At 66.4% G+C, this 111754-nt stretch carries 118 protein-coding genes, 4 tRNA genes and 1 other RNA gene (1 of these 123 cut by a window edge); 74 read left to right on the top strand and 49 right to left on the bottom strand.

Translation table 11 applies throughout. The features are described 5' to 3' along the window. From QNO03_RS11350 to dhaM, 21 genes are all read left to right on the top strand, one after another. Positions 1–918, top strand: partial view of an Rv3626c family coenzyme F420 biosynthesis-associated protein gene (locus QNO03_RS11350; RefSeq protein ID WP_289603372.1) — the 3' portion only. The gene continues 234 nt to the left of window position 1, outside the view; the window shows 918 of its 1152 coding nt (coding positions 235–1152); the start codon falls outside the window, past its left edge; its stop codon occupies positions 916–918. 6 nt (positions 919–924) lie between these two features. Next, entirely contained in the window at positions 925–2088 is a 1164-nt protein-coding gene (gene tilS, locus QNO03_RS11345) for a tRNA lysidine(34) synthetase TilS (protein ID WP_502874579.1), read from the top strand. Between the two features lie 37 nt (positions 2089–2125). After that, the gene (gene hpt, locus QNO03_RS11340; protein WP_227912540.1) at positions 2126–2677 is read left to right on the top strand and encodes a hypoxanthine phosphoribosyltransferase; all 552 of its coding nucleotides are present in this window, start codon (positions 2126–2128) and stop codon (positions 2675–2677) included. A gap of 192 nt (positions 2678–2869) precedes the next feature. Beyond that, complete coding sequence (ftsH, locus tag QNO03_RS11335; RefSeq protein ID WP_289603371.1) at positions 2870–4960, top strand: ATP-dependent zinc metalloprotease FtsH; 2091 nt, start codon at positions 2870–2872, stop codon at positions 4958–4960. Positions 4961–5030: 70 nt separating this feature from the next. Further along, on the top strand, positions 5031–5645 hold the full coding sequence (gene folE, locus QNO03_RS11330; protein ID WP_229945696.1) for a GTP cyclohydrolase I FolE: 615 nt from the start codon (positions 5031–5033) through the stop codon (positions 5643–5645). 7 nt (positions 5646–5652) lie between these two features. After that, the gene (folP, locus tag QNO03_RS11325) at positions 5653–6558 is read left to right on the top strand and encodes a dihydropteroate synthase (protein WP_289603370.1); all 906 of its coding nucleotides are present in this window, start codon (positions 5653–5655) and stop codon (positions 6556–6558) included. 4 nt (positions 6559–6562) lie between these two features. Then, entirely contained in the window at positions 6563–6955 is a 393-nt protein-coding gene (folB, locus tag QNO03_RS11320) for a dihydroneopterin aldolase (RefSeq protein WP_289603369.1), read from the top strand. After that, positions 6952–7443, top strand: coding sequence for a 2-amino-4-hydroxy-6-hydroxymethyldihydropteridine diphosphokinase (gene folK / locus QNO03_RS11315; protein ID WP_229945686.1), 492 nt, complete (start codon positions 6952–6954; stop codon positions 7441–7443). Before folB ends, folK begins: the two co-directional genes overlap by 4 nt. Before the next feature lie 4 nt (positions 7444–7447). Further along, positions 7448–7936, top strand: a complete 489-nt coding sequence (locus QNO03_RS11310) for a DUF3180 domain-containing protein (protein WP_229945684.1) — start codon at positions 7448–7450, stop codon at positions 7934–7936. Further along, complete coding sequence (locus tag QNO03_RS11305) at positions 7929–8441, top strand: PH domain-containing protein (RefSeq protein WP_229945683.1); 513 nt, start codon at positions 7929–7931, stop codon at positions 8439–8441. Before QNO03_RS11310 ends, QNO03_RS11305 begins: the two co-directional genes overlap by 8 nt. Beyond that, entirely contained in the window at positions 8438–10114 is a 1677-nt protein-coding gene (locus QNO03_RS11300) for a PH domain-containing protein (RefSeq protein ID WP_289603368.1), read from the top strand. The genes QNO03_RS11305 and QNO03_RS11300 overlap by 4 nt, the downstream gene beginning before the upstream one ends. Then, the gene (locus tag QNO03_RS11295) at positions 10101–11024 is read left to right on the top strand and encodes a Rossmann-like and DUF2520 domain-containing protein (RefSeq protein WP_229945676.1); all 924 of its coding nucleotides are present in this window, start codon (positions 10101–10103) and stop codon (positions 11022–11024) included. The genes QNO03_RS11300 and QNO03_RS11295 overlap by 14 nt, the downstream gene beginning before the upstream one ends. 37 nt (positions 11025–11061) lie before the next feature. Continuing rightward, positions 11062–11964 carry a pantoate--beta-alanine ligase gene (gene panC, locus QNO03_RS11290; protein WP_229945673.1) on the top strand — a complete coding sequence of 301 codons (903 nt, stop codon included), beginning with the start codon at positions 11062–11064 and terminating at the stop codon, positions 11962–11964. Between the two features lie 131 nt (positions 11965–12095). Continuing rightward, complete coding sequence (gene lysS, locus QNO03_RS11285) at positions 12096–13550, top strand: lysine--tRNA ligase (RefSeq protein ID WP_289603692.1); 1455 nt, start codon at positions 12096–12098, stop codon at positions 13548–13550. A 276-nt stretch (positions 13551–13826) separates the two neighbouring features. Continuing rightward, a complete protein-coding gene (locus QNO03_RS11275; RefSeq protein WP_229945668.1) occupies positions 13827–14153 on the top strand; it encodes a histone-like nucleoid-structuring protein Lsr2 in 327 nt (108 codons plus the stop codon). Positions 14154–14262: 109 nt separating this feature from the next. After that, positions 14263–16770, top strand: a complete 2508-nt coding sequence (locus QNO03_RS11270; protein ID WP_289603367.1) for an ATP-dependent Clp protease ATP-binding subunit — start codon at positions 14263–14265, stop codon at positions 16768–16770. 157 nt (positions 16771–16927) lie between these two features. Beyond that, positions 16928–17443: an amino-acid N-acetyltransferase gene (locus tag QNO03_RS11265; protein WP_289603366.1), complete on the top strand. Its 516-nt coding sequence runs from the start codon at positions 16928–16930 to the stop codon at positions 17441–17443. A 227-nt stretch (positions 17444–17670) separates the two neighbouring features. Beyond that, positions 17671–17847, top strand: a complete 177-nt coding sequence (locus tag QNO03_RS11260; RefSeq protein ID WP_227920630.1) for a CsbD family protein — start codon at positions 17671–17673, stop codon at positions 17845–17847. 194 nt (positions 17848–18041) lie between these two features. Continuing rightward, positions 18042–19043, top strand: coding sequence for a dihydroxyacetone kinase subunit DhaK (gene dhaK / locus QNO03_RS11255; RefSeq protein WP_289603365.1), 1002 nt, complete (start codon positions 18042–18044; stop codon positions 19041–19043). 2 nt (positions 19044–19045) lie between these two features. Next, on the top strand, positions 19046–19687 hold the full coding sequence (gene dhaL, locus QNO03_RS11250) for a dihydroxyacetone kinase subunit DhaL (RefSeq protein WP_229945659.1): 642 nt from the start codon (positions 19046–19048) through the stop codon (positions 19685–19687). After that, positions 19684–20400 carry a dihydroxyacetone kinase phosphoryl donor subunit DhaM gene (gene dhaM / locus QNO03_RS11245; RefSeq protein ID WP_289603364.1) on the top strand — a complete coding sequence of 239 codons (717 nt, stop codon included), beginning with the start codon at positions 19684–19686 and terminating at the stop codon, positions 20398–20400. The genes dhaL and dhaM overlap by 4 nt, the downstream gene beginning before the upstream one ends. 36 nt (positions 20401–20436) lie before the next feature. Here the strand turns inward: dhaM and QNO03_RS11240 are convergent, their stop codons facing one another. Continuing rightward, positions 20437–21378: an iron-sulfur binding domain-containing protein gene (locus QNO03_RS11240; protein ID WP_229945654.1), complete on the bottom strand. Its 942-nt coding sequence runs from the start codon at positions 21376–21378 to the stop codon at positions 20437–20439. An 88-nt stretch (positions 21379–21466) separates the two neighbouring features. On the opposite strand from QNO03_RS11240, the gene QNO03_RS11235 reads away from it, so the two are divergent. Continuing rightward, positions 21467–22141 carry a hypothetical protein gene (locus QNO03_RS11235; protein WP_289603363.1) on the top strand — a complete coding sequence of 225 codons (675 nt, stop codon included), beginning with the start codon at positions 21467–21469 and terminating at the stop codon, positions 22139–22141. Between the two features lies 1 nt (position 22142). Here QNO03_RS11235 and disA read toward each other — a convergent pair whose 3' ends face one another. The 3 genes from disA to QNO03_RS11220 form a co-directional block, all read right to left on the bottom strand. Further along, positions 22143–23219 carry a DNA integrity scanning diadenylate cyclase DisA gene (disA, locus tag QNO03_RS11230; protein ID WP_229945650.1) on the bottom strand — a complete coding sequence of 359 codons (1077 nt, stop codon included), beginning with the start codon at positions 23217–23219 and terminating at the stop codon, positions 22143–22145. A 144-nt stretch (positions 23220–23363) separates the two neighbouring features. Further along, positions 23364–24731, bottom strand: coding sequence for a DNA repair protein RadA (radA, locus tag QNO03_RS11225; protein ID WP_289603362.1), 1368 nt, complete (start codon positions 24729–24731; stop codon positions 23364–23366). Positions 24732–24786: 55 nt separating this feature from the next. Then, a complete protein-coding gene (locus tag QNO03_RS11220; protein WP_229945645.1) occupies positions 24787–25917 on the bottom strand; it encodes an FUSC family protein in 1131 nt (376 codons plus the stop codon). A gap of 219 nt (positions 25918–26136) precedes the next feature. On the opposite strand from QNO03_RS11220, the gene pstS reads away from it, so the two are divergent. From pstS to pstB, 4 genes are all read left to right on the top strand, one after another. Continuing rightward, entirely contained in the window at positions 26137–27258 is a 1122-nt protein-coding gene (gene pstS / locus QNO03_RS11215) for a phosphate ABC transporter substrate-binding protein PstS (RefSeq protein WP_289603361.1), read from the top strand. A gap of 115 nt (positions 27259–27373) precedes the next feature. Continuing rightward, positions 27374–28303 carry a phosphate ABC transporter permease subunit PstC gene (gene pstC / locus QNO03_RS11210; RefSeq protein ID WP_289603360.1) on the top strand — a complete coding sequence of 310 codons (930 nt, stop codon included), beginning with the start codon at positions 27374–27376 and terminating at the stop codon, positions 28301–28303. Next, positions 28303–29412, top strand: coding sequence for a phosphate ABC transporter permease PstA (pstA, locus tag QNO03_RS11205; RefSeq protein ID WP_289603359.1), 1110 nt, complete (start codon positions 28303–28305; stop codon positions 29410–29412). Before pstC ends, pstA begins: the two co-directional genes overlap by 1 nt. Before the next feature lie 29 nt (positions 29413–29441). Next, complete coding sequence (gene pstB, locus QNO03_RS11200) at positions 29442–30221, top strand: phosphate ABC transporter ATP-binding protein PstB (RefSeq protein ID WP_229945638.1); 780 nt, start codon at positions 29442–29444, stop codon at positions 30219–30221. Positions 30222–30228: 7 nt separating this feature from the next. On the opposite strand, the gene QNO03_RS11195 is transcribed toward pstB, so the two are convergent. From QNO03_RS11195 to QNO03_RS11185, 3 genes are all read right to left on the bottom strand, one after another. Next, entirely contained in the window at positions 30229–31239 is a 1011-nt protein-coding gene (locus tag QNO03_RS11195) for an inorganic phosphate transporter (protein WP_229945635.1), read from the bottom strand. Position 31240: 1 nt separating this feature from the next. Then, on the bottom strand, positions 31241–31858 hold the full coding sequence (locus QNO03_RS11190; RefSeq protein ID WP_229945633.1) for a DUF47 domain-containing protein: 618 nt from the start codon (positions 31856–31858) through the stop codon (positions 31241–31243). A 342-nt stretch (positions 31859–32200) separates the two neighbouring features. Beyond that, positions 32201–32842 (bottom strand): hypothetical protein, encoded by a 642-nt coding sequence (locus QNO03_RS11185; protein ID WP_229945630.1) that lies wholly within the window; start codon positions 32840–32842, stop codon positions 32201–32203. A 180-nt stretch (positions 32843–33022) separates the two neighbouring features. Between QNO03_RS11185 and QNO03_RS11180 the strand changes: the two genes are divergently transcribed. Further along, positions 33023–33095, top strand: a tRNA-Lys gene (locus tag QNO03_RS11180). Positions 33096–33201: 106 nt separating this feature from the next. Here QNO03_RS11180 and QNO03_RS11175 read toward each other — a convergent pair. Continuing rightward, positions 33202–33549: a CDGSH iron-sulfur domain-containing protein gene (locus tag QNO03_RS11175; protein ID WP_442860207.1), complete on the bottom strand. Its 348-nt coding sequence runs from the start codon at positions 33547–33549 to the stop codon at positions 33202–33204. After that, complete coding sequence (locus QNO03_RS11170; RefSeq protein ID WP_229945628.1) at positions 33546–34643, bottom strand: iron-containing redox enzyme family protein; 1098 nt, start codon at positions 34641–34643, stop codon at positions 33546–33548. The genes QNO03_RS11175 and QNO03_RS11170 overlap by 4 nt, the downstream gene beginning before the upstream one ends. A gap of 132 nt (positions 34644–34775) precedes the next feature. Between QNO03_RS11170 and QNO03_RS11165 the strand changes: the two genes are divergently transcribed. From QNO03_RS11165 to QNO03_RS11150, 4 genes are all read left to right on the top strand, one after another. After that, the gene (locus tag QNO03_RS11165; protein WP_289603358.1) at positions 34776–35405 is read left to right on the top strand and encodes a hypothetical protein; all 630 of its coding nucleotides are present in this window, start codon (positions 34776–34778) and stop codon (positions 35403–35405) included. 55 nt (positions 35406–35460) lie between these two features. Next, on the top strand, positions 35461–35763 hold the full coding sequence (locus QNO03_RS11160; protein ID WP_229945623.1) for a GNAT family N-acetyltransferase: 303 nt from the start codon (positions 35461–35463) through the stop codon (positions 35761–35763). A 208-nt stretch (positions 35764–35971) separates the two neighbouring features. Next, on the top strand, positions 35972–36703 hold the full coding sequence (locus QNO03_RS11155; RefSeq protein WP_289603357.1) for a hypothetical protein: 732 nt from the start codon (positions 35972–35974) through the stop codon (positions 36701–36703). Beyond that, the gene (locus tag QNO03_RS11150; RefSeq protein WP_289603356.1) at positions 36700–37437 is read left to right on the top strand and encodes a hypothetical protein; all 738 of its coding nucleotides are present in this window, start codon (positions 36700–36702) and stop codon (positions 37435–37437) included. The genes QNO03_RS11155 and QNO03_RS11150 overlap by 4 nt, the downstream gene beginning before the upstream one ends. 201 nt (positions 37438–37638) lie before the next feature. Here QNO03_RS11150 and QNO03_RS11145 read toward each other — a convergent pair whose 3' ends face one another. From QNO03_RS11145 to QNO03_RS11130, 4 genes are read right to left on the bottom strand one after another with little or no spacing between them, the layout of a single operon-like run. Continuing rightward, positions 37639–37917, bottom strand: a complete 279-nt coding sequence (locus QNO03_RS11145) for an HPr family phosphocarrier protein (RefSeq protein ID WP_289603355.1) — start codon at positions 37915–37917, stop codon at positions 37639–37641. Positions 37918–37974: 57 nt separating this feature from the next. Further along, a complete protein-coding gene (ptsP, locus tag QNO03_RS11140; protein WP_289603691.1) occupies positions 37975–39681 on the bottom strand; it encodes a phosphoenolpyruvate--protein phosphotransferase in 1707 nt (568 codons plus the stop codon). A 31-nt stretch (positions 39682–39712) separates the two neighbouring features. Then, complete coding sequence (locus QNO03_RS11135) at positions 39713–41863, bottom strand: PTS fructose transporter subunit IIABC (RefSeq protein ID WP_229945615.1); 2151 nt, start codon at positions 41861–41863, stop codon at positions 39713–39715. Continuing rightward, complete coding sequence (locus QNO03_RS11130; RefSeq protein ID WP_289603354.1) at positions 41863–42915, bottom strand: 1-phosphofructokinase family hexose kinase; 1053 nt, start codon at positions 42913–42915, stop codon at positions 41863–41865. Before QNO03_RS11130 ends, QNO03_RS11135 begins: the two co-directional genes overlap by 1 nt. A 240-nt stretch (positions 42916–43155) precedes the next feature. Here QNO03_RS11130 and QNO03_RS11125 point away from each other — a divergent pair, with 240 nt between their 5' ends. The 3 genes from QNO03_RS11125 to QNO03_RS11115 all read left to right on the top strand — a co-directional run bounded on the left by QNO03_RS11125 (position 43156) and on the right by QNO03_RS11115 (position 45120). Continuing rightward, the gene (locus QNO03_RS11125; protein WP_229945611.1) at positions 43156–43818 is read left to right on the top strand and encodes an alpha/beta hydrolase; all 663 of its coding nucleotides are present in this window, start codon (positions 43156–43158) and stop codon (positions 43816–43818) included. A 135-nt stretch (positions 43819–43953) separates the two neighbouring features. Continuing rightward, entirely contained in the window at positions 43954–44229 is a 276-nt protein-coding gene (locus QNO03_RS11120) for a GlsB/YeaQ/YmgE family stress response membrane protein (protein ID WP_229945609.1), read from the top strand. Positions 44230–44367: 138 nt separating this feature from the next. Further along, entirely contained in the window at positions 44368–45120 is a 753-nt protein-coding gene (locus QNO03_RS11115) for a hypothetical protein (protein ID WP_289603353.1), read from the top strand. 89 nt (positions 45121–45209) lie between these two features. Here QNO03_RS11115 and QNO03_RS11110 read toward each other — a convergent pair whose 3' ends face one another. Beyond that, positions 45210–46415: a DUF445 domain-containing protein gene (locus QNO03_RS11110; protein WP_229946609.1), complete on the bottom strand. Its 1206-nt coding sequence runs from the start codon at positions 46413–46415 to the stop codon at positions 45210–45212. Positions 46416–46634: 219 nt separating this feature from the next. Between QNO03_RS11110 and QNO03_RS11105 the strand changes: the two genes are divergently transcribed. From QNO03_RS11105 to QNO03_RS11095, 3 genes are read left to right on the top strand one after another with little or no spacing between them, the layout of a single operon-like run. Continuing rightward, positions 46635–48497, top strand: coding sequence for a glycoside hydrolase family 15 protein (locus QNO03_RS11105; RefSeq protein ID WP_289603690.1), 1863 nt, complete (start codon positions 46635–46637; stop codon positions 48495–48497). Continuing rightward, positions 48494–48889 (top strand): DoxX family protein, encoded by a 396-nt coding sequence (locus QNO03_RS11100; RefSeq protein WP_289603352.1) that lies wholly within the window; start codon positions 48494–48496, stop codon positions 48887–48889. Before QNO03_RS11105 ends, QNO03_RS11100 begins: the two co-directional genes overlap by 4 nt. A 3-nt stretch (positions 48890–48892) precedes the next feature. Then, positions 48893–49411, top strand: coding sequence for a metallophosphoesterase family protein (locus tag QNO03_RS11095; RefSeq protein WP_289603351.1), 519 nt, complete (start codon positions 48893–48895; stop codon positions 49409–49411). Between the two features lie 37 nt (positions 49412–49448). Here the strand turns inward: QNO03_RS11095 and QNO03_RS11090 are convergent, their stop codons facing one another. From QNO03_RS11090 to pta, 5 genes are all read right to left on the bottom strand, one after another. Beyond that, the gene (locus QNO03_RS11090; protein ID WP_289603350.1) at positions 49449–50792 is read right to left on the bottom strand and encodes an MFS transporter; all 1344 of its coding nucleotides are present in this window, start codon (positions 50790–50792) and stop codon (positions 49449–49451) included. Between the two features lie 219 nt (positions 50793–51011). Beyond that, on the bottom strand, positions 51012–52199 hold the full coding sequence (locus QNO03_RS11085; RefSeq protein WP_229945597.1) for a zinc-dependent alcohol dehydrogenase: 1188 nt from the start codon (positions 52197–52199) through the stop codon (positions 51012–51014). Positions 52200–52333: 134 nt separating this feature from the next. Beyond that, positions 52334–52780, bottom strand: a complete 447-nt coding sequence (locus tag QNO03_RS11080) for a hypothetical protein (RefSeq protein ID WP_229945594.1) — start codon at positions 52778–52780, stop codon at positions 52334–52336. A gap of 122 nt (positions 52781–52902) precedes the next feature. After that, positions 52903–54048, bottom strand: a complete 1146-nt coding sequence (locus tag QNO03_RS11075) for an acetate/propionate family kinase (protein ID WP_229945591.1) — start codon at positions 54046–54048, stop codon at positions 52903–52905. Continuing rightward, positions 54049–56121 (bottom strand): phosphate acetyltransferase, encoded by a 2073-nt coding sequence (pta, locus tag QNO03_RS11070; protein ID WP_289603689.1) that lies wholly within the window; start codon positions 56119–56121, stop codon positions 54049–54051. It abuts the gene before it with no gap. A gap of 241 nt (positions 56122–56362) precedes the next feature. Between pta and QNO03_RS11065 the strand changes: the two genes are divergently transcribed. The 6 genes from QNO03_RS11065 to QNO03_RS11040 all read left to right on the top strand — a co-directional run bounded on the left by QNO03_RS11065 (position 56363) and on the right by QNO03_RS11040 (position 62767). After that, positions 56363–57874 (top strand): amino acid permease, encoded by a 1512-nt coding sequence (locus QNO03_RS11065; RefSeq protein WP_289603349.1) that lies wholly within the window; start codon positions 56363–56365, stop codon positions 57872–57874. A gap of 77 nt (positions 57875–57951) precedes the next feature. Beyond that, positions 57952–58302, top strand: coding sequence for a thiamine-binding protein (locus QNO03_RS11060; RefSeq protein WP_229945586.1), 351 nt, complete (start codon positions 57952–57954; stop codon positions 58300–58302). Between the two features lie 35 nt (positions 58303–58337). Continuing rightward, on the top strand, positions 58338–58988 hold the full coding sequence (locus QNO03_RS11055; protein WP_229945583.1) for an O-methyltransferase: 651 nt from the start codon (positions 58338–58340) through the stop codon (positions 58986–58988). A gap of 52 nt (positions 58989–59040) precedes the next feature. Next, positions 59041–59553, top strand: a complete 513-nt coding sequence (locus QNO03_RS11050) for a GNAT family N-acetyltransferase (RefSeq protein WP_289603348.1) — start codon at positions 59041–59043, stop codon at positions 59551–59553. Continuing rightward, positions 59553–60437: a spermidine synthase gene (locus QNO03_RS11045; RefSeq protein WP_289603347.1), complete on the top strand. Its 885-nt coding sequence runs from the start codon at positions 59553–59555 to the stop codon at positions 60435–60437. Before QNO03_RS11050 ends, QNO03_RS11045 begins: the two co-directional genes overlap by 1 nt. Before the next feature lie 122 nt (positions 60438–60559). Next, positions 60560–62767 carry a catalase gene (locus QNO03_RS11040; RefSeq protein WP_289603346.1) on the top strand — a complete coding sequence of 736 codons (2208 nt, stop codon included), beginning with the start codon at positions 60560–60562 and terminating at the stop codon, positions 62765–62767. 91 nt (positions 62768–62858) lie between these two features. Here the strand turns inward: QNO03_RS11040 and QNO03_RS11035 are convergent, their stop codons facing one another. Next, positions 62859–64289: an NCS2 family permease gene (locus QNO03_RS11035; RefSeq protein WP_289603345.1), complete on the bottom strand. Its 1431-nt coding sequence runs from the start codon at positions 64287–64289 to the stop codon at positions 62859–62861. Positions 64290–64402: 113 nt separating this feature from the next. Here QNO03_RS11035 and QNO03_RS11030 point away from each other — a divergent pair, with 113 nt between their 5' ends. Continuing rightward, positions 64403–65020, top strand: coding sequence for a copper resistance CopC family protein (locus QNO03_RS11030; RefSeq protein ID WP_289603688.1), 618 nt, complete (start codon positions 64403–64405; stop codon positions 65018–65020). A gap of 21 nt (positions 65021–65041) precedes the next feature. Here the strand turns inward: QNO03_RS11030 and QNO03_RS11025 are convergent, their stop codons facing one another. Beyond that, a complete protein-coding gene (locus QNO03_RS11025; RefSeq protein ID WP_289603344.1) occupies positions 65042–65680 on the bottom strand; it encodes an NAD(P)/FAD-dependent oxidoreductase in 639 nt (212 codons plus the stop codon). A 187-nt stretch (positions 65681–65867) separates the two neighbouring features. On the opposite strand from QNO03_RS11025, the gene QNO03_RS11020 reads away from it, so the two are divergent. Then, a complete protein-coding gene (locus QNO03_RS11020; RefSeq protein WP_289603343.1) occupies positions 65868–66872 on the top strand; it encodes a universal stress protein in 1005 nt (334 codons plus the stop codon). Positions 66873–66906: 34 nt separating this feature from the next. Here QNO03_RS11020 and QNO03_RS11015 read toward each other — a convergent pair whose 3' ends face one another. Together QNO03_RS11015 and QNO03_RS11010 are read right to left on the bottom strand one after the other, a co-directional pair. Beyond that, on the bottom strand, positions 66907–67836 hold the full coding sequence (locus QNO03_RS11015) for a cation diffusion facilitator family transporter (protein ID WP_229945564.1): 930 nt from the start codon (positions 67834–67836) through the stop codon (positions 66907–66909). Between the two features lie 9 nt (positions 67837–67845). Further along, positions 67846–68205 (bottom strand): metallopeptidase family protein, encoded by a 360-nt coding sequence (locus tag QNO03_RS11010; protein ID WP_289603687.1) that lies wholly within the window; start codon positions 68203–68205, stop codon positions 67846–67848. Positions 68206–68350: 145 nt separating this feature from the next. On the opposite strand from QNO03_RS11010, the gene QNO03_RS11005 reads away from it, so the two are divergent. The 8 genes from QNO03_RS11005 to QNO03_RS10970 all read left to right on the top strand — a co-directional run bounded on the left by QNO03_RS11005 (position 68351) and on the right by QNO03_RS10970 (position 71168). Then, a tRNA-Glu gene (locus QNO03_RS11005) sits at positions 68351–68423 on the top strand. Between the two features lie 60 nt (positions 68424–68483). Next, positions 68484–68557 (top strand) — tRNA-Asp (locus QNO03_RS11000). Positions 68558–68613: 56 nt separating this feature from the next. After that, positions 68614–68689: transfer RNA gene (locus QNO03_RS10995), tRNA-Phe, on the top strand. Between the two features lie 154 nt (positions 68690–68843). Then, complete coding sequence (locus QNO03_RS10990; RefSeq protein ID WP_289603342.1) at positions 68844–69344, top strand: Asp23/Gls24 family envelope stress response protein; 501 nt, start codon at positions 68844–68846, stop codon at positions 69342–69344. A gap of 60 nt (positions 69345–69404) precedes the next feature. Then, positions 69405–69596, top strand: a complete 192-nt coding sequence (locus tag QNO03_RS10985; protein ID WP_229945553.1) for a DUF2273 domain-containing protein — start codon at positions 69405–69407, stop codon at positions 69594–69596. Beyond that, positions 69593–69976, top strand: coding sequence for a hypothetical protein (locus QNO03_RS10980; RefSeq protein WP_354003898.1), 384 nt, complete (start codon positions 69593–69595; stop codon positions 69974–69976). The genes QNO03_RS10985 and QNO03_RS10980 overlap by 4 nt, the downstream gene beginning before the upstream one ends. Continuing rightward, complete coding sequence (locus tag QNO03_RS10975; RefSeq protein WP_229945549.1) at positions 69973–70560, top strand: DUF6286 domain-containing protein; 588 nt, start codon at positions 69973–69975, stop codon at positions 70558–70560. The genes QNO03_RS10980 and QNO03_RS10975 overlap by 4 nt, the downstream gene beginning before the upstream one ends. Continuing rightward, a complete protein-coding gene (locus QNO03_RS10970; RefSeq protein ID WP_289603341.1) occupies positions 70557–71168 on the top strand; it encodes a hypothetical protein in 612 nt (203 codons plus the stop codon). Before QNO03_RS10975 ends, QNO03_RS10970 begins: the two co-directional genes overlap by 4 nt. A gap of 6 nt (positions 71169–71174) precedes the next feature. On the opposite strand, the gene QNO03_RS10965 is transcribed toward QNO03_RS10970, so the two are convergent. The 3 genes from QNO03_RS10965 to nadE all read right to left on the bottom strand — a co-directional run bounded on the left by QNO03_RS10965 (position 71175) and on the right by nadE (position 73721). Then, the gene (locus tag QNO03_RS10965) at positions 71175–72029 is read right to left on the bottom strand and encodes a DUF8083 family protein (RefSeq protein ID WP_229945545.1); all 855 of its coding nucleotides are present in this window, start codon (positions 72027–72029) and stop codon (positions 71175–71177) included. Positions 72030–72031: 2 nt separating this feature from the next. Beyond that, on the bottom strand, positions 72032–72835 hold the full coding sequence (locus QNO03_RS10960; protein WP_289603340.1) for an exodeoxyribonuclease III: 804 nt from the start codon (positions 72833–72835) through the stop codon (positions 72032–72034). A 64-nt stretch (positions 72836–72899) separates the two neighbouring features. Next, a complete protein-coding gene (nadE, locus tag QNO03_RS10955; protein ID WP_289603339.1) occupies positions 72900–73721 on the bottom strand; it encodes an NAD(+) synthase in 822 nt (273 codons plus the stop codon). Between the two features lie 123 nt (positions 73722–73844). On the opposite strand from nadE, the gene pyrE reads away from it, so the two are divergent. After that, complete coding sequence (gene pyrE, locus QNO03_RS10950; protein ID WP_229945537.1) at positions 73845–74414, top strand: orotate phosphoribosyltransferase; 570 nt, start codon at positions 73845–73847, stop codon at positions 74412–74414. 8 nt (positions 74415–74422) lie between these two features. Here pyrE and QNO03_RS10945 read toward each other — a convergent pair whose 3' ends face one another. Then, positions 74423–75175 (bottom strand): HAD-IIA family hydrolase, encoded by a 753-nt coding sequence (locus QNO03_RS10945; protein ID WP_229946599.1) that lies wholly within the window; start codon positions 75173–75175, stop codon positions 74423–74425. A 226-nt stretch (positions 75176–75401) separates the two neighbouring features. Here QNO03_RS10945 and QNO03_RS10940 point away from each other — a divergent pair, with 226 nt between their 5' ends. The 4 genes from QNO03_RS10940 to QNO03_RS10925 all read left to right on the top strand — a co-directional run bounded on the left by QNO03_RS10940 (position 75402) and on the right by QNO03_RS10925 (position 78347). After that, positions 75402–76007, top strand: coding sequence for a TrmH family RNA methyltransferase (locus QNO03_RS10940; protein ID WP_442860218.1), 606 nt, complete (start codon positions 75402–75404; stop codon positions 76005–76007). Positions 76008–76131: 124 nt separating this feature from the next. Further along, positions 76132–77151 carry a class II fructose-bisphosphate aldolase gene (gene fbaA / locus QNO03_RS10935; protein ID WP_229945535.1) on the top strand — a complete coding sequence of 340 codons (1020 nt, stop codon included), beginning with the start codon at positions 76132–76134 and terminating at the stop codon, positions 77149–77151. Next, positions 77151–77573 (top strand): DUF3151 domain-containing protein, encoded by a 423-nt coding sequence (locus tag QNO03_RS10930; protein WP_289603338.1) that lies wholly within the window; start codon positions 77151–77153, stop codon positions 77571–77573. Before fbaA ends, QNO03_RS10930 begins: the two co-directional genes overlap by 1 nt. Before the next feature lie 150 nt (positions 77574–77723). Beyond that, complete coding sequence (locus tag QNO03_RS10925) at positions 77724–78347, top strand: GyrI-like domain-containing protein (protein WP_289603337.1); 624 nt, start codon at positions 77724–77726, stop codon at positions 78345–78347. A gap of 33 nt (positions 78348–78380) precedes the next feature. Here QNO03_RS10925 and QNO03_RS10920 read toward each other — a convergent pair whose 3' ends face one another. Next, on the bottom strand, positions 78381–78974 hold the full coding sequence (locus QNO03_RS10920) for a hypothetical protein (RefSeq protein WP_289603336.1): 594 nt from the start codon (positions 78972–78974) through the stop codon (positions 78381–78383). 219 nt (positions 78975–79193) lie between these two features. Between QNO03_RS10920 and QNO03_RS10915 the strand changes: the two genes are divergently transcribed. Continuing rightward, entirely contained in the window at positions 79194–80483 is a 1290-nt protein-coding gene (locus QNO03_RS10915; RefSeq protein ID WP_229951460.1) for an adenylosuccinate synthase, read from the top strand. Between the two features lie 70 nt (positions 80484–80553). Here the strand turns inward: QNO03_RS10915 and QNO03_RS10910 are convergent, their stop codons facing one another. Together QNO03_RS10910 and QNO03_RS10905 are read right to left on the bottom strand one after the other, a co-directional pair. Further along, positions 80554–80931: a VOC family protein gene (locus QNO03_RS10910; RefSeq protein WP_289603335.1), complete on the bottom strand. Its 378-nt coding sequence runs from the start codon at positions 80929–80931 to the stop codon at positions 80554–80556. A gap of 106 nt (positions 80932–81037) precedes the next feature. Then, on the bottom strand, positions 81038–82033 hold the full coding sequence (locus QNO03_RS10905) for a DUF2804 domain-containing protein (protein ID WP_289603334.1): 996 nt from the start codon (positions 82031–82033) through the stop codon (positions 81038–81040). A gap of 94 nt (positions 82034–82127) precedes the next feature. Between QNO03_RS10905 and QNO03_RS10900 the strand changes: the two genes are divergently transcribed. The 4 genes from QNO03_RS10900 (at position 82128) to QNO03_RS10885 (ending at position 85590) form a co-directional block, all read left to right on the top strand. Continuing rightward, positions 82128–83246: an NAD(P)-dependent alcohol dehydrogenase gene (locus QNO03_RS10900; RefSeq protein ID WP_289603333.1), complete on the top strand. Its 1119-nt coding sequence runs from the start codon at positions 82128–82130 to the stop codon at positions 83244–83246. A gap of 37 nt (positions 83247–83283) precedes the next feature. Next, positions 83284–84090, top strand: a complete 807-nt coding sequence (locus QNO03_RS10895; RefSeq protein ID WP_289603332.1) for a carbon-nitrogen hydrolase family protein — start codon at positions 83284–83286, stop codon at positions 84088–84090. Between the two features lie 206 nt (positions 84091–84296). Next, the gene (locus QNO03_RS10890) at positions 84297–84857 is read left to right on the top strand and encodes an RNA polymerase sigma factor (protein ID WP_289603331.1); all 561 of its coding nucleotides are present in this window, start codon (positions 84297–84299) and stop codon (positions 84855–84857) included. Continuing rightward, entirely contained in the window at positions 84841–85590 is a 750-nt protein-coding gene (locus tag QNO03_RS10885) for a hypothetical protein (RefSeq protein ID WP_289603330.1), read from the top strand. The genes QNO03_RS10890 and QNO03_RS10885 overlap by 17 nt, the downstream gene beginning before the upstream one ends. Before the next feature lie 2 nt (positions 85591–85592). Here QNO03_RS10885 and QNO03_RS10880 read toward each other — a convergent pair whose 3' ends face one another. Together QNO03_RS10880 and QNO03_RS10875 are read right to left on the bottom strand one after the other, a co-directional pair. Then, entirely contained in the window at positions 85593–86099 is a 507-nt protein-coding gene (locus QNO03_RS10880; protein ID WP_289603329.1) for a CoA-binding protein, read from the bottom strand. Continuing rightward, positions 86089–87435, bottom strand: coding sequence for an O-acetylhomoserine aminocarboxypropyltransferase/cysteine synthase family protein (locus QNO03_RS10875; RefSeq protein WP_289603328.1), 1347 nt, complete (start codon positions 87433–87435; stop codon positions 86089–86091). The genes QNO03_RS10880 and QNO03_RS10875 overlap by 11 nt, the downstream gene beginning before the upstream one ends. 125 nt (positions 87436–87560) lie before the next feature. Between QNO03_RS10875 and QNO03_RS10870 the strand changes: the two genes are divergently transcribed. After that, the gene (locus QNO03_RS10870) at positions 87561–87824 is read left to right on the top strand and encodes a hypothetical protein (protein WP_229945508.1); all 264 of its coding nucleotides are present in this window, start codon (positions 87561–87563) and stop codon (positions 87822–87824) included. Between the two features lie 29 nt (positions 87825–87853). Here the strand turns inward: QNO03_RS10870 and QNO03_RS10865 are convergent, their stop codons facing one another. The 3 genes from QNO03_RS10865 to QNO03_RS10855 all read right to left on the bottom strand — a co-directional run bounded on the left by QNO03_RS10865 (position 87854) and on the right by QNO03_RS10855 (position 90711). After that, entirely contained in the window at positions 87854–88708 is an 855-nt protein-coding gene (locus tag QNO03_RS10865) for an ABC transporter permease (RefSeq protein WP_502874578.1), read from the bottom strand. Beyond that, positions 88705–89760, bottom strand: coding sequence for an aliphatic sulfonate ABC transporter substrate-binding protein (locus tag QNO03_RS10860; protein WP_289603327.1), 1056 nt, complete (start codon positions 89758–89760; stop codon positions 88705–88707). The genes QNO03_RS10865 and QNO03_RS10860 overlap by 4 nt, the downstream gene beginning before the upstream one ends. A 123-nt stretch (positions 89761–89883) precedes the next feature. Next, a complete protein-coding gene (locus QNO03_RS10855; protein ID WP_289603326.1) occupies positions 89884–90711 on the bottom strand; it encodes an ABC transporter ATP-binding protein in 828 nt (275 codons plus the stop codon). A gap of 396 nt (positions 90712–91107) precedes the next feature. Here QNO03_RS10855 and QNO03_RS10850 point away from each other — a divergent pair, with 396 nt between their 5' ends. From QNO03_RS10850 to QNO03_RS10840, 3 genes are all read left to right on the top strand, one after another. Continuing rightward, on the top strand, positions 91108–92652 hold the full coding sequence (locus tag QNO03_RS10850) for a glycosyltransferase family 39 protein (RefSeq protein ID WP_289603325.1): 1545 nt from the start codon (positions 91108–91110) through the stop codon (positions 92650–92652). Between the two features lie 177 nt (positions 92653–92829). Beyond that, positions 92830–93447, top strand: coding sequence for an alpha/beta fold hydrolase (locus QNO03_RS10845; RefSeq protein ID WP_229945500.1), 618 nt, complete (start codon positions 92830–92832; stop codon positions 93445–93447). A gap of 40 nt (positions 93448–93487) precedes the next feature. Beyond that, the gene (locus tag QNO03_RS10840; RefSeq protein ID WP_289603324.1) at positions 93488–93907 is read left to right on the top strand and encodes a CoA-binding protein; all 420 of its coding nucleotides are present in this window, start codon (positions 93488–93490) and stop codon (positions 93905–93907) included. Positions 93908–93909: 2 nt separating this feature from the next. Here the strand turns inward: QNO03_RS10840 and QNO03_RS10835 are convergent, their stop codons facing one another. Next, positions 93910–94743: a DUF1206 domain-containing protein gene (locus QNO03_RS10835; RefSeq protein WP_289603323.1), complete on the bottom strand. Its 834-nt coding sequence runs from the start codon at positions 94741–94743 to the stop codon at positions 93910–93912. Positions 94744–94858: 115 nt separating this feature from the next. Here QNO03_RS10835 and QNO03_RS10830 point away from each other — a divergent pair, with 115 nt between their 5' ends. Continuing rightward, positions 94859–95245: an MmcQ/YjbR family DNA-binding protein gene (locus QNO03_RS10830; RefSeq protein ID WP_289603322.1), complete on the top strand. Its 387-nt coding sequence runs from the start codon at positions 94859–94861 to the stop codon at positions 95243–95245. Positions 95246–95301: 56 nt separating this feature from the next. Further along, a complete protein-coding gene (locus QNO03_RS10825) occupies positions 95302–95811 on the top strand; it encodes a DUF1990 domain-containing protein (protein WP_289603321.1) in 510 nt (169 codons plus the stop codon). Here the strand turns inward: QNO03_RS10825 and QNO03_RS10820 are convergent. From QNO03_RS10820 to QNO03_RS10800, 5 genes are all read right to left on the bottom strand, one after another. After that, a complete protein-coding gene (locus tag QNO03_RS10820) occupies positions 95787–96323 on the bottom strand; it encodes a GNAT family N-acetyltransferase (protein WP_289603320.1) in 537 nt (178 codons plus the stop codon). The genes QNO03_RS10825 and QNO03_RS10820 overlap by 25 nt on opposite strands. A gap of 95 nt (positions 96324–96418) precedes the next feature. Next, on the bottom strand, positions 96419–98716 hold the full coding sequence (purL, locus tag QNO03_RS10815; protein ID WP_289603319.1) for a phosphoribosylformylglycinamidine synthase subunit PurL: 2298 nt from the start codon (positions 98714–98716) through the stop codon (positions 96419–96421). Then, positions 98713–99492, bottom strand: coding sequence for a phosphoribosylformylglycinamidine synthase subunit PurQ (gene purQ / locus QNO03_RS10810; protein WP_442860217.1), 780 nt, complete (start codon positions 99490–99492; stop codon positions 98713–98715). Before purQ ends, purL begins: the two co-directional genes overlap by 4 nt. After that, a complete protein-coding gene (gene purS / locus QNO03_RS10805) occupies positions 99492–99746 on the bottom strand; it encodes a phosphoribosylformylglycinamidine synthase subunit PurS (protein ID WP_229945483.1) in 255 nt (84 codons plus the stop codon). Before purS ends, purQ begins: the two co-directional genes overlap by 1 nt. Before the next feature lie 123 nt (positions 99747–99869). Beyond that, complete coding sequence (locus QNO03_RS10800; protein ID WP_229945481.1) at positions 99870–100103, bottom strand: hypothetical protein; 234 nt, start codon at positions 100101–100103, stop codon at positions 99870–99872. A 143-nt stretch (positions 100104–100246) separates the two neighbouring features. Here QNO03_RS10800 and QNO03_RS10795 point away from each other — a divergent pair, with 143 nt between their 5' ends. Then, on the top strand, positions 100247–100753 hold the full coding sequence (locus QNO03_RS10795; protein WP_229945478.1) for a DUF4442 domain-containing protein: 507 nt from the start codon (positions 100247–100249) through the stop codon (positions 100751–100753). Between the two features lie 71 nt (positions 100754–100824). Here the strand turns inward: QNO03_RS10795 and QNO03_RS10790 are convergent, their stop codons facing one another. Further along, positions 100825–101349 (bottom strand): hypothetical protein, encoded by a 525-nt coding sequence (locus QNO03_RS10790; protein WP_289603318.1) that lies wholly within the window; start codon positions 101347–101349, stop codon positions 100825–100827. A gap of 46 nt (positions 101350–101395) precedes the next feature. Beyond that, positions 101396–102346 carry a 3-methyladenine DNA glycosylase gene (locus tag QNO03_RS10785; protein WP_289603684.1) on the bottom strand — a complete coding sequence of 317 codons (951 nt, stop codon included), beginning with the start codon at positions 102344–102346 and terminating at the stop codon, positions 101396–101398. Positions 102347–102483: 137 nt separating this feature from the next. Between QNO03_RS10785 and QNO03_RS10780 the strand changes: the two genes are divergently transcribed. After that, positions 102484–102699 (top strand): hypothetical protein, encoded by a 216-nt coding sequence (locus QNO03_RS10780; RefSeq protein ID WP_229945474.1) that lies wholly within the window; start codon positions 102484–102486, stop codon positions 102697–102699. Between the two features lie 19 nt (positions 102700–102718). Further along, positions 102719–103222 carry a VanZ family protein gene (locus QNO03_RS10775; protein WP_229945471.1) on the top strand — a complete coding sequence of 168 codons (504 nt, stop codon included), beginning with the start codon at positions 102719–102721 and terminating at the stop codon, positions 103220–103222. Here QNO03_RS10775 and QNO03_RS10770 read toward each other — a convergent pair. Then, positions 103219–104505 (bottom strand): aspartate kinase, encoded by a 1287-nt coding sequence (locus tag QNO03_RS10770; RefSeq protein WP_229945469.1) that lies wholly within the window; start codon positions 104503–104505, stop codon positions 103219–103221. The two genes, QNO03_RS10775 and QNO03_RS10770, sit on opposite strands and share 4 nt — an antisense overlap. Before the next feature lie 225 nt (positions 104506–104730). Here QNO03_RS10770 and QNO03_RS10765 point away from each other — a divergent pair, with 225 nt between their 5' ends. Further along, positions 104731–105672 (top strand): ABC transporter ATP-binding protein, encoded by a 942-nt coding sequence (locus QNO03_RS10765; protein WP_229945467.1) that lies wholly within the window; start codon positions 104731–104733, stop codon positions 105670–105672. Continuing rightward, entirely contained in the window at positions 105669–106733 is a 1065-nt protein-coding gene (locus QNO03_RS10760) for an ABC transporter permease (protein ID WP_289603317.1), read from the top strand. The genes QNO03_RS10765 and QNO03_RS10760 overlap by 4 nt, the downstream gene beginning before the upstream one ends. Positions 106734–106748: 15 nt before the next feature. On the opposite strand, the gene recR is transcribed toward QNO03_RS10760, so the two are convergent. The 5 genes from recR to QNO03_RS10735 form a co-directional block, all read right to left on the bottom strand. Continuing rightward, positions 106749–107345: a recombination mediator RecR gene (gene recR / locus QNO03_RS10755; protein WP_227920863.1), complete on the bottom strand. Its 597-nt coding sequence runs from the start codon at positions 107343–107345 to the stop codon at positions 106749–106751. Positions 107346–107410: 65 nt separating this feature from the next. Then, positions 107411–110467, bottom strand: coding sequence for a DNA polymerase III subunit gamma and tau (locus QNO03_RS10750; protein ID WP_289603316.1), 3057 nt, complete (start codon positions 110465–110467; stop codon positions 107411–107413). Between the two features lie 77 nt (positions 110468–110544). Beyond that, positions 110545–110640: signal recognition particle sRNA small type (gene ffs, locus QNO03_RS10745), an RNA gene on the bottom strand. A 7-nt stretch (positions 110641–110647) separates the two neighbouring features. Continuing rightward, entirely contained in the window at positions 110648–111262 is a 615-nt protein-coding gene (locus QNO03_RS10740; RefSeq protein ID WP_289603315.1) for a GNAT family N-acetyltransferase, read from the bottom strand. 274 nt (positions 111263–111536) lie between these two features. Further along, the coding region (locus QNO03_RS10735; RefSeq protein ID WP_289603314.1) for a hypothetical protein at positions 111537–111754 on the bottom strand (218 nt) is incomplete at its 5' end.

Raw genomic sequence — 111754 nt, 5'->3', positions numbered from 1 at the left:
CTGCGGGATTCGGACGTCCTGATCGTGGACCGGGCCTCGTGGGCCCGCGCAAACTCGCAGAGCTTCTCAGTCTTGATGGGTCCGGCCCTAAAGCACCTGGCCGAGACCCGCCCGGAGCAGCTGGCCGCCGCCAACACGGCGCTGGGCGGAACCATGACCGGCGCGCAGCTGGGCACCATCCTCGCCTTCCTCTCGAGCAAGGTCCTGGGCCAGTATGATCCCTTTGCCGCCCTGGGCGGCGTAGGCAAACCCGGTGGACGGCTGCTGCTGGTGGCGCCGAACATTGTCACGCTGGAACGCGAATTGAACGTGGAACCCGCCGATTTCCGCCTCTGGGTCTGCCTGCACGAGCAGACGCACCGGGTGCAGTTCGCCGCCGCGCCGTGGCTGCGGGAGCACATGCTGGAGCAGATCAGCCAGCTCTCCAACGGCATGATGGACAAGGCGCAGACCATTTCGGAGCGGCTGGGCTCCGCCGTGAAGGCGCTGGCAGCCCCCAAGGGCGGCGTGGATGCGGACGGCGTGCCGAAGAAATCCGTGGATCTGCTCTCCCTGCTCCAGGATCCGGAGGACAAGGCACGCCTCTCCCACCTGACCGCCGTGATGTCCCTCCTGGAAGGCCACGCAAACGTGGTGATGGATGCCGTGGACGCGAGCATCGTGCCCAGTGTCAAGACCATCCGGCAGCGGTTCAACAACCGCGGGGCCAAGCGCACCTGGATCGACCGCTTCTTCCGCCAGATCATGGGCCTGGACGCCAAAATGCGCCAGTACAGCGACGGCGCCCGCTTTGTCCGCGCCGTCACTGACTCGGTAGGCATGGAAGGCTTCAACCGCGTGTGGGAGCGCCCCGAAAACCTCCCGACCGAAGCGGAGATCCACTCCGCGGACCTTTGGATTGCCAGGATGGGACTGTAACCGAACGTGCTCGACGAAGACCGCAACACCTCCACTGCCGCAGACAGCACACCCCACGGAAGCCCCGGAAACACCGGCGGATCCGTCCGTCCAGCACCGCGGGTGCGCAAGCGGCTCCTGCCAACGCTCGGGGACGCCCGCAACAGCATCCGTGACACCCTGCGCGACGCCGGCCTGGCTCCGGGCGGAGAGCAGCCGCCGCTGATCCTGGTTGCCTGCAGCGGCGGCCCCGATTCCCTGGCCCTGGCCGCCGCAGCATCGTTCTTCTCCCGGCGCGGGGACTACCGCGTGGGCGCCGTCGTCGTGGACCACGGGCTGCAGCCCGGCAGCGCCGAGGTGGCGGTGCAGGCGCGGGACAAACTGGAACGGATGGGACTGGAGCCGGTGCTCGTCCGGCAGGTGGAGGTGCCTGCCTCCGGCATGGGACCCGAAGCCGCCGCCCGGACGGTCCGCTATGCGGCGCTGGACACCGCCGTGGCGGAACTCGGGGCCGACGCCGTCCTGCTGGGGCATACCCTCGATGACCAGGCCGAGCAGGTGCTGCTGGGCCTGATGCGCGGCTCGGGCACCCGTTCGCTGGCCGGAATGCCCGCCGTTCGGGGAAAGTACCTGCGGCCATTCCTGTCCCTGCGCCGGGAACAGACTCTGGAGATCTGCGAAGACGCCGGACTGGATCCGTGGCACGATCCCAGCAACCGCGACCCGGCCTACGCCCGGTCCCGGGTGCGGACCGAGGTGCTGCCGTTCCTGGAGGACAAACTGGGTCCGGGCATAGCCGAGGCGCTGTTCCGTTCCTCACGTATCCTCTCCGCCGATGCCGACTACCTGGACGCCGTGGCGGCGCAGGCATTTGCGGAGCTGCGTGCCGCCGCCCCGCAGGGAGACACCACTGGTTCCGAAGAGCTCCTGCTGCCCGAAGCGCAGCTGCGTGCCCTTGCCCCGGCCGTCCGCCAGCGGGTCCTGGCCCTGGCCGCGGTCGAACTCGGTGGTGCACAGCCGAGCTACGAACGCCTTGCCGCCGTCCAGGCCCTGCTGCGGCGGACAGGTTCGGCCGGACCGGTCCAGCTGGTGGGGAAAGTCAGTGTGTACCGCCAGCCCCGGGCCAAATCGGTTCACCACGGTGCCTCAAGCTATGGCAATCTTGTGTTTAGGAAAAAGAGCAGCACCTAACATCCAAGCTGCAACACTGCGCACCCGGGAGTCATTCGTGGATTCACACGACGTCCAGTCAGATCTCAAGCACGTTCTCTACACCAAGGAACAGATCCAAACCCGGATCACAGAACTGGCGGCCGAAATTGACCGCGACTACGCCGGCCGCGACGTCCTGCTCGTCGGCGTGCTCAAGGGTGCCGTGATGGTGATGGCGGATCTGTCCCGCGCCCTCCACAGCCACGTGACCATGGACTGGATGGCGGTGTCCTCCTACGGCTCCGGCACGCAGTCCTCCGGTGTGGTCCGCATCCTCAAGGACCTGGAAACCGACCTGCTCGGCAAGCACGTGCTGATTGTCGAAGACATCATCGACTCCGGCCTGACCCTCTCCTGGCTGCGCACCAACCTGGAATCCCGTGGACCGGCCAGCGTGGAAATCTGCACCCTGCTGCGCAAGCCGGACGCTGCCAAGGTCGAAATCGACGTCAAGTACGTCGGTTATGAAATCCCCAACGAATTCGTCGTCGGCTTCGGCCTCGACTTTGCCGAGCGGTACCGCAACCTGGACTTCATCGGCACCCTGGCGCCGCACGTCTACGAATAGCACCGGCGGCTCCGGCCCCGTTCCTCCCCTCCCTCTCCACCGGGACTGGCTCTGACGGGACGCTACGCCCTGAGGGAACTAAACCCCGCTCCGGACCGTGTTCTTCTGGGGGACGGTGTATAGCTAGTAGGTAAATTCCGCGCATACCAGCGTTGTTGATCAGGAGGGACGGGGCTTTAGCCCTGACGACGAATGAAATCCAAGAACTTCTTCAAGGGCCCGGCCATTTGGATCGCGCTGGCATTGGCTGCTCTTTTGATCATCCTGCCGAGTCTTTCCGGCACGGGTGCCAAGCAGGTGGATACCAAGGAAGGCCTGGAACTCCTGCAAAACAAGGATGTGTCGCAGGCAAAGATTTACGACGGCGACCAGCGCGTTGACCTGACATTGACTGACGAAGCAGCCAAAGACAAGGACAGCGCCGATGTGCAGTTCTACTTCGGCACTGCCCGTGGCGAGGAAATTGTCGACGCGGTCAATGATTCCGGAGCGAACTTCACCGACCAGCCGGTGCAGACCAATTGGTTCACCAGTTTCCTGGGATTGTTCCTGCCGTTCATCATCATCGGCCTGATCTTCTGGTTCCTGATGTCCCGCATGCAGGGTGGCGGCTCGCAGGTCATGAAGTTCGGCAAGTCCAAGGCCAAGCTGACCAACAAGGACATGCCGCAGGTAACCTTCGATGATGTCGCCGGTGCTGACGAAGCCGTTGAGGAACTCCACGAGATCAAGGAATTCCTGCAGGATCCCGCCAAATTCCAGGCCGTGGGCGCCAAGATCCCCAAGGGCGTGCTGCTCTACGGTCCTCCCGGAACCGGTAAGACCCTGCTCGCCCGCGCCGTCGCCGGCGAGGCGGGCGTGCCGTACTACTCGATTTCCGGTTCCGACTTTGTCGAAATGTTTGTTGGCGTGGGTGCTTCCCGTGTCCGCGACCTGTTCGAACAGGCCAAGGCCAACTCACCGGCCATCATTTTCGTGGACGAGATCGACGCCGTCGGCCGGCACCGCGGAGCCGGCGTGGGCGGCGGCAACGACGAACGCGAGCAGACGCTGAACCAGCTGCTGGTGGAAATGGACGGGTTTGACGGAAACAGCAACGTCATCCTGATTGCCGCCACCAACCGTCCCGACGTCCTGGACCCGGCACTGCTGCGTCCGGGCCGCTTCGACCGGCAGATCGGCGTCGAAGCCCCTGACATGCAGGGCCGCCTGCGGATCCTGGAAGTCCATGCCAAGGGCAAGCCGATGGCACCGGGCGTAGACCTCGAAACCGTGGCCCGCAAGACTCCGGGCTTCACCGGTGCGGACCTGGCGAACGTGCTCAACGAAGCAGCGCTGCTCACCGCGCGTTCCAACGCGGATCTGATTGACGACCGCGCCTTGGACGAAGCCATCGACCGCGTGATCGCCGGCCCGCAGAAGCGCAGCCGCGTGATGAAGGAACTCGAGCGGAAAATCACCGCGTACCACGAGGGTGGCCACGCCCTGGTGGCCGCGGCGCTGCGCAACACCGATCCGGTGACCAAGGTGACCATCCTGCCGCGCGGACGCGCCCTGGGTTACACCATGGTCCTTCCGCAGGATGACAAGTACTCCATCACCCGCAACGAGCTGCTGGACCAGCTGGCCTACGCCATGGGCGGCCGGGTCGCCGAGGAGATTGTCTTCCACGATCCCTCCACGGGTGCCTCGAACGACATTGAGAAGGCCACCTCCACGGCCCGCAAGATGGTCACGCAGTACGGCATGAGTGAGCGGATCGGTTCGGTCAAGCTTGGTTCCGGCGGCGGAGAGCCGTTCCTGGGCCGGGACATGAGCCAGGAACGGAACTACTCCGACCAGGTGGCCTACGTGGTGGACGAGGAGGTCCGGCGCCTGCTGGACAACGCGCATGACGAGGCGTACCAGATCCTCACCGAAAACCGCGATGTCCTCGACCGGCTCGCCCTTGAGCTGCTGGAACGCGAGACGCTGAACCAGGCGGAGATTGCCGAGGTGTTCTCCGACGTGCGCAAGCGCGACGTCCGTGAAGTCTGGCTGTCCAAGCCCACCCGGCCCGTGCACAGCATGCCGCCGGTGGTCTCCGCGAAGGAACGGCGCGAGGCTAAGGAAATCGGCGCCCCGGATCCGGCCTCCGTTGCTCCGCAGGACCAGATTGCCGACGCCGACCTGCCGCAGGACTTCGACGTTGCCGGCAACGGAATGCCGCAGAGCAGCGGCCAGGGCAGCCACTCCGGCCGGAGTGGAAACTCCGGCAGCGGCAACACGGCACCGGACGCGTAGGCGGACGGGCGGCCTTCGTAGGCCGCCCGCTCCCGCCGGGGAAGGAAGTTCCGCGCGATAGGATCGACCAGTGACGGATTTCGATGATGAGCTACTGACCGCCGAAGCGGCGGCAGATTCCCCGGTGGACCAGCCCCGGATTGAACGGGCCGTCCGGGAGATCCTCCTCGCTATCGGGGAGGACCCGGACCGGGACGGATTGAAGGAAACCCCCAGCCGGGTGGCGAAGTCCTACACGGAAATCTTCGCGGGGCTGCACCAGAGCCCCTCCGACCTGCTGGCTACCACCTTCGACCTCGACCACGAGGAATTGGTCCTGGTCAAGGACATCGCCTTCTACTCCACCTGCGAACACCATCTGGTCCCGTTCCACGGCAGCGCGCATATCGGCTACATTCCCTCCCACGAGGGCAAGGTGACCGGTCTGTCCAAGCTGGCCCGGCTGGTGGAGGTCTACGCCCGCCGGCCCCAGGTGCAGGAACGGCTGACCACCCAGATCGTGGACGCCCTGATGACCAATCTGTCTCCCCGCGGTGCCATAGTGGTTATCGAATGCGAGCACCTGTGCATGTCGATGCGCGGGGTCCGGAAGCCGGGTGCCAGGACCGTAACCTCCGCGGTGCGCGGACAGCTGCGCGAGACCGCGACGCGCGCAGAAGCAATGAGCCTGATACTCGGACGATAGGACCACCATGGATTCACTCGCTGCCGCACCCGGCACCGGACCGGCAACCTCGCCGCTGCCCGTACTGCGGCCCGCACGCCGGGCCCGCACGTTCTCCGACCTTCCCACGGACCGCACGCTGGTTATGGGAATCCTCAATGTCACGCCCGATTCCTTCAGCGACGGCGGCCGCTTCGCCGACACCGATGCCGCCATCCGCGAGGGACTGAAGCTGCATTACGAAGGCGCCGACATTATCGACGTCGGCGGTGAGTCCACCCGGCCGGACTCGGTGCGGGTGTCCCCGGAGGAGGAGCAGGAACGGGTGCTGCCCGTGGTCGAAGCCCTGGTGAAGGCCGGCGCGCTGGTCAGCATCGACACGATGAATGCGGCCACCGCGGAGAAGGCCATCGCGGCAGGCGCCGCCATCATTAACGATGTGTCCGGGACCGAAACCGATCCGGACATGCCCGGGCTGGTTGCCCGCACGGGTGTCTTTTACATCCTGATGCACAGCCGCGGCGATGTCCGCAGCGACGACCCCAACGCCGACTATGGAGACGTTGTCGACGAGGTTGCCGGAGAGCTGGCGAAGATCCGTGAGCGGTTCTACGCCGCCGGCGTTGCCCCCGAGCAGATCATCGTGGATCCGGGGCTGGGCTTCTCCAAGAACGAAGGCCACAACTGGGAACTGCTGCGCGGCATCGACCGCCTCGGTGCACTGGGGCACCGCGTGCTCGTCGGCGCATCCCGCAAGCGTTTCCTGGGCTCGCTGCTCACCAGCTACGGAAAGGCGGCGCAGCCCCTGGAGCGTGACAACGCGACGGCCGCAGTGTCCGCGCTGGCGGCGTCGTCGGGCGTATGGGCGGTGCGTGTACACAACGTGCCGGCCAGCCTCGACGCCGTCAAGACCACCGCGGCCTGGAAGGGATAGGCGGATGTCCGGAATTTCCAGCCCGGCCTCCCCGCGGGACCGGATCACCCTGAGCGGCATTACCGCCACGGGCTTCCACGGCGTTTTCCCCGAGGAGCGGCGGGATGGGCAGCCCTTCGTGGTGGACCTGGTCCTGTTCACCGACCTGGGCCCTGCAGCAGCCACGGATGACCTGACACTGACGGCGCACTACGGCGAGGTGGCCGAGCGGGTAGTACAGGTCATCACGGGGGAGCCGCTGAACCTGATCGAGGCCCTCGCGGGCCGGATTGCCGACGCCGTCCTGGCCGGCTTCCCGGTACTGACCGCAGTGGAGGTCACGGTGCATAAGCCGAAGGCACCGATCACCGTGGAATTCGGGGATGTTGCCGTCACCATCCACCGGGAGCGGGCATGAGTACCGTGCACGCCGTCCTGGCGCTCGGCAGCAACCTGGGTGAAAGCCGGGATACCCTCTCCACCGCCGTGGCAGACCTTGCGAACCACCCGCAGGTGCAGCTGAGCGCGGTTTCCCCCGTGGTCCGCACCCGGCCGGTGGGCGGTCCTGAGCAGCCGGACTACCTCAACCTCGTGGTTGCGGTGGAAACCGAGCTGGAACCGCACGCCCTGCTGGCCCACTGCCAGGCAGTCGAGGCCCAACACCACCGCGAACGCATCGTCCGCTGGGGTCCGCGCACGCTCGACGTCGACATCATCACCTACGGCGACCTGCACCTGGATGACGAGGACCTCACCATTCCGCACCCCCGTGCCGCGCAGCGGGCCTTCGTCCTGCAGCCCTGGGCCTGGATGGAACCGGACGCCCGGCTGGACTCGGTGCCCGTAGCCGAGCTGGCTGCCCGCGCCGAGGACCTTCCCGGACTCGAAATCTTCGAAGGAGAATGAGTTCGTGAGCACCATCCGCTACCGCTGGCTGGCCGTCATCTGCCTCGCCGCCGGCCTGGTCGGCTGGTCCGCTTACTCGATCCTGGACGGCTCCCCGGCACCAGTGCTGAGCTCCGTGGCGCTGGTGGCCATCATCCTGGTGACAGGCGCGACCCTGGTTCTCGGGCTCCGGGTGCGCCGCTGGCGCAACGGCCGGCGCGACCGCGAACTGGACCCCATAGCCGCCGCCCGGACAGTGGTGCTGGCGCAGGCCCTCGCTTATGCCGGTGCCCTGCTGCTGGGCTGGCATGCAGCGGTTTTCCTGGCACAGCTGCCCCTGTGGTCGCTGCGGCCGGGCCACGCAGCCACCTGGGCTTCGCTGACCGTCAGCATCGGCGGGATCCTGATGATTGCCACCGGACTGACCGTGGAGCGGTTCTGTAAGCTCCCACCTGAGGACAAGGACGGCACCGGACCCGTTCCCGGCTCGGGAGACGGAGGAGAATATGCCTAGCGAAGCAATCGATCCGGCTGCAGTGCAGTGGCAGCGCGTATCACCGAAGTACCTCCGCCTGCGGCTGCTGAGCTGGGGGATCGAAACCGTCATCACACTGCTGGTCACCGGATTGCCCCTGGTGCTCCGCCTCACCGGCATCTGGCCCGGATATCCGGCGTGGCTGGCCTGGGGCCTGCCGGTCTTCTTCGCAGTGCTCCTGTTGTGGCGCGGGCTCCTGCTTCCGCGGCAGGTCCGCTCCATTGGTTTCGCCGAACGCAACGAGGACCTGCTGCTCCGCCGCGGCCTCTTCTTCCAGCGCACCCTGGTGGTTCCCTACGGCCGGATGCAGTACATCGACGTGGCGGTCGGCCCCCTGGAACGGGCCTTCGGCCTGTGCACCCTGAAACTCCATACCGCCGCCCCCGGCACCAATGCCGGCATTGCCGGGCTGCCCGCGGATGAGGGTGCCCGCCTGCGGGAGCATCTCTCCGCACGCGGCGAAGCGCAGCTGGCCGGGCTGTGACTGCCGGCGCCGCTCCCGGTCCGGAGGGGGACCGGCATCCCACCGCAGCGGATCCGGCACAGCAGCCGGAGCCGGAGTGGAAACGGGTCCACCCGGTCTCGCCCCTGGTCCGCGGCTGGATAGCCCTGGCCGCCCTGGCCTACTTTGTCGGCCGCGACCAGGTGGAATCCGGGTTCTCCGACGGCGGTGTGCGCCTGCCCGAGGGCCCTGCGCTTGGCTGGACGCTGCTGGCCCTGGGGATTGCCCTGGTGGTTATTGCCGGCGCCTTCTTCCTATCCTGGTGGTTCACCCGCTACCAGCTCACCGCCGATTCCATCCGGGTGCATTCCGGAGTGGTGGTACGCCGCCAGCGGCAGGCACGGCTGGACCGCGTGCAGGCCATCGACATTGTCCAGCCCCTGCTCGCCCGCATTTTCGGGCTGGCGGAACTGCGCTTTGAAGTGGCCGACGCCGGCGAGTCAGCGGTGCGCCTGGCCTTCCTGCGGCTCCCGGACGCCCAGGCGCTGCGGACGCGGATCATGGCGGATGCTTCCGGCGCCAGGAACTCCCAGCCCGACGGCGGCGGTGGCGCCGGCGGAAAAGACACCGCCGGCAGCCTTACCGTTCCCGCGGAGCAGCAGGTGCTGGCACTGTCGCCGGGACGGGTACTTGCCGCTGCCCTGCTGTCCGGAACCACCGTCCTCCTGCTAATGGCCGTTGCGGGCGTCATCGTCCTGACCGCGGTCACGGGTGAAGCGGCATCCATCGCCGCCATGGTGCCCATTATTTTCGGCTTCGGCAGCGCCTATTGGGGGTTGTTCAGTTCCGGCTTCAACTTCCGGGCGTCCGTGTCACGCGAAGGCATCCGGATCCGCTCCGGCCTGCTGGACACCCGCACCTCCACCGTCCCGCCGGGCAGGATCCAGGCTCTCGCGATCCGGCAGTCACCGCTTTGGCGGATCCCCGGGTGGTACTCGATTTCCGTAAATGTTGCCGGTTACGGGGTCGGCAGCAGCAGCGAATCCACCGCCCGGACCCGGCTGCTGCCCGCAGGCACGGCCGAGGAGGTCCTCCGGATGCTGGCCCTGGTCCTTCCGGACCCCGGAACCGGGGACCCCGTGGGGGTTTTTGCCGCCGGTATGGACGGAACAGGGACGGCAGGGGGCTTCACTGTCTCGCCCCGCCGTGCCCGCTGGCGCTCCCCGCTCTCCTGGCGCCGGAACGGCTACCTGGTGACGGAGACCGCAGTCCTGGCCCGGCACGGCTACCTGTGGCGGTCCCTGGAGGTGGTTCCGCACAGCAGGACCCAGTCCCTCGCCCTCCAACAGGGCCCGGTACAGCGTCCGATGCGCCTGGCGAACCTGATCCTGCACTCCACGCCCGGACCGGTTTCTCCCCGGGTAGTGGAAATCGATGCGGACACCGCCCGGCGGCTCCTCGACGAACAGTCGCTGCGCGCCCGCACCGCCCGCCGCCGGGATCTTCCGGAACAGTGGCTGCGCGGGAGCGGCCCTTCCCTGGCCAAGGCCGCCCCGGTGGCGCCCCTCCCACCATCCCTCCCGCCACCCGTTTCTCCACCCCTCCCACCGTCCCTCCCACCGTCCCTCCCGCCACCCGTTTCTCATCCCCTCCCACCGTCCCTAGTTACCCCTGCCCCCGTCTCCGAGGAGGAGCCTCCCCATGAACACCGCTGATTCCGCCAGTGTCGAAGAACGCCGGCGCCGCGGCCGCCTGGGTATCGGCGTGATCGGCGCGGGCCGGGTCGGTGCCGTCCTGGGGGCGGCCCTGCGTGCCGCCGAGCACGCCGTCGTCGGGGTGTCCGCGGTGTCCGACGCCAGCCGCGAACGCGCCGAAAACCTCCTTCCCGGCGTTCCGATCCTGGAAATACCGGACATCGTGGAGCGGTCCGAACTGGTCCTGCTCGCCGTGCCGGACGACGCCCTGGGCCCGCTGGTCTCCGGCCTGGCCAAGACCGGTGCCTGGCAGGCGGGCCAGCTGGTGGCGCATACATCCGGACGGTTCGGTACCGAGATCCTGGCCCCGGCCCGCGCCGCAGGTGCCATCCCCCTGGCCCTGCACCCGGCCATGACCTTCACCGGGATGAGCCTGGACCTGACCCGCCTGGCGGACTGCTCCTTCGGGATCAGCGCCCCGGCAGCCGTGCTGCCGATTGCCCAGGCGCTCGTGGTGGAGATGGGTGCCGAGCCGGTGGTCATCGATGAAGCGGACCGGGTGCTGTACCACGCGGCGCTGGCCCATGCGTCGAACCACCTGGTCACCCTCGCCGCCCAGTCCACGCAGCTGCTTGCGGGGCTCGGCGTCGAACACCCGGACCGGCTCCTGGGTCCGCTGATGCGTGCATCGCTGGAAAACGCCCTGGCCTCCGGCGAAGGCGCACTCACCGGTCCGGTGGCCCGCGGGGACGTCGGAACCGTTTCCGCGCACACCCAGGCACTTGCCGAGGCCGGCTCGGAAGACCTCCGCGCCGCCTACTCGGCTCTCTCCGCCGCCACGGCCGCCCGGGCCGTGGACCGGGGCCTGCTCACCGCCCAGCAGGGTGAAGCGATTCTGGCCGCACTCCGGCTGGACCCCGAAACACCCTAAAACACCCTGACAACCGCAAAACACATACCAAAGGACAGTGTTGAACACCCCCCGCCTCGTCACCACAGCCGCCGAACTGCGTTCCGCCACGGCGGAGCTGCTTCAGCAAGCGGCTGCCGCCAACCCTTCCCGCCTTCCCTCGCTCGCGCTGGTTCCCACCATGGGCGCCCTGCACGAGGGCCACGCCTCCCTGATGGGTGCGGCGCGGGCGGAGAACGACGTCGTCACCGCCTCGGTGTTCGTCAACCCCCTCCAGTTCGACGACCCCGCCGACCTGCAGCGTTACCCCCGCACCCTCGACGCGGACCTGGAACTCCTGGGCCGGGCGGGTGTGGACCTGGTCTTCGCCCCCTCCGAGGCTGAGATGTACCCCGGCGGCGCGCCGCTGGTGCGGCTGAGCGCGGGCACCATGGGCACCCGCTGGGAGGGAGCTTCCCGCCCGGGACACTTCGACGGGGTGCTCACCGTCGTAGCCAAGCTCTTCCACCTCGCCGCACCCCCGGTACCGGCACGCTTCCGGGCCTACTTCGGACAAAAGGATGCCCAGCAGCTGGCCCTCATCCGCCGCATGGCCGCGGACCTCAACTTCGCCGTGGAGGTCACCGGCGTGCCGATCGTCCGTGCCGCGGATGGTCTCGCCGAATCGAGCCGGAACCGCTTCCTCGACGACGGCCAGCGGCAGGCTGCACTCGTGCTGTCCAGGGCGCTGACCCTGCTGAAGGAACGCGCGGCTGCGGGCGGGCCGCTGGACCTGGCGTCCGCCGTCGAACTGGTCGCGCAGCAGCCCGGGGTGGAGCTGGACTACTTCGCGGTCGTGGACCCGCAGACCCTCGAACCGGTCCGAGCGGCTGCCGATGAACCGCTGACCGGGACCGCGCTGGCCCTGCTGGCCGCGCGGGTGGGTCCGGTCCGCCTGATCGACAACGCACTCCTGCCCTAGCAGGAGGCTCCGAACCGTACCCGGCAGGGAGGTACGGAGCGCAGGAACGGGGAGCGGCGCTTTGCTCTGTAAACTTAACTACCGTGACCACATCTAACCCCGTTCCCGAAGCCGCAGACACCTCCGAACAGATGCGCATCCGTGCCGAGAAGCGTGCGCGGCTGATTGACCGCGGGGATGAGGCCTACCCGGTGGGGGTGGAACGCACCGCCTCGCTGAAGGAAGTACGCGAAAAGTTCGGCCACCTGCAGGCCGACGAAGCCAGCGGCGAGACCGTGGGCGTCACCGGCCGCGTGGTGTTCATCCGCAACACCGGCAAGCTCTGCTTCGCCACCCTGCAGGAGGGTGACGGAACCCGGCTGCAGGCCATGCTCAGCCTCGCCGTCGTCGGCGAGGAATCCCTTGGGGACTGGAAGTCCCTGGTGGATCTGGGTGACATTGTCTTCATCCGCGGCGAGGTCATTTCCTCGCGCCGCGGCGAGCTCTCCGTGATGGCGCAGTCGTGGTCCATGGCGTCCAAGGCCCTGCGGCCGCTGCCGGTGCTGCATGCCGGGCTGAGCGAGGAAACCCGTGTCCGCCAGCGCTACGTTGACCTGATGGTGCGCGAGGAAGCGCGCGACATGGTCTACAAGCGGGCGGCGATTGTCCGGGGTGTCCGCGACACCCTGCACAACCACGGCTACGTCGAGGTGGAAACACCCATGCTTCAGCTGGTCCACGGCGGAGCCGCGGCCCGTCCGTTCGAGACCCACCTGAACGCCTTCGACCAGAAGATGACCCTGCGCATCGCCACCGAGCTTTACCTCAAGCGGGCCGTGGTGGGTGGAATTGAGCGGGTGTTCGAGATCGGGCGCATTTTCCGCAACGAGGGCGTGGACTCCACGCACTCCCCGGAATTCACCACGCTCGAATGCTACGAGGCCTACGCGGACCAGTTCGTGATGGCGGAGCGGATGAAGGAGATCATCCTGCACTGCGCCGACCTCATGGGCAGCCGGCAGATCGAAACGCCTGCCGGAACCATCGACCTCGACGGCGAATGGCGGTGGCTGAGCGTGTACCCCGGGCTTTCCGAGGCCGTCGGCACGGAAATCACACCGGAGACCGACGCCTCAGTGCTGCGGGAAATCGCCGCGGCGCACGATGTCTCGGTGGACCCCAAATGGGATGCGGAAAAGCTGGTTATTGAACTGTTCGGCGAAATCGTGGAACCGAACCTGCTGCAGCCGACGTTCGTGTACGACTACCCGCCCTCGGCGCAGCCGCTGGCCCGGCCGAACCGCAATGATCCCCGCCTCATCGAGGCGTGGGACCTGATCATCGGCGGCATGGAACGCGGCACGGCGTTCTCCGAACTTATCGACCCGGTGATCCAGCGTGAACGCCTCACCGAGCAGTCACGCCTGGCGGCAGGCGGCGATGATGAGGCCATGGCCCTGGATGAGGACTTCCTCCGGGCACTCGAGTACGGGGCTCCCCCCATGGGCGGTATTGGGCTGGGAATTGAGCGCCTTGTGATGCTTTTCACGAATACAGGAATCAGGGAAACAATTCTGTTCCCCCTCCTAAAGCCGGAAATGGGTTAACCATGGAATATGTCGAAGTTCTTCTGCCCTCAGTTTGTGTTGCAGCTCTCTTTTATTTCGTCATGAGGGCCCTGCTTAACTCGGATCGTTCCGAACGGAAGGCGCTTGCGGAGGCTGAACGGGAAGCTGACCAGAGTGTAGCCCATGAAACTTTGAAGAAACCGGGTGAAGTAGACAATAAATAGCCAAGTGCTTTGACGGGGCTTAACTAATTGCGTCATACTCTAAGTGGTCTCATAATTAGTCTTCCCATTTTTAGCTGCTTAGGAGCCTGTCATGGCACAAAAGGTAAAAATCATTCTCGTGGACGACGTCGACGGCGGAAGTGCGGATGAGACCGTACGGTTTGCCTTGGACGGGTCACAGTACGAGATTGATCTGTCAAAGGACAATGCGAAAACTCTGCGCGATGCGCTGAAGCCCTATGTTGATGCCGGCCGCAAGGTTGGGGGCCGCACCGGCCGCCCGCGCAGCGCCGGCTCGGCGCGCAGCAACGAAGCAGCACAGATCCGTGAATGGGCCCGCAAGAACGGCTACACGGTTTCCGAGCGCGGCCGCGTCAACAGCGAGATCATCGACGCCTACCGCGCCGCCCAGGGCTAGGCCTCGCGCCCGGGTCTTCCGCCCGGGTCTCACGCCCATGGCGAACAAGCTCCTATTGCACCCCTGGGGCACGTAGCATCGAATTACGCGTTAGCTAGGAGTGTGCCTCATGTTTGAAAGATTTACCGACCGTGCCCGTCGCGTTGTCGTGCTTGCCCAAGAAGAGGCCCGCATGCTCAACCACAACTACATCGGCACCGAGCATATTCTGCTTGGGCTCATTCATGAGGGTGAAGGTGTCGCTGCCAAGGCCCTTGAATCCCTGGGCATCTCGCTTGGTGCTGTCCGTGAGCAGGTACAGGAGATCATCGGTCAGGGCCAGCAGGCCCCGACCGGTCACATCCCCTTCACCCCGCGGGCCAAGAAGGTGCTGGAGCTCTCGCTCCGTGAAGCCCTGCAGCTCGGCCACAACTACATCGGCACCGAACACATCCTGCTCGGCCTGATCCGTGAAGGTGAAGGCGTTGCCGCTCAGGTGCTGGTCAAGCTTGGTGCCGACCTGAACCGGGTCCGCCAGCAGGTCATCCAGCTGCTTTCCGGCTACCAGGGCAAGGAGCCTGTCTCCACCGGTGGCCAGCAGCAGGAAGGCCAGCCCGCCGGATCGGTGGTGCTGGACCAGTTCGGCCGCAACCTCACACAGGCCGCGCGCGAATCCAAGCTCGACCCCGTCATTGGGCGCGAGCACGAAATGGAACGCGTGATGCAGGTGCTTTCACGCCGGACCAAGAACAACCCCGTCCTGATCGGCGAACCCGGCGTCGGCAAGACCGCCGTCGTCGAGGGCCTGGCCCAGGCAATTGTGCGCGGTGACGTGCCCGAGACGCTCAAGGATAAGCAGCTTTACACCCTTGACCTCGGTTCGCTGGTTGCCGGATCCCGCTACCGCGGTGACTTTGAGGAACGCCTGAAGAAGGTCCTCAAGGAAATCCGCACCCGCGGCGACATCATCCTGTTCATTGACGAGATCCACACCCTGGTTGGTGCGGGTGCCGCCGAAGGTGCCATCGATGCCGCGTCGATCCTGAAGCCGATGCTGGCCCGGGGCGAGCTGCAGACCATTGGTGCCACCACGCTGGATGAGTACCGCAAGCACATTGAGAAGGATGCCGCTCTGGAACGCCGCTTCCAGCCGATCCAGGTGGCCGAGCCTTCGGTGGCGCATGCCATCGAGATCCTCAAGGGCCTTCGGGACCGCTACGAAGCGCACCACCGGGTATCCATCACCGACGCTGCCCTCGCCTCTGCCGCAACGCTGGCCGAGCGGTACATCAGTGACCGGTTCCTGCCGGACAAGGCCATCGACCTGATCGACGAAGCCGGTGCCCGCCTGCGCATCCGCCGGATGACTGCTCCGCCCGAGCTGAAGGAAATCGACGAGCGGATCTCGGCCCTGAAGATGGAGAAGGAGTCCGCAATTGACTCCCAGGACTTCGAAGGTGCCGCTTCCCTGCGCGACAAGGAGCAGAAGCTCCAGGACCAGCGCGCGGAGAAGGAACGCCAGTGGAAGTCCGGCGGCCTGGATGACATTGCCGAGGTGGATGAGGAACTCATCGCCGAGGTGCTTGCCAACTCCACCGGCATCCCCGTGGTCAAGCTGAACGAGGAAGAGTCCACCCGCCTGCTGCGGATGGAAGACGAACTGCACAAGCGCGTCATCGGCCAGGACCAGGCCATCAAGTCCATCTCGCAGGCCATGCGCCGTACGCGGGCCGGACTGAAGGATCCCAAGCGTCCCGGCGGTTCCTTCATCTTCGCCGGACCCACCGGTGTCGGTAAGACGGAACTGGCCAAGGCCCTTGCGGAGTTCCTGTTCGGTGACGAGGATGCCCTCATCACGCTGGACATGTCCGAGTACGCCGAGAAGCACACTGTTTCACGGCTGTTCGGTGCTCCTCCCGGATACGTGGGTTACGAAGAAGGCGGGCAGCTGACCGAAAAGGTACGCCGCCGTCCGTTCTCCGTGGTCCTGTTCGACGAAGTGGAGAAGGCCCACTCGGACCTCTTCAACTCGCTGCTGCAGATCCTCGAGGACGGCCGCCTGACCGACGCCCAGGGCCGGATGGTGGACTTCAAGAACACCATCATCATCATGACGACCAACCTGGGTACCCGGGACATCTCCAAGGGCGTTATGACCGGTTTCCAGTCCGGCACGGACACCAAGACCGGTTACGACCGGATGCGGGCACGGGTTACGGAAGAACTGAAGCAGCACTTCCGCCCCGAGTTCCTCAACCGTGTTGATGACACCGTGGTCTTCCCGCAGCTGACCCAGGACGAGATTGTCCAGATTGTGGACCTCTTCCTGAACCGGCTGAGCCAGCGCCTGGCCGAGAAGGGCATGACCATCGAGCTCACCCCGGCTGCCAAGGTGCTGCTGGCAACCCGCGGCTACGATCCCGCCATGGGTGCCCGGCCGCTGCGCCGGACCATCCAGCGCGAAATCGAGGACCAGCTTTCCGAGAAGATCCTCTTCGGCGAACTGAAGCCGGGAGAAGTCATCTCGGTGGACGTCGACGGAGAAGGCGACGACGCGAAGTTCACGTTCGTGGGCAGCGGTGTTCCGAAGGCCATTGAGGAAGCCGCCTCGGCCATCGAAGCCGGCGTGCGGGACTAACCACCGCACAGCAGGACCAGCGCACAGCACAACCAGCACAGCTAAAGGATCCGGCGGGCACACAGCCCGCCGGGTCCTTTGCCATTAAGAAGCATTACCGCAGCCGGTTACAGGTGCAGTTTGGGCGCCGCCGCACCGGCGGTCCTAGACTGGGCCGGTGACTTCCGTACCCACCATCACCATCCGGCGCGCCCGGACTTCCGATGTTCCCGCCATCCGCGCCCTGGTGGCGCCCCTGGCCGATGAACGGGTCCTGGTGGCCAAGGAAGCGGTTGCCTACTACGAGGCGCTGCAGGAATTCCGCGTTGCGGAGGACGGGGATGGACGGGTTGTCGGCTGCGGCGCCCTGCACGTGATGTGGGAAGACCTCGCCGAGGTGCGCACCTTGGCCGCCGATCCCGCCCGGCGCGGCTGCGGAATAGGCCACCGGTTGCTGGAACAGCTGCTCGCCGACGCCGTGGACATCGGCGTCAAGAGGGTGTTCTGCCTGACGTTCGAGGTGGAGTTCTTCCAGCGGCACGGTTTTGTGGTTATGGCCAACCAGTCAGCGGTGGATCCCGAGGTCTATTCCGAGCTGCTGCGCTCCTCCGATGAGGGCGTGGCCGAGTTCCTGGACCTCGCCCGGGTGAAGCCGAACACGCTCGGAAACACGCGGATGATCCGGACTTTCTAGCCCGGCGCGGCACTGAGGGGGTGTTCGCAGACAGAGGAACCGGCAGGTCCCTGCTGGCCTTTTGCCTGCAGCGCTGGCTAAGCTCAGGGTACTTAGCATCATCAACGGTCCCGGCCGGAGCGCGGTATCCCAGCAGCTGTAAATCACGGCGGTTGGGAACGGCAGCAGTTGGAAACAGCGGCTGTTTCGCGGCAAGGACGGGCCACGATCAGAAAGCGGGTTCAGTAATGGGCGCAGATGACAAGATGCAGAACAAGGCCGAAAACCTGGGCGGCAAGGTCAAGGAAGGCGTTGGCAAGGCCACCGGCAACGAGCGCATGGAGGCCGAAGGCCACGGCGACCAGGCCAAGTCGAGCCTGAAGGATGCCGGCGAGAACGTCAAGGACGCTTTCAAGGGCAAGTAGGGTTTTACCGGAAGCGGGAGGGGTTCGCCCCTCCCGCTTTTTTTATGCCCGTTTTCCCTGCCTGGCGGTTGCCGTGCGGCGACGTGCCGGGCACCCTGTTGCACTTCCCCCGGCACGCGTAGGGTCGGATGGTGAGAGGGAGCCACAACGTGCGACGGGAGGCTCCGGAGGCCGTTCGCTAAGGAGCCCGCGCCATGAAGAAACTCATCAACAACCCGCGCTCGGTGGTGGCCGAGTCGCTCGAAGGATTCGGGCTGGCCCACCACGACCTGGTCCAGATCCATCTGGATCCGGATTACGTCCTGCGGCGGGACGTCCCCGTCGAGGGGAAGGTCGGGCTGGTTTCGGGCGGCGGCAGTGGGCATGAGCCGCTGCACAGCGGCTATGTCGGACGCGGCATGCTCACCGCCGCCGTTCCCGGTCCCGTCTTCACCTCGCCCACGCCGGACCAGATCCTTCCCGCCATCGTGAAAAGCGACTCGGGCTCCGGGGTCCTCCTGGTGGTCAAGAACTACACCGGCGACGTCCTGAATTTTGAGACCGCCGCTGAACTGGCCGGCGTCGAAGGCATCGACATCCGCACGGTAGTGGTGAACGACGACGTCGCGGTGGAGGACTCGCTCTACACGGCCGGCCGGCGCGGGGTTGCCGGTACCGTGCTGCTGGAGCGGATCGCCGGCGGCTCCGCGGACCGCGGGGACGACCTGGCCAAGGTTGCGGAGATCGCCGAACGGGTGAACGCCAACGTCCGGTCCATGGGTGTGGCCCTGGCGCCGTGCACGGTTCCGCACGCGGGGGAGCCGAGTTTCACCCTTGCCGACGACGAAATCGAAATGGGTGTGGGTATCCACGGCGAACCCGGCAGGCACCGGGTGCCCATGACCAACGCCGATTCGATTACGGACCAGCTTATGGATCCGGTGCTCAGCGATCTGGGTGTGGCTTCCGGCGACCGGGTGCTGCTTTTCGTTAACGGGATGGGCGGCACTCCGTTGAGTGAGTTGTACATTGTCTACCGCCGGGCGGCCCAGATCCTTGAAGACCGCGGTGCCCGGGTGGAACGTTCCCTGGTGGGCAATTACATCACCGCACTGGAGATGGAGGGGGCATCGGTTACGGTCCTGAGGCTGGACGATGAACTTACGGACCTGTGGGACTCGCCGGTGCTCACCCCGGCCCTGCGGTGGGGGGTATAGGCATGGAACTGGATGCAGCCTGGGCGGACCGGTGGATGCGGCAAAGCGCCGCCGCCCTGAGTGAAAACCGGCAGCGGCTGACCACCCTGGACCGGGAAATCGGCGACGCCGACCATGGGGAAAACATGGAACGCGGCTTTAGCGCCGTTGTGGAGAAACTCGACGCCGATGGCGTGCCCCAAACTCCCGGCGAGGTCTTCAAGACCGTCGCCATGACCCTCATGTCCAAGGTGGGCGGCGCCGCCGGGCCGCTGTACGGGACGGCGTTCCTGCGGGCATCCACGGGAGCGGGCAGCGCTGCGGTGCTCGGTCCGGCCGAGCTGGTGGCGGTCCTGACATCCGCACGGGATGGAATTGCGGCCCGCGGCAAGGCCGAACCCGGTGACAAGACCATGATCGATGCCTGGACGCCTGCCGTTGATGCAGCGGTCACGGCACAGGCAGCCGGTTCGGGTCCGGTGGAGATCCTGACGGCCGCAGCAAACGCCGCCGAGGCCGGCCTGGCAGGCACGGAACCGCTCATCGCCCGCAAGGGCCGGGCCAGCTATCTGGGGGAGCGCAGCGCCGGGCACCTGGATCCCGGAGCCGCGTCCACGGCACTGATCCTGGACGCGGCGGTTTCAGCAGCGGAGGCAGCGGCGTGAGCGTAGGCCTGGTGGTTGTCTCGCACAGCCGGAAACTGGCGGAGGGGGTCGGCGAGCTGGCGGAACAAATGGCCGCCGATGTGCACATTGCTGCCGCCGGCGGGACCGACGACGACGGCATCGGCACCAGCCTGGAAAAGATCATGGCCGGTATTGCCGCGGCGGACTCCGGTGACGGTGCCGTCCTGCTGACCGACCTTGGATCCGCCGTGATGACGGCGGAATCGGCGCTGGAGTTCCTCGAACCGGAGCAGCAGCAGCGGGTCCGGATGGCGGATGCGCCGTTAGTGGAAGGAACTGTGGCGGCAGCGGTCGCTGCACAGACCGGCAGGGATGTGGCCGACGTCGTAGCGGCTGCGGAGTCCGCCGGTGCGTCCTACGCGCCGGCTCCTGGGGCCCCCGGCACCACCGGGCAGGAGGCGGACGGCGGGCCGGCCGGACCAGCCGACGGCGGCGAAACGGCCAGCGGTTCATGGACACTGATCAACCCGATGGGCCTGCACGCGCGTCCGGCCGCTGTGGTGGCGCAGCTGCTGGCGGACCTGGATGCCGAGATCACCATCAACGGTGTGGACGGAAAATCCGTCATGATGCTTATGACCCTGGGGCTGGGTCCGGGGGAGACACTCAATGCCACCGCCACCGGCCCCGATGCGCCGCGGGCAATGGAGCTGCTCGGTACACAGGTGCGGAACGGCTTCGGGGAAATCTAGGCCCCTCCCGTCAAAGTTTCCGGTCAAAGCGGCCGGTCAAAGCGGAAGTGATACTCCACGGGCATCTTCCGCCGCGAGCCGGTCGGCCAGCAGCCCGGCCAGCGCGCGTTCCATTTGTTCCTGCGGTGCCTGCAGCCGGTGAAGCGCACCGAGGGGATCCAGTTCCACCGCCGCCCGTGGCGGTTCCAGGTCCACGGGCGGGTGCAGGAGCAGTTCCCGGCGGACCGGGCCGTCCGCGGAACGCAGCACCGCCATCAGAGCCCCGCGGACCTGCCGGTCCGTCCCGGCCCACGCCTGTCCCTTGGCGGTGTAGTGCGGCTCCGGTCTGCCCGCTGCAACCCAGGCGCAGCGGTCCAGGACCGGACACTCTGCACAGCGGGGGCTGCGGGCCGTGCACACCAGGGCGCCAAGTTCCATGACCGAAGCATTCCAGGCCACGGAATCTTCGCTCTCCGCAGGCAGCAGGGACGCGGCCAGCCGCATCTCCGCAGCGGTCAGCGAAGGCGAGGGCAGGGCGTGGCCGGTCACGGCCCTGGCCTGCACCCGGCGGATATTCGTGTCCACCACGGTTTCACGCCGACCGAAGGCAAACGCAGCCACGGCGGCAGCGGTGTAGTCACCCACGCCAGGCAGGCGCAGCAGTTCCGGGTAGGTGGACGGGACTTCCCCGCCGAATTCCTCCACTATGGCCTTCGCAGCCGCGTGCAGCCGCAGCGCACGGCGCGGATACCCGAGTCTTCCCCAGGCCCGGACCGCTTCCCCGCTGGGCTCCGAGGCGAGCCCGGCCGGCGTCGGCCACCGCTGCAGCCACTGTTCCCACACGGGAAGGACGCGCACCACCGGTGTCTGCTGGAGCATGATTTCACTGACCAGCACGCCCCAGGGGGTGCGTTCCGCGTCCCGCCAAGGCAGCTCGCGGGCGTTCCCGGCGAACCACTGCGTGATGCGGCGGTGCAGTTCTTCCGCCTGCGGTTCCATGCTGCGCTCCCTTGCCTATGACCAGCAATACTCTACTAACCGGCGTGGTGCGCCCCGTAATCGGGGTGCCAATCCCTAGCCTTGAACCATGGATGGGATGGGAACACAGCAGCTGGCCGAAGAGCGTTCCGGCCCCCGGCGTCCGAGCCCCGGCGTTTACCGCCGGCGCCGGCTGGTTGCCGGTGTCCTTGCCGTGCTGCTCCTCGTGGGACTGGGTTTCGCCGTTGCAGGTGTGGTGGGTGCTTTGACCCCGGAGAAGCAGGCCGGCCCTGCCACCGTTCCGGCCCCTACCCTCAGCGCGCCGCCGGCCACCCCCGCAGCCCCCGAGCCGAAGGCTTCCGAAACCCCTAAACCGGAGGAAACCGCCAAGCCGGCGTCCGCCTGCCCGAACGAATCGGTGTCGGTGGCAGCAGTCACCGATGCGCCGGTCTATGCGGCCGGAGCGGCTCCGGTCCTGACCCTCACCGTCACCAACACGGGAGAATCGGCCTGCGAAATCAACGTCGGCACGTCCCAGATGGAATTCTCGGTCACCAGCGGCTCGGACCGCATCTTCTCCTCACTGGATTGCCAGGACGGCGGCGAGGACTTCCTCAAGAAGGTGGAGCCCGGCGCGTCGGAGACGGCAAACTTCACGTGGGAACGCAACCGGTCGGCGCCGGGCTGCGCGGCGGTGGCGTCAAACCCCAACCCCGGCACCTACGCGTTCACTGCCAGGCTTGGTGAAACGACCAGCGAAACGGCCGTCTTCCAGCTGGAGTAGCCTACATAAACCGGTCGAGGAGGCTGGTTTCAGCGATACGGGACAGGCCTTCACGCACGGTGCGGGCACGTTGTTCGCCGATGCCGTCCACCGTCATCAGGTCGTCGATATTCGCTGCCATGAGGTTCTGCAGGCCGCCGAAGTAATCCACCAGCCGGTTGGAGACAGCCGGCGGAACGGACTTGATGTTGCTCAGCAGCCGGTAGCCGCGCGGCTGGACCACAGCTTCCAGCGAGTCCTGGCCGGGCTGGAAACCGACCACCGAGGCGATCTTGCCCAGGTCCACCATCTCGGATGAACTCATGTTCTGCAGCGTGGCGATCTGCTCTTCGATCTTCCGCTTTCCGTCATTCAGGTCGGCGTAATCACGCAGGATCATTTCGCTGCCCGGCCCGAGCCCGGTGGTGAGTTCCTCCAGCTGGAGCGAAAGCAGGCGGCCGTCCACACCAAGTTCGAGGACGTACTGCGAAATTTCCTCGGAGATCCGGCGGACCATTTCCTGGCGCTGCAGCGTGACCGCCACGTCGCGGACCGTCACCATCGCTTCGATTTCCAGTGCGGAGAGGGAATTCGTGACCTGGTCCAGCCGGGACCGGTACCGTTCGAGGGTTGCCAGCGCCTGGTTGGCACGCGCCAGCACCGGCTCGGAACCTTCGAGGACGTGGCGGAGCCCGCCTACGTAGAGCTGGATGATCCGCATGGACTGGCTGACCGAGATGACCGGGAAACCCGTCTGGATGGCCACCCGTTCGGCGGTCCGGTGCCGGGTGCCCGATTCGTGCGTTTCAATAGTGTGGTCGGGAACCAGCTGCACCGCTGCCCGCAGGATGTTGCTGGCGTCGCGGTCGCAGACGATGGCGCCGTCCATCTTTGCCAGTTCCCGCAGCCGGGTCGGGGAGAAGTCAATGCCGATGTCGAACCCGCCGGAACAGATGGCATCCACTGCCCGGTCAAAGCCGAGGACAATCAGGGCGCCGGTGCGGCCGCGCAGGATGCGCTCGAGCCCGTCACGGAGTTCGGTCCCGGGTGCGACCCGCGCCAGGGTGGCTTTCAGGGCATCTTCGGGGCTGCGGGCCATGGTCACTTCCTTCCGGCCAGTAGGCCTGGATGATCTGGGCTAAGGCTTGCCCGTCCCTATACTAGTGGGAGATTCCCGGTACACTTTCCCGCCGGTGAACCACGGCACGTCCCCTGCCTCCGGCGCCCGCGTGCGGAAGCAGTCCTAGAAGAGCAGCTCCAGGGCCTCGGCGAGGGTGGAGACTTCCCGGACCTTGAAACCAGCGGGGATATTTCCCGTTCCGTTGGGGGAGGCCGGTACCACGGCGTGGGTAAAGCCCAGCCGTTCAGCCTCGTTTATGCGCCGGGCGATGCCGGGCACCGGACGTACTTCCCCGGCCAGTCCCACCTCCCCGAAGGCAATCAGCTGGGCGGGCAGCGGCTTGTTCATCTTCGCCGACGCCACGGCCAGCGCCACGGCCAGGTCCGTGGCCGGCTCCCCCAGCTTCACCCCGCCCACCGTGGAGACATAGCTGTCATCCTTGGCCAGGCTCATGGAGGCGCGCTGCTGCAGCACGGCGAGCAGCATGGCCACCCGGGAGGCGTCAACGCCGCTGGTGGCACGCCGGGCCTGCGCGTTGCCCGTCTCCGCGACCAGCGACTGCACCTCGGCCACCAAGGGGCGCTTGCCTTCGAGGGTGACGGTGATGCAGGTGCCCGAGACGGGATCCTTGGTCCGGGAAACGAACAACCCGCTGGGATCGGCTAGCCCCTCAATCCCGTCTTCGGTCAGGTCGAAGCAGCCCACCTCGTCCGTGGGTCCGTAGCGGTTCTTGACCGCCCGGAGCAGCCGCAGCCGGGAATGCCGGTCGCCGTCGAACTGGCAGACCACGTCCACCAGGTGTTCGAGCAGCCGGGGGCCGGCAATGGAGCCGTCCTTGGTGACATGCCCAACCAGCAGGGTGGTCATGTTCCGGGTCTTGGCTGCATTGATCAGGGACGCCGCCACTTCCCGCACCTGACTGACCCCGCCGGCGCTGCCGTCCACGGCCGGGCTGCTCAGCGTCTGCACCGAGTCGACAATCAGCAGGCCGGGGGAGACCTGTTCCACCTGCCCCAGGGCCTGCCCCAGGTCTGTTTCCGCGCTGAGATACAGGTTCTCGGAGACCGCACCGATGCGCTCGGCCCGCAGTTTCACCTGAGCCGTGGATTCCTCACCGGTGACATAGAGGACGTCGCGGCCGGCTCCGGCCACCCGCGCGGCGACGTCGAGGAGCAGGGTGGACTTGCCGACGCCGGGTTCCCCCGCGAGCAGGATCACCGCTCCGGGGACGAGGCCGCCGCCCAGGACGCGGTCCAGTTCACCGACTCCGGTGGCCTGGTAGGCGGCGGTGGTGGCATCCACCTCGCCGATCCTCAGCGCCGGACGGGCCACGACCGCAGCGGCAGTGGTGCGGGCAATGACTTCCCCGGATTCCTCCACCGTGCCCCAGGCCTGGCATTCACCGCAGCGTCCCACCCATTTGGCCGTTGTCCAGCCGCATTCGGAGCAGCGGAAGTTGGCGGTCTTGGGCCGTGCAGTCTTTGTTGCCATGGAAACAGGCTATCCCGCGGCACCGACACTTCTTTTTCGGGGCCTGTCCGGGCCCTCAGACCTCCGAGAGGTAGGTGACTGCCTCTTCGTGGGTAAGTCCGGTGGATTCCAGCAGATCCACCACCAGGGGGCGGAACAGCATAACCAGCGCGTCCCCCTGCAGGTCGGTGATGCCCAGGGACTTTGGATGCAGCCGGGTTCCCACCCGGGCCAGTTCGCTGCGGGCCTGGCGCAGATGCCGCCTGCGGGTGTCCGCTCCTTCCCCGCCGCCCAGTGCGCGGGCCAGGACATCCACGGCGTCGGCGGTCTCGTTCAGCACCTCCGACACATTCTCGATGGCTTCATCGCCAAGGGACGCATGGTTGATGACCGACGTCGTCCGGCGGGCGAAGACCCGGCTGTTGCGCACGGCCAGGTCCAGGAAACCGATGGAGCCGCGCAGGTCCCCCAGTTCCGCCAGGTACCGCCGGTAAGCGGGGGAAATGCGGGCGACCTCCCGGGCGTCACGCACGCTGCGGGCCAGGGTGTCCAACTGGGGCTGGGTATTCCTCGCCCGGACCAGGGCATGCCAGGCAATGGTGGAATCGCTCTTGGCGATGGCCTCGGAGCACTGGCGCAGCACGGCGGAGAGTTCATGCAGGATTTCGCGGATATTGGACTTGGGCTCCCGGCGCGGATCCCGCGGTGCCAGCATGGTGACCACCAGGGCGAAAACGCCGCCGACTATGGCATCCACGCTGCGGGTGAAGACACCGCCGTCAGGTGCCGGCAGGAGCACAACCAGCAGGGACTGCAGCCCCAGCTGAGTAGTGAAGATAACGCCCCGGTCCAGGAAGCGTGCCAGCATCACCGAGACAAAGAGGACGACGGCGGCCTGGGCCAGGCCGTTGCCCAGCAGGGTGAGCAGGATTTCGCCGATGGTGATGCCCAGCGTGCAGCCGATCCCAACCTCGAGCACCCGGCGGGTCCGCGGTTCACGGGAGAACCCGAGTGAAATCAGGGCGGCGGTTGCTGCGAACAGCGGGCCCTGGTGTCCCAGGACATATTCGGCAAATGCGTAGGCCCCGACCGCGCAGACAGTCATCTGCAGTGCCGGCACCACCGAGTTTCGGCTGCGCTGCAGCCCCACGCGGGCCCGGTTCAGCAGGAACCCCCGGCTTTTGGCGAAGGAGCTGCGTTGGGGCATAAAACCAGTCTAGGGGGAGCTGGAGCCAACCTGTAACCGGCGTTACATCCGGTAGTGGCAGATGTTCCCCGGCCGACCGGCGCACGTTAACTTTCCGTTTACCTTGCTTCGCCACTCTGGGACAGGAACGTTTGCCCGTTCCCTGCACTCGACTGCTTTTCCTGACTCAGCTTCCCGGCGCACCCTGTGCCGAAAGAACCCCTCGAAAGGGACACGATAGTGAAGGTTTTGAACCGCGCTGTATCCGTGCTTTCAGTTTCACTTGTTGCCGCACTCAGCCTGGCCGCCTGCGGCACGGACAGCGCTGCACCCTCCGCGGCCCCGAGCGAGGGGAGCGCGGAAAGCTCAGTCACGGGCACGCTCTCCGGTGCCGGTGCCTCCTCCCAGGACGCGGCTATGCAGGCCTGGATCGCGGGCTTCGGCGCAGCCAATCCGCAGGCGTCCGTCCAATATTCACCGGATGGCTCGGGCGCCGGCAGGGAAGCGCTGCTGGCCGGCGGTGTCCAGTTTGCCGGGTCCGACGCCTACCTTGACGACGAAGAAACCGCTGCGGCCGCGGAGGTCTGCGGTCCCGACGGCGCCATCCACGTTCCCGTCTACATTTCCCCGATCGCCATTGCCTTCAACCTTCCGGGCATCATGGAGCTGAACCTCGACGCAGACACCATCGCGGCGATCTTCCGCGGCGAGTTCACCACCTGGAACGATCCGGCCATCGCCGCGCAGAACAAGGGCGTGGAACTGCCTGCCACCGCCATCACGGCGGTACACCGCGGCGACGAATCGGGCACCACCAAGAACTTCACCGAGTACCTGGCCGAAGCCGCACCCGAAAAGTGGACGGATAAGGCTTCCGGTGAATGGCCGGACGGCCTGCCGAACGGTGAAAGCGCCTCCGGCACCGGCGGCGTCATTTCCACGGTGACGTCCACCGAGGGTGGCATCACCTATGCCGACGCCTCGGCCGCCGGTTCCCTGGGCAAGGTCAGCGTCAAGGTGGGCGAAAGCTACGTACCCTTCAGCGCCGACGCCGCCGCACTCGCCGTCGAATCCTCCACCCCGGTCACCGGCGAAGGCCGTCCCGAAGCGGACATGGCCATGGACCTGGACCGCGACACGGCGGAATCCGGTGCCTACCCCGTGGTGCTGGTGAGCTACCACGTGTTCTGCACCAGCTACGAGGACCAGCAGGCCGTTGATCTGGTCCGCGCGTTCGGTACCTACGTCGTCAGCGAAGAGGGCCAGGCTGCCGCGTCCGACGCCGCGGGCAGCGCGCCGCTCTCGGACGCCCTGCGCGGCAAGGCGGAAACAGCGCTGGAAACCATCAAGGTCCGTTCCTAACGTGCTCATCCTGCCCTCCTCCGCTCCGTGCGGGGGAGGGCAGAGGCACCACCGGGGCCGGGGTCCCTACACTGATAAAAGAGTCTGCACGCAACGCATTTCGAAGGGTTGAGCAGTGTCCAGCAAGTCCATAACCGGAGAAGGCGGCACCGGCCGCGCCGGAGACAAGATTTTCTCCGGCATAGCGGTGACAGCCGGGTGCCTGATTCTCTTCGTACTGTTCTGCGTGGCCGTGTTCCTGATGTGGCAGGCGCTGCCCACCTTCATGGCGGATCCGGCGGAGATTTCCGGCGGCGGGTTCGGACAGTACATCCTGCCCCTGGTCATCGGGACGGTCATTGCCGCCCTCATCGCGCTGCTCATCGCCACCCCGGTGGGCATCGGCGTCGCCCTGTTCATTTCGCACTACGCACCGCGCCGGCTGGCGCAGGGACTGGGCTATCTGGTGGACCTGCTCGCGGCCATCCCGTCGGTGGTCTACGGGGCCTGGGGAATGACGGTGCTGGCCCCGGCCCTGGTGGGGCCGTACAACTGGCTGGCCGAAAACGCCGGATGGATTCCGCTGTTTGCCGGACCGGCCAGCCAGACCGGCAAAACCATGCTCACGGCCGGCATTGTGCTCTCCGTCATGGTGCTGCCGATCATTACCTCGCTGACACGGGAAATCTTCCTGCAGACGCCCAAGCTGCACGAGGAAGCGGCGCTCGCAATGGGCGCCACCCGGTGGGAAATGATCCGGATGGCCGTTTTCCCCTTCGCGCGTCCCGGCGTCATCAGCGCGGTCATGCTGGGACTGGGCCGCGCACTGGGTGAAACCATGGCGGTGGCACTGGTGCTTTCCTCCGGCGGGCTGATCGCCAGCCTGATCCGGCCTGGCAACCAGACCATAGCCGCCGAGATTGCCCTGAACTTCCCTGAAGCGTTTGGGCTCCGGCTCTCGGAGCTGATCGCGGCAGGGCTCGTGCTGTTCCTGATCACCCTGGCGGTCAACGTGGTTGCCCGCTGGATTATCAGCCGTCACAAAGAATTCTCGGGAGCCAACTGATGCTCGATACATCCCCCGTCCTGAACCGTCCCGGCTCCCTGCTGACGAAGAACAGGCTGCCGCGCTACACGCCCTGGATCGTGCTGGCCGCGGCCTTGGTCCTGGGTGCGGCCCTGTCCGCCCTCCTCGGTTTCTCCGTTGCATCCTTCGCCATCTTCACCGCCGTGCTTTTCGTCATCGGCGGCACGGCGGCCACCTGGGTGGTGGAGGGCAGGCGGCATGCAGTGGACCGCCTCGCCACTAACCTGGTCTGCGGTGCGTTCCTGTTGGCGCTGCTGCCCCTGGTATCGGTGATCTTCACCGTCCTGGCCCGCGGCCTGCCCGGCCTCAACCCGGACTTCCTGCTGACCTCCATGGGCGGAATGACCGGGGCCGTGGACAACGCCACTGTGGAAAACGGGACAGCGGTGCTCGGCGGCGCTTACCACGGCATTGTCGGCACCCTGCTGATCACATTCTGGGCCACGGTCATTTCCGTGCCGGTGGGCCTGCTGGCTGCCGTGTACCTGGTGGAATACAGCCGCGGCGGAACGCTTTCGCGGGCCATCACGTTCTTCGTGGACGTGATGACCGGCATCCCTTCGATCGTGGCCGGCCTGTTCGCCGCCGCGTTCTTCGGGCTGGTTTTCGGGCCCGGCACGCGGACGGGCTTTGTTGCCGCCGTCGCCCTCTCCGTACTGATGATCCCGGTGGTGGTCCGGTCCACCGAGGAAATGCTGAAGATTGTGCCCAACGAGCTCCGGGAGGCGTCCTACGCCCTGGGTGTGAGGAAGTGGCGGACCATCCTGAAAGTAGTGGTCCCCACCGCTATTTCCGGCATTGCCTCCGGCGTCACCCTGGCCATTGCCCGCGTGATCGGCGAGACCGCCCCGCTGCTGGTCACGGCCGGCTTCGTGAACACCATCAACTTCAACGCCTTCGCGGGCTGGATGAGCACGCTGCCCACGTTTATCTACCGGCAGCTGATGAGTCCCACCTCACCGACCAACACCGATCCCAGTACCCAGCGGGCCTGGGCGGCCGCCCTGATCCTGATCATCATGGTGATGCTGCTGAACCTTGGCGCACGCCTGATCGCCCGGATCTTCGCCCCCCGGACCTCCCGCTAGCCCGTCTTCGATCCACCGAGAAGGAAATCATGTCCAAGCGCATCGACGTCAAAGACCTCAACGTCTACTACGGCAGTTTCCTGGCCGTCCAGGACGTGAACATCAACATTGAACCCCGCTCCGTGACTGCCTTCATCGGCCCATCGGGCTGCGGCAAGTCCACCTTCCTGCGTACCCTCAACCGGATGCACGAAGTCCTTCCCGGGGCCCGTGTGGAAGGCGAAGTGCTGCTGGACGGGGAGAACCTGTACGGCCCCGGCGTCGACCCGGTAACCGTGCGCAGCCACGTCGGCATGGTTTTCCAGCGGCCCAACCCGTTCCCCACCATGTCCATCCGGGACAATGTGCTGGCAGGCGTGAAGCTGAACAACAAGCGGATTTCCAAATCCGACGCGGATGCCCTGGTGGAAAAATCCCTCACCGGCGCCAACCTCTGGAAGGAGGTCCGGGACCGGCTGGACAAGCCCGGTTCCGGTCTTTCCGGCGGGCAGCAGCAGCGTTTGTGCATAGCCCGCGCCATCGCCGTGTCCCCGGAGGTGATCCTGATGGACGAGCCCTGTTCCGCCCTGGATCCCATTTCCACCCTGGCCATCGAGGACCTCATCGAGGAACTGAAGAGTGAGTACACGGTGGTGATCGTGACGCACAACATGCAGCAGGCGGCACGGGTGTCGGACAAGACCGCGTTCTTCAACATTGCCGGAACCGGCAAGCCCGGCCGGCTCATCGAATACGCGGACACTCCGGTCATCTTCAGCAACCCCGCGGAGCAGGCCACGGAGGACTACGTCTCCGGGCGTTTCGGGTAAACGCCGGCTATAGGAGTGGACTGAGGGCCAGCAGCAGGATTCCGCCGAGCACCGCCGTCACCGGTGCCGTGACCAGCCAGGTGACGAGGATTTCCCGCAGCGGGATCAGGCGGACGGTGGAGAAGCGCTGGTTGGTGCCGGCGCCCACGATGGCGGAGGTCATGGTCTGGGTACTTGAGAGCGGGATGTGCAGCCAGAGGGCGCCGAGGAAGAGCATGGTGGAACTGACCGCCTGGGCACTCATGCCCCGCAGCGGGTCCATCCGCACCAGCCGGTAGCCCAGGGTGTGGGTGATCCGCCAGCCGCCGAAGAGCGTGCCGGCGGCCAGGGCAAACGCTGCGAACAGCTGGACCCAGAGCGGGATCTCCGTTTCCACCGCCTGCCCGGCGGCCAACAGGGCCAGCACCACAACAGCCATGGTCCGCTGCCCGTCCTGGATGCCGTGTCCAAGGGAGAAGGCCGAGGTGAAGACGGACTGCGCTATCCGGTTTCCCGCATCGCCGCGGCGCGGGGAGCTGTAACGCATTAGCCAGGTGGCGGGGAAAACCAGCAGGTACGCCAGCGCAAAGGCAATTGCGGGCGAGAGCAGCAACGGCAGGGCCAGCTGCTCCCAGATCAGCCGGTTGGACTCCGCGATGTTCTGTCCGCCCACCAGGGTGGACGCCGCTCCGGAACCTACAATCCCGCCCACCAGTGCATGTGTGGAAGAGGACGGCATCCGCCGCCACCAGGTCCATACGCCCCAGCCGCAGGCCGCCAGCAATCCGGCAACCAGGATGCCCAGCCCCTCGGGGCCGGCCGGCAGGTCCACGAACCGCACGGTCAGGGCGACGGCCAGGGCGGTACTGACCAGGGCACCCAGAAGGTTGAACGCAGCGGCGAGGATGATCGCCACCGTGGGGGTCAGGGCCCGGGTGCGCACCGACGTCGCCACCGAGTTGGAGGCGTCGTGGAAGCCGTTGACGAAGGCATAGGCTCCGGCGAGCAGGACGACGCCGGCCAGCAGGAAAGCGGTCACCCTAGGATTCCCGGACGAGGATGCCGCCGACGAAAGTCGCCGCACGGCGAAGCTGGGCCGTGGCGCCGGAAAGCTGATCGGCCAGGTCCCGGTGCCTGGCGTAGGCCAGCGGCTTGTACTCGCGCATCAGTTCCGCCACCCAGATCCGGCGGGAGCGCTCCGCACGCCGGGCCAGCCGGAGCATTTCAATCCAGTACTCCTCCAGGTCCTCCAGCGAGGCAAGCCGGCGCATGGCGGAGGCCGTCAGTTCCGCCTGCCGGCCAATGACCTCCAGCTGCTCGGAAGCGCGGCGGGATACGCCGGTGAGCTTGTAGAGGGAAATAGTCTCCGCGGAGGCGTCCAGGCATTCCATGGCGGACATCAGGACCAGCGACAGTTCGTACAGGTCTTCCCGGGGCAGCGGGTTGATGAAGCTGGTCCGCATCTGCGTCATCAAGGCAAAGTGCAGGTCCGTGGTTTCCGCATCGATCTGATGCAGCTGCTCGGTAAGCCGGTCGAATTCCTCCGGGCCTGCTCCGAGTATCTCGGCCAGAACACCGGTGCCGCGCAGCAGCTGCGACGCCATCCGGGAGAGCAGTTCGAGGCCGGCATTCTCTTGGGGAAACAGCTGAAGTTTCACGCCGTGCACATCATGCCGGCCGGAGGGGAGGTTCTCACAGGCCCAAGATTATCTGATCGCGGCGCCGGTTCAGCGAGCGGCAGGCCAAACCCGCGCAGTGCACGGCGGGTTTGACTCAGGAGGGGAAAGTAGCGGTGCCGGACCGGGAGCGCCTCTCGGCGGAAGGCCGCTCGAAGCGGCTCAGAGTTGAAGCCCGGGGGTTCCGCAGTCCGACACCGATTTCAGTTTTCTACTCTCTGCCGGTGATGTCAACACGGCCCCGGCGGACTGTGAGGACCGCCACTGGGGGATGCGTCACGAGCCCCTTACCCAGGCGGCTGTCCTGCTCCCCGCCGGCTCCGGCTAGTCGAGTTCGCCCCGCCGCCAGGCGGCTGCCGAATGCTCCAGGTCCTCCGCCGTGTGCACCAGCTGGCGTGCGTTGCGGGTCAGCAAGGTCGCCCGGTCCCCGTTGGATGCCTCGGAGGAATCCGCGTGGTTGGCCTGGCCGAGGGCCACCACCCTGCAGAAGGCGGCGAAACGCTCCAGTGCGACGTCGAAATCGCCTTCAAAGGCACCGGAGAGGATGGTGTCCGCCATGGTGCGTACCTCGTCCGCCCCCAGCGGTTCGGCTACTCCGGCAACGACTTTGGAAACCTGTGCAACGTCCTTCCCGGCGGCGTAGAACGCGGCAATGCGCTCGGGATTGCGCTGGATGGATGCACGGAGCGCGTAGAGGCGCCAGAGGGCTCCCGGCAGGGACCGGGCAGGGCTTTCAGCCCACATTTCGGCGACCGCTTCGACTCCCTGCTGGTCGGTCAGTTCCACCAGCCGGCGGGTGACTTCCGGATCGGTGCTCCTGCGGCCGTGGTGGACGAGCGCCTGGGCGGCCAGATGGGCCGCCTCGGAAACGCGTGCCGGATCGGCACCGCCGGGGAAGTTGGCGAAGTCCACGGGTGCAAGAGGCTTTGGCTTGTGATGGCGCGGCATTGAATTGGACTCACTCATGCTTTGAGAATACTCCGGGATCAGCACCGAATCGAGGCGGGTTGGAGGTGCCCGGGAACTGCCTGAAGGCGTGCCGCACCGGCTGGATCCCCGGTCCCCGCCCGGGGTTTTCCACGATCTGTGCGGTGTGCGATAAAGTGGGACAGTCGGTCCGCGCTGTAACCAGCCGGAGCCGGTGGCGCGCCTATAGCTCAGTTGGTAGAGCAACGTCCTTTTAAGTCGTGGGTCGCAGGTTCGAGCCCTGCTGGGCGCACCGCAAAAAGAGCACCGAAAAAAGAGCACCGCAAAAAGAATGGCTTGCCGAGGCAAGCCATTCTTTGTTTAAGCCTTTGTCCTGGCCGGCGGGACTGTTCCTTCGCTTAGCCTGCGGCTTCTTCCGCGGCCCGCCGCGCCGGTTCCGGTACCGGACGACGCCGGGTGGTATCGAACTTCATCAGCTTGTGGGTGCCGTCGCAGTACGGTTTGATCGCGGAGCCACCGCACCGGCACAGCGCCACGGTTTCCCGGTCCCGCGGCACGGGGACCCCGTCAGGCGTGACAATTTCGAAGTCGCCGCGGACCAGCAGGGGACCATTGGGGCAGGCCACGATGGACGCCGGGGCGCTGCCTTCCCGGGTCTCCCAGGCCTGGAGCCCGGCAGCCTCAACCTCAGTCGCCGGGTCCGGCATGGCCGCCGTGTCCTCCGCGGGGGATCCGCTGACCGTCACGGCGTGACACCGCCGGCCATTGCCGTAGCTGCCAGTGCGGCACCTGCGGTGCCGCCGCCGTCGTTAGCCAGGGGCGTGAGCAGCGCGGTCTCGCCTGCCTGCCAGGCCGTGAGCTGGTCTTCGGCGAGCATGGCGTCGATGGCCAGGACGGTAGCGGCGCCGAAGATGATGTCTGCCAGCAGGTCGGGTTCGGCCTCGGCCAGTCCGCCGGCCAGGTCGCGTGCGGCGATCTGCTCGTGCACCGCGTCCGCTTCAACGTGTTCATCGAAGTAATACGTGACCTCATCGCTGAAACCGTGCCGCCGGAATCCGCGGGCGTAGAACGAGTTGGGGATGGAGGAGGTCATTTCGAACGCCGCCAGGTGCCCGGCAATGGCGCCGCGCAGCCGCCGGTTCAAGCCAAAGAGGGACATGGCGTTGGAGGAAGCCAGGGTCAGTGCGGGAACCAGGTCGATGTAGTACCCGTAGCCGGAATCCAGGCCGAGACCCTCCATGGTGGTGCCGAACAGCTTCGAGTGCATCCGCTCCACGCGCCCGCCGCCGTATTCATCTGCCTGGATCTCCACCAGGGCCGCCTTGGCGCGTCCCACAGGAAGCCGCGGGATGGCCCAGCTGTGCGGGTCCGCCTCCTTCAGCTGGTACACCGAGCGCAGGATCAGGAATTCCTGCAGCTGTTCGACGCTCGCCTTCCCGGCCACGAAACGCGAAGCGCCGGGACTCTTGTCGTCGGCCGCCAGGCGGAAGAGGGACTCTGCAACGGCTTCGCTCTCCGGCGCGGGCAATGCGGGGACGGGCACTACCGCGCGCAGCACGTCCTCGAACGCCGCTTCCATCCGGGCGCGCACGCGGATCAGCTCGGGATCCCATTCAGCCGCATCCTCGACTCCATCCAGTCCGCTGTAGTGCAGCTCGTAGAGGCAGAACAGGGCCAGCTGAAGGTCTTCGTCACGGAGCAGGTCCGGGGTGCCGGCCAGGGCTTCGTCCACCAGGAGATTCAGGGAGCCGTAGGCGTTGGCGTGGCCCGCGCCGCCGCGGTTCTGGAGGAGGTCTAGCAGGGTGGCGCTGACGCGCCCCCTCGGGGCGGGAATCTTCATTGCTTTCCTTACATCTGCAGGCGCTTTTCCGGCGGTTTTCATCGGATTTTGTCGGGCTGCGGGACACAAGCCACAAGTCAGCATACTTGGTGTTCCCCCACCCGGCCCTTTTTCAGGTGCACCGTACCGCCATTGACCTTTGCAGCCGGGTTCGGTGCAATGGAGGCACAAGGACCAGGAAGGCAACAGGGCGGAGCGGCGATGGTGGAGGGTGTTTTTCCGATCCTGCTGCTGGTGCTCGCGCTCACCGCCGGTGCGGCCGGTATTGACCGGGCCCTTCGCGCCGGAGACGGCGAGAACCTTTTCTGGGCCGGGTTGACGGCGTTCCTGGCGGTCCTGCTGATTGCCGCGTGGGCGTCGACTGCCACGGATGCCGGAGCCGCTGCAGCGGGGTCGGTTGTGGTGGGCGGCAGCATCGCCGCGGCACTCTGGGTGGCCCGGCGGGACCGCCGTCGTCGGCTGATCCGTGAAGACCGGCAGGTGCAGGCCGAACTACACGCTGTGGCGGCCCGCCACGAGGAGGTCCTGGCCCGCTGGCGAGCCTATGAACTGGATCCCTGGCTCGCGGCGGAGCACCCTCAGCTCCTGGATGTCCGGGCCCCGGAAACGCGCAACTTCATCCGGGCGCTGAAGGCGGCCGAACAGCTGCGCCCCGAAGCAGGGAAGGCGTCGGATGCGGCTGCGTATGCCCAGGCCGTCGGCAGGCTGGAAGATTCCTTCCGCCGCGCCGAAACCGCCGCAGGCGGCGGAAGGGCCGCATAACCGCGCGAAGGGCATTGGGCTGGACCACCGGGGGATTGCGTGACAGTCTCGGCCCATGACTACCAAGGACATCAGCGTCTCGCGCAATGACGGGCTGGACAGGTACGAACTGCGGCTGGACAGGAAGTTGGTGGGGATTGCCGACTACGAGGTGCACCCGGACGGCGTAGCGCTTACCCACACGGAAATGGAGCCGGAGTTCCGGCACCAGGGCTACTCTTCGCAGCTGGCCCGGTATGCGGTGGAGGACATCGTCAACGGCGGGCGGAGGATCAAACCCTACTGCTCCTATATGGCCGAATATCTCGGCAAGCACCCGGAATACAGCCATCACGTTTCGTGGCCCCAGGGGGAATAAGGACGGCGGGGCAGTAACGGCCGGAATCCGGCCGTTCTCCGTGCCGCCGTTCTCCGTGCCAGAGCCAGTCCCAGCGCAGGCAGCCAAACGGCCCGTGCGTTAATTGAAGCTGGCTTCCCGCTCTGCATATGGGGGGAACGCAGAAGGGGAAGCCAGTCCCACCAGTATAATTCTATTTGTCCGGGTAAATCCAATCGAGGGGGGCAAAATGGCAGTGCCTGCCAGGTCCTTCCAAAGTTGGCGGACAGTGGTTGCCCCCGGAGCCTCCAATGCGGACCTCTGCCGCCGGACGGGGATCAAGCGTTCCACCCTTGGCCAGCAGATTGTCCGGGGCAAGGTCTCGGAGATCACTGTGGTCCGGGTGGCCCGGGCGTACGGAAAAAATCCTGTGGAGGCACTCTCCGAATTTGAGGAATACTCCGACCTGCTGGGCGGACCATGGCTGCCCAGTGCGGCGGAGCTGATCAGCCAGGTGTCCTACATCTGCATCCTCGAGACGATCCTCGCGCGGGCTACCGGAGGGAAAGCCTCCGGAACGGGCTGCCCGGACCTCACCCGGCATCCCCACCGGAACGCGATCCGCTCCTGGTTCGAGGCTGTGGACCCGGGAGACCTCCGCCAGCAGCTCAGTCTGAAGACCGGCGTGGCTCCCCAGAACATTTCGGCACAGCTTTCGGCAGCCCGGCTGGCACCCGAACTGGCCGTGGAGGCGGCACGGATTGCCGGTGCTTCGCTGCCGGGCGGGTTGGTGGCCACCGGATTGATCAGCCCCGACGAGGCGGGGTGGCCCCGGAACGGCCAGCAGGAGGCATTGGCTGCGCTCACGGACTCCGAGCTCCTGTTTCTCGCCCGGGACCGACTGGACGGGGCGGGGAAGCAATTGAGGAAGTATGAACATGATGTGGAAAACGAACTAACGCTCTTGGAGAACCTCGGATGAGCCTTGTATTGGCTTTTCAATACGCCGCACTGATCGTCTCGACGCTTTTTGCCCTGGTGCGGCTTCCCCTGGCCCTCCGGGGCCGGAACCCGATGCTCTTCGGGGCATTCGCCCTGACCGCCATTGGAGTGGCGCTCAGTATCCCGTCAATCTATTTACCGGTTGACGCCCTGCTTGGCGGCGTTAATTACGCCAACCTGATTCTCCGCTACGCGGTATATGGAATGGTTCTCCTCATCGGCAGCATTTCCGCAGCCGCCTTCCGGTCCCCCGGGGCGCGCCGCCTCATTGTCGGGCCGCCCGGCCTGGCCGTCCTGGCGCTGACGGTTATCGTCACCACGGTCCTGTTCGTCATCAGCGATCTGCCGGTTTCATCCCCCGGGCTCTACGGTTATCCCGACGAATATACGATCCATGTGTATGCCGTGGTGGGGAAGATCTACCCGGCGTACGTTTCCGCGTGCCTGGTCGCCCCCGCCTTCCGGTCGGCCGCGCACTCCCGGCGGCCGTTTTCCCTGCGGGCGGGATCCGGACTCATCGGGTTCGCGCTGGCTGAGGTCGTGATCTGGTCCGCGCTGGGGGTGGTCCGGATACCCATTGGCGTCTGGGACTATATCCTGCCCCATTCCGCGGTTATTGTGCTTGCCGCGGGACTCGGTGCGGTGGCCTTCTATGGGATTTCCGCCAAACGCCGGGAAAAGCAAAGCCTGCTGACTTCCGGCTACACAAGGTGACAATTAGATAAACTTGTTCACGGTTTCATGTTTGTGTGCCAGAATAATGAATATGTAACGTCCGCTGCCTGTGGGGGGTCAGCGTGAAGTTGCAACGAAGCCAGCGGCAATGCCGTTGGCTTCGTCATTTTCCGGAATCACCCGGTTCTGGAAGCAAGGGCGGGACATTCATAGAACGGTGAATGCCCCGCCTCTTGCCGCCTACGTGGCGTCCAGATCCGTTTCCAGGATTTTCGCCAGCTCCTCAAGTGCTGCTTCCGCCCCTTCGTCCTCCGAGCGCAGCACCACAACGTCTCCGTGCGCTGCGCCCAGGCTCATCAGGGAAAGCATGCTTGAGGCATCCATCGCCTCGTCGGCCGGGTCCCCTTCCCTGGCAATGGTGACTTCAACGGGTTGGGCCGCTGCCGCTTCCGCGAAGATCGACGCCGGCCGTGCGTGAAGCCCTACCCTGCTGGCTACTGTGGCTTTGCGTTCTGCCATTGGTGTTCCTTCCGTGGTTTTTACGCTGTGGTCGTCGTTGGGTCCCGTCCGGGCCGGCTACAAGCCAAGCTGCTCGAGGACGGGCAGCCGGCTGCGCACAATGGTCCGGGCCTCGGCGGCGGAATGGGCAGCCAAGGCGCGGGCCGAGAGCTCCTGCGCCTGTTCCAGGGTGACGGATTCCAGGACTGTGCCCACGCCGGACAAGGCGCGCGGCGTCATGGACAGCGTGTTTACCCCCATTCCGGCGAGCACGACGGCAAGGGCAGGGTCCGCGGCCGCCTCGCCGCACACTCCCACGGTCCTGGCGCCGGCTGCCGGCTCCGTCCCCGCAGCCGTGGCGCGGGCTGCACCGGCAACGGTGGCGGAGATCAGCTGCAGGACGGCCGGCTGCCACGGATCGTTCAGCGAAGCGAGCGAACCCAGCTGCCGGTCCGAGGCCATGGTGTACTGCGTGAGGTCATTGGTGCCCAGGCTGGCAAACCGGACCCGGGCCAGGATGGCTTCGGACATAATCGCCGCCGCCGGGACCTCGACCATCACGCCGGGCATGCCGAGTCCCGCGCCGGCACACATCACGGCGAAGTCGGCGGCCTCCTCGGCGGTGGACACCATGGGTGCCATGACCCAGACATCCGCGGTGTGCGCGCCCGCGGCGGCGGCAATGGCTTCCAACTGGCGGGCGAGCACCCCGGGGGAGGTGCGGTCGGTACGGAATCCGCGTACCCCGAGTGCCGGGTTCGGCTCGGAAGCGTCCGTCAGGAACGGCAGTGGCTTGTCCGCCCCGGCGTCAAGGGTGCGGATCACTACCTTCCGGCCCGGAAACGCCTCGAAAACCGCGCCGTAGGCGGCCACCTGTTCCTCGATGGTGGGTTCCGTGTCACGGCCCAGAAAGCAGAACTCCGTGCGGAGCAGCCCGATTCCCTCCGCGCCGGCTTCCGCTGCTGCGCGGGCGTCCTTCCCGGAACCCACGTTGGCCAGCAGCGGCACCCGGTAGCCGTCGGAGGTTTTTCCGGTGCCGTTGAACACCGGCAGCGCGGCGCGCGCGGCGTACTTATGCGCGGCTACGCGTTCCTCGTCGCCGGGATCCACGACCACGCTGCCGGCCGCGCCGTCCAGATAGATTTCAGCGCCGTCGGGAACCTCGTCCGCGCCGGCAGCCCCCACCACGGCGGGTAGGCCCAGGGACCGGGCAAGGATGGCCGTGTGGGACTGCGGCCCACCCTCGCTGGTGACCAGGCCGATTACCATGGCCGGGTCCAGCGTCGCAGTGTCCGCCGGTGCCAGCTCCACAGCCGTGAGGATAAAGGGAACCTGGGACGCCGGAATCCCCGGTGCCGGCAGACCGTTCAGTTCCGCCACGATCCGGGCACGGACATCGAGCACGTCCTGGGTCCGTTCCGCCATGTAGCCGCCCAGGCTTTGGAGCATCGCGGCGACTTCCATGCCCGCTTCCCAGATGGCCCTGTCCGTGGCCATGCCCGCGTTGATGTGTTTGCCCGCGGCTTTGAGCAGCATGGGATCGGAGGCCATCATTGCCGTGGCATCCAGCACCGCTTTGGCGTCCCCCGAGGCGGTTTCCGCCCGGCGCTTCAAATCCCCGCGGACTGCTTCAGCGGCATCCTTGAGTCGTGCCTTTTCGCCGTCCACGGTGCTGCCCGGCGCCGGCTTCGCGTCTGCATCGGGCTCGGGCACCGGAGGCGGCATCCGGCGCGAGGGACCAATGACGCGTCCGGCACTGACTCCGATTCCCTGGATGGTCCGCATCATCTAAGCCTTCCTCTTCGTGGGCGTTGCCTTACGCAATGGCCGGTTCCTCTGCCTTCTTCCGGGGCCGAACGTACCGTTTCAGGGCTACGTAGACGAACCCGGTGACGGCAGCCCCCGCCAGGATGGCGACGACGAACATGAGGAGGTTGCCGATGGCAAAGAAGACAAAGATGCCGCCGTGCGGAGCCTGCGAGGTGACTCCGGTTCCCAGGCAGATCGCGCCGGCCACCGCGCCGCCCAGCATGGTGGAGGGAATGACCCGGAAGAAGTCGGAAGCGGCAAACGGAATGGCACCTTCCGAAATGAAGGCGGCACCCAGCAGCCACGCAGCCTTGCCGTTCTCCCGCAGGGCCATGCTGAACTGGTTTTTCGCCAGCACAGTGGAGGCAAAAGCCATGCCCAGCGGCGGAACCATGCCGGCTGCCATGACGGCCGCCATGATTTCCCACGGCACCTGGTTCTCGAAGCTGCCTTCCCCGAGCCCGGCTACGGCAAAGGCGTAGGCAACCTTGTTGATCGGGCCGCCCAGGTCCGAGCCCATCATCAGCCCCAGGATGATGCCCAGTCCGATGGCAGCCACTCCGGTGAGGCCGGTGAGCCAGTTATTCAGGCCCAGCGTCAAGGCCGCAATGGGTCCGCCCAGGACCAGCATCATCAGGCCGGAAGCGATGATCGACGCCAGGAGGGGGATGATGACCACCGGCATGAGCCCGCGCATCCAGGAGGGAACATTCCAGGAGCCGATCCACCGGGCCGCGTAGCCGGCCAGCAGGCCGCCGATAATGCCGCCGATGAACCCGGCGTCCATAAACACCGCCACGGCCCCGGCGGTGAAGCCCGGGGCAATGCCGGGCCGGTCGGCCAGGGCATAGGCAATGTACCCGGCCAGGGCCGGCACCAGGAAGCCCATCGACAGGGAGCCTATTTTCCAGAACACGGCCCCGAGATAGGCGATCAAACCTTCGGGCGGCGGACTCAGGATCGAGGTGCCGTCCAGCATCCGGTCGCCGTTGGCGACGTCGTCCACCGAGAGCGCCAGCTCGTAGCCGCCCAGCAGGAAGCCCAGGGCAATCAGCAGGCCGCCGCCGGCGACAAACGGAATCATGTAGCTGACGCCGGTCAGCAGTGCCCGCTTGAGCTGTCCGCCGAAACCTTCCCCGCCGGACCCGGAGCCGCCTTCATTTTCGTCTCCGCCGCCGCCCCCGCCGGACACGCGCCGCGCGTTCGGGTCGTTGACCGCGTTGAGGGCTTCGTCGATCATCACGCCCGGCTCGTCGATTCCGCGTTTCACCGGTCCGCTGATCACCGGCTTCCCGGCGAACCGCCCCTTGTCCCGGACATCGACGTCGACGGCGAAAATCACCGCTTCCGCATTGCGGATAACCGTCGGATCCAGGGGAGTGGATTTGGCCGATCCCTGTGTTTCCACCTGAAGATCGACGCCGCGCTCGGCGGCTGCAGCGGCCAGGGAGTCAGCGGCCATGTAGGTGTGCGCAATCCCCGTGGGGCACGCGGTGACAGCGACCAGGTGACGGGACCTCGAGGTGTCGGTCTCCGTTGCGCCGGTACCGCCCTCGGAGGCCGGAGCATTGGCTCCGTGTCCGCCGTCGTCCGTGCCCCCGGGTTGCCTGCCGCCCGTGGAGCCACCGTCCGCACCCACTGCCGTTGCTCCGGTGGTTGCCCCTGCTGCTGCGGCGCCGCCCGCTCCGGTACCCGCCGGTGCAGGGCCCAGTCCGAGGGCCCCGTCGACGAGTTCCACGATCTGCACCGCAGATGTGGCCGAGCGCAGGGAAGCGGTGAAATCCTTGCGGATCAGGGACCGGGCCAGTTTGGCGAGCAGCTGCAGGTGTTCCTGGTCCGCGCCCTCCGGGGCCGCAATGAAAAAGACAATATCGGCGGGGCCGTCCTTGGCTCCCCAGTCCACTGCGGGCCGGATCCGTGCCATCGCGAGCGTCGGCTGGGTGACCGCCGCGGACCGGCAGTGCGGAATCGCAATGCCGCCGGGCACGCCGGTGGCCGTCTTCGATTCCCGGCCCATGGCATCGGCGTATAGGTCCTCGTAACTGGTCGCGCGCCCTGCGGAAACCACCCCGCGGGCCAGGTGACCGATGACTGTTCCTTTGTCTGTACCCAGATTCTCGTCCAAAGTGACCAGATCCGGTGTGATGAGGTCCGACATCAGCTTTCCTCCTCCTTTGACGACGACGACTGCCGTGGGGTGGCGCTCCCGGCAGGGGAAGGCCCCCGCAGGGTACCTTCGGGGCCATTGAGGGCGGTGACGGTCACAGCCCCTGGATCCGTTGCTGCCAGCGCGGGAACGGTGGTTCCGGGAAGGGACGCCGCAGCGGCCCCATGGGCCACGGCCTGCCGCAGGCAGTCCGCCGGCGAAGCCCCCGCGACGTCGGCCAGGAGGTATCCGGCCAGTGCCGAATCCCCCGCGCCGACGGTCGAGCGGGCCTGCACCGGCGGTCGGGTTGCCAGCCAGCTTCCGGAGGCCGTGACCAGCAGTGCCCCCCTCGCGCCAAGGGTGGCAAGCACGGCACCGACGCCGCGTTCAATGAGCATTCCCGCGGCACGCGCCGCCAGCAAGGGGTCTGCCTCCAGTGCCGCCTCCGAGGAAAAGCCGGTGGCCTCGGCGAGTTCCTCCGCGTTCGGTTTGAGCAGGTCCGGCACCGCTCCGTGCAGCAGTGCGCCAAGCAAAGGCGGTCCGGAGGAATCGATCGCGATGCGCGGAGCGGCGCCCCCAAGCCGCTCCCGTACGGCGTGTGCCACCGAGGCATAAAAATCCGGCGGCACCTCCGGCGGCAGCGAGCCTGCCAGCACCAGCCAGGAAGCGCCGCGGCCTTCCTGGGCGGTGCAGGCGCCGATGAGCAAAGCTATCAAGGCCTCCTGCTCCACGGGCCTTAAGGCCGGTCCGGGCGCGTTGATCTTGGTGGTGGTGCCATCCGGCTCAGTAAGGGTGATGTTGCTCCGCAGGGGCGCCCCGATGGGCAGGTTCAGGTAGTCCACTCCCGCGGTCCGCAGGCCGGCCATCACGGGATCGCCGTCGGCCCCCGGAAGCACCGCAAGCGACCGGACACCCGAGGCAGTGAGCGCCCGGGACACATTCACGCCCTTGCCGCCGGGTTCCTCTCCGGCTGACACGGCCCGTTGGACAGCCCCGCGCGCAAGTGCGCCGGGGAGCTGGACCGTGCGGTCCAGGGAGGGATTGGCGGTGAGGGTGAGGATCATGAAGGGGATCCGTCCAGGCCGTGCCTGCCGGGGCCGGCCGGTGGTGGGATGAAAACGGCTTGCCGGTGCGGTTCCCGTTTTCCTTTGGGGTTTGTGCACATGCATACCCGCGATCTGTGGCGCTGGCCACTGTTTGTGCGCTGATGCGACTTTACTTTTGCGGCACCGCCCGTGGCAATGGCCGCCGGGCGCCGCCCCGCCGGCATCGGGGAAACCGCAGCGCACCGCTAGGCTGAATCGATGGAAAACGTGACGTGGTCCAAGCCCTCCGATCAACGGCGTGGGCGCGAACTTGTGGTCCTGCTGCACGGCTACGGATCCGGCGAACAGGCCATGGAAAGGCTTTTCGCTGCGCTGCCGGATTCCGCCGTGGGAGCTGCCGTCCGGGGACCGTTGGATGTAGGCGGAGCCAGCGGCTGGTTCCTGTTGGACCCGCTGCTGAATTCGGACACCGCGGAGGTCATGGAATCGGCGCTTTCGCTGCTCTCCTGGCTGGACCGGACCCGGAGGGAATACGGTTTCAGCGGTATCTCCCTGCTGGGTTTTTCCCAGGGTATGGCCATGGCCGGGACACTCCTGCGGCTGCGGCCGCAGGATTTCCGCGCCGTCGTGGGCCTTTCCGGTTTCATTGCCCGCAATGAGCTCCTCGCAGCAGCTGAACCCCTGCCCGTCCGGGTGCCGTTCTTTTGGGGGCGGGACCGGCAGGACTGGGTCATCAATGCCGATGCGGTTGATTACACGGCGCAATGGCTTGAAGAGAACGTCGCGCTGACGGCACGGACATATTCCGGGATGGGGCATTCCATCGACGCCCGCGAAATCTCGGACGTAGCCGTATTCCTCCGCCGATACCTTGCCTCCGACACGCCGGAGAGGACAATGGGGCACACACGCCCGCGGTAACTACCACAGGACCCGCGGAATGGAAAATTCCGTCCGATCTACGAGCTAAGGCTGCTGATCAAGTAGGCTGGGGGAAAGCGTGGCTCAAAAGGCTGCGCAAAAAATCACTGTCACTCACATAGCAAGGAGAATCTCATGGGTTTCATTGCGTTCCTTATTCTTGGTCTCGTCGCAGGTGCAATTGCAAAGATGATCCTCCCGGGTCGTCAGGGCGGCGGCTGGATCGCCACTCTGGTTCTGGGTGTCATCGGCGCCCTCCTGGGTAGCTGGCTCGGCAGCCTGTTCATGGGCGACGGCGGCGAGCTCTTCAGCCTGACGTCGCTGTGGACCTGGGTCCTGGCCATCGTCGGCGCCCTCATCGTCCTCGTGATCTACGGCTTCGTTACCCGCAAGAGCGGCAACCGCGCCTAGTATCATCAGACGCCGCTGATGCGGCGTTGATTCAAAGGGCGGGGCCCGGACGGAATATTCCGCCGGACCCCGCCCTTTGCTTTAAGCAGGCGCCCGTAGAGTTGAAGCCGGCATCGGATTTCCCCAAGGAGAGTTCTTGTGAAGCGACGTAAGTTCAATCCCGCAGCGAAACTGGCCGGACGGGCCACCTTCGACGCGGACGGCAAGCCCAAGCCGCAGGTAGTTCGAGCCATCGAGCGTGCGGTGGAAGTCCAGCGCCCCCTGGTACTGGCAAACATCCGCAGGATGCAGCGCAAAAACCCGTCCGCCAACGCGGCCGAACTGATCAGCATCCTGGACCGGCACTACCTCAACGCGGTGACGGGAGGCGGTGCAGCCATCGGCGCCACCGCCGTGGTCCCGGGCGTGGGCACGGCCGCGGCACTTGGCCTTTCCGCCGCAGCAACGGTCGGCTTCCTCGAGGCCACTGCCCTGTACGCGCAGTCAGTGGCTGAACTTCACGGAGTGCGGCTGGCCGACCCGGAGAAGTCCCGCACTATGGTGATGGCCGTCATGCTCGGCGAGGAGGGCACCTCGATGATGCAGCAGCTCTCCGGACGCGGGAGCGCAAAGGCGTGGGGCAGCGCCATGGGCAGCATGCCCCCCGGCCTGATGGGCTCGGTGGGCGGCAGCATCCGCAGGCAGTTCCTCAAGCGGTTCATGGCCCGCCAGGGCACAGCCATGCTGGGACGGGCCCTCCCGCTGGGCGTAGGCGCCGTCGTCGGGGGCGTTGGCAACCGTGCCATGGGCAAGGGAGTCATCACGGCCACCCGGACGGCCTTTGGCGACCCCCCCACGTCCATCCCCGGCCAGTTGGCCGACGAACTGGACCAGATTGAGAAATCCGCCTAAGGATTCAGACGAAAAGGCCCGCCGGCGTTGCAGCCGGCGGGCCTTTTTTGTCTGACGTTTTGTCTGACGTATTGCGTGACGGCGCGCGCCTACCCGAAGACCGCCGTGGCGACGGTGAAGATCGCCAAGCCGGCCAGCGACCCCACCACGGTGCCGTTGATCCGGATGAACTGCAGGTCCTTGCCGACCTGCAGCTCGATCTTCTCCGACGTTTCCTTGGCGTCCCAGCGTTCCACCGTCTCGGTGATGACACCGGCAATATCACTGCTGTACGTGCGGACCAGATAGCCCGCGGCGTCGGCCACGTAGCCGTTTACCTTGGCGGCGAGGTCCGGCTCGTTGATCAGGCGCGTGCCGAAGTCCTGCAGCGCTGACTTGAAGTTACGGGTGAGTTCGCTGTCCGGATCATCCGCAGCAGTGATCAAAGCGTTCTTGATGGTGGTCCAGGTGTTGGTCATCAGCTCGCGGACCCGGGGATCGTCAAGCACCTGTTCCTTGACCGCATCGGCCTTGGCCATGGTCTTGGGATCCTCCTGCAGGTCCCGGGCCACTCCGGTGAGGTAGTTGTCCAGCGCCACGCGCAGCTGGTGGTTGGGGTTTTCCTGCACATCCACCAGGAACCGCTCGGCCTGGATCTGCACCCGCTCGCCCACCAGGTCATCCACGAAGGCCGGAACCCACGACGGCGACCGCTCGGTCACCAGCTTGCCGATGACTTCGGGGTTCGCCAGCACCCAATCCGCCAGGCTGTCCACGACCAGGTTCACCAGCTGGTGGTGATGGCCCTCCTCGAAGATCCGCTGGGCCATCCGCCCGGCGGGCGGTCCCCACTGCGGGTCCACGACATGCCGGCGGAACATGGATTCCAGGACGTCCCGGACGGCGTCGTCATCAAGAACACGCAGGGCTCCGCGGATGGCTGCCGCCCCCTCCGTGGCCACCCGTTCCGCCCCCTCGGGACGGGCCAGCCAGGCGCCCGCCTTGGCTGCTACGTGCATGGAGTCGAGCTTCTCCCGGATGATTTCCTCGGCCAGGAAGTTCTGCTCCACGAACTGGCCCAGCGAGGCCCCGATCTGGTCCTTCTTTTCGGGAATGATGGCCGTGTGGGGGATCTTCACGCCCATTGGATGCTTGAAAAGAGCCGTTACGGCGAACCAGTCGGCCAGAGCACCCACCATCCCGCCCTCGGCGGCGGCACGGACATATTCCAGCCACGGGTACCTGTCCTGCAGGGCGAAGGAAAAAACAAAAATGACAGCCAGGAGGATCAGCAGGCCTGTGGCCAGCATCTTCATGCGCCGCAGGGCGTAGGCACGCTGTTCGTCGGTAGGCGGGGCAACCACGCTCACGCGTGTACCTCCTTCGCGGATAAGGACATCTTTGAGGTTGACGCGTGTTTCACTACCGCTCCCTAATCCAGTGCGGTCCGCCGCCGGAAGTTCTGCGCGGGACCACCCCAATCTAATCAGTGATTGCGGCCGACGCGCTACGAGCGCCGGATCCGTGCAGGGGCCTTGTGGTTGAGTAGTGCCATGGCATCCCCGATAGAGGATTACGCGCTGGTTTCGGACCTGCACACCGGAGCACTTATTTCGCGGAACGGCAGCATGGACTGGCTCTGCCTGCCCAGGTTCGATTCGCCGTCGGTCTTCGGCGCGCTGCTGGGGGACAGTGACCACGGCAGGTGGCTGCTGGCACCGGACGACCCAGCGGCGACCGTCACGCACCGCGGCTATGTTGAATCCACCTTCGTGCTCCGCACACACTGGCAGACCCCCACCGGCGCGGTCCGGGTCACGGATTTCATGCCGGTGAAGGACCGGCGGGCGTCGCTCGTGCGGCGGATCGAGGGCCTGAGCGGCAGTGTGGAGATGCGGCAGGAACTGAAAATCCGCTTTGATTACGGCACGGTCATTCCCTGGGTTTTCCGGGGGCGGGACGACACCGGCGAACACCTTTCCGCCATCGCGGGTCCCGGTGCGCTGGTCCTGCGCGGCCCCAGCCTGCCGGAAGCGGACGACCACCGCCACGTGGGGCGGTTTACGGTCCGGGCAGGGGACTGCGTGGACCTGGACCTCACCTGGTACCCCTCGCACCGGCCCGTGCCGCCCCGGATGGACGTTGACGCAGCCCTGCTGCGGACCACCGCCTACTGGCAGGACTGGGGGCGGCGCGGCCTCCGGGATGTTCCCTACGAACAGGCGGTACGGCGTTCCCTGCTGGTCCTGCGCGCCCTGACCCACGAGGACACCGGCGGGATTGTCGCGGCACCCACCACCTCACTGCCGGAGCTGGCAGGCGGGGACCGGAACTGGGACTACCGGTACTGCTGGCTGCGGGACGCTGCCCTGACGCTTGAAGCCATGATGACCCACGGATATGAAGACGAGGCCCTGCAGTGGCGCAGCTGGCTCCTGCGTGCCGTAGCCGGCGATCCGGAGGACCTGCAGATCATGTACGCCGTGGACGGCGGGAGGGAACTTCCCGAGAAGATCCTTACGCAGTTCCCGGGGTATGCCGGAGCCTCACCCGTGCGGATCGGCAACGGCGCGGTGAACCAGTACCAGGCGGATGTTGTGGGTGAAGTGATGGTGGCCTTGGATCGGCTGCGGGACCGGGGGGTGCCGGAGGACCATTTTTCCTGGCCCCTGCAGCGGGCCTTGCTGACCTTCCTGGAAAAGCATCTGGAGGAGCCGGACCGCGGCATCTGGGAAATACGGGGGGACCCCCGGCACTTCACCCATTCGCGGGTCATGATGTGGGCCGCCTTCGACCGGGCGGCCAAGGCAGCCAGGACGTACGGGCTGGACGGCCCGGTGGAGGTCTGGGAAGGGCTGCGGGACGGGCTGCGTGACGAAGTGATGGAACGCGGGTGGGACCCTGCCCTGAACTCGTTCACGCAGTTCTACGGCAGCGGCACGGTGGATGCTGCCCTGCTCCAGCTCCCGCACGTGGGTTTTCTTGCCTACGACGACGAAAAAATGCTGGGCACGGTCGCCCGGCTGGAAAAGGAACTGCTCGACGGCTCCGGACTGCTGCTGCGTTACACCACCGACTCGGGTGTGGACGGGTTGTCCGCGGGGGAGAACCCGTTCCTGGCCTGCAGCTTCTGGCTGGTGGAACAGTACGCCCACACGGGCCGGCTGCCCCAGGCCCGCGCACTGATGGACCAGCTGGTGGGGTACGCCAACGAGCTCGGCCTCCTCAGTGAGGAATATGATGCAGACAACGCCACGATGGCCGGGAACTTCCCGCAGGCGTTTTCCCACCTGGCCCTGGTCCGGGCAGCCGATGCGATTGCCGTCGCCATCGCTGCACAGCGGCCACCCCTGCCGTCCCGGCCGGCGGCAGCATCCACAACCGAAGGAAACCGATGAACCGACAGACGCTCTCGGCAGCGGCCATGGCGGCCCTGCTGGCCACCAGCGCCGTCAATCACTTCCGTAACCCGCGCTTCTACAATGCTGTGGTTCCACGCAGCATCAGCACGGATACGGAGGGGAAGTACGGCGTGCTGTCGCGGCGGCAGTGGACCCACGTCAGCGGTGTCATCGAATTCGCGGCCGCGGCCGGCCTGCTGCTCCCGGCCACCCGGCGGCCAGCAGCCACCGGTACGGCTGCCATGTATGTCGCTTTCCTTTCGGGGCACGTCACCGCCCTGCAGCGTGCCTTCGGCCCCCGCGGCAGCGACCGGGAGAAACTGATCCACAGCCTGCGGCTGCCGCTCCAGCTGCCGTTGATCCTCTGGGCGTGGAACCTGCGGAAATAGCGGATGGCCACCAAGCTCCTGCTGCTGTCGGACACCCACCTGCCCAAGCGGGCCAAGGTGCTGCCGGAAATCCTCTGGGCGGATATTGAAGCCGCCGACATCGTGGTGCACGCCGGCGACTGGGTGAACGAGGAACTGCTGGACCAGCTCCAGTCCCGCTCCCGGCGCCTCATTGCCTGCTACGGCAACAACGACGGCGCCGGCCTGCGGGCACGGCTGCCGCTGGTGGCCCGCGCCGTGGTCGAGGATGTGCGGCTCGCCGTCGTGCATGAGACCGGTCCCGCCGCGAAGCGCGGCGAACGGATGGACGCGGAATTTCCGGAGACCGATCTGCTGGTCTTCGGGCACAGCCACATTCCCTGGGACTCGGTCACCCCTGCGGGAATGCGGCTGCTGAACCCCGGTTCGCCCACGGACCGCCGGCGGCAGCCGTTCTGCACCTACCTGCGGGTGGACGTTGACGGGAAGACAGTAACGCCCGATCTCCGGCGGCTTCCACCACGGGAGACCGGGCGTTCCTAGGGGCGCACCGTGTGCCGCTTGTCGGCGGCCCGTCGGCTTAGGCCGGGACGGTGTCCTGGCGGAGCGCGGCTCCGGCGGCCTTCCGGCGGGTTCCCCGGAGGCAGGCAATGGCCGCACCGCCCACGAGCATCGGGACAATGAACAGGAAGTAGAGGTTGCCGGGTTCCCAGCCGCCGTCGATCAGTGCGCCCGCCACGATCGGGGAGATGATGGCACCCACCCGGCCCATTCCGGTGATGAATCCGACCGCCGTGGCGCGGACATCCGAGGAGTAGTACACGGGGCCGATGGAGAACATGCCGGCGATGCCGGCGTTCACCAGGAAGCCCAGCAGCGCTGCCGCCAGCAGGGCCGTGGGCAGGGCGCCGGTGGAGACGGCGTAGACGGCAAACCCGCCCGCAGCGAGGACAAAGAACGTGACCAGGACCCATTTGACCGCGAAGCGGGCAGCGATCAGCCCGAAGACGATGGAACCGATGATTGCGCCGAGGCTGAAGAGCACACCCGCGTCAATGCCGTCCTGCGCCGAGAAGCCGCTGGCGGTCACCAGCTTGGGCGTCCAGGAGTTGGCGAAGTAGAAGCTCGCCATCAGCATCATGAAGGCAATGGACAGGAAGACAGTGGTCGCGGCGTACTTGCCGGAGAACAGTGCCTTCCAGCGTGAGCCCGTGGTCAGTGCCGTTCCCGTGGGAATGGCGGGCAGTTCGGTGATCTGCGGCTGGTCCAGGCGGGCCAGGATGCGGTTGGTTTTGTCCAGTGCGCCGTCCGGGCGGCGGGTCATCAGGTAGTCCAGGGATTCGGGCAGGAACTTGAGGATGAACGGAATCATGGCCAGCGTGACGACGCCGCCGAAAATGAACGCCGCGTGCCAGCTGTAGGCGGAGATAAGGATGCCGGCAATGATGCCGCCCAGCATGCCGCCGATGGGCTGGCCGGCGCTGTAGAAGCTGATGGAGGTGGAGCGCCGCTTGGCCGAGGAGTACTCGGAGACGAAGACATTGAGGCTCGCCTGCATGGTGCCGATAGCCAGGCCGGTGATGAAGCGCAGGATGAACAGGACCGTGTAGCTCGGTGCGAAGGCAGAGGCGAACATGCCCGCGGAAATCACGATGGCGCAGATCAGGATGGTTTTCTGGCGGCCGATGATGTCTGCCACCTGGGCCACCAGGATGGACCCCACGGCCATGCCGAAGAGGGCGGAAGAGAGCAGCATGCCCAGCTGGGCGCCGCTGAGGTCCCAGTCCTCGCTGATGGCGTTGGCGCTGAACGCCATGACCAGGACGTCGAAGCCGTCGATCATGTTCAGGGCGACACAGATGGCGACGATGCCGACCTGCATGCGCTTCATGGGAGACGCTTCGATGCGTTCCTTGATTTCCATGGGGTGTACCTAACTTGCTCTGGGGTCGTGGGGTGCGGCGGTGTACGCCAGGCGAACGAGTGTTCTCAGGAAGAACCTCAATGAGTGTAGGGCCACACGGCAATGTGGCGCTAATTACAGTGGCTTGGTCCCGGCGGGCTTGCCGGCGGGCTCCCCAGGCGGTTAAACACCGGAAGCCGGGACCCGCGGTGAGCGGGTCCCGGCTTCCGTGAAGTCCGGCTAGTTCTGGATGCCGGGCTGGAACACGACCTTGATGCAGCCGTCTTCCTTCTTCTGGAACTTCCGGTACAGCTCCGGGGCGTCGTCCAGGCCGGCCTGGTGGGTCACCAGGTTGGTCACGCCCAGCGGATCGGCGGAATCCTCGACTAGCGGCATCAGGTCATCGGTCCAACGCTTGACGTTGCACTGGCCCATCCGCAGGTTCAGCTGCTTGTCGAACATGGCCATCAGGTTCATCGGGTCGGCCGTGCCGCCGTAAACGCCGCTCAGGGACACGGTGCCGCCGCGGCGGACGGCGTCGAGTGCTCCGTGCAGGGCAGAAAGGCGGTCCGTGCCTGCGGTTTCCATGGCCTTTTGGGCCAGCTTGTCCGGGAGCAGGCCGACGACGGTCTGGGCGGCCTTGCCGGCGGGGGAGCCATGGGCTTCCATGCCGACGGCGTCCACCACCGAGTCCGGTCCGCGGCCGTCGGTCATTTCACGCAGCTCGTCCGCGACGTCCTTATGCAGATCCAGCACCTCGACGCCGTACTGTGCAGCGAGGGCTCGGCGCTCCGGAACCGGCTCCACGCCGATCACGCGGTAGCCGAGGTGGGTGCCGATGCGGGCAGCGAACTGGCCCACCGGTCCCAGGCCGTAGACGGCGAGTGTGCCGCCGTCGGGCACGTTGGCGTACTGCACGCCCTGCCAGGCGGTGGGCAGGATGTCGGAGAGGAACAGGTAGCGGTGATCCGGGAGTTCGGTGCCAACCTTGATGGGGTTGTAGTCGGCCAGCGGAACCCGCAGGTACTCGGCCTGGCCGCCGGGAACGGAGCCGTACAGCTCGGAGAAGCCGAAGAGTGCGGCGCCGGAGCCCTTTTCGCGGACCTGGGTGACCTCGCACTGGGTCTGCAGGCCCTGGCGGCACATGTAGCAGCTGCCGCAGGCGATCTGGAAGGGAATGACCACGCGGTCACCCTTCTTCAGGCTGGTGACGGCCGATCCGACCTCTTCAACGATGCCCATGGTCTCGTGGCCGAGGATGTCGCCTTCCTTCATGTACGGCATCAGGACGCCGTAAAGATGAAGGTCCGAGCCGCAGACGGCCGTGGAGGTGACGCGGATGATGGCGTCGGTGGGTTCCTGGATGGTGGGATCAGGTACCTGCTCCACGCTTACGGAGTTTTTTCCCTGCCATGTAACTGCTTTCACGTGCGATCCTCCTGCTGGTTGCATTCTGAGTGCGTCGAAAGAACTAACTCCATTGTGCCTATTGGTAAGTGTACTGACAAAACGGGCGGCGGTTCGGAGGGGTGCACCCAGTGGCGGCAGGAAATGCGGGGCGGCTAGGGGTTCCCGGCGGGAAGAACGGGCCGGTCCGGGAGGGTTTCACTGCTCCAGCCGGCGTCGGGAACGACGTGCGGGCCGGCCAGCACGCGGGAGTCCCGGCGAAGGACTAATTCCAGTGCCTCGTCGTTGTCCAGGGGCAGCTGGTCCGCTGGCGGCTGGCTGGCGGGAGTCTCCGGAAGCTGGATCCGGACCCGCAGCGGGGGATCGGCAGGCGCCGACCGTTCGACGTCGCCCGCGACTTCGGTCAAGACGGCCACGGCGGCGGCATCGATCCGCGCCGCGCGCGTGAGGTTGATGGTGATGTTGGCCCCGAGGGTGGCGGTATGCCGGAGGATGTTCAACAGCGTGCCGCAGCTGGGCCCCGTCAGCGCACCCCGGACTTCGATTGAGGCGGCGGCATTACGGGTGTCTATCTGGACCAGGACACGCAGGGGCTTTTCCATGTCTTCTCCACGCTGACAGGTGCCCCCGGCCGCTCCTTAACCGGGTATCCAACCGTATCAACGCGGTGCCCTGCTGTCTTGGGTTCTCCACCATCCGGCGTGCAAAAGGTGCGTAACTGCCGTCAGAAGGACTCCGCGGCGTCCTTGCTGCGCGCAACGACGGCGGCCGTCGCCTCCGCAATGGCTTCTTCTTCGTCGGTGGGCACCACCAGTACGGAAATGGCGGAATCCGCCGAACTGATCCGCCGGGCCTCCTTTCCGGCCGCCCGGTTGGCCTCCGGATCAAGACGGATCCCCAGCGGGCCCAGCTGGTTCACCACCAGTTCGCGGAACATCCACCCGTTTTCGCCGATACCTGCCGTGAAGACCACCGCCTGCGCGCCGCCGACGGCCACGTGGTACGCCCCGATGTACTTGGCCAGCCGGTAGGCGGCGATGGCCAGCGCCAGCCGGGCCTGCTCATTGCCGTTGCCGGCTGCTTCCTCGATGCTGCGCATGTCGGATTCGCCGGCCAGGGCACGCAGCCCCGACTCCCGGTTGAGCAGGTCGTCCAGGGCGTCGGCGTCGTAGCCCTGCCGGGCCAGGAAAACGAGGATGGACGGGTCAATGTCGCCGCTGCGGGTGCCCATCACCAAACCTTCCAGCGGAGTGAAACCCATGGAGGTGTCGATGCTCTTGCCGCCCTTGATGGCCGCCACCGAGGCGCCGTTGCCCAGATGGGCGATGACGCCGTCGAACGCCCCGGGTTCGAGGCCCAGGAAACGGGCCGCAGCGGGCGCAACGTAGGCGTAGCTGGTGCCGTGGAAACCGTAGCGGCGGATGCCGTAGCGCCGGTACAGGCTGTTGGGCAGGGCGTAGCGCCAGGCGCGTTCGGGCAGGGTGCGGTGGAAGGCGGTATCAAAGACGGCCACCTGCGGGATATCGGGCCATTTGTCGTGGACGGCCCGGATGCCCATGGCGCTGGCGGGGTTATGCAGCGGAGCCAGCGGGCTGAGCCGTTCAATCGAGCGGACAATTTCGTTATTGACCAGCACGGGTTCGCTGAAGCGCTCGCCGCCGTGCACTACCCGGTGCCCGACGGCGTCGACCGGACGTCCGTCCAATTCATCCCGCAGCCGGCGGCTGAGTTCTTCCAGCGCCGCGGCATGGTCGGGAACCACATCGCCGATCCGGTCGATGATGCCCTTCGTCAGCAGTTCCTGGGTGTCGGTCTCCCGGACCTGGTACTTCAACGATGAGGACCCGGAATTGATGACCAGAACCAGCATTTAATCCTCCTGTGCCTGCACCGCGGTGATCGCCACGGTATTCACGATGTCTTCGACGGTGCAGCCGCGGCTGAGGTCATTGACCGGCTTGCGCAGGCCCTGCAGGATCGGGCCGACGGCCACGGCTCCGGCGGACTGCTGCACGGCCTTGTAGGTGTTGTTGCCGGTATTCAGGTCCGGGAAGATAAACACCGTCGCCTGCCCGGCCACCGACGATCCCGGTACCTTGGAGGCGGCTACCGAAGCGTCCACGGCGGCGTCGTACTGGATGGGCCCTTCCACCGGCAGGTCCGGGCGGGCTTGGCGGACCAGCTCGGTGGCCTTCCGCACCCGGTCCACCGATCCGCCCGTGCCCGAGGCGCCGGTCGAGTAGGAAAGCATGGCCACCCGCGGCGTGACACCGAACTGTGCGGCGGTGGCTGCGGAAGCGAGGGCAATGTCGGCCAGCTGCTCGGCGTCCGGGTCCGGATTCACCGCGCAGTCGCCGTACACCAGGACCCTGTCCTCGAGCAGCATCAGGAACACCGAAGAGACGATCTTGACGCCCTCTTTGGTGCGGATGAATTCCAGTGCGGGCCGGATGGTATTCGCCGTGGTGTGCGCGGCACCGGAGACCATGCCGTCCATCCGGCCCAGCTGGACCATCATGGTGCCGAAGTATGCGCCGTGCAGCATACGTTCGTGCGCGTCCTCGAGGGTGACGCCCTTGTGCTTGCGGAGGGTGGCGTATTCCCGGGCAAATTCTTCCCGGAGCGCACTGGTGGCCGGGTTGATGAGGTTGATGTTGGAGAGGTCGATGCCCTCGCTGGCAGCCAGTTCGCGGATCTGCCCCTCCGGTCCCAGCAGGGTCAGGGCACAGACATCCCGCCGGGTGAGGATTTCCGCCGCCTGCAGGACCCGCACGTCCAGGCCCTCCGGCAGGACAATCCGCTGCCGGCCGGCACGCGCCCGCACAATCAGTTCATTGAGGAACCGCAGGGGTGTGGTGGTTGCGGGGCGGGGAAGGGCCAGGCGTTCCAGCAGTTCCGCTTCGTCCACGTGCCGGGACCAGGCTCCCAGTGCCGCTGCCACCTTCCGGCGCTCGCCGCTGGAGATCTCCCCACGGACGCGGCTGACCCGGCGTGCGGTCGTATAGGTGTCTGCTTCGACCTCGAACACCGGGAAGGGTGCCGAGGCGAGCAGTTCCAGGATGGCCGGTTCCACGTCCAGGCCGCCGGTAAGGATCATGCCGCTGGCCACCGGGAAGTCGGAGGAGAAGGAGGAGGCCAGGGTCGCCACCATCACGTCGGCCCGGTCAGCCGGAACAATCACCAAGGTGCCGTCCGAGAGCTGGGGGATGAAGTTGCCCACCGTCATCGCGGCAACCTTGACGGCCGAAACGTCCCGTTCCAGGGAGGAGCTGCCGGCCACCTGCCGCGCCTGCAGGGCGCTCTGCACTTCGGCGATGGAGGGCTGGGAGATTTCGCTGTGCTCCGGAATGACGTACACCGGCCGTCCGCTGTGTCCGGGCCGCATCGCTGCGTGGATGGCCTCGACGTCGGGCGGCGCCGCCCGGTTAACCAGCACGGCCAGCAGGTCGCACTTTGCCCCCGCCAGCTGGCGGCGGGCCACGTCCACCGCGTCGGCGGTTTCCGCAGCGGTCGTCTCCTGGGCATTAACGACGGCGAGCACCACAGTGCCCAGGTCATTTGCCAGCCGGGCGTTGAGGTCGAACTCCAGTGCGACGTCGTGCCCGGAGAGATCGGTGCCTTCGACAATCACAACGTCGCAGTTGGCCGCGATTTCGCTGTAGATGGCCAGGCAGCGGGCGTCCACCTCCCCGCGCTCTCCGGCGACCAGCAACGCGCGCAGCTGTGCCCTGGTCAGGCCACCCCGGCAGGTGGCCGGGCCCAGGTTGAAGCGGCTCTGCATCAGCTCCACCATGGGATCCTGTGCCGGATCCTCACCTTCGACGATGGGCCGGAAGAAGCCCACGCGGTCCGCATGCCGGCCGAGCATGTCTGCCAGCCCCAGGCTGATCAGGGATTTGCCGGATCCGGGCGTCATGGCACTTACATAGATTCCGCGGGCCATAGCTGCTTGTCCGATCGTTGCCGTGGAGTGGTCCGCCATCCCAGGTGTTGGGGGAATGGTGTGCGTCACATCCATCCTCCCAAAAGGCTGCGGTACTTGCCAGCAGCCGCGTCGTGGAGTGCCCGGCAGGCGGGGCTTCGTGGAATGCGCAGTCTCAGCATTTGAGACTAAAATTATTCACGCGTACGGCCCAGCCTACGATTATTTGGTTAGTTTCCCCTCAGACAAGTCGAGGAACCACGTGAGTCTCTTCCGTACCAAACCCATTGAGAGCTCCCTCGCGGATGCCGACGAGCCCGGCCGCCGGCTGAAGCGCTCGCTCACCACCTGGGACCTCATGATTATGGGTGTCGCGGTGGCTGTAGGCGCCGGGATCTTTTCGGTCGGTGCCCGCGCCGCCGGGCAGTTCTCCGGCCCCGCTGTCACCCTTTCGTTCGTACTGGCCGCAATCACCTGCGCGCTCGCCATCATGTGTTACGCCGAGTTTGCCACGGCAATCCCGGTGGCAGGGTCGGCCTATGTGTTCACCTATGCCACGATGGGCGAGCTGGCTGCTTGGATCATCGGCTGGAACCTCATCCTGGAGCTGTTCACCGCAGCCGCCGTGATTGCGAAGTACTGGGGTATCTATCTCAGTGAGGTCTTTGGGCTCATTGGGTGGGACATCCCCGCCACGCTGGAACTGGGCGTCATTTCGCTGACCTGGGGCCCGTTCCTGATTGTCGCGGTGTTCACCTTCCTCCTGGTGATGGGTACAAAGCTTTCCGCCCGGGTGGGCAACGTCTTCACCATCATCAAGGTGGGCGTGGTGCTCTTCGTGATCGTCGCCGGCTTCTTCTACGTCAAGGCGGAGAACTACACGCCGTTCATCCCGGACCCGGTCTCCACGGCCACCGGCGAAAGCTCGGGAGTGCTGCAGCAGTCCCTGTTCTCCTTCCTTACCGGCGCCGCTCCCGCCCAGTACGGACTGTTGGGTGTCTTTGCCGGCGCTGCCATCGTGTTCTTCGCCTTCATCGGCTTCGATGTGGTGGCCACTTCCGCAGAAGAGGTCAAGGACCCGGGCAAAACCCTTCCGCGGGGTATCTTCGCCGGCCTGGCCGTGGTCACGCTGCTGTACATCGGCGTCTCGCTGGCACTGACCGGTATGGTCCCCTACACCGCCCTGGCTGCGGCCGAAGACCCCAACCTCGCAACGGCCTTTGCTCTGGTGGGCAACACCGGTGCGGCATCGGTCATCGCCGTCGGATCCCTGATCGGCCTGACCACCGTGATTATGGTGCTGCTCATGGGCCTGGCCCGCGTGGTGCTGGCAATGTCCCGGGACGGCCTGCTGCCGCGCTCGCTCTCCCGGACCAGCGACAAGCACTCCACGCCGGCGCGGCTGCAGATTCTCCTCGGTGTCCTGGTTGCCGTGGTGGCCGGGTTCACGCGGGTGGACGTGCTCGAGGAAATGATCAACATTGGTACCCTCTCCGCCTTCGTGGTGGTCAGCCTGGGCATCCTGGTGCTGCGGAAGAAGCGCCCGGACCTGCGCCCCGCCTTCCGGGTCCCCTTCGGTCCGGTGATCCCGGTCCTCTCGGCCGTTCTTTGCCTGTACCTGATGACCAATCTGGCCGTCGAGACCTGGATCTACTTCGCGGGCTGGCTGCTCATCGGCTTCCTGCTGTACTTCGCTTACGGCCACCGGCATTCCCGTCTGAACGAGAAGTTCCAGAACGTCTCCGCCGGCGCACCCACGGATACGTCCGTCTAGTTCCGGTCCATCAGGCCCGCGCACGCTGACCACAGCGTGCGCGGGCCTTTTCGTGCGTCGAGTGGCACACTGGGCAGATGCTCGCAGCCTTCTCCGTCGCTCCCTCCGGTACCGGCCCGCAGACACCCGCCGGCGGTCCTTCCCCGGATGCCTCCGTGCACGATGCCGTGGCCGCCGCCGTCAAAATCGTCCGGGAGTCCGGCCTACCGAATTCCACTGACGCCATGTTCACAACCCTTGAAGGCGAGTGGGACGAGGTCATGGATGTTATCCGCCGCGCCACGGAAGCCGTGGGCCAGTACGGCAGCCGCGTCTCACTGGTGCTCAAGGCGGATATCCGGCCGGGACACACCGGCGAACTGGCCGGCAAGGTGGAACGGCTGGAACAGGCGCTGGGTGAAATGGACGAGTACGGCGGGCACGCGTAGCTGCCGGACGTGCCGGCGCGGACAGGAGGAAGACCATGCAGCAGTGGGCACAGGTCGAGGAGTATCTGGGTAACCGCGTGGTCCGGCCGGACGGCCAACTGCAGGCCATCGTTGCCGCGACCACTGCAGCCGGGCTTCCACCAATAGAAGTGTCGGCAGCGCAGGGCAAATTCCTGATGCTCCTCGCCCGGATCTCCGGAGCGCGGCGGATCCTGGAAATCGGCACCCTGGGCGGGTTCAGTACGGCGTGGCTGGCCCGGGCACTGCCCGACGGCGGTGAACTGGTCACGTGCGAGTATGAGCCCCGCCATGCGGAGGTGGCCCGTGCCAACCTGGCCGCTGCCGGGCTCCTGGACCGCGTCACCATCCGGGTGGGGGCTGCCCTGGATACCCTGCCGGAACTTGCGGAGTCGGAACCATTCGATCTGTTCTTCATCGACGCAGACAAGGTCAACAACCCCGCCTATCTGGAGTGGGCGGTCAAGCTTTCCCATCCGGGGAGCGTGATCGTTGTGGACAACGTGGTCCGCGGCGGCAGCATCCTGGACCCGGACGGCGACGACGCCGTGCAGGGCACGCGGGCAGCCGTGGACATCCTGGGGTCGCATCCGAGCCTGGATGCCACTGCCCTGCAGACGGTGGGGACGAAAGGGTGGGATGGGTTCGCACTCGCCCTGGTGCTGTGATTTCCACTGCCGTCGGCCGGAGCGGAGTCCTGTCCCGCCCTAAGCTGGAGGTATGAGTTTCAGTATCCGGCGCGCAGCCCCCGGCGACGCCGAGGACTTCGTGTCCGTCCATCTGCAGTCCTGGCGGGAGAGCTACGCCCACGTGCTGGGGGAGGAGGTGTTCCAGCGCCGGGAAGCGGACCGGAGCGCCGCCGTCGAATACCGGCGGGCAGCCCTGGCCCAACAGGCATCGGATCCGGCCATTCGAAACTGGTTGGCCCACTCCGAAGACGGCCGGCTCCTCGGTTTCGCGTCCGCCGGTCCCGCCCGGGACAGTGACGTGGAGGTACCGCTGGAACTCTGGTCCATTTACGTCCTGGCGGAAGCGTACGGCACGGGCGTTGGCCAGGCCCTGCTGGAGCACGCGCTGGAAACCGATCCCGCCTACGTCTGGGTGCTGGAGGATAACGTGCGCGCCCAGGCGTTCTACCGGCGCAACGGCTTCGTGGCGGATGGACTGAAAAAGGACCTGCCGCAGGTCTGGGCCGGTACGGGCATGGTTGAGATCCGGATGGTGAGGAGCTGATGGGCCGCAAGCGCCCGGGTAAGGACCCGGTTGAAGCAGCCGCAGGGACAGGCCCGGTAGCCGGGACCTATCCCATTGATACCGGAACCTGCGAACTGGTTCCGGATTCCCTCAGCCCGGACGGCTGGATCCTGATGGTCAATGGGGTGCACAGCTCCCACATCGACCTGGCGGACCCCCGCCACCTGGATTTCGAATACATGCGCTGGATCGCCGCCCTGGTGGAATCGCGCTGGCGCCCGGACGCCTCCCTCCGCGCCCTGCACCTCGGTGCCGCGGCGTGTTCGCTCGCCCGGTACTTCTCCGCGGTGTATCCCGGCGCACGGCAGGTGGCGGTCGAGTTGGACGGACGCCTCGCCGAGCTGGTCCGCGGCTGGTTCGACCTGCCCCGGGCGCCGCTGCTGCGGCTGCGGGTGGGGGAGGCGCGGGCCGTCACGGAAACCCTGCACGAAGACAGCCGCGACCTGGTGATCCGGGATGTCTTTGCCGGGGCCAAGACGCCCGTGCCGTTGACGACGGCCGAATTCACCGCCCACGTGGCCCGCGTGCTGGCCCCGGGCGGCGTGTACGTGGTCAACTGCGGTGACACTCCGGACCTGCGCGGTGCACGGGCCGAAGCGGCAACCATCTGCGCGGCCTTCGAGTACACGGCGGCAATTGCCGATCCGGCAATGCTCAAGGGCCGCCGGTACGGCAACATCATCCTGGCCGGCAGTGACACCCCGTTCGCGGAGGATCCGTCCCTGCCCCGGGCCCTGCTGGGGGGAGCGGTCCCCGCACATCTGTGGGCGGATGAAAAAGTACGCAGCTTCGCGGCAGGTTCCCGCCCCCTCCATGACGCCGTTGAGCCGGCAGAGCGGCCGGTGGGCACCCGCCGCATGTAGCGCCCACGGGAGTCGAAGGACGGCTCAGTCTCCGGCTAACAGTCAGCATGCTTACTTCAGTAGGGTGGGTAGATGGCCGCGGCCTTCGGGCGGCGGCTGGACCAACCACGATGGAGGCTTACATGTTCAGCAAGAGCAAAACCGACCTGTCCGTCCCGGGCGCACCGGCGCCCCAGGCCCCCGAATTGGCCGAACCGACGCAGCCACGCGAACCGCTGCCGCCCAAGCCGGATCAGGATGGACCGGCGACCGTTTCCGCCACGGGTGTGGACACCGGGGCGCCGAAGGCCTCCAACGCGCAAAGCGGACAATTTCTCACCACTGCCCAGGGTGTGCGCGTGCGGGACACCGACCACTCCTTGAAGGCCGGCCCCCGTGGACCGGTGCTGCTGCAGGACCACCACCTCCGGGAGAAAATCACCCACTTTGACCATGAGCGCATTCCCGAGCGTGTGGTCCACGCCCGCGGCGCTGCCGCCCACGGTGTGTTTACCGCCAACGGCGCCGCCGAAGGAGTCACGCAGGCCGGGTTCCTGGCCAAGGGTGTGGAAACCCCGGTCTTTGTTCGCTTCTCCACCGTGCTGGGCTCCCGCGGTTCCGCGGACACAGTCCGGGATACCCGCGGCTTCAGCACCAAGTTCTACACGGATGAGGGCAACTACGACCTGGTTGCCAACAACATTCCGGTGTTCTTCATCCAGGACGCCATCAAATTCCCCGACGTCATCCACGCCGGCAAGCCCCACCCGGACCGTGAAATCCCGCAGGCCCAGAGTGCGCACGACACCTTCTGGGACTTCGTTTCCCTCCACACCGAGGCGCAGCACCACACCATGTGGAACATGTCCGACAGGGGCATTCCGCGGTCTTACCGCACCATGGAGGGCTTCGGCGTCCACACCTTCCGGCTGGTCAACGCCAAGGGCGAAACCACGCTGGTGAAGTTCCACTGGAAGCCCCGCCAGGGTGTGCACTCGCTGGTCTGGGAAGAAGCACAGATCATCAACGGCATGGACCCGGACTTCCACCGCCGCGACCTCGCCGACTCCATTGAAGCCGGCGCCTTCCCGCAGTGGGACCTGGGCATCCAGGTCTTCCCGGACACCGAAGATGAAATGTTCGAGGGCATCGACCTGCTGGATCCGACCAAGCTCGTTCCCGAGGAGCTGGCACCGGTACAGGTCATCGGCACCATGACCCTGAACGCCAATGTCACGAACTTCTTCGCCGAAACCGAGCAGGTGGCCTTCCACCCGGGGCACCTGGTACCGGGTATCGACGTCACCAACGACCCGCTGCTGCAGGGCCGGCTGTTCTCCTACATCGACACGCAGCTGACCCGGCTGGGCGGCCCGAACTTCAGCCAGATCCCCATCAACCGCCCGCATGCACCGGTCAACGACATGCTCCGGGACGGGTTCCACCAGAGTGCGGACCATTCCGGCGTGGCGCCGTACCAGCCCAATTCGCTCGACGGCGGCTGCCCCTTTATGGCCGGAGCGGACATGAGTGCCTTCATCGATGTTCCCGTCGAGGTGCCTGCGGCCCGCAAGGTCCGTGAGAACCCGGCCACCTTTGACGACCATTACAGCCAGGTCCGGATGTTCTTCCGCTCCCTGACCCCGGTGGAGCAGGACCACGTGGTCCAGGCCTACACGTTTGAATTGGGCAAGTGCTACGAGGAAAACATCCGGCTGCGCCAGCTGCAGTCGCTGGCAAACATTGACGAGCGCCTGGCCTCGGAAGTGGCCACGGGCCTGGGCCTGGAGGCGCCGGCACCCAACGTTGCCGTCGAAGACACGGAACCGAGCCCTGCGCTGAGCCAGCTGGGCGGATCGTGGCCGGTGGCCGGCCGCATGATCGGTGTCATCGCCGATGAATCCACCGATCTGGACGCCCTGGCCGAGGTGCTGGCTGCAGTGGACGCCGAAGGCATGGTGCCGCTGGTTGTTGCTCCGCACGGCGGCAAGCTTGGCGGCGCGGTGACCGTTCAGCGGACCTACCTCACCGCCCGCTCCACCGAGTTCGACGCCGTGGTGGTGGCAGCCTCGGGTGCCCCGGCCCCCGACGCCGTCGACAGCCTGGACGCCAAGGCCGGAAACCCCGAGGGACACCCCTCGGTGGACCCGCGCATCACCCTGCTGCTGACCGAGGCGTTCCGCCACGCCAAGGCCATCGGCGCCTGGGGCAACGGCGCTGCCGTGCTGCAGGCGGCCGGCGTTCCGGTTGAGGCACCCGGCGTCGTCGTGGGGGCCGGTGCTGACGTAGCCGCCGGACTGACCGCGCTGCTGGCCAAGCACCGGGTGTGGGAGCGTTTTCCCACTGCCTAGCTGGCCCGGCGGCCGGTGCCGAAGCCGGTAAACAGAAGGGATCCCCGGCTGCGGCCGGGGATCCCTTAGCGGTACAGGTGAACGTCCCCGCCTAGATTCCCGCTATTTCCCTGATGGGACCGATGCCGAAGAACAGGGCGAATGCCGCAGCCACCACGTACATCAGGGGGTGGACTTCCCGGCCCCGGCCCTGGAAGAGGCGGATGAGGGTGAAGGAAATGAATCCGGCACCCAGGCCGTCGGCAATCGAGTAGGTGAACGGCATCATCGTGAAGGTCAGGAAGGACGGCAGGGCGAGCCCGATGTCGCTCCAGTCGATCTTGCCCACCTGGGAGACCATCAGGTAGCCCACCACCACCAGGGCGGGTGCCACGGCCTCGAACGGAACCAGGTAGATCAGCGGGGTCAGGAACATGGCCACGATGAACAGCAGCCCCGTCACTACGGAGGCCAGGCCGGTGCGTGCGCCCTCGCCGATGCCCGCGCCGGATTCCACGAAAATCTGGTTGGAGGAGACGCCGGCACCGCCGCCGGCCACCGCGCCTGCGGCGTCGACCAGGAGGACACGCTCCACGAGGGGGATGTTGCCGTCCTTGTCGATGCTCCCTGCCTCGGTGGCAAGGCCCACCATGGTGCCCATCGCGTCGAAGAAGATGCTGAGGAGGATCACGAAGACCAGCAGGGTGGCGGCAACTCCGCCCAGGGTCTGGAAGGAGCCCACCAGGCTGACATCGCCAATCAGGGAGAGGTCCGGTGCAGCCCACTGGGGCATGCTCGGGGTCACCAGCGACCATCCGGTAGCCACGCCGGCACCCTGGCTGCCCGGTTCAGCAAGCCATTCGACAATGACGGCGAAAATGGTGGAGGCGACAATCCCGATGAGGATCGCGCCGCGGACCTTGCGCGCCATCAGCACGATGGTCAGCAGCAGGCCAAAGACGAACACCAGCGTGGGCCACCCCAGCAGTTGGCCGCCGTTGCCCAGGCTCAGCGGAACGGTGGTGCCGGCCGCATCCGGGTTACGCCGGACAAAGCCGGCATTGACCAGGCCGACCAGCGCCACAAACAAGCCGATGCCCACCACGATGGCGGTTTTCAGGCTGGGCGGAACGGCCCGGAAGACTGCGGTGCGGAAACCGGTAAGGACAAGGATCACCATCGCCAGGCCGGCAATCACCACCAGTCCCATCACATCCGGCCAGGTCAGTCCCTCATTCGAGGCGACCGTGACGGCTATGAAGGCATTGACGCCCAAACCGGTGGCAATGGCGAAGGGGTGCTTGGCCCAGATGCCCATGATGAGCGTCAGGATGCCCGCCACCAGTGCGGTTCCCGCGGCGATTGCCGGTCCGGGCATGGTGTTGCCCATCGAATCCTCGCCGCCGAGGATCAGCGGGTTGAGGACCACGATGTAACTCATGGCGAAGAAGGTGGCCAGGCCGCCGCGTATTTCGGTCGATACGGAGGAACCCCGCTTGGTGATTTCGAAGTAACGGTCCAGCTTTGAACCTTGTTTGAGCATGGCGCGTCCTCTGAATGGAACCAGCAGTGGGATAGTGACGGAATCCTGCCCTTAGATCTTATCCCGGCAGTGCGTCCGTGCCCCGGGCCCGGGCCGGTTAGGCTGAAACGGTGATGAATACCGTGAGCACATTCTTCTCCAAAACCGGTTTCGCCGCCGCCGCGGCGGCATTCCTGCTGGCTCTATGCGCGGGGCTGCTGGTGTCCGCACCGCCCGCTGCGGCGCATGACGAGCTCACTGGAAGCACCCCGGCCGCCGGCGCGGTGCTGGACGCGGCCCCGAAGTCGGTGGAACTGACCTTCTCAAGCATTCCGGCCGCCATTGGCTCCCAGGTGCGGGTCCTGGCTGAGGATGGGACCGACTGGGCCGAAGGACAGGTGCGGATCCTGGACAACACCGCCACCCAGTCCGTGCGCCCCGAAGCGCCCGCGGGCGAGTACACCGTGCAGTGGCGGGTGGTTTCCTCCGATGCCCACCCGATCGAGGGGACGTTCGGGTTCACCGTCTCGGGCGGTGGTGCCGGAAACGGAACCGGCACTGAGTCCAACGCTCCGGCGGGCAGTGCGTCGAGCAGTGCGTCCCAGCCGGCCGACACCACGCCGACGCCGGTGCTGAACCAGTCCGACGATGCCGGCTCCCCGTGGCTGGTGATTGTGCCGGCCGCGGTGGTGCTGCTCGCGGTGGCTGTGCTGATTGCCCTGATCATCCGACGGCGGCTCCGCGAGGACTGATCTTTAGGTGCGGCAGTGCGTCTAGGTCGGGCACTCCCAGGCTGGAAGAGCGGCATCGGCGATGGCTGTTCCAGCAGCCTTCGCCTGCCGCACGAGCCCGTGGAGTGACGGCAGCAGGTTTCCGCCGACCCCCACCAGATACACCCCGATGTCCCGCAGTGCGGCCACAGCTTCCGGTCCGGCGCCAACCCCCAGGCTGCGTGCCAGCTTCCGCAGATCGGACCGCGAGCAACTGGTGAGCACCACATAGTCGGCCAGCAGCAGTTCCCTGCCGGTGCGTACCGCCCATTTGCCGGTGCCGGCCACGGGTGTGGGCAGCAGGCCGGCGGCATCTGCCCGGGTCATCTCCCGGGCTGCGGAATCCTCCCGGACATCCAGGCGGTGGCTGGCTGCGTAGGCATGCAGCAGGCGAAGCAGTTCGGCCCGCTCGGGGAGCACCTCCGGCTCCACCGCTGCCTCCCGTATGGTGGCTGCGGCCGGGGCCGGACCGTGGACCACTATGGAGTCCACCCCCTGCCGGTCCAGTTCAGTGGCGACGGCCAGGCCGCTGAGTCCGCATCCGATCACCACGGCTCCGGTCAGCTGGGTCGGCGCTGCCTCAGGCTGGGTTTCGCCATGGTGGGACTCCGAATATTCAGTGGAACCGGTTTGCTCGCTCATGGGCGGTCCTCCTGCGGTCCTGGTTTCGTTCCTGGTTTCGAAACCTCCCCAGAGGCTTGGGTCCTGAGGCGGAACCATATATCTGCCCGCCCCGGGGCGGTAGCGTAGGCCGGTACCCGGAGCGGTACGCTACTGCTAACGACAGCCGGAGGGGGAAGCGCCGGTTGGGGACCCGAAGGAGCGGCATATGACTGATTCGACCTGGGGTGCCGGGGCCGGCGAGGACGGACCTGCGGGCATTGTCGTCGGCGTGGACGGATCCGATCAAAGCATCTGCGCCCTCTTCTGGGCGGCACGGGAGGCACGACGGCGGCAGTGTCCGCTGCACGTGGTGACCGCCTATACGGTGCCCATCTTCGCGGCGTCCTCCATGGATGCCGGCTACACCACGGTTGATGACGCGATGATCCGGGACGGCGCCCAGCAGGTGCTGGACGAGGCCATTGAGCGGATCAGCCACTACGGGGTGGAAGTGATACCGCGGGTGGAGACCGGAGACGCGGCTGCCGTCCTGCTGGAGCTTTCCGAAGACGCCGACCTCATGGTGGTCGGCTCGCGTGGCCGCGGCGGATTTGTTGGACGCCTGCTGGGCTCCGTCTCCAGTGCCCTGCCGGCGCATGCGAAATGCCCCACCGTCGTCGTGCCGCTGCGGACTGCGGGACGGCTGCCGGATTCCGGGATACGGCCCCCGGCCAACTCACCGGACCCCGACGCCGTCCACCACGCCGTCGTTGTGGGTGTGGACGGTTCGGAACAGGGCCGTGCCGCGTCCCTGGTGGCCGCAGAGCAGGCCCGGAGCATGGGCCTGCCGCTGCGCATCCTATGTGCGCTGCCGCCGTTCACCGGCTCGCTCGCCTGGGTGCCTGCCCCCTTGGACATCGAGGCGCTGCATGCGGAACTGCGTGAACAGCTCGACGCCGGCCGGGACTGGCTGCAGAGCCATTTCCCGGGATTGGAAATGACCGTTGAACTGGTGGACGGCACCCCGTCGGAGATCCTGGTGGAACGCACGGCAAAGGTGGAACTGCTGGTGATGGGCACCCGCGGCCGCGGCGGCTTCGCCGGCATGCTGCTGGGCTCCACCAGCCAGAGCGTGATGCACCACGCCAAGGGTCCGCTCATGGTGGTGCCGGACCACGATGATCCGCGGCTGCTGGACCGGGCGAACTTTGGGCCGATGATCGCCGAATAGCTGCCGGTCGCCGGATAGCGGCCGGGTGAAGCGCCTATGCGTGCTGCTGGCCTTCGTGGACCGCGTGGCTGGCCGGCTCGAGCTGGAACGTGCAGTGGTCGGTGTCGAAATGGCTGCTGAGGCACCGGGTCAGCCGGTCCAGCACCAGGTCCAGTCCGTCCGGGGTCAGGTGCTCCTCCTCCACCACCACATGTGCCGAGAACACCGGAACCCCGGAGGTGATGGTCCAGATATGGATGTCGTGCGCATCGGAGACACCGTCCACCGAGACGATGTGGTCCCGGATCAGCCCAACATCCACGCCCTGCGGGGTGGCCTCGAGCAGCACATCGATGACCTCGCGCAGCAGTGACCAGGCACGCGGCAGGATCATCACGGCAATCAGGATGGAAGCCCAGGTGTCGGCCTGCTGGTAGCCCGTGGTCATAATGACGACGGCGGACACCACCACCGCCGCGGAGCCCAGTAGATCGCCCAGTACCTCCAGATAGGCGCCACGGACGTTCAGGGAGTCCTTTCGGCCGGCATGCAGCACCAGCAGGGAGACGAGGTTCGCCAGGCCGCCCACGATGGCGAAGGGCAGCATCAGCCCGGTGTCGACGTCGGGAGTGCCGCCCAGCCGGCCCAGCGCCTCGACAAAGATCACCACCGCAATAACGATCAGCAGCACCGCATTGGCCAGCGCGGCCAGGACCTCGGCCCGCTGGTAGCCGTAGGTCCGCCGGGACGTGGCAGGACGTGCGGCAAGCCAGGCCGCTACGAGGGCAATGGAGACACCGGCGGCGTCGGAAAGCATGTGGCCCGCGTCGGCCAGGAGTGCCAGCGACCCCGAGAACAGGGCTCCGGCCACCTGGATCAGGACCACGGAGATGGTAATGAGGAAAACGATCAGGAGGCGCTGCCGGTGTTTACCGGTCGCCGTGACTATGCCCAGCCCGTGGCTGTGCCCGTGATGCCCGCTCATGGTTAAAGGCTAGCCCCAGCCCAGTTCGTGCAGCCGCTCGTCATTGATGCCGAAGTGGTGGGCTACCTCATGGATGACGGTGATCCGGACCTCGTCCACTACTTCCTCCCGGCTTCCGCACATCCGCAGCAGCGGCCCGCGGAACACCACAATCCGGTCCGGCAGCGAACCCGCGTCCCACCAGGAATCCCGCTCGGTCAGCGGGGTTCCCTCGTAGACGCCCAGCAGCTCGGTGTCCGGATCTTCATGCGGTCCGGGCACATACTCGTCCTCGATGAAGACCGCCACGTTGTTCATGGCGCGGGACAGATCCGCCGGAATGGAGTCGAGGGCTGCTTCCACGCAGGCGTCGAACTCGTCCGGGTTCATCTCGATTGGCACCCCTCCACTGTAGTGGCGCAGCACTCACCCGTACGGTTTTGGATATTCCGGAATTAGGCCCTATAGTTTTAGAGGTCCACAACGGCGAGAAACGACTGGAATCCAGCCGCTTCAAACCATGTGTGTTCTGTTGGCCCCCATCGTCTAGCGGCCTAGGACACCGCCCTTTCACGGCGGCGGCACGGGTTCGAATCCCGTTGGGGGTACTCAGGAGTGGTAAATCAAGCCGGTGAGAATCTGGTAGAGTTTACACTCGTGAAAAGCAAGGCCCTGTAGCGCAGCTGGTTAGCGCGCCGCCCTGTCACGGCGGAGGTCGCGGGTTCAAGTCCCGTCAGGGTCGCTCAGATTTTCTGAAGCGATTTGGAAGATCTCGGTGATCATCGGTTGATGATGCCAGGCTCTGTAGCTCAGTTGGTAGAGCGTTCGACTGAAAATCGAAAGGTCACCGGATCGACGCCGGTCGGAGCCACCAGCTAAAACCCCGTAGCTGTCTCGCAGGAGACAGGACGGGGTTTTTCTTTTGCCCGCCGGCGCTTTTGTCCGGCCGCTGGCCGCCCGGAAAGGCCCGGAACAGCTGCAGCCGCTGCGGCCTGCACAACGTTCCGCCCCCGGGATACGCTGAACCCATGGATGAGCCCCGGAACACTTCAGCGAACGCTCCCGTCACTGCGGCACCAGCCGTGCCTGCACCAGCCCCGCCCGCAACTGCCCCGTATGCCGACGCCGACGGCGTCCCTGCCGCCGTCGGCGGCCGGACATCCATCAGCGAGCAGGCGGTGGCAAAGGTCGCCGCAATTGCCGCCCGGGCTGTTCCCGGCGTCTTAACGCTCGGCAATCCTTCGGGGCGGGCGCTCGGCGCGGTGCGCGACGCCGTCGGCGGAACAAATGCCACCTCCGGCGTGCATGTGGAAGTCGGCGAGCGTGAAGTCGCCGTGGATATCAGCCTCGTAGCCGCCTACGGAAATGCCCTGACCGTCGTCGCGAACAACGTCCGTGCCGCCGTTTACGGAGCGGTGGAGGAACTTGTGGGTCTCCGCGTCGTCGAGGTCAACGTGGAAATCTCCGACGTGCACCTTCCCACCGATCCGCCCGCTCCCGTACCGGTCTCAGGAGCCAAAGCGGTATAGGCTTTCAGCACGTTCCACCCAGGACGTACCGGTGATGCGTCAGGCAAGAAGGCAGGGGAAATGAAACCGACAGTGGTAGGAATGGCAATTGGAGCCGTACTGGCTTTTGCCGCACTGATTTTCGACTTTTGGGGCTTTCTGCTGACCGCCCTGTTTATTGCGGCCGGAGCGCTGCTGGGCCGCGCTGCGGAGGGCAAGATTGATTTCCGCAGCGTCTCCGATGCGCTGACCGGCCGCCGCTCCTCTTCGTGAGCACCATAGCTGCGCCCCCGGCGGCGGAAACCGGCGCGCACCTTGCGGGACACAACCGGATCAGCACCCAGGCCCTGAGCAGCACCGCTAAGGCGGCGGCGTCCGAATACTTCGGTGTGCCCGCCCAGCAGGTGCGCGTCCAGTGGACGGATGACCGGGGGCAGCTCGCCCTGTCGGTGTCCCTGCCCATCACGCTGCCACCGCTGCAGGCGCTGACCCCCGGCATGCTGGACCGCGCCGGCGGAACCGTCTGGGAGCTGGCCCACGCCGCCAAACCGGTGCTGATGCAGCGCGTTGCCGAACTTACGGGTTCCCGGCTCTCCCGGGTGGACATCCGTGTCACCGGCGTCCTGCCGGCCGAAGGAAGGCGGGTGCGGTGAAGCAGGCGGACCTGGCGGTAACCAACAGAATCCTTCGGCGCGAGACACATTCGGCACGCACGGCCGCGGCCGCCGCCGTTGCTGTCCTGGGCATCCTCTTTTTCAGCTATGTCCTGCTGGAATCCGTGCTTCAGGTGCTGGGACAGGAGGCCTGGCTGATCGATCCGCCTACCTTCGGCAACTGGCTGGCGGGCCTCCCGGCGGACTCCGACCCGCTGATCCTCGGCCTGTCCGGGGCGCTGATCTTCTTCGCGGGCCTGCTGTTCTTCCTGCAGGCCGTACTTCCGGGCCGCCGGGCCCGCTATTCCCTGCCCAACCCCCGCGCCGCCGTCGTGGTGGACGGCGAAGTGCTGGCCGCGTCGCTGGCCCGGTGCGCCCGGATGCGGGCAGGCGTCACCCCGCAGCAGGTGCTGGTGACGGTTGGCAGGACCGTTGTGGAGGTGCAGATCCGTCCAACATCCGGTACTCCCGTGGACGCCGAAGCGGTGCGTACGGCAGTGGAGGATGAGTTGCTGCTGACCAAGCTTGACCCGCAGCCGGCCGTCCGGGTCCGCGTTGCCGAAACCGGGGTGATCGGACAGTGAACGCCACACCAAGGGCCTTGAACCGGTTCCTGCTCGGACTGCTCGGCCTGGTGCTGATGGGTATCGGCGGCGGTCTGGCGCTCATCTCCGCCTGGCCTGCCGCCGCGCGGGCCTGGCACGGGTTTGCCGCCGACGCCGGTCCCGCCGTCTCCTCCTCGCTCGACGCCACGGCCCTGCCCGGGGGCAGCGGCAGCTGGATGTGGGTGGCGCTTGCCCTGCTGAGCTTCCTGGGCATCGTGTTGATGGTGGTGTGGATGGCCGGGCAGGGCGGCGGCCGGACCGGAACCCTCGTCTCCGAATACGACGACGACGGCGCGCCCGGCCGGGTTGAGATCAGTGGAACCGTCGCCGAACAGGCCCTGCGCAGCGCACTGCAGGAGAACCCGGATGTCGCTGCGTCTTCGGTCAACGCCTACTCAGTGAAGGGCCGCAGCGCCCTGCGGGTGCGGATCACTCCGCGGCAGGGAGCGGCTCCGCACCTGATTGCGGCCGACGCCACGGCCCTGGTGGAAACCCTGGACACCGTCCTCGGGCACCAGACCCCGGTGCTGCTGAGCCTGGAGGCCGGACGCCGGCTGCGCTTCGGCAGGGAAGACCGGGTCCGCTAGGACATCCTAGGAGGCCCGGGCCAGCTGCCGGATGGGAATCCAGCGCGAGGCCAGCCGGCGGTAGGCCGCAGCGGCACCCGTCATGTCACCGTCGGCCAGTGACTCGATGCCCAGCCGTACATCGGACGGGGAGTCGTCGGGGAAGACCAGGTCCGCCACCGGACCGTAATCGAGCTCCAGCACGGCCTCCGGATCAAAGACCTCCAGCCAGGCCGTGAGCTCGGCCAGCTCATCCAGCAGGTCCAGCTCCGGTGCCGCCATGGCCAGGGCAGCCGAGGCCGAACGTGCCCGCTCGATGCACTGCAGCACCGGGGCGGAGAGCCGCACCGTCTGGACATGCCCGTCATCCTCCACCACCTCGGTGTGGTCCTCTTCGTGGAGCAGGACAAACCAGCCGAAGGGAACACCCCAGGTAGCGGAGCGGGTGTGCAGCTTGGCCAGCGAATCGGCGAAGGAATCCGGATCCAGGCGCGCGGCGTGGGCCTCCCGGGCGACTTCCGGCACCAGCACATCCACCAGGGGCCCGCGGATGGAGTCGCCCAGGGATTCGGCGGCCAGGGACGTGCGGACCGCCAGCTGGTTCGGGCAGTACAGGCGGGTGGTGACACCTTCCTGCGCCGGATAATGCAGCACCCGGACCAGGTCCGTGGCGTTGTGCGGGAACGGATCCGACACCACCCGGACCAGCCGGCGGACGGCATCGGTACGTTCGAGGACTTCGGTTTCGTGGCGTCCGCGGGCGCGCTGTTCCATGATGGCCAACTGCTGGGTGTCATCAAAGGCGTCCAGCGGCTCGTAGACGCGGAGGTAGGAGACAAACGGGAAGGTGCGGTACAGCGACTGCTGCGGATGCCGCGTCACGGCTAGTCCAGTTCCACAATCACGGGAGCGTGGTCCGACGCACCCTTGCCCTTGCGCTCTTCCCGGTCGATGACGGCGCCGGTGACTCGCTTGGCCAGGGCGGGGGAGCCCAGGACAAAGTCGATACGCATGCCCTGGCGCTTGGGGAACCGCAGCTGGGTGTAGTCCCAGTAGGTGTAGACGCCCGGCCCAGGGTGGAAGGGACGGACGACGTCGGTGAACCCGGCGTCGAGGAACTCGTTGAAGGCCTGCCGCTCGGGCTCGGTGATGTGCGTGGCGTTCTGGGCACGGAACCAGTCGATATCCCACACATCGTCATCCTGCGGGGCAATGTTCCAGTCACCCATCAGCGCCAGCTCCAGGGAGGGGTTCTCGGTGATCCACTCGGCGGCATGGTTCTTGAGGGTCTTGAGCCACTGCAGCTTGTACGGCATGTGCGGATCTTCCACGGCACGGCCGTTGGGCACGTACAGGCTCCACACGCGGACGCCGCCGCAGGTGGCGCCGATGGCACGGGCCTCGGCCACGGTGGTGTCCTCGGTCTTGCCAAACATCGGCTGGTCCGGGAAGGTGCGTTCGACGTCGTCGAGCCCCACCCGGGAGGCAATCGCCACGCCGTTCCACTGGCTCAGCCCGAAGTGCGCCACCTCGTAACCGTTCTTTTCAAACAATTCCCAGGGGAAATTGTCGTCCTTCGCCTTGGTTTCCTGAATTGCCAGGACGTCGACGTCGGAGCGCTGCAGCCAGGCCTCGATGCGGTCGGCGCGGGCGCGGATGGAGTTCACGTTCCAGGTAGCTATCTTCACACTGCTACGTTACCGAATCCCGTCCGCCTCCACACTGCGCCCTGCGCCACACGGCCGGCGGCGGCTATTTCCACCAGATGTCGGAAAGGGTGACCGGGATGGTGCGCTTATGCCGGGTCATCACAAAGCGGGCCTCGATCTTTTCGGCGGCGTCAGTGGGGATGTCCCCGCCTTCCAGATAGCTGTCGATGGTGTCATAGCTCAGGCCCAGCTCCGTTTCGTCGGTCTGGCCGGGCCTGTCATCCAGCAGGTCGGCGGTGGGGGCCTTGGCGATCAGGGTTGCGGGGGCACCCAGCTCGGCCAGCAGCGCCCGGTTCTGGCGCTTGTCCAGGCCGGAGAGGGGCAGGAGGTCCGCGCCGCCGTCGCCGAACTTGGTGAAGAATCCCGTGACCGATTCCGCGGCGTGGTCGGTGCCGATCACCAGCATGTTGTGCTGGCCCGCCACCGCGTACTGCGCGGTCATGCGGACGCGGGCCTTGATGTTGCCCTTGTTGAAGTCGGTGATCTTTTCGCCGGTCATCTTCACGTACTCGTCTTGGAAACCGTCCACGGCGGGTCCGACGTTGTAGACCAGGGACTCCGCCGGAGCAATGAACTCCAGGGCGGCCTGGGCGTCCTCCTCGTCATGCTGGACCCGGTACGGCAGGCGCAGGGCGATGAACCGCGCTTCGGTGCCTTCGGCCTTCAGCTCGTCCACGGCCAGCTGGGCAAGCTTGCCGGCGAGCGTGGAATCCACCCCGCCGCTGATGCCCAGGACAAAACCCTTGGAGTGTGAGGCGTGCAGATAGTCCTTGAGGAAGTCCACCCGGCGGCGGATTTCCGCGGCCGCATCAATCGTGGGCTGAACTCCCAGCTCGGCAATGATTTCCTCTTGTAGTTTCCGCATGGACCACAGCCTATATCCGTCTGCCGTGCCGGGCCCGGGAAAGGTCCGCGGAAGTTTGACGGCGCCAGGGCCGCCATCCGGGCTGCCACCCACCGGTCCAGCGACCGTGGCTAGGATTGGCCCATGACATCGCCCGCGATTGCCCCGTCCCGCGCCCGCCTGCTTGAACTGATCAAGGAGCTGGCGGTGGTCCGCGGCCACGTGGTGCTTTCCTCCGGCGCCGAAGCGGACTATTACATCGACCTGCGACGCGTCACGCTGCAGCACGAAGCGTCGGTGCTGGTGGGCGACGTGATGCTGGAACTGCTGGACAACGCCGGGATCGGGTTCACCAATGCCGGCGGCCTGACCATGGGTGCCGACCCGGTGGGCACCGCAGTGATGCATGCCGCTGCCCGTGCCGGCCGGGCCGTGGACGCCTTCGTGGTGCGCAAGGCGCAGAAGTCCTACGGCATGGGCCGCCAGGTGGAAGGCCCCGACGTCGCCGGGCGTAACGTGGTGGTCCTTGAGGACACATCCACCACCGGCGGATCGGCACTGACCGCCGTCGAAGGCGTACGGAAAGCGGGCGGCAACGTGGTGGCCGTGGCAGTGATCGTGGACCGGGACACCGGCGCGAAGGAGCGCATCGAGGCCGAGGCCGGCGTGCCGTACCTGTTTGCGTTTGGCAAGGACGAACTCGGCCTCGACTAGCCGCAGGATCAGATGGTGTTGATCAGGTCCGCCACGGAATTCATGATCTGCGTGGGCCGGAACGGGTACCGGTTAATGTCCTCGCGCTGGGTGATGCCGCTGAGCACCAGGACGGTGTGCAGTCCCGCCTCGATGCCTGCCACGATGTCGGTGTCCATCCGGTCACCGATCATGGCCGTGGTTTCGGAGTGGGCGTCAATCTTGCGCATGGCGGACCGGAACATCATGGGGTTGGGCTTGCCCACAATGTAGGGCTCCATCTTGGTGGCCGCCGTGATCAGCGCCGCAATGGCTCCCGTGGCCGGGAGTGGACCCTCCTGCGAGGGACCGGTGACGTCCGGGTTGGTGGCGATGAACCGGGCGCCGTCCAGGATCAGCCGGATGGCCTTGGTGATGGTCCCGAAGGAATACGTGCGGGTCTCGCCCAGCACCACGTAGTCCGGTGCGGTGTCGGTGAGGATCATGCCCGCCTCATGCAGTGCCGTCGTCAGGCCGGCCTCGCCCACCACGAAGCAGCGCCCGGGCGTCCCGGAGTTCTTCACCTGGTCCTTGAGGAACTCCGCGGTGGCCAGGGCCGACGTCCAGAGGTTTTCCTCCGGCACCTCCAGCCCGGAGGCCCGCAGGCGGGCGGCCAGGTCCCGCGGCGTGTAGATGGAGTTGTTGGTCAGCACCAGGAAGCGCTTGGACGTTGACACCCAGCGGTCAATGAGTTCCGCGGCACCGGGGATGGGATGGTTCTCGTGAACCAGCACCCCGTCCATGTCCGTCAACCAGCATTCAATGTTCTCGTTTTCGCCCACGGTCTCCCATTTCTCGCATACTGCATTACTGCTTCGGCTTACAGTGCACCGCACGGCCTGGGAACCTGTCCCGGAGGCACTGGAAGCGGGCGCTGCCAGTCTTTCACCTTAGGCTGGAAGGGTGATAGACAGCCCCTCAGAACTTAGTGACGACACCGTCGATGAAGCCGCAGCCCCGACCCACCAGATAGGCGTGGGTCCTTGGGAGGGTCCGTTGCCCGAAGGGGATCACTGGGACCCGGAACTGCTGGCCAACGGCGACGCCCGCAACGTGGTGGATGAGTACCGGTACTGGAAACATGACGCGATCGTGGCGGACCTGGATACGCGCCGGCATCCGTTCCACGTGGCGATCGAGAACTGGCAGCACGATTTCAACATCGGCACCGTGGTGCGCACGGCCAACGCGTTTATGGCGAAGGAAGTGCACATCATTGGACGACGCCGGTGGAACCGCCGCGGCGCCATGGTCACCGACCGCTACCAGCACATCCGCAACCACCCCACCGTGGAGGACTTTGTCCAGTGGGCGCGCGGCGAGGGCCTGAGCATCATCGGCATCGACAACTTCCCGGATTCGGTGCCGCTGGAGACCTATGAGCTGCCGGAAAACTGCGTCCTGGTGTTCGGGCAGGAAGGTCCGGGCCTGAGCCCGGAGGTCCATGCCGCCGCCGACGCCACCCTGTCGATCGCACAGTTCGGCTCCACCCGGTCCATCAACGCCGGTTCGGCGGCGGCCATTGCAATGCACGGCTGGATCCGGCGGCACGTGTTCGGCCAGAAGGTGAACTAAACCGCGGTGCCCGGGCCGACGTCGTAATCCGTCAGCGGTACCTGATGCCGCGACGGCACTTGTGGCTAGGATGTAAGGAGCCAACGAGGGCTGAAGGCCCTGCCGTATCGACCTTGGAGTCAGCATGCCTATTGCAACCCCGGAGATTTATGCCGAGATGATCGACCGAGCCAAGGCAGGGGGCTTCGCGTATCCGGCAGTCAACGTCACCTCCTCGCAGACGCTCAACGCTGCGCTCGCGGGTTTCGCCGAAGCAGGCTCGGACGGCATTGTGCAGGTGTCCACCGGCGGTGCGGCGTACTGGTCCGGAGCCTCCGTGAAGAACATGGTCGCCGGTTCCCTCGCCTTTGCGGCGTACGCCAAGGAAGTAGCCAAAAGCTACAACGTGAACATTGCGCTGCACACCGACCACTGCCCCAAGGACAAGCTGGACGACTTTGTCCTGCCGCTGCTGGCCGCCTCGGAAGCCGCCGTCAAGCGCGGCGAGGACCCGATCTTCAACTCCCACATGTGGGACGGCTCGGCCGAGACCCTCGACGACAACCTGCGCATCGCGCAGGAGCTGCTGGCCCGCACGGCGGCCGCCAAGATCATCCTCGAGGTCGAGATCGGCACCGTCGGCGGTGAAGAAGACGGCGTGGAAAACGCCATCAACGACAAGCTCTACACCACGGTCCAGGACGGCATGGCCACCATCGAAGCCCTCGGCGACGGCAGCAAGGGCCGCTACATCACCGCCCTGACCTTCGGCAACGTCCACGGCGTGTACAAGCCCGGCGGCGTGAAGCTGCGTCCGGAAATCCTCAAGGAAATCCAGGACTCCGTGGGTGAATCGATCGGCAAGGACCGCCCGTTCGACCTGGTCTTCCACGGCGGCTCCGGCTCCTCCGCCCAGGAGATCGCCGACGCCGTCTCCTACGGCGTCGTGAAGATGAACATCGACACCGACACCCAGTACGCCTACACGCGTCCGGTGGCGGACCACATGCTGCGCAATTACGACGGCGTGCTGAAAGTGGACGGCGAAGTAGGCAACAAGAAGCAGTACGATCCGCGCGTCTGGGGTGCAGCCGCTGAAAAGGGCATGGCCGCCCGCGTGGTGGAAGCAGCACAGAACCTAGGATCGGCAGGTAAGGCACTCTAATGTCAGACGAATTCCGCAAGAACCTCCTCGGCCCCGACGCCACCTACCTTCCGGAGGAGACCGACGTCGTCGCCCGCCTGGAGGCAGGCGACGAGCCGGTGGAGCTCGCCGCGAAGTACCCCACCTCATCGCAGGTGTGGGCCGCGCTCGCGGACGAAGCGTTCGAGGAGGGCCAGAACGTGGAGTCCTATGCGTACGCACGGGTGGGTTACCACCGCGGACTGGATTCCCTGCGCCGTGCCGGCTGGCGCGGCATCGGCCCCATCCCGTGGTCGCACGTGCCTAACCGCGGTTTCCTGCGCTCGCTGTACGCGCTGGGCCGGGCCGCAGCGGCGATTGGCGAAACCGAGGAAGTGGACCGGATCCGCAAGTTCCTCGACGATTCCGATCCGCAGGCCAAGGCGGCCATCGAAGGTCTGTAGGCTCCTGCTCCAACGCTAAAAACGGCGGTCCCCGGTTTCCGGGGGCCGCCGTTTCTTTTGGGTTGGGAGTCCGGGTTTGCTGCGGCCGGGCCTCCCGGGAACGGGGAGGTCGTGCCTACGCTGGGAAGCCGGCCGGAAGGTGGTGTGTGCGTGGAAAAATTCGACCTGAAACGGTCCTATCCGGAACTCTATGCACCCCGCGGCGGCGACTTCACCCTGGTGGACGTGCCGATCATGCATTACCTCGCCGTGGATGGGCACGGCGACCCCAATACCTCGGCTGAATACAGTCAGGCCCTCGAGTGCCTCTATCCGGTGGCGTATTCATTGAAGTTTGCCTCCAAGGATGAGCTGGAGGCGGACTTCACCGTCGGCCCGCTGGAAGGTTTGTGGCGGGCCGAGGATCCGGAGGTATTTACCCGCCGGGAGAAAAGCACCTGGGACTGGACCATGCTGATTGCCCAGCCGGAGTGGATCACGGAGGACATGGTGGAGGCCGCTGTGGCTTCCGTTGCCGCTAAGAAACCGCTTCCGGGTCTGGACCAGCTGCACCTGCTCACGCTTACGGAGGGCCTGGCGGCGCAGATCCTCTTTGTGGGGCCCTACGACACGGAGGGTCCGGTCCTGGCCCGGCTGCACTCCACCTGGATGCCCGGGCGCGGGCTGACGTTCAACGGAGACCACCACGAGGTGTACCTCAGTGACCCGCGCCGGGCAGCGCCGGAGAAGCTGCGCACTGTGCTGCGCCAGCCGGTGCGTCCTGTGACGCCCTGACCGTTCCGCCGGTCCGTCCTGTTTCCGGGGGAGTCAGGGCAGGATCGTGGTGGTGACGGCGACAATCTGCGGGGCGGCCGGCACGGAACTGAAACCGAACTTCACCGGCGGTTCCACGGGACGCAGCCGGCCAAGGTTATTGCCGTCCCACGCGGCCGTCGCGGCGGCCAGGGACCGGAGGGACCGGACGCCGTAGAACTCCCGCCGTCCACCGCCCGCCGATCCGGCGGTCCGGACCCCTGGAACCAGCAGCCCGGCCACGGGGTTGATCAGCTTCAGCCACCACGGGGCCACGGCCAGCGGGGCGGGCACGTGTTCCAGCACCCGGCCCAGGAAAGTCACCGGTCCCAGTACGGCCTCCAGCCGCAGCGGCCCTGCGGCCACCCGGAGCGCATCCCGGGAAAGAACGGCGTCCACGGGGGTAACCACGGTCCGGTCGAACCGGTAGGTCCCGCCGACATACTCTGCTGCCGCCTCGGAGGGTGCCAGCAGCGTCCGCACACCGGCGTCGTCCTCCGCCATCACGTCCGTGAAGGGGCCCAGCGGGGACTCAAGCCAGTGCCCCACCACCAGCCTCGTGCCGGAGGAGGTGCCAAGACCGGCAATGTAACCGCGGAATCGGTCCATGCGCCCACGATACCTGCGAAGCGCCGCGGATAGTTCCCCCTACAGCGCATTCCTAGGGTGAGCAACGGCATGATCGGCTAAACTTGGCAGGTAAGAGCCCCGCAACTTGCGCCGAAGTATGCCGTGACGGCAGGAGGTGCGAGTCCAGGGGCGTTCTCATGCACGGTAGCGGATCTGCAACCAAGCAGCTTCGCCCCGTATCTAATGGGGGAGGATCCCATGCCAGCTATTGTCATCGTCGGCGCCCAGTGGGGCGACGAAGGTAAAGGTAAGGCCACCGACCTGCTCGGCGGCCGCGTCGACTACGTCGTCAAACCCAACGGCGGAAACAATGCCGGCCATACCGTCGTCGTCGGCGGTGAAAAATACGAACTTAAGCTGCTGCCCGCGGGCATCCTCAGCCCCAACGCCATTCCGGTCATCGGCAACGGCTGCGTGGTGAACCTCGAGGCGCTCTTCGCCGAGATCGACGGCCTCGAATCCCGGGGTGCGGACACCTCCAAGCTGCGGATTTCCGCCAACGCCCACCTGGTGGCCCCGTTCCACCAGGTGATGGACAAGGTCACCGAACGCTTCCTGGGTAAGCGCGCCATCGGCACCACCGGACGCGGCATCGGCCCGGCCTACATGGACAAGGTGGCACGCCTGGGCATCCGTGTGCAGGACATTTTCGACGAGTCCATCCTGCGCCAGAAGGTCGAAGGCTCCCTGAAGCAGAAGAACCAGCTGCTGCTGAAGGTCTACAACCGCCGGGACATCGACGCCGAAGAGGTCGTCCAGTACTTCCTCTCCTACGCGGACCGCCTGCGCCCCATGGTCATCGACTCCACCTACGAGCTGAACAGCGCCCTGGACGAGGGCAAGGTGATCCTCATGGAGGGCGGCCAGGCCACCTTCCTCGACGTGGACCACGGCACCTACCCGTTCGTGACGTCCTCCAACCCCACCGCCGGCGGCGCATCCGTGGGCTCGGGCATCGGCCCCACCCGGATCACCCGCTCCGTGGGCATCATCAAGGCCTACACCACGCGCGTCGGCGCCGGACCGTTCCCTACGGAACTGTTTGACGACATGGGCCTGTACCTGCAGAAGACCGGCGGCGAGTTCGGTGTGAACACCGGCCGCCCGCGCCGCTGCGGCTGGTACGACGCCGTCCTAGCCCGCCACGCTTCCCGCGTCAACGGCTTCACGGACTACTTCGTGACGAAGCTGGACGTGCTCACCGGCATCGAGAAGATCCCGGTCTGCGTGGCCTACGACGTCGACGGCGTGCGCTTCGACGAGATGCCGATGACGCAGACCGATTTCCACCACGCCAAGCCGATCTTCGAGTACTTCGACGGCTGGACCGAGGACATCACCGGTGCCAAGTCCCTCGAGGATCTGCCGGACAACGCCCGGAACTACGTCCTGGCGCTGGAGAAGATGTCCGGTACCCGGTTCTCCGCCATCGGCGTCGGTCCGGACCGCGACCAGACCATCGTGGTGCGGGACCTGATCAACGAATAGCGTCACCGCGCATGGAAGGCCCCGGCTGCGGGGCCTTCCCTGTCTACGGGAGCCGCATATCAGCCGTAGCTCAAAGGGCAGGTTCCGGTCGGCTCAGCACGCAGAACTCGTTGCCCTCCGGATCGGCCAGCACCACCCAGTCCACCTCGGTTCCCTGCCCGACGTCCGCGCGTACCGCCCCCAACGCAAGCAGCCGTTCCACTTCCTGGTGTTGAGTACTGCCCGGCGCCGCCCGCAGGTCCAAGTGCAGCCGGTTCTTAACGGTTTTCCCCTCGGGCACGGGGATGATGTCGATGTCCGGCCCGGCACTGCCGTCAGCCCGAACGAGCGTAACGACGTCGGCGTCGTTGGTCTCCGCGATCCGGTACCCCAGCGCCCGGGTCCAGAACTCCGCCAGCCGCGGCGGATCCGCCGCGTCGAGGGCAATGGATGAGATGACACTGGTCATGGAGGGCTCCTGTCCGGCGGGGGAAAATGATTCCCGAAGCTAACAGTGGCGGGGACGCCGGTCAACGGCGCGCTCCTACGCCCGGCACATGCTGTCGGTGGTCCGGCTACCAGCGGTTCCGGGCCTCTTCGATCCAGCCGCCCAGCCCATCCAGCGAATACCCGGTCCCGTCCGGGGTGCGGGCGGTGCCGGTCCAGGTACCGAACGCCTGCCAGGTCCGGGCGCTGATAACGACGGCGTTCGTTGCCGCCACCCGCCGGTGGAACGGGGTCAGTACCGCGTCAATCCACGGACCGTGCACCCGCCAGATCGATGCCGGATCCGCCAGGTCGTACTCAAACTCCAGTTCGCCGTCGTAATGGTGCAGCCGCCCGTCCACGATCAGGGCATTTTCCGTGGCCGGGGTGCCGGCGGTCCATTTCCCGCCGATCTGCAGTCCGAGCCGGGTGCCGTCCACCGTGCCCGACCCCACTCCCCAGTTCCAGCGCTGCGAGTACGGCCAGCGTCCGCGGCCGCGGTCCAGCACGGCAAACGAATCTTCTCCGCCAACCGGATACTCGCGCCCGTCCACGGTGACGGTGCCCGAAACCCGGCGGGCTACGTCCTTGAGCGTGTACTGGTAGCGGTGGGTGGACCACGGCACCACCACTCCGAGGACGTCGCCGTCAGCTTCCGCGAACAGGTCCGCGGAGACCCGCGGGGAGGACGCCTGCAGCCGGGTGCCGCCGTCGGCGTCGTGGAACCGCAGGCTGGCACCGCCGAACGCGCCGAACGCGGTCAGGGGAGGGCGGGTATCGGGGAGGGAAACATCCGCCGAGGAGGGAAGGATCTTCAGCGGCTCCACGCTGATCTCCTTGCCGGTGCTGCGTTCGTACACGTACAGCTGCAGGGTGGACGCGTAGTCGAGGTGGGCAATGGTCAGGCCGACGGCGAGCTCGGGGGTGAGGACACCCCAGTACTCCCAGCGCTTGGTCCGCCAGCCGCCCTTGAGGCCCGAGGGAACCACCGGGTGGTGCAGGGCGCCGCGGGCAAAGCCCACGGCGGCCGGATTCAAGACCCCGGCGGATGAGCCGAGGTCAACGGGTGCAGTGATTTCATCCATGCCGCCCAAGTCTAGGGCGGGCGTAGGGTGAAGACGTGCCGGAACGCCGCCGCAGATCGTGTCGGGTGTCCCGATCCGGCCGGGAAAGGCAGACATGACCAGCACAGCTACGGCCGCCGTCCTGCGCGGCACCAACCAGCCCTTCGAACTTGCAGAAGTGACGCTGGATGATCCCCGTCCGGACGAGGTACTGGTCCGGGTGGTGGCCAGCGGAGTCTGCGGCACCGACCTGGGTGTGCAGGCAGGCCACATTCCTTTTCCGCTGCCCGGTGTCCTTGGCCACGAAGGTGCTGGCGTGGTGGAAGCCGTGGGAAGTGCCGTGACTTCGGTGCAGCCCGGAGACCACGTCCTGCTGACCTTCACCAGCTGCGGAGTGTGCCGCAACTGCCGCAGTGCCCACCCTGCGTACTGCGTTGAATTCCTGTCCCGCAACCTCCTCGGCGGGGAACGCGCGGACGGCAGCTCCACTCTTTCGGAAAACGGCACCGACCTGCACGGGCACTTCTTCGCCCAGTCGTCCTTCTCCAACCGGGTCCTGGCGGACGAACGCGGCGTAACTAAGGTGGATCCGGCCGCGGATCTATCCCTGCTGGCACCGCTGGGCTGCGGCATCCAGACCGGCGCCGGAGCCGTGCTGAACGTCCTGAAGCCCGAGCCGGGATCCGTTCTGGCCGTGTTCGGCGCCGGCCCCGTAGGCCTGGCCGCCGTAATGGCCGCCGCCCTGTCCCCGGCCACGCGCATTATCGTTATGGACCTGGTGGATTCCCGGCTGGAACTGGCCCGGGAACTGGGGGCCACCGACGTCGTGAACTCCGGGAACACCGACGCCGTCCAGGCGCTGATGGAACTGACCGGCGGCCAGGGCGTCACCCACGCCCTGGAAACCACCGGCAGCGTCAAGGTGGCGGAAACCGCCGCCTCGGTGCTGGCACCGCTGGGCAAGCTCGGACTGATCGGTGCGCCCGCCGCGGGCAGCACCATGAGCCTGGACGTGAACTTCATGCTCAACGGGCGCCAGATCCTGGGAATTACCGAGGGGGATTCCAACCCGCAGCTGTTCCTGCCGGCGCTGGTGGATCTGGTGCAGCAGGGCCGGTTCCCGCTGGAAAAGATGATCACCCGGTACTCGTTCCGGGACATCAATGAGGCGGCCGCGGCAGCCAAGAGCGGAAGCGTCCTGAAACCCGTCCTCCACTTCGAGGACCTGGTCTAGGCTGGGGACAATCGAGCTCGAGTGAAGGTGGTCGAAAGTGTTAGTCAGCGTCGGTCAGTTCAGCCCTTCCGGGGAGGTCCGGGAAAACCTGGACACCATGCGTTCCCTGGCCGGCAAGGCCCGCGCCGAGGGGTCGGAACTGATTATTTTCCCCGAGGAATCCATGTTCAGCATCGGCAAGGTGGAAGGCTCCCTGGCCGCCGCCGTCGACGCCTCCTGGACCACCTTCGTTTCGCAGCTGTCCCTGCTGGCGGCGGAACTGGAAATCGCCGTGATCGCCGGCGGCTATGAGTCCAGCGGGGAGGAACGCCCCTTCAACACGCTGGTCCTGATCGATGCGGCCGGACGGATAGTGGACACGTACCGGAAGCTGCACCTCTACGACGCCTTCTCCTACGCCGAATCCACGCGGATCAAACCGGGCGACGGCGGTGTGAAGGTGATGCGGGTTGGGGACCTCCGGGTGGGGGTCATGACCTGTTACGACCTGCGCTTCCCGGAACTGGCCCGCGCGCTCGCCGACCTCGACGCCGACCTGCTGGCCGTCCCGGCGGCCTGGTTCAAGGGTGAACACAAGATTGACCACTGGGAGACCCTGCTCAAGGCCCGTGCCATCGAGAACACCCTCTGGGTGGCCGCTGCGGGAACATCCAGCCGGCACACCGTGGGCCACTCCGCCATCCTCGACCCCATGGGGGTCCCGCAGGCGGCGCTCGAGGACGAACGCGAGGCGGTTGTGACAGCCGATGTCACCCGTCAGCGGATCGATGATGTCCGCCGGTTCCTGCCGGTGCTGAAGAACCGCCGTTTCGCGGAAAACGCGCAGATTGTGGAAGCGCACTAGGGCCGGGACAGACCCGCCGGAAAAAGCCGCGCCGGGTGCGTAACCTTTTCCTACCTGCGGGCGATTACCTGTTTGTAACGGCCGCGCCGAGGCTTATCCCCCCAACAAGCATCGGTGCGGCCGTCCAACGTGTGTTTACGGCATGGGTCCGACGGCGGAGGCGGTAGCATGTGGATCACTCCGCATCCTAGGAAAGTGATTCCGCCGTGCCCTCATCGCTTACCGAGCAGACGCTCCGTGATGCGCGCGCCCGGAAACCGGTGGCCCTGCGGGAAATCTACGACGATTTTGCACCGGGAATCCTGGGTTACCTCCGTTCCAAGGGGTGCCAGGACCCCGAATCGCTGACGCAGGAAGTCTTCCTGACACTGTTCTCCAAGCTGGACACGCTCGACGGCGGCCTCCGGGGGGCCCGCACCTTCGCCTTCTCCGTAGCCCACGCCCGCATGGTGGACGATGTCCGCCGCCGCGAGCGCGAGCCGGCAACGGCCGTGTTTGATCCGGATTTGGACCGCCGTGCAACGGAGTCGGCGGAAGAGAGCGTGCTGGGTGCCGGTGTCGGAGTCGACGCTCTCCTGGCAGGACTCACACCGCAGCAGCAGGAAGTCCTGCTGCTCCGCGTGGTGGCCGATCTATCCATCGAAGAATCGGCGAAGATCATGGGACGCAGTGCAGGAGCGGTCAAGCAGCTCCAGCGCCGTGCACTGGGAATACTGAAGAACCAACTGGAAGGGAAGGAGGCACCGGACAATGAGCGAGCATCCTGAGGAACAGGACAGGCTTTCCATCCGCGGCCTCCTGACCGAATCCGGCGTCGAGGAATCCCCGGAGCTGGTGGAGGGACTGCTGGTCCTGCGCCAGGAGTCCCGCACGTCCGCGCCGGAGCCGAGTGGGGAACTTGCCGCACTGTTGGCGGGAACACCCGTACCACTGCGCCCCCGGCCTAAGCGCGGCCGCGGGATCATTCTCGGTGCGGCCCTCGTTGGCGCGATGGCAGTAGGCGCCGGTGGAGTGGCGGCACATCCTGATTTCCTGGTGCGGGCGGACCCCTCGCCGTCGGTCAGTTTCACCCCGGAGGCTCCCGAGCTGCTGCGGTCCCCGCCGGCCCCGTCCGCTCCGGAGGAAACCCCGGTTCCGGCGGCCCCCGCCGCGGAAACCGTACCGGACCCCGCTGCGCCGGCGGCCGTCCCCGCCCCTGTGCCGGCGCCCGTGGCGGTGCCCACTCCGGAAACGCCGGCCCCGGCCCCGGCCGTGGTTCAGGGAGATGGGTCCTCCCCGGGAAACACTCCGGGGATCAGCAGGGACGCCGTCCCGGGTCCCACCACCGGATACATCCACCCGGAAAACCGCCGCGCCGACGGCATGGTCCGCGAGACCATGGGCCCCGGCGGGGGCGCGGTTTCGTACGGCGGTGCGGTTTCGTACGGCGGGCGGGAGAACCAGCGAAGCTACGGCCGGGACAGTTTCGATCGTTCCGGCACCTCCCACTGGGACCGGTAACGCTAGACCGTCAGCTGCCGCTTCGAGGAGATCACGCCGGTGTTGAAACCGGCCAGGTTCAAGCCCCCGTGGAACCGGGCATGTTCGATTTTCACGCACCGGTCCATCACCACCTTGAGGCCCGCCGCTTCGGCCTCCCTGGCTACTTCCTCATGCCAGGACCCCAGCTGCAGCCACAGGGTCCGGGCACCGGCGTCTTTCGCCTCGGCCAGCACTCCCGGCAGGTCCCCGTGCCGGCGGAACACGTCCACGATGTCCGGCACCTCGGGCAGGTCAGCCAGCGAGGGATACACCGGCCGCCCCAGGATTTCCTTCACCACCGGGTTCACGAAATACACCCGGTACTTCGAGGAAGAGAGCAGATACGTGGCCACGAAGTAGGACGCGCGGGCGGGTTTGTCCGACGCACCGACGATGGCGATTGTCTTGGCTGAACGCAGCAGCGAAAGCCGCTCCGGCGCCGTCGGGCCCGTCCAGGTACGTGCCGGTGAACCGGTGTCAGCGGACATGGGTTGTCTCCTCCAGGAAGTGGACGGCAGGCGCGGCTGTGAAGCCCTGGTCATCGGCGGCCGCCGTCAGCGCGGAGTCCAGGTCCCAGAGGATATCCGCCAGGTCTTCCAGCCCTACGGAAATGCGGATCAGATCCTCGGGAACACCGGCACGGGCGAGCTGCTCCGGTGAGAGCTGCTGATGGGTGGTGGACCCCGGATGGATCACCAGGGTGCGGGAATCACCCACGTTGGCCAGGTGCGAGGCCAGCTGCAGCGACTCGATGAAGGTCTGCCCCGCCGCCCGGCCGCCCCGGACCCCGAAACTGAACACGGAGCCGGGTCCCTTGGGCAGATATTTGCTGGCCCGCGCGTAGTGCGGATGGGAGGGCAGGCCTGCATAGCTGACCCAGGACACCCGCGGATCAGCTTCGAGCCATTCGGCCACGGCCTGGGCGTTGCGCAGGTGTTCATCCAGGCGTTGGGCCAGGGTCTCCACCCCCTGCAGCAGCGCAAAGGCGGAGGTGGCGCTGAGGGCGGGGCCAATATCGCGCAGCTGTTCGGAGCGCAGTTTGGTCAGGAAGCCGTATTCGCCGAAATTCCCCCACCAGGAAATGTTCCCGTAGCTGGGGACCGGCTCGGTCATGGCGGGGAATTTGCCGTTGCCCCAGTCGAAGCGGCCGCTCTCCACCACGACGCCGCCCAGCGTGGTGCCGTGCCCGCCCAGGAACTTCGTGGCGGAGTGGATAACGATGTCCGCGCCGTGGGCGAACGGCTGGACCAGGTATGGAGTGCTCAAGGTGGCATCCAGGATCAGCGGCACACCGGCGTCGTGGGCCACCTTCGCCAGCGCCTCAATGTCGGTGACCTCGCCGCTGGGGTTGGCGACGACCTCCGCATAGACCGCCTTGGTGTTTTCCTGCACCGCGGCGGCGTAGTCCGCCGGATCGGTGCCCGGAACGAAGGTGGTGTCGATCCCGAACCGGCGGAGGGTCACGTCCAGTTGCGTGAGCGTGCCGCCGTAGAGCTGGGCGGACGCCACAATGTGGTCCCCGGCGGAGCAGAGCGCGGCGAAGGTAATGAATTCCGCAGACATGCCCGACGCCGTTGCCACCGCTCCGATTCCGCCCTCCAGGGAGGCGATGCGCTCCTCGAACGCGGCGACGGTGGGGTTGCCGATCCGCGAGTAGATGTTGCCGTACTTCTGGAGCGAAAACAGGTTGGCGGCGTCGGCGGTGTCCTTGAAGACGAACGACGTCGACTGGTAGATGGGAACGGCGCGGGCACCGTGCAGGGCATCGGGGGTGCCGCCGGCGTGCAGGGCACGCGTGCGGAAACCGAACTGGTGGTCGCTCATGGGAAAGGAATCCTTCCTCGGGTGGTGCCGGACGGAATCAGGCCCGCCCCCGTTGTGCTTCGGGGTGGGCATGGGTTTAGGTTGCTGTCAGGGACGCGGGCGCCGCAGGCACTCAGGAGGCCGGAGTGGACGAATACGTGATTGTCATCGAGACGGGCTACAAGCTGGCCTCCGCCGCCCACCGGGTGATCTACACGGAGCCGATGGCACGGGCGGAGGCCACCCGGCTGTTCCTGGACCTGATGGCCGGCCAGCGTGAGGACCTGCTGCCCGGCCGGCTGGACAGCACAATCCTGGAGGTTTCGCCCACCGAATTCCTGCAGGTCCACCAGGCCATGGGCGGCTCGGTGGTGATGGACCGGGTCACGCTGACCCGCCGCCTGCACTGACCGGGCGGCTGCCGCTGTAGCTGCCGCACTCAGGCCCATCTCCGCACCGCCCGCCGCTCGGCGATTCCCAGCAGGGCATCCGTGGCCTTGCCGATGACGGCCAGCGCAATGATGGCGAGGAACATGCGGTCCGTCCGCCCGTTGTTCTGCGAGTCCATCAGCAGGAACCCCAGTCCCATCGAGGACGCAATCAGTTCCGCGGCCACCAGGAACAACCAGGACTGGGCGAGCGCAAGCCGCAGGCCGGAGAAGACCGCCGGCACCACGGCCGGGAGCTGCACGGTGGTCAGCAGCTTCACGCCGCGGAGCCCGAAGGCCCGGGCCGCCTCCACCAGGTTCCGGTCAACATGCCGCAGGGCCAGGGCCACTGTGGTGAAGACGGGGAAGAAGGCTCCGATGGTGATCAGCGTGATTTTGGAGTCCTCGCCGATCTTCATCCACAGGATCAGCAGCGGCACCCACGCCAGGGATGGAACTGCCCGGAGTGCTCCAATCGCCGGTCCCAGCAGCGCGTCGGCCAGCCGGGACAGGCCGAGCAGGGCACCCAGCACCAGTCCGAGCGCGGAGCCCAGCGCAAAACCGGTCAGCACCCGCTGGGTGGAGATGGCGATGTGGGTGCCGAGCTGGCCGCGCCGGACCAGATCCGCAGCCGCCTCATAGACCGCGCCGGGGGAGGGAAGCTGCACGGCACTGAAAATCCCCGCGGTGGCGGTCAACTGCCAGGCCGTGAGCAGCAGAGCCGGGACCAGTAAACCCAGGCCGAGCCGTGGAAGCCACCGGCCCAGCCGGGCCCCCGGTGGCGCCCCTGCGGCGCGGGTTGCTCCGGCCCGGGTGGCCGGCGCGGCAACCGGGGCGGCGGCAGGGGTGGCGGCAGGGGTGCTCACGAGGAGGCTCCGAGCGCATCCGGGTCAGCATTCCGCACATAGGAGTCCTCCAGGAGGCTGTCCAGGGCCTCGTCAATCTGCTCCTGGCTGGCCACGTCCCCGGTCTCCACCAGCGTGGGGCCGATCTTCGCCAGGACGCTGCGCTGCGCCGCGCCGGGGGCCGGCTCAACGTCGAGGTTGCTGCGCTCCAGGATCACCGTCTTGGCGACGGAGGGATCCAGCCCGGCCACCTCGGCCAGGATCCGGGCAGTTTCGTCGGGGTTCTCCGCTGCCCAGGCGCGGGCTTTTTCATACGCGTTGACCACGGCCTGGGCCTGCTCGGGGTCCTCCTCCAGGAAGGATTCGTTGGCCGCGAGCAGGCCGTAGGTGTTGAAGTCCAGGTTGCGGTAGGCCAGCCGGGCACCGTTCTGCTCGGCATCTGCCATGATCGGGTCCAGTCCGGCCCACGCGTCCACCGAACCGTTGTCCAGGGCGGTGCGGCCGTCGGCATGCTGGAGTTGTTCCACGGTGACGTCGGAGAGGCTCAGGCCCGCTTCGTCCAGGGCCTGGACCAGGAAGAAGTACGGGTCCGTACCCTTGGTCGCGGCGACGGATTTGCCCGCCAGATCCGCCACCGAGGTGATTCCGGAATCGGGTCCCACCACCAGGGCCGACCATTCCGGCTGGGAGAACACGTCGATGGCCTTGATCGGGGAACCGTTGGCGCGGTTAAGCAGTGCTGCGGAACCGGCGGTTGAACCGACGTCGATGGCGCCTGAACGCAGGTTTTCGTTGGCCTTGTTCGAGCCGGCGGACTGGACCCACTCCACCGCGACTCCCTCATCCGCCAAGCCGTCCTCCAGCCAGCCCTGGTCCTTGATGATCAGGCTCAGCGGGTTGTAGGTGGCGAAGTCGAGGGTTAGGGTTCCACCGCTGGTCTCCTGCACGGCGGAGGTAGCGGTGGAGTCCTCGCCGGCAACGCATCCATTGAGGGTGAGGGCGGCGACGGCGGCGGCGGCCGCTGCGAAAGCTCTGCGGTGCCGCGGGAGGGGTCGGGAAGAAGTGCTGGTCATGGGGATTCCTTAGGGGAGCAGGGTGCACTGAGGGCACCCGGGGGCTGAAAGGGGGTAGGTGGAGACAGTTCCGCCCTCACACGGGCAGGGGGATACCCGCTCGGGGAGAGCTTCGGGGGAGTGCTAGTGGCGCTCGACGCCCAGGAGGGTGAAGAGCTCGCCGCGCATTCGGGCCAGCTCCGCCGAGGCGCGGTCCCGCGGACGGGAACCCGGGACGGTGACGACGTCGGTGATGGTGGCACCGGGGGTGCCGTCTTCGGTTCCGAGGACGATAATGCGGTCAGCCAGCTGCAGGGCTTCATCCACGTCATGGGTGACCAGGAGGACGGTGGCAGGCGCCGCCCGGTGCAGGGCGAGGAGCAGGTCCTGCATCTTCAGCCGGGTCAGCGCATCCAGGGCGCCGAAGGGTTCATCCAGCAGCAGGACCCCCGGTTCACGTGCCAGTGCCCGGGCAAGCGAGGTCCGCTGGGCCATGCCCCCGGACACCGCCCGGGGCCGGTGCTTGGCGAACGGTGCCAGCCCCACCAGGTCCAGGAGTTCGGCAACCTTGGCTTTCCCCCGCTTGGCGCTCGCGGACTTAGGCAGCCCGATCGCGATGTTGGCCTGGAGGGTCTGCCACGGCAGCAGACGCGGCTCCTGGAAGGCGACGGCGCAGCGGTCGTCGATTCCGCGGACGGACTCGCCATCAATCTGGATACTGCCGGCGGTGGGCAGGTCCAGGCCGGCTGCGGCCCGCAGCAAGGTGGACTTGCCGCAGCCGCTCGGACCCAGGATGGCCAGCACCTCCCCCGGCTGGACCTCGAAGGTGATGTCCCGGAGGACAACGTGTTCATCCGGGCCGGAACCGAAACTGCGGCCGAGTCCGGCGAACCGGACAGGCAGGGCGGCGCCGGAGGGAGCAGCGGGTCCGGTGCCGGAAGCGGACGTGGAAGAGGGCAATACTGCGGTCATAGAAACACTCCATCGATCCTGGCAGTAGCACCCTACGGAAGGTGTCCTGAGCCGGGGTAACGGCTTCCTGCGACACCAGCCTCGCTATTGCCGCGCCTCAAGGAGGAGATGCGGCAACCAGGGTTGCTGCGGCTTCATCGATCCAGGTCTCTCAGCCGCTCGGGATGGTCAAGGACTACTAAACGCGTCACTACCGTCTGCGGCAAGCCCCCTGCGTAATATTTGGAAACCGGCTGCCTGATGCCATTGGGTAAGAAGACGCTCTGCGCACCCCCTCTGGCTGGGTTCGGGTAGTCCAGTGATCATCGTTGAAGTCTGTCTTCCCATGCACCAGACTGTGCTCCGCCAGGCAGGTTCCACCGATAAGTCAATGATGTGATCGTGTATATTCGGGAAGTGAATTCCCAGATTGAGACTCGGCAAGCACGGCGCTACCGGGAGAAAAAACTCCCTACAACAGTCCGGAGCACTTGGGCATCCGCCATCTGCCGAAATCCCTTTTGGGGTTCCTTCTTCTTGGGTGTCCTTGGTTTTCTGATTAGTTTTGCAGGGTCATGGGTTCCATCGCCTTGGTTGGATGAGGTTGCGACCGCGCATATAGCGAGTTATCCCATCGGTGATATGGCGGCCCTATGGCAGCACACCGACGCCGTGTTCGCGCCATACTACGTTTTTATGAATGTCTGGCTGACGTTCACAGGTATAAGCCCGTTCTGGTTGCGGTTGCCGAGTCTCTTGGCTGTCGGGGCAGGGACCGCCGCAATGGCGGCTGCGGGTCATGCTGTTGGGGGCCCCAAAAAACAGGTGTTGTATGCGGCGTGTTTCGCGTTGCTGCCACGCGTGACCGCCATGGGGGTTGAAGCCAGACCATATGCGCTCTCCGCCATGTTCATGGCCTTCGCCTTGCTTGCGGTTCTGCAGCTCCGACGGAAGAACTCAGTCTGGTATTGGCTGCTACTCGGCTTATCGATGGTTGGAACTGTCAGCGCGCATCTCTTCTCCGCACTGGGTGTGGTGGGCCTCATCGCAGTTGCCCTGATCCTCTTCCCCAGAAAATCGCGGTTAGCCTTGCTCGTAGTGTCAATGATGGCTGGGGTCGCATGTCTTCCGCTCGCCATTGCTGCTATGCCGCAACAATCGCAGGTTAGCTGGATCGCCGATAGCACCCCGAATCTCGTCGACCAGGCTCTCGTCGAGGCATGGTTTACGACTCGATGGAATGTTAATCCGTCGGGGACTGAGATCCCGTTGCATTACATAGCGGTTGCGTTGGCCGTCCTCGCTGGGCTTACCGTTGCCATGGCGGTGACTGCAGGCCGCCCGCTGCCCAAGGACCGCCTGGCGATAGCAGCAATACCCCCAACCGTGGCCGTGGGCATACTTTGGACAATTTCACTCGTTCAGGAGCCGATGCTGTTGGGCCGCTACCTGACGTCGTCGGCCCCATTCATCGCTATGCTCTTGGCGGAGTGCCTTGTGTTGTTGCGGCCGCATGTCAAGCGGTTGATGGCTTCCCTGCTCGTGGTTGGATGCGTCTTGCTCATCGTGGCCCAGCGTCAGCCTTATGCCAAGCTTCCCGCCAATGATTACTCGTTTGTTGCGTCCGTTGTGCACAATCAGGCGAGAGCCGGCGACGGGTTGCTCTTAGAACCCGGTCTGGGACTGACGGATTCCGCCCGCGGTGCGATGGCAACGTATCCGCAGGAGTTCAACCGTCTGGTTGACATTGTTCAGCCCCAGAAGGCTCCGCTAGCCTTCGTCTTCCCCGCCGACCCACCTTTGGCAGACATTACGCAGACCGTACTTCCATCGCGGGTATGGCTCATTACCAAGGTCCAGCAGGAAAGCAATTATGGTGACCAGCTACGAAGTGTGGGTTACGAACCAAAGTCGTCCTCCAGCGGACCGGGTCACACGGTGACTTTATGGACTCAGCCGTGAGGTGAAAGGGAGCGCAGGGCTTCGACCACGGCACTTCATACTGCTTGTCCGGGGCTGAGGCATTGACCTCCCGCGGCGGCGGCTCCTAGTTTTGAAGCAGGGTGTGGATGGGGCGGCTTAGCGTCCGGCACCCGGCTCTTCCCAGCGTCTTCCCACAAAAAAGAGCAGGAGCCTGCCATGGAATCAGCCTCGGGTGCCTCCGGAATGGTGACGTCCGCTGACGGAACCCCCATTGCCTGGTCACGGCAGGGAAGCGGCCCGCCGCTGGCGATCGTGGGCCCGCTCCTGGCGCACCGGAGCAGCCCCGCCACGGTGGTCCTTGCGGACGCCCTTTCGCGGAACCACACCGTCTACACCTATGACCGGCGGGGAATCGGGGAAAGCGGCATGGGCGAGGAATACACCGCGGAATCCGACGTCGACGACCTGCTCGCCGTCCTCCAGGTAGCGGGAGAATCGACCGATCTCTACGGCTTTGATGAGGGGGCGTTCCTTGCCCTGCGGGCGGCGGAGGAGTCCACGGTGGTCAGCAGGGTGGTGGCGCTGGAGCCAACCCTTTCGCTGGCCGACGGGGAGGATGAACTGATGGTCCTGCAGAGTGAGATCGAGGGCCTCAGCGGCGTCCGCATCCCGGTCCTGGTGATGGCAGGGAGCAGCAGCGGCGATGACACCCAGGACCTGGCGCGGCAGACGGCCGACGCACTGGATTCCGGCGAGTTCCTGCTGGTCGAGTCGGACACCACGGGCATCCCGGACGCAGTACTTGCCGAGGCCATCGAGTCCTTCCTGGATTAGGCTGGATGTCTCACTCCGGCTCCCGGCAAAGGAAGAACCTGTGGCACACGTCAACGACCCTGCGGTAATCGAACGGCTGCTTCGGAACAAGGGCGCCCGGTGGGCGGTGGTGGGCCTGTCCAACAACCAGCTCCGTCCCGCCGTCGGCGTCTCCCGCTTCATCCAGGACCACCTGGGCATGGAAATCATCCCGGTAAGCCTGAAGGGGGACGAGGTCCACGGCAACAAGGGGTACCGCCGGCTCAGCGAGATTCCCGGCAGCGTCGACGTGGTGGACTGCTTCGTAAACTCCGCCCGGGTGGGGGACATCGTGGACCAGGCCATTGAAGCGGGTGCCAAGGCCGTCTGGCTGCAGCTCGGCGTGGTGGATGAAGCCGCCGCCGCACGTGCCGCGGCGGCGGGGCTCGACGTCGTTATGAACGCCTGCCCGGTGATTGAGGCCCCGCGCTTCGGACTGTAGGCCTACAGTTTGGCGAACCGGGCCCGGATGATCCCCATGTAGAGCCCGTAAAGGATCAGCCCGATTCCCACGGCGGCCAGCGCCACAACACCGAAAGGCTGGCCACGGAGCGTATGCAGCGCACCGTCCAGGCCCGTGGATTGCGCCGGATCCGCATGCACGGCGGCCAGCGTCAGCAGCACGCCGAGGATGCCCAGCGAGACTCCCTTGGCGATGAAGCCTGCCACGCCGGTGACGTCCACCGCCTTCGACCAGATACCTCCGGGGATGCCCGTCAGTTTCCGCCGGAAGCGCCGGGTGGCTCCCTTGAAGATGAAGTAACCGCCGATCCCCACCACGACCAGGCCGGTCAGGCCCAGCAGCCACTGGCCGGCCGGCACCGACAAGAGGCGCGCAGTCCAGTTGACCGAGGACGAGCTGCCGCTATTGCTGCCGCGGCCAAGGGCAAAGGTGGCGAAAGTGGTGCCGACGGCTGCGTACACGAGCACCTGTCCCGCGTTAGACGCCCGGTCCTTCCACAACTCCTTGTCCCGGAGCTGCTTTCCAGCCAGGAAAATCCGGCTCAGCTGGAACAGTGCCAGGGCGTAGCAGCCGAGGAAACAGAACCAGACCAGCGCGTAGCCCGCGGGCTGTGCGGCCACGGCGGCGACGGCGCCGCTGGTGTCCGCGTTGCCGGGATCTCCGGCATTGATCCGCAGGGCGAGCACCCCGATGACGACGTGCAGGATTCCGCTCGCCACATAGCCTGCGCGCGCAAACCGCTCGAAGGCCTTGGAGTCTGCGGCACGCTCCGCTGCCCCGCTTACGGCCCTGCCACTGTGCTTGATCTGGTTCAAACCGTTCGTCCTCCGCTGTTCTGCCGGACGCCCCGGCGGTACCCGATCTCCCAATCCTGCCATCTGCCCGGCCGGAGCGGTGCCATGACGGGGCCTGCGGCGATAGGATTCCGGCATGGACGCAGGTGAACTTCGGCAGTTGTGCCTGGCCCTGCCGGGAAGCTTTGAAGATTTTCCCTTCGGCCCGGAGTCCTCGGTTTTCAAGGTCAGGGCTGCGGGTGGGAAAGCGAAAATGTTCGCCCTGACGGAGCTTGGCGGTGAGCCCCTGATGATCAGCCTGAAATGCGAGCCCGAACTGGCGCTGCAGCTTCGTGCCGCACACCCGGAGATTACCGGGGCCTGGCATATGAACAAGACGCACTGGAACCAAGTGGAGGTTGCTTCCGGTCTGCCGCACGGCATGATCCGGGACATGGTGGAGGACTCCTATGACCTGGTGGTGGCTTCGCTGCCGCGCAGGGACCGGGAGTCGCTGGCCTGGAAGGGCCTGGCCGGCGGATGAGGGGCGGCCTTACCTACGGCGAGCCGGGGCGGACCGAGCGGCCATATCTTGAGCCGATGACGGACCGTTGGCCGCCGGGCTACCGGCTTGTGCTGCGCAAGGAGGAGCTGGACGTTCCCGACCCGCAGGCCGGGTTCCTCCGGCTCACCAACGGGCTGCTCGACTGGGACCTGCACCGACGGGCGGGACTGCGCGTGGCCGCCGGAACACCCCGGGCAGCGCCGGGGGTGGAGATGGCCTCCGGAGTGGGACTGTGGCGGGTGCGTTACTACGCGCCGTGCCGGGTCATCTGGGCGTCGGAGGCGGTGCTGGACGACGGCGGCGCTCCGGTTCGCGGGCAGCGCAGCGGTTTTGGCTACGGCACCCTGCCGGGACATCCCGAAAGTGGTGAAGAGGGTTTTTACGCCGAACTCGACGGGGACGGACGGCTGTTTTTCCGGATCGCCGCGTACAGCCGTCCGGGCAGCCGGCTGGTGCGTGCCGCCAACCCGGTGAATGTGCGGGTGCAGCGGTTTTACACCAACCGGTACTTCGCCGCCGCCTACGGCGTGGCGTCGGGGAGCTGATCCCGCCGGAGCGTGAACTTCAACGTCAGCTCGTTTTCCTGTTCAGGCATAAAACCGGCGCTCAGGAGCAGGGACTGGGAGGCGTCATTACCGGGTTCGGTATAGGCAATGATGGTCTCCACCTCGGGGCTGGCGAGGGCGAAGTGCGCCAGGGCCAGCAGCGCCTCCGTGGCATAGCCCTGCCCCTGGCAGGAGGGGACCACGTTGTAGGTGACTTCCACCGTGCCTTCATCGGGAACACCCTCAAAGCCAATGGTTCCCACCACCAAGGAGGTGGAGTGCTCCCGGAGGAGCCGGGTGCCGAATGTTTCCGCTGCGGGACCCAGCAGCCCGGCCTCGAAGAACTGGCGGGCGGCGTCGTAGTCCGTGGGCTGGGGGAAGTCTTCGGCCCAGTCAGGGCGGCGCGTCTGGATGATCAGGGCGTCGACTTCGGCCACGGTCATCAGGTCCAGCGACAGGCGCTGGGTAGGGATGCCGGTGCTGGCCGTCAGGTCCTCGGGGATTGTGCTCACGAGCTAATTCTGCACGTCTTTTCGGGATTTGTTTCATCCGGCGGATCGGGACGCGCCGGGCCCGGCACCGAATGGCACCGGGCCCGCCTGTAGGACTAGCCGAAATGCTTCGGCAGGGTCCCCTGATGGGCGGCCTTCAGCTCGTCCAGCGGCAGGACGAAGTTGCTCTGGAAGTCCAGCGCCCCGATCTCGGTGTCCACCACGCCGATCCGGGCATGCGCGAACCCGCGCGCCGAACACATGTCCTTGAAGCGGACCTCCTCGCTCCGGGCCACCGCGACCACGGCACGGGCCTGGGACTCGGAGAACAGCAGGGTGAACAGGTCCACCCCGTCGCGTTCGCACACCTCGCCCAGGCCGATCCGGGCACCCACACCGAAGCGCAGGGCCATCTCGGACAGCGCGGCGGCGAGGCCGCCTTCGGAAAGGTCGTGGGCGGCGTCGATCATGCCGTCGCGGGAAGCGTTGACCAGCAGTTCCCCGAGCAGCTTCTCCGCCTGCAGGTCCACCTTTGGCGGCTGCCCGCCCAGGTGGCCGCGCAGGTTCGCGTACTCCGAACCGTCCAGCTCGTCCTGCGTGGTGCCCATCAGGTAGATGGCCTGGCCGTCCTGCCGCCAGCCCGACGGCGTGCGGCGGGCGACGTCGTCGAACACACCCAGGACGCCCACCACGGGGGTGGGATGGATGGCGACACCGCCGGTCTGGTTGTACAGCGAAACGTTGCCGCCGGTGACGGGGACACCGAGTTCACGGCAGCCGTCGGCCAGTCCGCGGACGGACTCGGCGAACTGCCACATAACCTCGGGGTCCTCGGGGGAGCCGAAGTTCAGGCAGTCGGTGACCGCCAGCGGCTTCGCTCCGGCGGTGGAGACGTTGCGGTAGGACTCCGCCAGGGCCAGCTTTGCGCCCTCATACGGGTTCAGGTAGGAGTAGCGGCCGTTGGCGTCGGTGGAAATGGCCACGCCCAGTCCGGTGGTTTCATCCACCCGGACCACACCGGCGTCGTCCGGCATCGCCAGGGCGGTGTTGCCCTGCACATAGCGGTCGTACTGGTTGGTGACCCAGGATTTGTCGCACATGTTGGGCGAGGCCATAAGCTCCAGGATTGCGTCCTTGACCGCGGCGCTGCCGAAGGGCCGCTCGGCGCTGAAGGAGTTGGACTGGATGCTGTCCTGCGCGGCCGGGCGGGCCATGGGCCGCTGGTACACCGGGCCTTCGTGGGCGACGGTGCGCGGATCCACGTCCACAATGGTTTCGCCGTCCCAGTCGATGATTAGCCGGCCGGTGCCGGTGACCTCGCCGAGCCAGGAGTACTCCACGTTCCACTTGTCCATGATCGCTTCGAACGCTTCAACGTTCTCCGGCGTCACCACGGCCATCATGCGTTCCTGGGATTCGGACATCAGGATCTCGCCCGGGGTCAGGGTGGGATCGCGCAGCAGCACATTGGTCAGTTCCACGTGCATGCCGCCGTCGCCGTTGGAGGCGAGCTCCGACGTCGCGCAGGAAATACCGGCCGCGCCCAGGTCCTGGATGCCCTCCACCACGGAGGATTTGAACAGTTCCAGGCAGCACTCGATGAGCACCTTTTCCGCGAACGGATCGCCTACCTGCACGGCGGGGCGCTTGGAGGGCTTGCTGTCATCGAAGGATTCGGAGGCCAGCACGGAGGCGCCGCCGATGCCGTCGCCGCCGGTGCGGGCCCCAAAAAGGACCACCTTGTTGCCGGTGCCGGACGCGTTGGCCAGCCGGATATCCTCGTGCCGCATCACGCCCACGGCCAGGGCGTTGACCAGCGGGTTGCCCTGGTAGACGGAATCGAAGACCAGTTCCCCGCCGATGTTCGGCAGCCCCAGGGAGTTGCCGTATCCGCCGATGCCGGAGACGATGCCGTGCACCAGCCGTGCGGTGTCGGGGTGGTCGATGGCGCCGAAGCGCAGCGGATCCATCACGGCGACCGGGCGGGCACCCATGGAGATGATGTCGCGGACAATGCCGCCGACGCCGGTTGCTGCACCCTGGTACGGCTCCACGAAGGAGGGGTGGTTGTGGGATTCGACCTTGAAGGTCACGGCCCAGCCCTCGCCGATGTCAACGACGCCGGCGTTCTCGCCGATGCCCACCAGCAGGTGTTCCTTCATCTTGTCGGTGACCTTCTCGCCGAACTGCTTTAGGTGCACCTTGGAGGACTTGTAGGAGCAGTGCTCGGACCACATCACCGAGTACATTGCCAGTTCCGCCGCAGTGGGGCGGCGGCCCAGGATTTCCCCTACCCGGCGGAATTCGTCTTCCTTCAGGCCGAGTTCGGCCCAGGGCAGCGGAGTGTCCGGGGTGGCGGCGGCGTGCTCAACGGTGTCGATGTTGAACTTCTGTGCGGCGGGGGAAACGGTCATGACTGGCCTCCGGCAACGAGCGAATTGAGGACTGAGCTGAAGATCCGGAGCCCGTCGGTGCCGTAGCCCAGGCCCACCTCGCCGTAGGCGGAGGAATCCGGGCCGAAGCCGGGTTCGACGGCGTGCTCGGGGTGGGGCATCAGCCCGACGACGTTCCCGGCAGCGTTGGAGATGCCGGCGATGCCGCGGCGGGACCCGTTGGGGTTTTCACCGTCATAGCGGAAGACCACCCGGCCTTCGCCCTCCAGCTCATCCAGGGTCTTCTCGTCCGCAACGTACTGGCCGTCCTGGTTCTTCAGGGGAACAACCATTCCGGCGCCCTGCCCGTAGGCGTTCGTCCAGGCGGTCGTGTTGTTTTCCACGCGCAGCAGCTGGTCCGCGCAGGAGAATTTCAGGTGGTTGTTCTTGATCATGGAACCGGGCAGCAGGTGCGCCTCGGTGAGGATCTGGAAGCCGTTGCAGATGCCCAGCACGGGCATGCCGCCGGCGGCGGCGTCCACGATCTTTTCCATCAGCGGGGCGAAGCGGGCAATGGCTCCGGCACGGAGGTAATCCCCGTAGGAGAAGCCACCCGGAATGATCACGGCGTCCACGGACTGCAGGTTCGCTTCGGCATGCCAGAGCCCGACGGCGGTGCCGCCGGCGATGGTCACGGCACGGGCGGCGTCGCGGTCATCCAGGGTGCCCGGGAAGGTGATCACACCTACCCGCACCGCACGCAGTGCATCGTTTTCTGGGGCGACAGAGAAGTCGCCAATCAGGGGAGTACTCAAGATCAGGCCTCCGGGATTACTTCAACGCGGGTGACGTCCTCGATCACGGGATTGGACAGCAGGGTGGCTGCCGCCGTGCGCGCCTGTTCCAGGACTTCGGGGGTAACCTCCCCGTCCACGGTCAACTCGAACCGCTTGCCCTGGCGGACTCCGGCGAACCCGGTCAGTCCCAGGCGGGGCAGTGCCCCTGCAATGGCCTTGCCCTGCGGATCGAGGATTTCAGGCTTGGGCATAACATCAACAACGATCCGGGGCATCCGGCAGCTCCTCTAGACGAGATGGGTGGCCGCGGACCTTGCCGTCTCACGCTGATTCAGCGCTCCGCGAGCTTGCACTTGTCATTCTAGCGGCGTTACCTACGTTACGGTGACGGCTCCGGGCTAGGCCGGAATTGCCAGCTGGAAGCCGCAGGCGCAGCGGAGCACGGTGGTTTCCAGCTGCACCTCCACCGGCTCCTGCGGCATGGATTCCACGCTGATCGGTTCGAAGATGGAGAGCTGCCGGCTGTCCCGGGGCTGCATGGGTTCACCGCAGTGCATGTAGTCGGCGTCGTCGGTCTCGAGGATCCCGCGGGCCCAGAGATATTGGTCCTCAGGGCTTGCTTCAATAGACAATTTCTGTGCTTTCAGTTGGTCCGGAACTCCGTTGTCCGGAAGAATACTAAGCATGCTTATTCAATAATAGGCCATGAGGTGCAGGATCAGGTGCAGGTCGGGGCCGTTGTGTGAGCTGGGTTACCTCTGGTTAGAGTGGGGCCGTGAGACTCCTGCAGGCAAGCCCGGCCACGGTCCGCCGGCTAATGAACGTGTGGCCGCCCTTTGCCTTTACCGGCATCCGGATCACCCGGCTCGATCCGGACTATCTGCGGGTGTCCGTGCGGCTGCGGTCCTACTGGTGGAACAAGAATGTGGCCGGCGTGCATTTCGGGGGCTCCCTGTTCGCCATGACCGATCCGTTCTGGATGATGATGCTGCTCCACCACCTCGGCCGTGACCACGTTGTCTGGGACCGTGCAGCGGAGATTGATTTCCTGAAGCCGGGAAAGGGCGAGGTGCGGGCCGAGTTTGTCCTGGACCCGGCCGACGTCGAACGTTTGCGCAAGCAGGCCGAGGGCGGGGCGAAGGTCCTCGAATGGTTCTCGGTGGACGTGACCGACGGCAGCGGTGACGTGGTTGCTCGGATACGCAAGCAGGTGCATGTGCGGCGCAAGCGTGACCGGCCCGGTGTGCAGGAGCCCAGCGGAGCGGCGGCAGCTCATGAATAACGGTGCCAACCCGATCATCCCGGCCGCCGATACACTCCTGGTTTCCGGCATCACCGCAGCGCTGCCGGTAACTAGAGGGAGCCGTCCGCGGGGCCCAGCAGGGCGGTAAGCCGCTCCCACCGGGAAATCTCGCATCCGTCCGTGAGGGCAAAGGTGGTGTCCACCTGCTCGCCGTTCACCGTTCCCGTGACGTGTGCGCGCTGCATTCCGCGGATCTCCTGGGTGCACATGAGGTCCGCAGCCGGCTCGGCGAAGGCGTCACTGCCTTGTTCCGCAAGCAGGGCACAGGCAGCAACTGGGTCCGGCACATCGGAGCCTTCCCGTGGCTCGGCGCCGTCGCACTGCAGTGTCCAGGTGCCGCTCGGCGTCGTCCCGTCCGCACGGAAATCGATGGTCAGGGACACCGGGGCCCCGGCGTCACCGGCGGGCGGGGCGGAGGATCCGGACGGGGTAGGAGAGACGCCGGGCGTGGCCGATTCGCTGGGGGACTGCGGAGACTGCGGAGACGGGCCGCCGGAGTCGGCAGCGCAGGCTGCCAGCAGGACCGCGGTGCACAGCAGCAGCGGGATTACTGCGGTTCCTCGAATGATGCGCACGACGCGGCCTCCATTGGTAGCGGAGCCACCAGCCTAGCCAACCCTGTCAAGCAGGGCCGGGGGAACCCGCGGCAGCCAGCTGCTCTCCAAAGGGTTCCAGCAGGCTCAGGATCCGGGACCGCAACTGCTGCGATTCTTCGGTGAAGCCGCGCTGGGCGGCAGCGTACTCTGCCCGGCCTGCCGGTGTCTCCACCGCGATGGGGGTGTACCCCCAGTCGGCCAGTTCATAGGGGGAGGCACGCATGTCCATTTCCCGGATGCGCCAGGAAAGTTCGAAGGTATCCATCACCAGCTCGCTGGGCAGCAGCGGGACCAGCTTGTACGCCCACTTGTACAGGTCCATATTGGCGTGCAGGCAGCCCGGCTGCTCCAGGTCCCGCTGGTTTTCGCGGGTCGGCGTGAGCTCGTTCAAGGGAGCTGCTTCCGGCGTGTAGAACCGGAACGCATCGAAGTGGGTGCAGCGGATGCGGCTGCGCTCCACCAGCTCGTCGGTGCCCGTGGCGCCGAGCCGGAGCTGGAGGTAGTCGTGCCGGATTCCGTTGTCCTCCGACTTGTAGGCCATGGCCCATTCGTGCATGCCGAAGCAGCCCAGCACGGGTTTCCGCCCGGACGTGCGGGAGAGCAGCATGGTGGTGAACCCCAGCGCGTCACCCCGCAGCGCTGCGAAGGCGTCCAGATCGACGGTGACTGCGGGCGTCCCGGCGTCGAGCCCCGCGGCTTCGCGTTCAGTGTCCGTAAGCGTCCGGTAGAACTTCCAGCCGGCCCGCTCCATTGCTGCCGGACCGGACAGGACGACGCCGGCGCCCGGGTGCCAGCGCAGCAGCTGTCCGGGTTTCTGGGAGTAGTAGGTGAACAGGAAATCCTCCACCGGATGCTTCCGGCCAGCGGAGCGCCGGGCCAGGAATCCTTCGGTGAACGGGCGGACGCGTGCTTCGTGCGCTGCCTGGCGGGGCAGCCATTGATCCTCGGTCAGGACAGCGGGGCGGGCGGGGGCAATCACCGTTCCATTATCCTGCCTCGCCGGGCGTCCGTCACCCGGTGCGCGGACCGGCTCACGGGCAGTGCCCGGGCCCCAGGGCAACGGACCAATCCTTAGTACGATGGGAGCGGCAATGCCCGTTGGAAAGGTGCAGCATGGTTGAGAAGGAAAGCTTCGTGTCCCGGTTCATGCGGACCACGGGCAAGGTGCGGCTGATCTTCGGACCGGCGCAGCAGGGGTCGCTGGACCATCCCATGACCGAGGAGAACAAGGCCCTGCTCAAGGTGCAGCAGGAGCAGGAGAAAGCCATGTGGGAAACGGTCACCCGCGCGGACGGCAGCAGCTACATCGTCTCCCGCGAGCGTCATTAGCCACTTCCTGGGCACCCATATGTGGCTGGTGCAGACCGCGTTCGTAGCGCTCGTCATCGTCGGACCCCTGCTGGGGGCGTGGCTGATACCCCGGGTGCGCGCGGCCCGCGTGCTGCTGAATCTGTACACGGCCGCCATCCTGCTGCTGACCCTGTTTCCCACTACCTACCGCACCGTGGATACGCGGTGCATGGTGGACGGCGGACTGGCGCGTCTGTTGGACCCGGAGCCGCTGGCCAACATCGTGCTCTTTGGTCCGCTGGTCCTGCTGGCCGGCATCGTAACCCGCAGGCCCCTGGCCATGTTCCTTGCCGGCGTGGCCTTGTCGGCATTGATCGAGGCGGTCCAGGCGTTCGTCCCCATGCTCGGCCGCAGCTGCACCGCCACAGACTGGCTGGCCAACAGTGCCGGCGCCCTGATGGGAGCCGTGCTGGCGGCAGCCGCCCTGTGGATCCACCGTGCCCGCAGCAGGCGGGTCCTGCCGGCGGATTCCCCGCTCCAGCCGGTTAGGCCGGAACCCTAGCGCCCGGTGCCGCCGTAGACCGTGGCCTCGCTGTCGCCGTCGAGCCCGAAGGCCGCATGCACCGCACGTACGGCGGTGTCCAGCAGCTTCGCGCTGGTGACCACGGAGATGCGGATCTCGGAGGTGGAGATCATGTCGATGTTCACCCCGGCGTGGTGCAGGGCCTCGAAGAAGCGGTGCGAGACGCCCGGGTTGGACCGCATGCCGGCGCCGATGAGGGAGAGCTTGCCGATCTGCTCGTCGTAGTCGATGCTGTCGAAGCCCACGGCTTCCTTGGCGGCGTTCAGCGCGTCGATGGCTTCCTTGCCGTCGATGATGGGCAGCGTGAAGGAGATGTCGGTCCGGCCGGACCCCTGCGTGGAGACGTTCTGCACGATCATGTCGATGTTGGAGTTGGCACCGGCCACGATGCCGAAGATCTCCGCGGCCTTGCCGGGGATATCCGGGACCCCCACCACGGTGACCTTGGCTTCGGAGCGGTCGTGGGCGACGCCGGAGATGATGGGCTGTTCCAAGGGTTCTCCCTTTTGAATCTTGATTTTGTCATCGGGACTGGGCAGCACCCAGGTTCCCTCGTGTGAGCTGAAGGACGAGCGGACATGCAGGGGAACACCGAACCGGCGGGCGTATTCCACGCAGCGCAGATGCAGGATCTTGGCGCCGGAGGCGGCCATTTCCAGCATTTCCTCGCTGGAGATCTTCTCGATTTTCTGGGCGCTTGAAACCACCCGGGGATCGGCGGTGTAGATGCCGTCCACGTCGGTGTAGATTTCGCAGACATCTGCGTCCAGGGCGGCGGCGAGGGCCACCGCCGTCGTGTCCGAGCCGCCGCGGCCGAGGGTGGTGATGTCGTGGCTGTCCTGGCTCACGCCCTGGAAACCGGCAACGATGGCGATGTCGCCCTTTTCGATGGCGGTCTTAATCCGGTGCGGGGACACATCGATGATCCGGGCCTTGCCGTGGATCGCATCGGTGATCATGCCGGCCTGGCTGCCGGTGAAGGACTGGGCGGAACCGCCGAGTTCATTGATGGCCATGGCCAGCAGCGCCATGGAAATACGTTCTCCGGCACTGAGCAGCATGTCCATTTCCCGGGCGTTGCTCAGCGTAGTGATCTGTCCCGCCAGATCCAGCAGCTCATCGGTGCTGTCACCCATGGCGGAAACCACCACGACGACTTCATTTCCGGCGGCATGGGTATCCACCACGCGGGTGGCCACGCGCTTGATGCCTTCGGCGTCTGCCACGGAGGAACCGCCGAACTTCTGCACTATCAGGCTCATGCGTACACTTTCTCAAGTTTCGTTGTGGTTGCTGGTGCCCGGCATCTTCGGCGCGGCAGGATCTTTCCCCCGGGAAAAACGGGCCGTAGTACCCACGACGTCCGTCCAGAAAGTCTATCGCCGCCGTCGTGAAGTCCCGAAATACGGGCACAAAGCGCGCTTAACCTGCTGTCTCCGGCGAGTCTGCGCGGGGCCGCAGTGCCAGCTGACCCTAGGGTGGGCGTCATGGGGAAGAGAGCCGACACCGGCACCGGCGTGGTCGCCGAAGGTATCAAGCGCAGCTTCGGAAGTGTCGAGGCGGTCCGCGGTATGAATTTCACGGCGCCCGCCGGTGAGGTCACGGCGCTGATCGGTCCGAACGGCTCCGGCAAAACCACGCTGCTGCTGATCCTGGCGTCTCTGCTGGCTCCCGACGCCGGCACGGTGCGGATCAACGGGTTCGACCCCTTGGCCAATCCGCAGGAGGTACGGGCCGGGATTGGCTGGATGCCGGACACGCTGGGCACCTGGGGATCCCTGACGGCCCGGGAAATCCTGGAAACCGTGGGTGCCTTCTACGGCATGGAGCAGACCGTGGCCTCGAACCGCGCTGCGGAGCTGCTCGAAACCGTCCACCTGACCGATTTTGCCGACAAACCTGCCCGCGTGTTTTCCCGCGGTCAGCAGCAGCGGCTGAGCCTGGCCCGCGCCTTGATCCATGACCCCTCCGTCCTGCTGCTGGACGAACCGGCGTCGGGGCTCGACCCCGGATCCCGCGTGGACCTGCGGGTGCTGCTGCGCCGGCTTGCCGCCGAAGGCAAAACGGTGGTGGTTTCTTCGCACGTGCTTTCGGAACTGGACGAAATGGCAGACGGCGCGGTGTTTGTTGCGCGGGGCGAAACCGTGAAGTCCCAGACGATGGCCGACGCCGGAGCCCAGGAACGCTGGTACACCATCCGGTCCCTGAACACCGGTTCCCTGCTGCGTCAGATCGACGCACTCGGCATCTCCTACCGCCAGCAGGGCGGCTCGGCCCGGCCCGAAGTACAGGTCCGGCTCGCCGGGGAGCCCGCGGCCGCGCAGCTGCTGCGCACACTGGTGGAGGCCGACGTCGCCGTGACCGCCTTCGCGCCCGCCGGCGGCGCCTTGGAAGAGACCTACATGAGTTTGGATGCTGATCGCCGATGAGTACGCAGATCCTCAACCCCGATACTCCGGTGCTTGGCTACTGGAGCGGGGTGCGCTCGGTCTTCTCCCTGGAGATGAAACAGCGGCTGCGCTCACGCAGCTGGTACGTCCTGCTGATTGTCTGGTTTGTGGTGATCGGCCTCGTGGCCACGCTGACCGCCTTGAGCTCGTCATCCAGCGCGGGACCACGCGGACCGGTACTTTACGAACTGATCCTTGGCTTCATCCTGTTCTTCGGGCTCCTGCTGGCGCCGGCCCTTTCGGCCAATGCCGTCAACGGCGACCGTGCCGCCGGCACACTGGCCATCCTTCAAGTCACCCTGCTGCGGCCCGGCCAGATCCTCGCCGGCAAATGGCTGGCTTCGTGGGTCGCGTCCCTGGGGTTCCTTGTAGCCAGCATCCCCTTCCTCCTGTTGGCGCTGGCCCTGGGCGGGGTTCGGCCGTTGTCCGCCGTGGTGGCACTCGTGATGCTGGGCGTGGAACTGGGAATCGTCTGCGCCGTGGGTGTGGGTGTTTCTGCGCTGGCCGCACGCCCGCTTTTCTCGATTGTGGTTACCTACATGCTGGTGGCGATGCTGGGGCTCGGCACGCTGATCACTTTCGGGCTGAGCACGTTCCTGACCGAGGGAAAGCTCCAGGCCACCGCCGCAAGCTATGCCAACACCGGCACGGGAATGGGGGAGGTTACCTGCACGGGTGAGCTGACGGAGATTACCGTTGCCCACACGGAACGCATTGCCTGGATCCTCGCCCCGAATCCCTTCGTTGTGGTGGCCGATTCCATTCCCGTCACGCCCCAGTCGGACGAGAACGGGGCCAACCCCAGTGGAGTGATGGAAGGGATCAGCTACGTGGTGCGCCTGGCCCAGGCCGGACCGGAGTACACCACCGAATGCCTCAACGGGGAACCCCGGCAGGGCGGCAGTCAACCCGATGTGCCGCCCATCTGGCCGCTGGGACTCACCCTCCAGGCCGCGCTGGCCGCACTGCTGGTTTTCCTGGGCAGGCGGAAACTGCGGACGCCGGTCCGCAACCTGGCTGCGGGAACCCGGATCGCCTAGGCGCGCAACGTCTGGTTAGGACATGCTCCGGCGGCCCTCGAAGGCACGTCCAAGGGTGATCTCGTCCGCGTATTCCAGGTCTCCACCCACCGGCAGGCCGGAAGCCAGGCGGGTGACCTTGATCCCGAGGGTCTTGAGCATCCGCACCAGGTAGGTTGCCGTGGCTTCACCCTCGAGGTTCGGGTCAGTGGCGATGATGATCTCGGAGATCTGTTCGTCCGAGAGCCGGCTGAGCAGTTCGCGGATGCGCAGCTGGTCCGGACCGATGCCCGCGATCGGGTTAATGGCTCCGCCCAGCACGTGGTAGCGGCCGCGGAAAGACCGGGTACGCTCCACCGCAATCACGTCCTTGGATTCTTCGACCACGCAGATCATGGTCGGATCCCGCCTCGGGTCGCGGCAGATGGTGCAGGTTTCCTGCTCCGTGACGTTGCCGCAGACACTGCAGAACTTCACCCGGTCCTTCACCGTGACGATGGCTGTGGCCAGCTTCTTCATGTCATCGGGATCGGACTCGAGGATATGGAACGCGATGCGCTGGGCGGACTTGGGACCGACGCCGGGAAGACGGCCTAGCTCATCGATGAGTTCCTGAACCGCACCTTCGTACACGTAACCTTCTCTGCTGGGTTGAACTTAAGTAGTTGCTGGTCGCAACCAGTGGGAGCCGACGGTGGTCAGCGGCCGTCCAGGCTGCGTTCCTCGATCAGGCGGCCGCCCAGAATCCGTTCGATCGCCTTCCGCCCCACCATGCCGGAGTCTTCGAGCGTGATGTCATCCGCGCTGGGAACATCTTCGACGTAAGTCGAGTCTACTGGCCGGCCACCGCGGACGGGGGCGTTGCCCCCGCGCTGGGCAGCCTCGTTGAGCAGCTTTTGGTAGCGGCTCAACGGCTGGTTCGGTACGCCGCCCGGAGCTGCAGGGCTGGCTGCCGCCGGGGGAGCGGCCGTCACCGCCGGTGCTGCTGCCGGTACGGGCTGTGAGGCCGGGGCGGCGTTGCCAGCTGCTCGGGTGGTGGATCCGGTACCGGCCCAGTCGGTGCTGGCCCACTCGGAGTCCGAAAGATGCCCACCGGAGTAAACGTCCACAGGCGCCTCGGCGGTTTCCCAGGCATTGCTTTCCGGAGCGTCGTTGAACGGGTCGCTGGGTTCGTCCGGCCAGGGCTCGTCGGAGGCACGGTTGCCGCCGGACCGCCCTGCAGCCCGTCCACCGGCGGCGGTGCCGGCCTTTCCGTTCCTGCCGGAGTTGCTTCGGCTGGTGTTTCCCGGCCCGCCCGGGGTGCTCCCACCGGAAGGGTTCCCCCCGGCGGGAGTGTCAGTTCCGGCGTTCGCGTTTCCGGCTCGGCGCCGCAGGGCAGCCGTGGCGGCATTGACCGGAGCTGCATTCACCGGGGCGGCTGCTGCCGGTCCGGGGACGTGCGCGGCTGATGCCACCGGTCCGGCGGGGGACGGAGCTTCGTCCGGGGCGACAGCTGCTGGCCAGGCCACCGGCGCGGCAGCAGGCTTCGCTGATGAAACCTCTGTGGCCGCAGCCTGCGGCTGCTGAGCCACAGCAGGTGCCTGATCCGCAGATGCCGTGCCGCTATTGTCCGCTGACCCCGGAGCGGGCTGCTCCGGCTGGGCCGGAGCAGGTGCCGTGCCGCTCTTGTCCGCTGACCCCTGGACCGACCCCTGGACGCGTCCCTGGGGAGCCGGAGCCTGCACCGCCGGTGATGCCTGTACTACCGGCGGTTTTGCGGCCGGTGCGGATGCCGGCGGTCGCCGGCTATCGGCTTTTGGGCCCGACTCACCCGCTGACGCCGAGCTGTCATGGATCGGTTTGATCTGGCAGTCCAGCGCCAGGACCTGATGGATTGCCTTGCGCAGGTTCTCCAAGTGGTCGGGGCGGTTGAAGTTGGTGGCAGCGCCGGGATTGGTGAAGGCCAGTTCGAGCACCTTGCCGTCGAAGGCGCGGGGGCTTGAGTTCTTGCTGACGTTCAGCCAGGTGGCACGGCGGATGCTGGTGAGCGCGTCCATGATTTCCGGCCAGGCCCGGCGGATCATTTCGATCTGCCCGGCGCCAGCGGCGGGAGCACCGGTAGGTGCCTGCCGGGTAGCGTCCTGCTGCTGCGGCTGGCTTTGCTGTACCGGGGTGGTGCTGGTGGATTCGGCGGGTGCCGGGGTTGCCGCCGGCGCTTCGGCCGGTGCGGCTCCGGCCGGAGCCGCATCGGGCCGGGAGCCGTTGGAACCCTCTGCGGGCCGGGAGCCGTTGGAACCCTGCGCTGCTGCCTGGGTGGACGCAGCAGCTGATTCCGGCGCCTGCGCCGGGGTGGCCCAGGTGCCTCCCCAGTCCAGGGAACTTCCGGCAGGCTTGTTGTCCCCGCGTCCTGCCTCCGGGGCAGTGGGGCTGTTGGCTGCGGCTGCGTCCGGCGTGGGAGTTGCCGCGAAATCGATGCCCCGAGGTGAGGACGGAGCCTCATCCACGGCGGGCGCTGAAGCAGCGGACTGCGACGCCGTAGGTGCAGCTGCGGGAATGGTGTTCACCGGAGACGCAGCTGCGGCCGCGCGGCCCATCGCTTCGGTGGGATCGCCTGCATAGCTGAGGCGGCGCTCGAGGCGGTCCACCCGGGCGGCGGTTCCACGTTCGGCCTGGTCTGCGGCAGGAAGCAGGATCCGGGCGCAGAGCAGTTCCAGGTGCAGGCGCGGTGACGTGGCGCCGGTCATTTCGGTCAACGCCGTATTGGTGATGTCTGCTGCGCGGGAGAGTTCGCTGCCGCCCAGCTGAGTGGCCTGGGTCTGCATCCGGCTGATCTGGTCCTCCGGCAGCCCGCGGAGAACGGTGGCTGCACTGTCCGGCATGGCGTTGACGATGATCAGGTCGCGGAAGCGTTCCAGCAGGTCCTCGACGAACCTGCGCGGGTCCTGGCCGGTCTGGATGACGCGGTCCACGGCGCGGAACACCGTACCCGCGTCTGCGGCGGCAACTGCGTCGACGACGTCGTCGAGCAGGGACACGGGGGTGTAACCCAGAAGCGAGACGGCCAGTTCGTAGTCCAGTCCGTCGGGGCCGGCGCCAGCCATGAGCTGGTCAAGGACGGAGAGGGTGTCGCGCACGGATCCGCCGCCGGCCCGGATCACGAGGGAGAGGACGCCGGGGGCCACACTGACGTTTTCCTGGGTGCACAGCTTTTCCAGGTACGCCAGCAGCGGTTCCGGCGGAACCAGCCGGAACGGATAGTGGTGGGTGCGGGACCGGATGGTTCCAATGACCTTGTCCGGCTCCGTGGTGGCGAAGATGAACTTGATGTGTTCCGGGGGTTCTTCGACGATCTTCAGGAGCGCGTTGAAGCCCGCGGACGTGACCATGTGGGCCTCGTCGATGATGAAGATCTTGTAGCGGTCCCGGACCGGGGCGAAGGTGGCGCGCTCCCGGAGATCCCGGGCGTCATCGACGCCACCGTGGCTGGCCGCGTCAATCTCGATGACGTCGAGGCTTCCGGAACCGTCACGGGCCAGCTCAACGCAGCTGTCGCACTTGCCGCAGGGTACGGGCGTGGGACCTTCAGCGCAGTTCAGGCAGCGGGCCAGAATGCGGGCGGAGGTGGTTTTACCGCAGCCGCGGGGGCCGGAGAAGAGGTACGCGTGGTTCACGCGGTTCTTCTGCAGGGCCGCCATCAGCGGCTCAGTGACGTGCTCTTGGCCGATCACGTCTGCGAAACTCTCGGGACGGTAGCGGCGGTAAAGGGCTGTACTCACAGATAGAAGCCTATCGGTCGGCACTGACGGTTTTTCCTCCGGCAGCAGGCACGGTGGAAGAACCACTTCCTCAAAAAATTAAAGACCCCCCATGCACCTGCCAGAGCCCGCTTACCCTTGCTACCTTCCGGTCCTGGGGGAGTTCACAGGATGACACCACATGAGGGGCCGCGAACCAGTCTACCCGATTTTTGGGGTGCTTTTGCGGGGCCCGGAAGCAGCGGGTTTTTCCGCCCTTATATAGCGGTACATGTCACGCCAGGCGGTGCCCACTTTCTGCCATGCCGGCAGCAGGGCGTCCCGCTGGTAGCCGGCCTTTTCCGCAGTGCGCCACGACCCCTCGTTCCACGGCTCTATATACAGGTCGATGCGGGGCAGCTGCTGGACCGTCATCGCCCAGTCGGTCAGCACGGCCAGTGCGGCGCCGGCATATCCGCGTTTCCGGTGGTCCGGGCCGACCCAGTAGCCGATGGTGTCCGGGTTTCCGGTGCGGCGGGAGGACTGCCCCGGCCAGAGTCCGATTTGGCCGACGGCGGTGCCGGTGGCCTCATCCGCAATGGCGAAGGACCAACCGGCTCCACTCGAGGCCCGGTGGTGCTGGCGTTCGATGAAGGCGAGGGCTTCCTCCCGGCCGCCGGTGGACGGCACGCTGGTAATCAGGGGAATCAAGGGATCCGTTGAGGCTGACTGCACCAGGGCGACGTCGTCTGCCGTAAAGGCGCGGACGGTTACCCGGGGACCGGGGGAGTGCTCGTCGGCTTGAACGGCCGAGACTCCAGTGAGTACTGGGAGCACTAGAGGCCCGGTGATCCGTTGAATCCTGCTTCCCGGCGACATGCGTTCCTTTCGGATTCGGTGGGCTGCCCGGCCAGGCTGTTTCCCAGTATGCAGGCAGCTGCCAGGTCTGCACTTGACGGTGAGCGCTGGCAGGGGGGTTGCACGGGTCGCCATCGAGGGGGTGCCACCAGCGGTTTGTCGCCGCCGGGAGAGGGTCGACAGGGTGCTCAATGAGGCACGCCGGCACCGTCCGGGAGCCGATTTGCAGGCGGGTGGATTCGTGTGTAAAGTTTTAGAAGTCGCCGCGGCCGGGACGCTGGAAAAGCGCCCGAGCATGGCGGCCAAACCCCATCACAAAACAGAGTCCAACCAGTGCGCCCTTCACGGGGCAGGTGGAAAAGACTCCGGTAAGTGCTGGGTCCGGAACGGCGGAAACGCTTTTCACGGTGGTCCGGATCACGGATACCGCGAATTGCGGAAAACGCCGGAATGGAATAAGATATATAAACA

Origin of the sequence: Arthrobacter sp. zg-Y877, from assembly GCF_030373105.1 — a bacterium.
In the GTDB taxonomy this organism is placed as follows: Bacteria; Actinomycetota; Actinomycetes; order Actinomycetales; family Micrococcaceae; genus Arthrobacter_B.
This window is presented reverse-complemented; position numbering and strand designations above follow the sequence as displayed.

Coding starts and splice junctions, on each gene's coding strand:
- ftsH (WP_289603371.1), top strand. CDS start 2,870: ATGAAATCCAAGAACTTCTTCAAGGGCCCGGCCATTTGGATCGCGCTG.
- folP (WP_289603370.1), top strand. CDS start 5,653: ATGGATTCACTCGCTGCCGCACCCGGCACCGGACCGGCAACCTCGCCG.
- folB (WP_289603369.1), top strand. CDS start 6,563: ATGTCCGGAATTTCCAGCCCGGCCTCCCCGCGGGACCGGATCACCCTG.
- folK (WP_229945686.1), top strand. CDS start 6,952: ATGAGTACCGTGCACGCCGTCCTGGCGCTCGGCAGCAACCTGGGTGAA.
- QNO03_RS11305 (WP_229945683.1), top strand. CDS start 7,929: ATGCCTAGCGAAGCAATCGATCCGGCTGCAGTGCAGTGGCAGCGCGTA.
- QNO03_RS11295 (WP_229945676.1), top strand. CDS start 10,101: ATGAACACCGCTGATTCCGCCAGTGTCGAAGAACGCCGGCGCCGCGGC.
- lysS (WP_289603692.1), top strand. CDS start 12,096: ATGCGCATCCGTGCCGAGAAGCGTGCGCGGCTGATTGACCGCGGGGAT.
- QNO03_RS11275 (WP_229945668.1), top strand. CDS start 13,827: ATGGCACAAAAGGTAAAAATCATTCTCGTGGACGACGTCGACGGCGGA.
- QNO03_RS11270 (WP_289603367.1), top strand. CDS start 14,263: ATGTTTGAAAGATTTACCGACCGTGCCCGTCGCGTTGTCGTGCTTGCC.
- QNO03_RS11260 (WP_227920630.1), top strand. CDS start 17,671: ATGGGCGCAGATGACAAGATGCAGAACAAGGCCGAAAACCTGGGCGGC.
- dhaK (WP_289603365.1), top strand. CDS start 18,042: ATGAAGAAACTCATCAACAACCCGCGCTCGGTGGTGGCCGAGTCGCTC.
- dhaL (WP_229945659.1), top strand. CDS start 19,046: ATGGAACTGGATGCAGCCTGGGCGGACCGGTGGATGCGGCAAAGCGCC.
- QNO03_RS11240 (WP_229945654.1), bottom strand. CDS start 21,378: ATGGAACCGCAGGCGGAAGAACTGCACCGCCGCATCACGCAGTGGTTC.
- QNO03_RS11235 (WP_289603363.1), top strand. CDS start 21,467: ATGGATGGGATGGGAACACAGCAGCTGGCCGAAGAGCGTTCCGGCCCC.
- disA (WP_229945650.1), bottom strand. CDS start 23,219: ATGGCCCGCAGCCCCGAAGATGCCCTGAAAGCCACCCTGGCGCGGGTC.
- radA (WP_289603362.1), bottom strand. CDS start 24,731: ATGGCAACAAAGACTGCACGGCCCAAGACCGCCAACTTCCGCTGCTCC.
- QNO03_RS11220 (WP_229945645.1), bottom strand. CDS start 25,917: ATGCCCCAACGCAGCTCCTTCGCCAAAAGCCGGGGGTTCCTGCTGAAC.
- pstA (WP_289603359.1), top strand. CDS start 28,303: ATGCTCGATACATCCCCCGTCCTGAACCGTCCCGGCTCCCTGCTGACG.
- pstB (WP_229945638.1), top strand. CDS start 29,442: ATGTCCAAGCGCATCGACGTCAAAGACCTCAACGTCTACTACGGCAGT.
- QNO03_RS11185 (WP_229945630.1), bottom strand. CDS start 32,842: ATGAGTGAGTCCAATTCAATGCCGCGCCATCACAAGCCAAAGCCTCTT.
- QNO03_RS11170 (WP_229945628.1), bottom strand. CDS start 34,643: ATGAAGATTCCCGCCCCGAGGGGGCGCGTCAGCGCCACCCTGCTAGAC.
- QNO03_RS11160 (WP_229945623.1), top strand. CDS start 35,461: ATGACTACCAAGGACATCAGCGTCTCGCGCAATGACGGGCTGGACAGG.
- QNO03_RS11155 (WP_289603357.1), top strand. CDS start 35,972: ATGGCAGTGCCTGCCAGGTCCTTCCAAAGTTGGCGGACAGTGGTTGCC.
- QNO03_RS11150 (WP_289603356.1), top strand. CDS start 36,700: ATGAGCCTTGTATTGGCTTTTCAATACGCCGCACTGATCGTCTCGACG.
- QNO03_RS11145 (WP_289603355.1), bottom strand. CDS start 37,917: ATGGCAGAACGCAAAGCCACAGTAGCCAGCAGGGTAGGGCTTCACGCA.
- ptsP (WP_289603691.1), bottom strand. CDS start 39,681: ATGCGGACCATCCAGGGAATCGGAGTCAGTGCCGGACGCGTCATTGGT.
- QNO03_RS11135 (WP_229945615.1), bottom strand. CDS start 41,863: ATGTCGGACCTCATCACACCGGATCTGGTCACTTTGGACGAGAATCTG.
- QNO03_RS11130 (WP_289603354.1), bottom strand. CDS start 42,915: ATGATCCTCACCCTCACCGCCAATCCCTCCCTGGACCGCACGGTCCAG.
- QNO03_RS11125 (WP_229945611.1), top strand. CDS start 43,156: ATGGAAAACGTGACGTGGTCCAAGCCCTCCGATCAACGGCGTGGGCGC.
- QNO03_RS11120 (WP_229945609.1), top strand. CDS start 43,954: ATGGGTTTCATTGCGTTCCTTATTCTTGGTCTCGTCGCAGGTGCAATT.
- QNO03_RS11110 (WP_229946609.1), bottom strand. CDS start 46,415: ATGAAGATGCTGGCCACAGGCCTGCTGATCCTCCTGGCTGTCATTTTT.
- QNO03_RS11100 (WP_289603352.1), top strand. CDS start 48,494: ATGAACCGACAGACGCTCTCGGCAGCGGCCATGGCGGCCCTGCTGGCC.
- QNO03_RS11095 (WP_289603351.1), top strand. CDS start 48,893: ATGGCCACCAAGCTCCTGCTGCTGTCGGACACCCACCTGCCCAAGCGG.
- QNO03_RS11090 (WP_289603350.1), bottom strand. CDS start 50,792: ATGGAAATCAAGGAACGCATCGAAGCGTCTCCCATGAAGCGCATGCAG.
- QNO03_RS11080 (WP_229945594.1), bottom strand. CDS start 52,780: ATGGAAAAGCCCCTGCGTGTCCTGGTCCAGATAGACACCCGTAATGCC.
- QNO03_RS11075 (WP_229945591.1), bottom strand. CDS start 54,048: ATGCTGGTTCTGGTCATCAATTCCGGGTCCTCATCGTTGAAGTACCAG.
- pta (WP_289603689.1), bottom strand. CDS start 56,121: ATGGCCCGCGGAATCTATGTAAGTGCCATGACGCCCGGATCCGGCAAA.
- QNO03_RS11060 (WP_229945586.1), top strand. CDS start 57,952: ATGCTCGCAGCCTTCTCCGTCGCTCCCTCCGGTACCGGCCCGCAGACA.
- QNO03_RS11055 (WP_229945583.1), top strand. CDS start 58,338: ATGCAGCAGTGGGCACAGGTCGAGGAGTATCTGGGTAACCGCGTGGTC.
- QNO03_RS11050 (WP_289603348.1), top strand. CDS start 59,041: ATGAGTTTCAGTATCCGGCGCGCAGCCCCCGGCGACGCCGAGGACTTC.
- QNO03_RS11045 (WP_289603347.1), top strand. CDS start 59,553: ATGGGCCGCAAGCGCCCGGGTAAGGACCCGGTTGAAGCAGCCGCAGGG.
- QNO03_RS11040 (WP_289603346.1), top strand. CDS start 60,560: ATGTTCAGCAAGAGCAAAACCGACCTGTCCGTCCCGGGCGCACCGGCG.
- QNO03_RS11035 (WP_289603345.1), bottom strand. CDS start 64,289: ATGCTCAAACAAGGTTCAAAGCTGGACCGTTACTTCGAAATCACCAAG.
- QNO03_RS11030 (WP_289603688.1), top strand. CDS start 64,403: ATGAATACCGTGAGCACATTCTTCTCCAAAACCGGTTTCGCCGCCGCC.
- QNO03_RS11025 (WP_289603344.1), bottom strand. CDS start 65,680: ATGAGCGAGCAAACCGGTTCCACTGAATATTCGGAGTCCCACCATGGC.
- QNO03_RS11020 (WP_289603343.1), top strand. CDS start 65,868: ATGACTGATTCGACCTGGGGTGCCGGGGCCGGCGAGGACGGACCTGCG.
- QNO03_RS11015 (WP_229945564.1), bottom strand. CDS start 67,836: ATGAGCGGGCATCACGGGCACAGCCACGGGCTGGGCATAGTCACGGCG.
- QNO03_RS11010 (WP_289603687.1), bottom strand. CDS start 68,205: ATGAACCCGGACGAGTTCGACGCCTGCGTGGAAGCAGCCCTCGACTCC.
- QNO03_RS10990 (WP_289603342.1), top strand. CDS start 68,844: ATGGATGAGCCCCGGAACACTTCAGCGAACGCTCCCGTCACTGCGGCA.
- QNO03_RS10985 (WP_229945553.1), top strand. CDS start 69,405: ATGAAACCGACAGTGGTAGGAATGGCAATTGGAGCCGTACTGGCTTTT.
- nadE (WP_289603339.1), bottom strand. CDS start 73,721: ATGCGGAAACTACAAGAGGAAATCATTGCCGAGCTGGGAGTTCAGCCC.
- pyrE (WP_229945537.1), top strand. CDS start 73,845: ATGACATCGCCCGCGATTGCCCCGTCCCGCGCCCGCCTGCTTGAACTG.
- QNO03_RS10945 (WP_229946599.1), bottom strand. CDS start 75,175: ATGGACGGGGTGCTGGTTCACGAGAACCATCCCATCCCCGGTGCCGCG.
- fbaA (WP_229945535.1), top strand. CDS start 76,132: ATGCCTATTGCAACCCCGGAGATTTATGCCGAGATGATCGACCGAGCC.
- QNO03_RS10930 (WP_289603338.1), top strand. CDS start 77,151: ATGTCAGACGAATTCCGCAAGAACCTCCTCGGCCCCGACGCCACCTAC.
- QNO03_RS10920 (WP_289603336.1), bottom strand. CDS start 78,974: ATGGACCGATTCCGCGGTTACATTGCCGGTCTTGGCACCTCCTCCGGC.
- QNO03_RS10915 (WP_229951460.1), top strand. CDS start 79,194: ATGCCAGCTATTGTCATCGTCGGCGCCCAGTGGGGCGACGAAGGTAAA.
- QNO03_RS10910 (WP_289603335.1), bottom strand. CDS start 80,931: ATGACCAGTGTCATCTCATCCATTGCCCTCGACGCGGCGGATCCGCCG.
- QNO03_RS10905 (WP_289603334.1), bottom strand. CDS start 82,033: ATGGATGAAATCACTGCACCCGTTGACCTCGGCTCATCCGCCGGGGTC.
- QNO03_RS10900 (WP_289603333.1), top strand. CDS start 82,128: ATGACCAGCACAGCTACGGCCGCCGTCCTGCGCGGCACCAACCAGCCC.
- QNO03_RS10885 (WP_289603330.1), top strand. CDS start 84,841: ATGAGCGAGCATCCTGAGGAACAGGACAGGCTTTCCATCCGCGGCCTC.
- QNO03_RS10880 (WP_289603329.1), bottom strand. CDS start 86,099: ATGTCCGCTGACACCGGTTCACCGGCACGTACCTGGACGGGCCCGACG.
- QNO03_RS10875 (WP_289603328.1), bottom strand. CDS start 87,435: ATGAGCGACCACCAGTTCGGTTTCCGCACGCGTGCCCTGCACGCCGGC.
- QNO03_RS10860 (WP_289603327.1), bottom strand. CDS start 89,760: ATGACCAGCACTTCTTCCCGACCCCTCCCGCGGCACCGCAGAGCTTTC.
- QNO03_RS10855 (WP_289603326.1), bottom strand. CDS start 90,711: ATGACCGCAGTATTGCCCTCTTCCACGTCCGCTTCCGGCACCGGACCC.
- QNO03_RS10845 (WP_229945500.1), top strand. CDS start 92,830: ATGGAATCAGCCTCGGGTGCCTCCGGAATGGTGACGTCCGCTGACGGA.
- QNO03_RS10830 (WP_289603322.1), top strand. CDS start 94,859: ATGGACGCAGGTGAACTTCGGCAGTTGTGCCTGGCCCTGCCGGGAAGC.
- QNO03_RS10825 (WP_289603321.1), top strand. CDS start 95,302: ATGACGGACCGTTGGCCGCCGGGCTACCGGCTTGTGCTGCGCAAGGAG.
- purL (WP_289603319.1), bottom strand. CDS start 98,716: ATGACCGTTTCCCCCGCCGCACAGAAGTTCAACATCGACACCGTTGAG.
- purS (WP_229945483.1), bottom strand. CDS start 99,746: ATGCCCCGGATCGTTGTTGATGTTATGCCCAAGCCTGAAATCCTCGAT.
- QNO03_RS10780 (WP_229945474.1), top strand. CDS start 102,484: ATGGTTGAGAAGGAAAGCTTCGTGTCCCGGTTCATGCGGACCACGGGC.
- QNO03_RS10775 (WP_229945471.1), top strand. CDS start 102,719: ATGTGGCTGGTGCAGACCGCGTTCGTAGCGCTCGTCATCGTCGGACCC.
- QNO03_RS10770 (WP_229945469.1), bottom strand. CDS start 104,505: ATGAGCCTGATAGTGCAGAAGTTCGGCGGTTCCTCCGTGGCAGACGCC.
- QNO03_RS10765 (WP_229945467.1), top strand. CDS start 104,731: ATGGGGAAGAGAGCCGACACCGGCACCGGCGTGGTCGCCGAAGGTATC.
- QNO03_RS10760 (WP_289603317.1), top strand. CDS start 105,669: ATGAGTACGCAGATCCTCAACCCCGATACTCCGGTGCTTGGCTACTGG.